Source organism: Microbacterium psychrotolerans (assembly GCF_031085295.1).
Taxonomy (GTDB): domain Bacteria; phylum Actinomycetota; class Actinomycetes; order Actinomycetales; family Microbacteriaceae; genus Microbacterium; species Microbacterium psychrotolerans.
The window spans coordinates 557602-670838 of record NZ_JAVFWO010000002.1; the positions used below are offsets into that span (position 1 = coordinate 557602).

110 protein-coding genes and 5 tRNA genes (2 of these 115 only partly in view) are annotated in these 113237 nt (G+C 70.2%); 82 read left to right on the forward strand and 33 right to left on the reverse strand.

Translation table 11 applies throughout. The annotated features are described in order from the left end of the window. Window positions 1–1304: the 3' portion of a 1-deoxy-D-xylulose-5-phosphate synthase gene (gene dxs / locus Q9R08_RS07305; protein ID WP_308867231.1), read on the forward strand. 673 nt of this gene lie to the left of the window's left edge; 1304 of the gene's 1977 nt are visible here — the last part of the coding sequence; its start codon lies off the left edge, out of view; its stop codon occupies window positions 1302–1304. Here the strand turns inward: dxs and Q9R08_RS07310 are convergent. From Q9R08_RS07310 to Q9R08_RS07330, 5 genes are all read right to left on the reverse strand, one after another. Beyond that, window positions 1301–2011 carry an SPFH domain-containing protein gene (locus tag Q9R08_RS07310; protein ID WP_308867232.1) on the reverse strand — a complete coding sequence of 237 codons (711 nt, stop codon included), beginning with the start codon at window positions 2009–2011 and terminating at the stop codon, window positions 1301–1303. The two genes, dxs and Q9R08_RS07310, sit on opposite strands and share 4 nt — an antisense overlap. A 236-nt stretch (window positions 2012–2247) precedes the next feature. Further along, a complete protein-coding gene (locus Q9R08_RS07315; RefSeq protein WP_308867233.1) occupies window positions 2248–4392 on the reverse strand; it encodes a 3-hydroxyacyl-CoA dehydrogenase NAD-binding domain-containing protein in 2145 nt (714 codons plus the stop codon). Window positions 4393–4399: 7 nt separating this feature from the next. Continuing rightward, the gene (locus Q9R08_RS07320; protein WP_308867234.1) at window positions 4400–5605 is read right to left on the reverse strand and encodes a thiolase family protein; all 1206 of its coding nucleotides are present in this window, start codon (window positions 5603–5605) and stop codon (window positions 4400–4402) included. 72 nt (window positions 5606–5677) lie between these two features. After that, entirely contained in the window at window positions 5678–6877 is a 1200-nt protein-coding gene (locus Q9R08_RS07325; RefSeq protein WP_308867235.1) for a ribonuclease D, read from the reverse strand. Next, a complete protein-coding gene (locus Q9R08_RS07330; RefSeq protein ID WP_308867236.1) occupies window positions 6870–7460 on the reverse strand; it encodes a DUF3000 domain-containing protein in 591 nt (196 codons plus the stop codon). The genes Q9R08_RS07325 and Q9R08_RS07330 overlap by 8 nt, the downstream gene beginning before the upstream one ends. 25 nt (window positions 7461–7485) lie before the next feature. Between Q9R08_RS07330 and Q9R08_RS07335 the strand changes: the two genes are divergently transcribed. After that, a complete protein-coding gene (locus tag Q9R08_RS07335) occupies window positions 7486–8688 on the forward strand; it encodes an alpha/beta hydrolase family protein (protein ID WP_308867237.1) in 1203 nt (400 codons plus the stop codon). A 15-nt stretch (window positions 8689–8703) separates the two neighbouring features. On the opposite strand, the gene Q9R08_RS07340 is transcribed toward Q9R08_RS07335, so the two are convergent. Together Q9R08_RS07340 and Q9R08_RS07345 are read right to left on the reverse strand one after the other, a co-directional pair. Then, window positions 8704–9144, reverse strand: a complete 441-nt coding sequence (locus tag Q9R08_RS07340) for a SufE family protein (protein ID WP_308867238.1) — start codon at window positions 9142–9144, stop codon at window positions 8704–8706. A gap of 86 nt (window positions 9145–9230) precedes the next feature. Next, a complete protein-coding gene (locus Q9R08_RS07345) occupies window positions 9231–10136 on the reverse strand; it encodes a sulfurtransferase (protein ID WP_308867239.1) in 906 nt (301 codons plus the stop codon). A gap of 161 nt (window positions 10137–10297) precedes the next feature. On the opposite strand from Q9R08_RS07345, the gene zapE reads away from it, so the two are divergent. From zapE to Q9R08_RS07365, 4 genes are all read left to right on the forward strand, one after another. Continuing rightward, window positions 10298–11326 (forward strand): cell division protein ZapE, encoded by a 1029-nt coding sequence (gene zapE / locus Q9R08_RS07350; RefSeq protein ID WP_308867240.1) that lies wholly within the window; start codon window positions 10298–10300, stop codon window positions 11324–11326. Window positions 11327–11525: 199 nt separating this feature from the next. After that, window positions 11526–12794 carry an ammonium transporter gene (locus Q9R08_RS07355; RefSeq protein ID WP_308867241.1) on the forward strand — a complete coding sequence of 423 codons (1269 nt, stop codon included), beginning with the start codon at window positions 11526–11528 and terminating at the stop codon, window positions 12792–12794. A gap of 93 nt (window positions 12795–12887) precedes the next feature. Next, window positions 12888–13424, forward strand: a complete 537-nt coding sequence (locus Q9R08_RS07360; RefSeq protein ID WP_418001323.1) for a type II toxin-antitoxin system PemK/MazF family toxin — start codon at window positions 12888–12890, stop codon at window positions 13422–13424. A gap of 351 nt (window positions 13425–13775) precedes the next feature. Then, a complete protein-coding gene (locus tag Q9R08_RS07365; RefSeq protein ID WP_308867243.1) occupies window positions 13776–13934 on the forward strand; it encodes a hypothetical protein in 159 nt (52 codons plus the stop codon). 79 nt (window positions 13935–14013) lie between these two features. Here Q9R08_RS07365 and Q9R08_RS07370 read toward each other — a convergent pair. After that, window positions 14014–14089: transfer RNA gene (locus Q9R08_RS07370), tRNA-Val, on the reverse strand. Window positions 14090–14244: 155 nt separating this feature from the next. Here Q9R08_RS07370 and Q9R08_RS07375 point away from each other — a divergent pair. The 3 genes from Q9R08_RS07375 (at window position 14245) to Q9R08_RS07385 (ending at window position 14546) form a co-directional block, all read left to right on the forward strand. Continuing rightward, window positions 14245–14317, forward strand: a tRNA-Gly gene (locus Q9R08_RS07375). A gap of 53 nt (window positions 14318–14370) precedes the next feature. Continuing rightward, window positions 14371–14444, forward strand: a tRNA-Cys gene (locus tag Q9R08_RS07380). Between the two features lie 27 nt (window positions 14445–14471). Next, window positions 14472–14546 (forward strand) — tRNA-Val (locus Q9R08_RS07385). A gap of 45 nt (window positions 14547–14591) precedes the next feature. Here the strand turns inward: Q9R08_RS07385 and Q9R08_RS07390 are convergent. Then, complete coding sequence (locus tag Q9R08_RS07390) at window positions 14592–14804, reverse strand: KTSC domain-containing protein (protein ID WP_308867244.1); 213 nt, start codon at window positions 14802–14804, stop codon at window positions 14592–14594. Between the two features lie 237 nt (window positions 14805–15041). Here Q9R08_RS07390 and thrS point away from each other — a divergent pair, with 237 nt between their 5' ends. Both thrS and Q9R08_RS07400 read left to right on the forward strand, forming a co-directional pair. Beyond that, window positions 15042–17036, forward strand: coding sequence for a threonine--tRNA ligase (thrS, locus tag Q9R08_RS07395; RefSeq protein ID WP_308867245.1), 1995 nt, complete (start codon window positions 15042–15044; stop codon window positions 17034–17036). Next, window positions 17033–17620 (forward strand): HIT family protein, encoded by a 588-nt coding sequence (locus tag Q9R08_RS07400; RefSeq protein ID WP_418001324.1) that lies wholly within the window; start codon window positions 17033–17035, stop codon window positions 17618–17620. Before thrS ends, Q9R08_RS07400 begins: the two co-directional genes overlap by 4 nt. Before the next feature lie 64 nt (window positions 17621–17684). Here Q9R08_RS07400 and pdxY read toward each other — a convergent pair whose 3' ends face one another. Next, a complete protein-coding gene (pdxY, locus tag Q9R08_RS07405; RefSeq protein ID WP_308867246.1) occupies window positions 17685–18536 on the reverse strand; it encodes a pyridoxal kinase PdxY in 852 nt (283 codons plus the stop codon). Between the two features lie 7 nt (window positions 18537–18543). After that, window positions 18544–19887, reverse strand: coding sequence for an aminotransferase class I/II-fold pyridoxal phosphate-dependent enzyme (locus tag Q9R08_RS07410; RefSeq protein ID WP_308867681.1), 1344 nt, complete (start codon window positions 19885–19887; stop codon window positions 18544–18546). Between the two features lie 131 nt (window positions 19888–20018). On the opposite strand from Q9R08_RS07410, the gene pdxS reads away from it, so the two are divergent. The 11 genes from pdxS (at window position 20019) to Q9R08_RS07465 (ending at window position 31023) form a co-directional block, all read left to right on the forward strand. Next, window positions 20019–20906: a pyridoxal 5'-phosphate synthase lyase subunit PdxS gene (gene pdxS, locus Q9R08_RS07415; RefSeq protein WP_308867247.1), complete on the forward strand. Its 888-nt coding sequence runs from the start codon at window positions 20019–20021 to the stop codon at window positions 20904–20906. Next, window positions 20900–21505 carry a pyridoxal 5'-phosphate synthase glutaminase subunit PdxT gene (gene pdxT, locus Q9R08_RS07420; RefSeq protein WP_308867682.1) on the forward strand — a complete coding sequence of 202 codons (606 nt, stop codon included), beginning with the start codon at window positions 20900–20902 and terminating at the stop codon, window positions 21503–21505. Before pdxS ends, pdxT begins: the two co-directional genes overlap by 7 nt. A gap of 37 nt (window positions 21506–21542) precedes the next feature. Then, on the forward strand, window positions 21543–22064 hold the full coding sequence (locus Q9R08_RS07425; protein ID WP_308867248.1) for a hypothetical protein: 522 nt from the start codon (window positions 21543–21545) through the stop codon (window positions 22062–22064). Window positions 22065–22237: 173 nt separating this feature from the next. Then, a complete protein-coding gene (locus Q9R08_RS07430) occupies window positions 22238–22999 on the forward strand; it encodes a YebC/PmpR family DNA-binding transcriptional regulator (RefSeq protein WP_308867250.1) in 762 nt (253 codons plus the stop codon). A 113-nt stretch (window positions 23000–23112) separates the two neighbouring features. Further along, complete coding sequence (ruvC, locus tag Q9R08_RS07435; RefSeq protein ID WP_308867252.1) at window positions 23113–23691, forward strand: crossover junction endodeoxyribonuclease RuvC; 579 nt, start codon at window positions 23113–23115, stop codon at window positions 23689–23691. Window positions 23692–23771: 80 nt separating this feature from the next. Continuing rightward, complete coding sequence (gene ruvA, locus Q9R08_RS07440) at window positions 23772–24398, forward strand: Holliday junction branch migration protein RuvA (RefSeq protein ID WP_308867253.1); 627 nt, start codon at window positions 23772–23774, stop codon at window positions 24396–24398. Beyond that, the gene (gene ruvB / locus Q9R08_RS07445) at window positions 24391–25416 is read left to right on the forward strand and encodes a Holliday junction branch migration DNA helicase RuvB (RefSeq protein ID WP_308867255.1); all 1026 of its coding nucleotides are present in this window, start codon (window positions 24391–24393) and stop codon (window positions 25414–25416) included. The genes ruvA and ruvB overlap by 8 nt, the downstream gene beginning before the upstream one ends. An 84-nt stretch (window positions 25417–25500) precedes the next feature. Beyond that, on the forward strand, window positions 25501–25959 hold the full coding sequence (locus Q9R08_RS07450; RefSeq protein WP_308867256.1) for a preprotein translocase subunit YajC: 459 nt from the start codon (window positions 25501–25503) through the stop codon (window positions 25957–25959). A 43-nt stretch (window positions 25960–26002) separates the two neighbouring features. Then, window positions 26003–27727, forward strand: a complete 1725-nt coding sequence (secD, locus tag Q9R08_RS07455) for a protein translocase subunit SecD (protein ID WP_308867258.1) — start codon at window positions 26003–26005, stop codon at window positions 27725–27727. Beyond that, complete coding sequence (secF, locus tag Q9R08_RS07460) at window positions 27727–28719, forward strand: protein translocase subunit SecF (RefSeq protein WP_308867260.1); 993 nt, start codon at window positions 27727–27729, stop codon at window positions 28717–28719. Before secD ends, secF begins: the two co-directional genes overlap by 1 nt. Window positions 28720–28773: 54 nt before the next feature. Next, on the forward strand, window positions 28774–31023 hold the full coding sequence (locus Q9R08_RS07465) for a RelA/SpoT family protein (RefSeq protein WP_308867261.1): 2250 nt from the start codon (window positions 28774–28776) through the stop codon (window positions 31021–31023). Here Q9R08_RS07465 and Q9R08_RS07470 read toward each other — a convergent pair. The 3 genes from Q9R08_RS07470 to Q9R08_RS07480 all read right to left on the reverse strand — a co-directional run bounded on the left by Q9R08_RS07470 (window position 30993) and on the right by Q9R08_RS07480 (window position 33833). Next, window positions 30993–31559 carry a type IV toxin-antitoxin system AbiEi family antitoxin gene (locus Q9R08_RS07470; protein ID WP_308867262.1) on the reverse strand — a complete coding sequence of 189 codons (567 nt, stop codon included), beginning with the start codon at window positions 31557–31559 and terminating at the stop codon, window positions 30993–30995. The genes Q9R08_RS07465 and Q9R08_RS07470 overlap by 31 nt on opposite strands. Window positions 31560–31673: 114 nt before the next feature. Then, window positions 31674–33416, reverse strand: coding sequence for a DUF349 domain-containing protein (locus tag Q9R08_RS07475; protein ID WP_418001325.1), 1743 nt, complete (start codon window positions 33414–33416; stop codon window positions 31674–31676). A gap of 108 nt (window positions 33417–33524) precedes the next feature. Further along, window positions 33525–33833, reverse strand: a complete 309-nt coding sequence (locus tag Q9R08_RS07480) for a dioxygenase (protein ID WP_308867264.1) — start codon at window positions 33831–33833, stop codon at window positions 33525–33527. A gap of 251 nt (window positions 33834–34084) precedes the next feature. Between Q9R08_RS07480 and Q9R08_RS07485 the strand changes: the two genes are divergently transcribed. The 31 genes from Q9R08_RS07485 to Q9R08_RS07635 all read left to right on the forward strand — a co-directional run bounded on the left by Q9R08_RS07485 (window position 34085) and on the right by Q9R08_RS07635 (window position 69298). Continuing rightward, complete coding sequence (locus tag Q9R08_RS07485) at window positions 34085–35407, forward strand: replication-associated recombination protein A (protein WP_418001337.1); 1323 nt, start codon at window positions 34085–34087, stop codon at window positions 35405–35407. Window positions 35408–35647: 240 nt separating this feature from the next. Further along, window positions 35648–36277, forward strand: a complete 630-nt coding sequence (rpsD, locus tag Q9R08_RS07490; protein ID WP_018170803.1) for a 30S ribosomal protein S4 — start codon at window positions 35648–35650, stop codon at window positions 36275–36277. Window positions 36278–36444: 167 nt separating this feature from the next. Further along, entirely contained in the window at window positions 36445–36741 is a 297-nt protein-coding gene (locus tag Q9R08_RS07495) for an ATPase (protein ID WP_308867267.1), read from the forward strand. 97 nt (window positions 36742–36838) lie between these two features. Beyond that, on the forward strand, window positions 36839–39496 hold the full coding sequence (gene alaS, locus Q9R08_RS07500; protein ID WP_308867269.1) for an alanine--tRNA ligase: 2658 nt from the start codon (window positions 36839–36841) through the stop codon (window positions 39494–39496). A 13-nt stretch (window positions 39497–39509) separates the two neighbouring features. Continuing rightward, entirely contained in the window at window positions 39510–39977 is a 468-nt protein-coding gene (ruvX, locus tag Q9R08_RS07505) for a Holliday junction resolvase RuvX (protein ID WP_308867270.1), read from the forward strand. After that, window positions 39977–41731: an endolytic transglycosylase MltG gene (gene mltG / locus Q9R08_RS07510; RefSeq protein WP_308867271.1), complete on the forward strand. Its 1755-nt coding sequence runs from the start codon at window positions 39977–39979 to the stop codon at window positions 41729–41731. The genes ruvX and mltG overlap by 1 nt, the downstream gene beginning before the upstream one ends. Further along, window positions 41701–42576, forward strand: coding sequence for a shikimate dehydrogenase family protein (locus Q9R08_RS07515; RefSeq protein WP_308867272.1), 876 nt, complete (start codon window positions 41701–41703; stop codon window positions 42574–42576). Before mltG ends, Q9R08_RS07515 begins: the two co-directional genes overlap by 31 nt. A 30-nt stretch (window positions 42577–42606) precedes the next feature. After that, window positions 42607–43836, forward strand: a complete 1230-nt coding sequence (gene aroC, locus Q9R08_RS07520; RefSeq protein ID WP_308867274.1) for a chorismate synthase — start codon at window positions 42607–42609, stop codon at window positions 43834–43836. After that, the gene (locus tag Q9R08_RS07525; protein ID WP_308867275.1) at window positions 43820–44398 is read left to right on the forward strand and encodes a shikimate kinase; all 579 of its coding nucleotides are present in this window, start codon (window positions 43820–43822) and stop codon (window positions 44396–44398) included. The genes aroC and Q9R08_RS07525 overlap by 17 nt, the downstream gene beginning before the upstream one ends. Continuing rightward, the gene (gene aroB / locus Q9R08_RS07530) at window positions 44395–45471 is read left to right on the forward strand and encodes a 3-dehydroquinate synthase (protein ID WP_308867276.1); all 1077 of its coding nucleotides are present in this window, start codon (window positions 44395–44397) and stop codon (window positions 45469–45471) included. The genes Q9R08_RS07525 and aroB overlap by 4 nt, the downstream gene beginning before the upstream one ends. Window positions 45472–45503: 32 nt before the next feature. Then, a complete protein-coding gene (locus tag Q9R08_RS07535) occupies window positions 45504–46052 on the forward strand; it encodes a GNAT family N-acetyltransferase (RefSeq protein ID WP_308867277.1) in 549 nt (182 codons plus the stop codon). 37 nt (window positions 46053–46089) lie between these two features. After that, window positions 46090–46548, forward strand: a complete 459-nt coding sequence (aroQ, locus tag Q9R08_RS07540; RefSeq protein ID WP_308867278.1) for a type II 3-dehydroquinate dehydratase — start codon at window positions 46090–46092, stop codon at window positions 46546–46548. Between the two features lie 128 nt (window positions 46549–46676). Next, entirely contained in the window at window positions 46677–47237 is a 561-nt protein-coding gene (efp, locus tag Q9R08_RS07545; RefSeq protein WP_308867279.1) for an elongation factor P, read from the forward strand. A 19-nt stretch (window positions 47238–47256) separates the two neighbouring features. After that, window positions 47257–47667 carry a transcription antitermination factor NusB gene (gene nusB, locus Q9R08_RS07550; RefSeq protein ID WP_308867280.1) on the forward strand — a complete coding sequence of 137 codons (411 nt, stop codon included), beginning with the start codon at window positions 47257–47259 and terminating at the stop codon, window positions 47665–47667. A gap of 49 nt (window positions 47668–47716) precedes the next feature. Continuing rightward, window positions 47717–49588 (forward strand): SWIM zinc finger family protein, encoded by a 1872-nt coding sequence (locus tag Q9R08_RS07555; protein WP_308867281.1) that lies wholly within the window; start codon window positions 47717–47719, stop codon window positions 49586–49588. Between the two features lie 18 nt (window positions 49589–49606). Next, window positions 49607–50989 carry a DEAD/DEAH box helicase gene (locus Q9R08_RS07560; RefSeq protein WP_308867684.1) on the forward strand — a complete coding sequence of 461 codons (1383 nt, stop codon included), beginning with the start codon at window positions 49607–49609 and terminating at the stop codon, window positions 50987–50989. 230 nt (window positions 50990–51219) lie between these two features. Next, complete coding sequence (locus Q9R08_RS07565) at window positions 51220–52794, forward strand: Rieske 2Fe-2S domain-containing protein (RefSeq protein WP_308867282.1); 1575 nt, start codon at window positions 51220–51222, stop codon at window positions 52792–52794. Between the two features lie 172 nt (window positions 52795–52966). Continuing rightward, complete coding sequence (locus tag Q9R08_RS07570; protein ID WP_308867283.1) at window positions 52967–53503, forward strand: DoxX family protein; 537 nt, start codon at window positions 52967–52969, stop codon at window positions 53501–53503. A gap of 142 nt (window positions 53504–53645) precedes the next feature. Continuing rightward, window positions 53646–54194 (forward strand): bifunctional pyr operon transcriptional regulator/uracil phosphoribosyltransferase PyrR, encoded by a 549-nt coding sequence (gene pyrR, locus Q9R08_RS07575; protein WP_418001326.1) that lies wholly within the window; start codon window positions 53646–53648, stop codon window positions 54192–54194. A 10-nt stretch (window positions 54195–54204) separates the two neighbouring features. Further along, the gene (locus Q9R08_RS07580) at window positions 54205–55218 is read left to right on the forward strand and encodes an aspartate carbamoyltransferase catalytic subunit (RefSeq protein WP_308867284.1); all 1014 of its coding nucleotides are present in this window, start codon (window positions 54205–54207) and stop codon (window positions 55216–55218) included. Beyond that, entirely contained in the window at window positions 55215–56525 is a 1311-nt protein-coding gene (locus Q9R08_RS07585) for a dihydroorotase (RefSeq protein WP_308867285.1), read from the forward strand. The genes Q9R08_RS07580 and Q9R08_RS07585 overlap by 4 nt, the downstream gene beginning before the upstream one ends. Further along, on the forward strand, window positions 56522–57031 hold the full coding sequence (locus Q9R08_RS07590) for a PH-like domain-containing protein (protein ID WP_308867286.1): 510 nt from the start codon (window positions 56522–56524) through the stop codon (window positions 57029–57031). The genes Q9R08_RS07585 and Q9R08_RS07590 overlap by 4 nt, the downstream gene beginning before the upstream one ends. After that, window positions 57028–58185: a glutamine-hydrolyzing carbamoyl-phosphate synthase small subunit gene (carA, locus tag Q9R08_RS07595; protein ID WP_308867287.1), complete on the forward strand. Its 1158-nt coding sequence runs from the start codon at window positions 57028–57030 to the stop codon at window positions 58183–58185. Before Q9R08_RS07590 ends, carA begins: the two co-directional genes overlap by 4 nt. After that, window positions 58185–61472 (forward strand): carbamoyl-phosphate synthase large subunit, encoded by a 3288-nt coding sequence (gene carB, locus Q9R08_RS07600; protein ID WP_308867288.1) that lies wholly within the window; start codon window positions 58185–58187, stop codon window positions 61470–61472. The genes carA and carB overlap by 1 nt, the downstream gene beginning before the upstream one ends. Continuing rightward, the gene (gene pyrF, locus Q9R08_RS07605) at window positions 61469–62302 is read left to right on the forward strand and encodes an orotidine-5'-phosphate decarboxylase (protein WP_308867289.1); all 834 of its coding nucleotides are present in this window, start codon (window positions 61469–61471) and stop codon (window positions 62300–62302) included. Before carB ends, pyrF begins: the two co-directional genes overlap by 4 nt. A 1-nt stretch (window position 62303) precedes the next feature. Continuing rightward, entirely contained in the window at window positions 62304–63245 is a 942-nt protein-coding gene (gene gmk, locus Q9R08_RS07610) for a guanylate kinase (RefSeq protein WP_418001327.1), read from the forward strand. A gap of 142 nt (window positions 63246–63387) precedes the next feature. Continuing rightward, window positions 63388–63642, forward strand: coding sequence for a DNA-directed RNA polymerase subunit omega (rpoZ, locus tag Q9R08_RS07615; protein WP_018170775.1), 255 nt, complete (start codon window positions 63388–63390; stop codon window positions 63640–63642). Window positions 63643–63759: 117 nt separating this feature from the next. Further along, window positions 63760–64953, forward strand: coding sequence for a methionine adenosyltransferase (metK, locus tag Q9R08_RS07620; RefSeq protein WP_308867292.1), 1194 nt, complete (start codon window positions 63760–63762; stop codon window positions 64951–64953). A 10-nt stretch (window positions 64954–64963) separates the two neighbouring features. Continuing rightward, window positions 64964–66985, forward strand: a complete 2022-nt coding sequence (locus Q9R08_RS07625) for a primosomal protein N' family DNA-binding protein (RefSeq protein WP_308867293.1) — start codon at window positions 64964–64966, stop codon at window positions 66983–66985. Window positions 66986–67007: 22 nt separating this feature from the next. Then, complete coding sequence (gene fmt / locus Q9R08_RS07630; protein WP_308867294.1) at window positions 67008–67931, forward strand: methionyl-tRNA formyltransferase; 924 nt, start codon at window positions 67008–67010, stop codon at window positions 67929–67931. After that, window positions 67928–69298, forward strand: a complete 1371-nt coding sequence (locus Q9R08_RS07635; RefSeq protein ID WP_308867296.1) for an RsmB/NOP family class I SAM-dependent RNA methyltransferase — start codon at window positions 67928–67930, stop codon at window positions 69296–69298. The genes fmt and Q9R08_RS07635 overlap by 4 nt, the downstream gene beginning before the upstream one ends. Window positions 69299–69308: 10 nt before the next feature. Here the strand turns inward: Q9R08_RS07635 and glsA are convergent, their stop codons facing one another. After that, a complete protein-coding gene (gene glsA, locus Q9R08_RS07640) occupies window positions 69309–70481 on the reverse strand; it encodes a glutaminase A (RefSeq protein ID WP_308867297.1) in 1173 nt (390 codons plus the stop codon). A 20-nt stretch (window positions 70482–70501) separates the two neighbouring features. Between glsA and rpe the strand changes: the two genes are divergently transcribed. The 16 genes from rpe (at window position 70502) to Q9R08_RS07720 (ending at window position 87135) form a co-directional block, all read left to right on the forward strand. Then, window positions 70502–71194, forward strand: a complete 693-nt coding sequence (rpe, locus tag Q9R08_RS07645; RefSeq protein ID WP_308867298.1) for a ribulose-phosphate 3-epimerase — start codon at window positions 70502–70504, stop codon at window positions 71192–71194. A 38-nt stretch (window positions 71195–71232) separates the two neighbouring features. Beyond that, window positions 71233–71760: a hypothetical protein gene (locus Q9R08_RS07650; RefSeq protein WP_308867299.1), complete on the forward strand. Its 528-nt coding sequence runs from the start codon at window positions 71233–71235 to the stop codon at window positions 71758–71760. Between the two features lie 107 nt (window positions 71761–71867). Continuing rightward, window positions 71868–72131 carry a phosphoribosyl-ATP diphosphatase gene (locus Q9R08_RS07655; RefSeq protein ID WP_308867300.1) on the forward strand — a complete coding sequence of 88 codons (264 nt, stop codon included), beginning with the start codon at window positions 71868–71870 and terminating at the stop codon, window positions 72129–72131. 43 nt (window positions 72132–72174) lie between these two features. Beyond that, window positions 72175–73017 (forward strand): ATP phosphoribosyltransferase, encoded by an 843-nt coding sequence (hisG, locus tag Q9R08_RS07660; RefSeq protein ID WP_308867301.1) that lies wholly within the window; start codon window positions 72175–72177, stop codon window positions 73015–73017. A 34-nt stretch (window positions 73018–73051) separates the two neighbouring features. After that, complete coding sequence (gene hisF / locus Q9R08_RS07665) at window positions 73052–73840, forward strand: imidazole glycerol phosphate synthase subunit HisF (protein ID WP_308867302.1); 789 nt, start codon at window positions 73052–73054, stop codon at window positions 73838–73840. Next, window positions 73837–74202 (forward strand): phosphoribosyl-AMP cyclohydrolase, encoded by a 366-nt coding sequence (gene hisI / locus Q9R08_RS07670; RefSeq protein ID WP_308867303.1) that lies wholly within the window; start codon window positions 73837–73839, stop codon window positions 74200–74202. Before hisF ends, hisI begins: the two co-directional genes overlap by 4 nt. Next, window positions 74199–74834 carry a Trp biosynthesis-associated membrane protein gene (locus Q9R08_RS07675; protein WP_308867304.1) on the forward strand — a complete coding sequence of 212 codons (636 nt, stop codon included), beginning with the start codon at window positions 74199–74201 and terminating at the stop codon, window positions 74832–74834. The genes hisI and Q9R08_RS07675 overlap by 4 nt, the downstream gene beginning before the upstream one ends. Before the next feature lie 51 nt (window positions 74835–74885). Continuing rightward, window positions 74886–75116 carry a DUF6704 family protein gene (locus Q9R08_RS07680; RefSeq protein WP_308867305.1) on the forward strand — a complete coding sequence of 77 codons (231 nt, stop codon included), beginning with the start codon at window positions 74886–74888 and terminating at the stop codon, window positions 75114–75116. Window positions 75117–75118: 2 nt separating this feature from the next. Next, window positions 75119–75928 (forward strand): indole-3-glycerol phosphate synthase TrpC, encoded by an 810-nt coding sequence (gene trpC, locus Q9R08_RS07685; protein WP_308867306.1) that lies wholly within the window; start codon window positions 75119–75121, stop codon window positions 75926–75928. Next, entirely contained in the window at window positions 75925–77202 is a 1278-nt protein-coding gene (gene trpB / locus Q9R08_RS07690; protein ID WP_308867307.1) for a tryptophan synthase subunit beta, read from the forward strand. The genes trpC and trpB overlap by 4 nt, the downstream gene beginning before the upstream one ends. Continuing rightward, on the forward strand, window positions 77199–77993 hold the full coding sequence (trpA, locus tag Q9R08_RS07695) for a tryptophan synthase subunit alpha (RefSeq protein ID WP_308867308.1): 795 nt from the start codon (window positions 77199–77201) through the stop codon (window positions 77991–77993). The genes trpB and trpA overlap by 4 nt, the downstream gene beginning before the upstream one ends. A 64-nt stretch (window positions 77994–78057) precedes the next feature. Then, on the forward strand, window positions 78058–79029 hold the full coding sequence (gene lgt, locus Q9R08_RS07700; protein ID WP_308867309.1) for a prolipoprotein diacylglyceryl transferase: 972 nt from the start codon (window positions 78058–78060) through the stop codon (window positions 79027–79029). Window positions 79030–79106: 77 nt separating this feature from the next. Next, on the forward strand, window positions 79107–83714 hold the full coding sequence (gene gltB / locus Q9R08_RS07705; RefSeq protein WP_418001328.1) for a glutamate synthase large subunit: 4608 nt from the start codon (window positions 79107–79109) through the stop codon (window positions 83712–83714). Next, entirely contained in the window at window positions 83707–85173 is a 1467-nt protein-coding gene (locus Q9R08_RS07710) for a glutamate synthase subunit beta (RefSeq protein ID WP_308867310.1), read from the forward strand. Before gltB ends, Q9R08_RS07710 begins: the two co-directional genes overlap by 8 nt. Window positions 85174–85220: 47 nt before the next feature. Next, window positions 85221–86669, forward strand: a complete 1449-nt coding sequence (pyk, locus tag Q9R08_RS07715; RefSeq protein ID WP_308867311.1) for a pyruvate kinase — start codon at window positions 85221–85223, stop codon at window positions 86667–86669. A 76-nt stretch (window positions 86670–86745) separates the two neighbouring features. Continuing rightward, entirely contained in the window at window positions 86746–87135 is a 390-nt protein-coding gene (locus tag Q9R08_RS07720; protein WP_308867312.1) for a PLDc N-terminal domain-containing protein, read from the forward strand. Window positions 87136–87198: 63 nt separating this feature from the next. Here Q9R08_RS07720 and Q9R08_RS07725 read toward each other — a convergent pair whose 3' ends face one another. Genes Q9R08_RS07725 through Q9R08_RS07740 form a run of 4 tightly spaced genes read right to left on the reverse strand, consistent with a single transcriptional unit; the run spans window position 87199 to window position 89502 of the window. Beyond that, window positions 87199–87960, reverse strand: coding sequence for an ABC transporter permease (locus Q9R08_RS07725; protein ID WP_308867313.1), 762 nt, complete (start codon window positions 87958–87960; stop codon window positions 87199–87201). Further along, on the reverse strand, window positions 87957–88772 hold the full coding sequence (locus Q9R08_RS07730; protein WP_308867314.1) for an ABC transporter ATP-binding protein: 816 nt from the start codon (window positions 88770–88772) through the stop codon (window positions 87957–87959). Before Q9R08_RS07730 ends, Q9R08_RS07725 begins: the two co-directional genes overlap by 4 nt. After that, entirely contained in the window at window positions 88769–89137 is a 369-nt protein-coding gene (locus Q9R08_RS07735; RefSeq protein ID WP_308867315.1) for a DUF1048 domain-containing protein, read from the reverse strand. The genes Q9R08_RS07730 and Q9R08_RS07735 overlap by 4 nt, the downstream gene beginning before the upstream one ends. A gap of 2 nt (window positions 89138–89139) precedes the next feature. Further along, window positions 89140–89502, reverse strand: a complete 363-nt coding sequence (locus Q9R08_RS07740; RefSeq protein ID WP_308867316.1) for a PadR family transcriptional regulator — start codon at window positions 89500–89502, stop codon at window positions 89140–89142. Between the two features lie 144 nt (window positions 89503–89646). On the opposite strand from Q9R08_RS07740, the gene Q9R08_RS07745 reads away from it, so the two are divergent. Further along, window positions 89647–90681: a hypothetical protein gene (locus tag Q9R08_RS07745; RefSeq protein WP_308867317.1), complete on the forward strand. Its 1035-nt coding sequence runs from the start codon at window positions 89647–89649 to the stop codon at window positions 90679–90681. A gap of 2 nt (window positions 90682–90683) precedes the next feature. On the opposite strand, the gene Q9R08_RS07750 is transcribed toward Q9R08_RS07745, so the two are convergent. Continuing rightward, window positions 90684–90766, reverse strand: a tRNA-Leu gene (locus tag Q9R08_RS07750). 47 nt (window positions 90767–90813) lie between these two features. Between Q9R08_RS07750 and Q9R08_RS07755 the strand changes: the two genes are divergently transcribed. After that, window positions 90814–91437 carry an ANTAR domain-containing response regulator gene (locus tag Q9R08_RS07755; RefSeq protein WP_109209425.1) on the forward strand — a complete coding sequence of 208 codons (624 nt, stop codon included), beginning with the start codon at window positions 90814–90816 and terminating at the stop codon, window positions 91435–91437. A gap of 50 nt (window positions 91438–91487) precedes the next feature. Here the strand turns inward: Q9R08_RS07755 and Q9R08_RS07760 are convergent, their stop codons facing one another. After that, on the reverse strand, window positions 91488–91919 hold the full coding sequence (locus Q9R08_RS07760) for a PaaI family thioesterase (RefSeq protein WP_308867318.1): 432 nt from the start codon (window positions 91917–91919) through the stop codon (window positions 91488–91490). Between the two features lie 80 nt (window positions 91920–91999). Here Q9R08_RS07760 and polA point away from each other — a divergent pair, with 80 nt between their 5' ends. After that, window positions 92000–94657, forward strand: coding sequence for a DNA polymerase I (gene polA / locus Q9R08_RS07765; RefSeq protein ID WP_308867319.1), 2658 nt, complete (start codon window positions 92000–92002; stop codon window positions 94655–94657). Between the two features lie 79 nt (window positions 94658–94736). Continuing rightward, window positions 94737–96410, forward strand: a complete 1674-nt coding sequence (locus tag Q9R08_RS07770; protein WP_308867321.1) for a DUF885 domain-containing protein — start codon at window positions 94737–94739, stop codon at window positions 96408–96410. 36 nt (window positions 96411–96446) lie between these two features. On the opposite strand, the gene Q9R08_RS07775 is transcribed toward Q9R08_RS07770, so the two are convergent. After that, the gene (locus tag Q9R08_RS07775) at window positions 96447–97097 is read right to left on the reverse strand and encodes a phosphoribosyltransferase (protein ID WP_308867323.1); all 651 of its coding nucleotides are present in this window, start codon (window positions 97095–97097) and stop codon (window positions 96447–96449) included. Window positions 97098–97188: 91 nt separating this feature from the next. Between Q9R08_RS07775 and Q9R08_RS07780 the strand changes: the two genes are divergently transcribed. The 3 genes from Q9R08_RS07780 to Q9R08_RS07790 are packed head-to-tail and all read left to right on the forward strand — an operon-like array spanning window position 97189 to window position 100428. Next, window positions 97189–98232, forward strand: coding sequence for an LLM class flavin-dependent oxidoreductase (locus tag Q9R08_RS07780; RefSeq protein ID WP_308867324.1), 1044 nt, complete (start codon window positions 97189–97191; stop codon window positions 98230–98232). A 36-nt stretch (window positions 98233–98268) separates the two neighbouring features. Then, the gene (locus Q9R08_RS07785) at window positions 98269–99621 is read left to right on the forward strand and encodes an MFS transporter (protein ID WP_308867325.1); all 1353 of its coding nucleotides are present in this window, start codon (window positions 98269–98271) and stop codon (window positions 99619–99621) included. 42 nt (window positions 99622–99663) lie between these two features. Continuing rightward, window positions 99664–100428 (forward strand): SGNH/GDSL hydrolase family protein, encoded by a 765-nt coding sequence (locus tag Q9R08_RS07790; RefSeq protein WP_308867326.1) that lies wholly within the window; start codon window positions 99664–99666, stop codon window positions 100426–100428. 49 nt (window positions 100429–100477) lie between these two features. Here Q9R08_RS07790 and Q9R08_RS07795 read toward each other — a convergent pair whose 3' ends face one another. Next, window positions 100478–101047: a dihydrofolate reductase family protein gene (locus Q9R08_RS07795; protein WP_308867327.1), complete on the reverse strand. Its 570-nt coding sequence runs from the start codon at window positions 101045–101047 to the stop codon at window positions 100478–100480. An 89-nt stretch (window positions 101048–101136) separates the two neighbouring features. Between Q9R08_RS07795 and Q9R08_RS07800 the strand changes: the two genes are divergently transcribed. Then, window positions 101137–101526 carry an ArsR/SmtB family transcription factor gene (locus tag Q9R08_RS07800; RefSeq protein ID WP_308867328.1) on the forward strand — a complete coding sequence of 130 codons (390 nt, stop codon included), beginning with the start codon at window positions 101137–101139 and terminating at the stop codon, window positions 101524–101526. Further along, window positions 101519–101965 (forward strand): SRPBCC family protein, encoded by a 447-nt coding sequence (locus Q9R08_RS07805; RefSeq protein ID WP_308867329.1) that lies wholly within the window; start codon window positions 101519–101521, stop codon window positions 101963–101965. The genes Q9R08_RS07800 and Q9R08_RS07805 overlap by 8 nt, the downstream gene beginning before the upstream one ends. A gap of 15 nt (window positions 101966–101980) precedes the next feature. On the opposite strand, the gene Q9R08_RS07810 is transcribed toward Q9R08_RS07805, so the two are convergent. From Q9R08_RS07810 to Q9R08_RS07820, 3 genes are all read right to left on the reverse strand, one after another. Next, the gene (locus tag Q9R08_RS07810; RefSeq protein ID WP_308867331.1) at window positions 101981–102817 is read right to left on the reverse strand and encodes a carbohydrate kinase family protein; all 837 of its coding nucleotides are present in this window, start codon (window positions 102815–102817) and stop codon (window positions 101981–101983) included. Then, on the reverse strand, window positions 102814–103737 hold the full coding sequence (locus Q9R08_RS07815; RefSeq protein WP_308867332.1) for a pseudouridine-5'-phosphate glycosidase: 924 nt from the start codon (window positions 103735–103737) through the stop codon (window positions 102814–102816). Before Q9R08_RS07815 ends, Q9R08_RS07810 begins: the two co-directional genes overlap by 4 nt. A gap of 100 nt (window positions 103738–103837) precedes the next feature. Further along, window positions 103838–105175, reverse strand: a complete 1338-nt coding sequence (locus Q9R08_RS07820) for an MFS transporter (RefSeq protein ID WP_308867333.1) — start codon at window positions 105173–105175, stop codon at window positions 103838–103840. A 216-nt stretch (window positions 105176–105391) separates the two neighbouring features. Here Q9R08_RS07820 and Q9R08_RS07825 point away from each other — a divergent pair, with 216 nt between their 5' ends. Then, entirely contained in the window at window positions 105392–105655 is a 264-nt protein-coding gene (locus Q9R08_RS07825; protein WP_308867334.1) for a DUF6458 family protein, read from the forward strand. Between the two features lie 38 nt (window positions 105656–105693). Here Q9R08_RS07825 and Q9R08_RS07830 read toward each other — a convergent pair whose 3' ends face one another. Both Q9R08_RS07830 and Q9R08_RS07835 read right to left on the reverse strand, forming a co-directional pair. After that, a complete protein-coding gene (locus tag Q9R08_RS07830; RefSeq protein WP_308867335.1) occupies window positions 105694–106401 on the reverse strand; it encodes a GNAT family N-acetyltransferase in 708 nt (235 codons plus the stop codon). 108 nt (window positions 106402–106509) lie between these two features. Further along, window positions 106510–106713, reverse strand: coding sequence for a hypothetical protein (locus Q9R08_RS07835; RefSeq protein WP_308867336.1), 204 nt, complete (start codon window positions 106711–106713; stop codon window positions 106510–106512). A gap of 150 nt (window positions 106714–106863) precedes the next feature. Between Q9R08_RS07835 and Q9R08_RS07840 the strand changes: the two genes are divergently transcribed. Further along, window positions 106864–107640 carry a DUF899 family protein gene (locus tag Q9R08_RS07840; protein WP_308867337.1) on the forward strand — a complete coding sequence of 259 codons (777 nt, stop codon included), beginning with the start codon at window positions 106864–106866 and terminating at the stop codon, window positions 107638–107640. A gap of 42 nt (window positions 107641–107682) precedes the next feature. Here Q9R08_RS07840 and Q9R08_RS07845 read toward each other — a convergent pair whose 3' ends face one another. Then, a complete protein-coding gene (locus tag Q9R08_RS07845; protein ID WP_308867338.1) occupies window positions 107683–108132 on the reverse strand; it encodes a pyridoxamine 5'-phosphate oxidase family protein in 450 nt (149 codons plus the stop codon). A gap of 88 nt (window positions 108133–108220) precedes the next feature. Here Q9R08_RS07845 and Q9R08_RS07850 point away from each other — a divergent pair, with 88 nt between their 5' ends. After that, window positions 108221–109141 (forward strand): AEC family transporter, encoded by a 921-nt coding sequence (locus tag Q9R08_RS07850; RefSeq protein ID WP_308867339.1) that lies wholly within the window; start codon window positions 108221–108223, stop codon window positions 109139–109141. Window positions 109142–109159: 18 nt separating this feature from the next. Here the strand turns inward: Q9R08_RS07850 and Q9R08_RS07855 are convergent, their stop codons facing one another. The 3 genes from Q9R08_RS07855 to Q9R08_RS07865 are packed head-to-tail and all read right to left on the reverse strand — an operon-like array spanning window position 109160 to window position 110744. After that, entirely contained in the window at window positions 109160–109432 is a 273-nt protein-coding gene (locus Q9R08_RS07855; protein WP_308867341.1) for a DUF6510 family protein, read from the reverse strand. Then, on the reverse strand, window positions 109429–110154 hold the full coding sequence (locus Q9R08_RS07860) for a ferredoxin reductase (RefSeq protein ID WP_308867687.1): 726 nt from the start codon (window positions 110152–110154) through the stop codon (window positions 109429–109431). Before Q9R08_RS07860 ends, Q9R08_RS07855 begins: the two co-directional genes overlap by 4 nt. Then, window positions 110151–110744 carry a sulfite oxidase-like oxidoreductase gene (locus Q9R08_RS07865; RefSeq protein WP_308867342.1) on the reverse strand — a complete coding sequence of 198 codons (594 nt, stop codon included), beginning with the start codon at window positions 110742–110744 and terminating at the stop codon, window positions 110151–110153. Before Q9R08_RS07865 ends, Q9R08_RS07860 begins: the two co-directional genes overlap by 4 nt. Window positions 110745–110930: 186 nt before the next feature. Here Q9R08_RS07865 and Q9R08_RS07870 point away from each other — a divergent pair, with 186 nt between their 5' ends. Then, window positions 110931–111488, forward strand: a complete 558-nt coding sequence (locus Q9R08_RS07870) for an HdeD family acid-resistance protein (RefSeq protein WP_308867343.1) — start codon at window positions 110931–110933, stop codon at window positions 111486–111488. Window positions 111489–111558: 70 nt separating this feature from the next. Here Q9R08_RS07870 and Q9R08_RS07875 read toward each other — a convergent pair whose 3' ends face one another. After that, window positions 111559–113237, reverse strand: partial view of a S9 family peptidase gene (locus Q9R08_RS07875; protein WP_308867344.1) — the 3' portion only. 307 nt of this gene lie beyond the right edge of the window; only the last 1679 of its 1986 coding nucleotides appear in the window; its start codon lies beyond the right edge, outside the window; it ends in the stop codon at window positions 111559–111561.

Genomic DNA, 113237 nt, shown 5'->3' on the forward strand with positions numbered 1-113237 from the left:
GCGGAGGCACGCACGGCTTCCTCTCCCGGTTCACCAACAACGCGGCCCTCTACTCGAACCTCGACATCAAGTACCTCGGCCCCGTCGACGGTCACGACCTGCCGACGCTGATCGAGACCCTCGAGCTCGCGAAGTCGTACGGCGCTCCCGTCATCGTCCACGCCATCACCGAGAAGGGCCGCGGCTATGCCCCGGCTCTGGAGGACGAGGCCGACCAGTTCCATGCGGTCGGCAAGATCGACCCCATCACGGGGGAGTCGCTCGGTGCGACCGGCGGTCTCGCGTGGACCGACGTCTTCGCCGACGAGCTCGTCTGCGTGGGCGATGCGCGCGACGACGTGATCGCGATGACGGCGGCGATGCTGCGCCCGACCGGGCTGCTGCCGTTCGCCCAGCGGTTCCCCGACCGCGTGTACGACGTCGGCATCGCCGAGCAGCACGCCGTCGCCTCGGCGGCCGGTCTCGCCTTCGGCGGGCTGCACCCGGTCGTCGCGATCTATGCGACGTTCATGAACCGCGCGTTCGACCAGGTGCTGATGGATGTCGCCCTCCATCGCGCCGGCGTCACCTTCGTGCTGGACCGCGCCGGGGTCACCGGACCCGATGGGCCGAGCCATCACGGCATCTGGGATCTGGCCATGCTGCAGCTCGTGCCGAACATCCGCATCGCCGTGCCCCGCGACGGGGAGCGCCTGCGTGAGGAGCTGCAGGAGGCGGTCGCCGTCGACGACGGCCCCACCGTGATCCGCTTCCCGAAGGGCGTCGTCAGCCCCGAGCTCCCGGCGCTGGAGCGCCTCGATGACGGCGTCGACGTGCTGGTGCGCTCCGACGCCCACGACGTGCTGCTCGTCGGCATCGGCCCCATGGCGCACATCGCCGTCGACGTGGCCGAGCGCCTGCGCGCACAGGGCATCGGCGCCACCGTCGTCGACCCGCGCTGGGCCGTGCCGGTGCAGCCGTCGGTCGTCGACCTCGCGGCATCCCACCGGCTCGTCATCACGATCGAGGACGGCATCCGCGTGGGCGGCATCGGCACCCGCGTCCGCCAGGTGCTGCGCGAGGCGGGCGTCGACACCGCAGTGGACGAACTGGGTGTGCCCGACGAGTTCATCGACCACGCGAGCCGTGAGCAGATCCTCGAGGATGCCGGGCTCACCGCGGCCAAGATCGCGCAGGACGTCGTGGCGCAGGTGCTCGGCACCCGCATCCCGGTCGCGCGCGGCGCCCAGAGCGGCGACCCGACGCCGACAGGTCAGATCCCGACGCTGCCGGATCTCGCTCGCAGCCGCGACGACCGGCGCTAGACCGACGAGAGGCGCGTCGCGAGGACGGATGCCGCGGCATCCCATTCCGCGCTCTGCGGGTCGGCAGGACGCGGCGTGATCGCCTGCGACAGCAGGTAGCCGTCGGTGAGTGCGTCGCCCGTGACGATCACGCGCAGCAGCTCGATGCCGCAGTCGGTGCGCACGAGGTCCGAGCAGGCGTCGACGACCCGCGGCGACAGGAGGTCGTTCGGCGGGAGCACGGCGCCGTCCAGCTGGTGCACGAGATCGCGCAGAGCCGCGCCCACGATGTTGCCCGCGCGTTCGCGCACATTGACGACGTCGAGCTCGAGCACACGAAGGTCGTGCCCCGACACGATCGGACGCCAATCGAACGAGGCATGCACCAGATGCTGATGCCCACTGGCAGCGGTGAGACTGCGGGCGGGCAGATCCGTCGACCGCGCGCGCACATCGACCAGCCGGTACCAGTAGAAGATCGGGAACGCGCCATGGGTGCCGGGCCGCAGCACCACCACCTCGCCGCGACCGTCGTCCGCGCCGCGGCTGCGACGGATGATCGGCTTGCCGTTGCGAGTGCGGATCGCGGTCGAACCCTCGTCGACCGTCACCAGGAACAGCTTCATGAGGGCGGGGACAACCACGAGCAGCGTCAACGCCGCGCCGCTGGTCTTGACCAGCACCCCCAGCGCGCTGCCGCTGAACATCCCCGAGATCACATCCAGCATCCGGACACCTCCCGTTCGCACCATCCGACAGGGACAGGATGCCCTGCGCAGAAGGGCTGCTGCGCCCTGGCGGCCCGAGGGCGCCGAGTGTTCATACGCCGGACGCGTCGCGTTCCGTGAGGCGAGCATCGCTGTTCGCAGCGCGGCCGCGACGAGCGGTCCGCGGCTCCCCGCGGACATGCGGAAGGGCGCATCCTCCGCAGAGGATGCGCCCTTCCATGAGCGGCTCGACCGTGTCAGCCGGCGATGCCCTTGATCACCGGGTGATGGAAGGTGTCACCGAACGCGCGCTCGGATGCGCCCTCACGATCGAGGTACGGCGATGCGCCGCCGTCAATGAACGGCCAGCCTGCGCCGAGGATGAGGCAGAGGTCGATGTCTTCCACCTCGGGCACCACACCGTCGTCGAGCATGATCTTGATCTCCTGCGCGAGACCGTCCTGCACCCGGGCCAGGATGGTCTCGGCCGACGCCGGCGACGAGCCCACGGCGGGCTTGAGCAGCTTCTCGGCGGCCTTGGTCCAGCCGGTGACACGGCCGCCGCGGTCCTTCTCGACGACCTCCGGCAGTTCCGCGAGCGCGTGGAAGTTCTCGTTCGCATAGAAGCGGTCGGGGAACGCGTGCACCATCGTGTCCTGGACGTGCGCGGCCACCTTCCAGCCGACGAGGTCGATGAGCTGGAACGGGCCCATCGGCAGCCCGAGAGGCGCGAACGCCTTCTCGACATCCGCCACCGCCGTGCCCTCGTAGACCGCGCGCGCAGCCTCGCCCATGACCTTCGCCAGCAGGCGGTTCACCACGAACCCCGGCGCGTCCGCGGTGAGCACCGCGTTCTTGCCCAAGTTGCGCGCGACCATGAACGCGGTCGACAGGGCGGCATCCGATGTCTGCGGCGTCTTCACGATCTCGATCAGCGGCATCACCGCGACCGGATTGAAGAAGTGGAAGCCGACGAGGCGCTCAGGGTGCGCGAGCTTCCCGCCGATCTCCTCGACGGACAGCGATGAGGTGTTGGTCGCGAGGATCGCGTCCTCGGCGACGATCTGCTCGATCTCGCCGAACACCTGCTGCTTGACGCCGACCTCCTCGAACACGGCCTCGATGACGAAGTCGCAGTCCGCGTACAGGCTCTTGTCGGTGGTTCCGGTCACGAGCGCGCGCAGCCGGTTGGCGGTGTCTCCGTCGAGGCGGCCCTTCGCCTCGAGCTTGCCGATCTCGTCGTGGATGTACGCGACGCCCTTGTCGACGCGCGCCTGATCCAGATCCGTGATGAGCACGGGCACCTGGAGCTTGCGCACGAACAGGAGGGCGAACTGGCTCGCCATCAGGCCGGCGCCGATGATCCCGACCTTCCCGACCTTCTTCGCCAGCTGCTTGTCGGGAGCGCCGACCGGGCGCTTGGCGCGCTTCTGCACCAGATCGAAGGCGTACATCGACGCCGCGAACTGGTCGCCGGTGACGAGCTGGGCCAGCGCCTCGTCCTCACGCGCGAAGCCCTCGGCCTTCGTGCCGCTCTTCGCCTTGTCGAGGAGCTCCAGCGCCGCGTACGGCGACTTCGGAACCGTGCCGATCTTGGACTCGAGCATGCCCCGGGCCATCTTGATCGCGATGGGCCACTTGGTGAGGCGCTCGATCTTGCCCGGCTCGTTCTTGCGGTCCACCTTGGTCTTGCCGGTCAGCACGCCGTCCGCCCAGGCCAGCGAGTCCTCGAGGTAGTTTGCCGCCGGGAAGATCGCGTCGACGATGCCGTACTCGAACGCCTGCTGCGGCTTCAGCATCCGGTTCTGCTTGAGCGGGTTGGAGATCACGACCTCGAGAGCGTTCTCGATGCCGATGAGGTTCGGAAGCAGGTACGCACCGCCCCAGCCCGGGATGATGCCGAGGAAGACCTCGGGCAGCGCGATCGCGGCGGCCGAGGCATCCACCGTCCGGTACGTCGAGTTGAGCGCGATCTCGAGCCCGCCGCCCAGCGCGAGGCCGTTCACGAAGGCGAACGTCGGGACGCCCAGCTCGGACAGCTTGCCGAACACCTTGTGGCCGAGCTGGGCAACCAGCCGCGCGTCGTCCTTCGAGCCGACCTTGCCGATGTCGGACAGGTCGGCACCGGCCGCGAGGATGTACTGCTTGCCGGTGATGCCGACCGCCTGGATCTCGCCGGCGGAGGCACGCGCCTTGAGGGCGTCGAGCGTCTCGCCGAGCTGGAACATCGTGGCGGGGCCGAGCGTGTTGGGCCGGGTGTGGTCCCGCCCGTTGTCGAGCGTGATCAGCGCCATGACCTTGCCGGAGGCGAGACGGATGTCGCGCACCCGCGACTGCGTGATCACCTCGCCCTCGGTGTCGGCGAGGATCGGGGAGAAGTCGATGTCGTCGTAGTTCGTCATGCCGCGATTACTTCCGCTTCTTTCCGTCGTAGAACGGGTTCTCCCAGATGACCGAGCCGCCCTGGCCGAGACCCACGCACATGGCAGTCAGTCCGTAGCGCACGTCCGGTCGCTCGGCGAACTGAGCCGCGAGCTGGATCATCAGTCGGACGCCCGACGCCGCGAGGGGGTGGCCGAGCGCGATCGCGCCGCCCCACTGGTTGACGCGCGGGTCGTCGTCGGCGATGCCGAAGTGATCGAGCAGCGAGATCACCTGGATCGCGAACGCCTCGTTCAGCTCGAACAGGCCGATGTCATCGATCTTCAGGCCGGCCTTCTTGAGCGCCTTCTCGGTCGAGGGGATCGGCCCGATGCCCATGATCTCGGGCTGCACGCCGGCGAAGGCGAACGAGACGAGCTTCATCTTCGGGCGCAGGCCGAGCTCCTTGACGGCGCCGCCACCTGCGAGGAGCGACATCGTCGCACCGTCGGTGAGCGGCGACGACGTGCCCGCAGTGACACGGCCGTGCGGCCGGAAGGGGGTCTTGAGGCCCGCGAGGTCCTCCATCGTCGTCTGCGGGCGACGACCCTCGTCCTCGGTCGCCAGGCCCCACGAGCCCTCGGCGTCCTTGATCGCGACCGACACGAGGTCGGGCTGGAACTTGCCGGCGTCGTACGCGGCCTGCGCCTTGTGCTGGCTCAGCATCCCGAAGCGGTCGGAGCGCTCCTTGGTGAGGTGCGGGAAGCGGTCGAAGATCCGCTCCGCGGTCACGCCCATGTTCAGCGCGCCGGGGTCGACCATCTTCTCCGCCACGAACCGCGGGTTGGGGTCGGCATTGCCACCGATCGGGTGGTGGCCCATGTGCTCGACGCCGCCCGCGAGGGCCACGTCGTACATGCCCACGCCGATGGAGCCGGCCATCGTGGTGACGCTCGTCATCGCGCCCGCGCACATGCGGTCGATCGCGAAGCCCGGGACGGTCTGGGGGAGCCCCGCGAGGATCGCGACGCTGCGGCCGAGGGTCAGTCCCTGGTCGCCCGTCTGCGACGTCGCGGCGATGGCGACGTCATCGATGCGGTCCTTCGGAACGCCCGGGTTGCGCTCCAGGAGTCCGATCGTCGCCTTGACGGCGAGGTCGTCCGCTCGGGTGTTCCAGTACATGCCTTTCTCGCCGGCGCGCCCGAACGGGGTGCGCATTCCATCGACGAAGAAGACGTCCGAAATCTCGGCCACTCTGCCTCCAAAAATAGGGATGCCGCCAGCCTAGGAGGGGCCGCGGAACGGCCGGAATCGGGTGGCGGAAACCTACGAAGCCGGTTCCGACGCCTCCGACACGGCTTGCACGGAACCCACAAAGGCATCGGCGATCACCTGTGCAGTCTGCGCAATCTGCCAGGGACGCGCACCGAGCACGGCGAGGGCGTCTCCGACGGTCTCCGCGGTCAGCGGCTGCGGGGGAGACCACGCGACCCGCCGCAGCAGCTCCGGCGTCAGGAGGTTCTCGGTCGGCATGTGCAGCTCTTCGGCGCGCTTCTCGACCACGGGACGGGCCGCCTTGAGGCGGGCGTCGGCCTCGGGGTTCCGGTCGACCCACGCGCGGGGCGGCGGCAGCGTGTCTCCGCCGGTGGCCCGCTCGAGAGGCAGCTGCGTCACGGCACGCCCCGCCTCGATCGCCGCCCACCATCGGTCGAGCTGCGAGCGGCTCGCGCGTCCGGTGAAGTCCTTCAGCGCCGCGAGGGCGCTCTTGGACGGCGGATCGGCGATCACGGCGGCGACGAGCGCGCGGTCGGGGACGAGCCGTCCGGGAGCGACATCCTCTTCGCGCGCGTACTCCTCGCGGGCGATCCACAGCTCGCGAGCGACCGCCAGCGCCTTCCGGCCACGCACGGTGTGGAGGCCCGAGAGCCGGCGCCAGGGTTCTTCGCGCTGGGGCTTGGGCTCGCGTTCGAGCACGGCGCGGAACTCCTCGGCGGCGAACTCCGTCTTGCCCTGCTCCACCAGCTCGTCGGCGAGCTTGTCACGCACGTCGACGAGGTGCTCCACATCGAGCGCTGCGTACTCCAGCCACGATTGCGGCAGCGGCCGGGTCGACCAGTCGGAAGCCGAGTGGGCCTTCGCGAGGGTGATGCCGAGCGTGTCCTCGACGACGGCGCCGAGGCCGACGCGCTCATGGCCCAGCAGGCGTGCCGCCAGCTCGGTGTCGAAGATGCTCGCCGGTTCCAGGCCGATCTCGCGCAGCGACGGCAGATCCTGACTCGCGGCGTGGAGCACCCATTCCTGGTCGCCGATGGCGGCCTGGAGCGCCCGGAAGTCGCCGATCGGCGGCGGATCGAAGAGGAACACGCCCGCGCCGCGGCGGAACACCTGCACCAGGTACGCACGCTGGGAGTAGCGGAAGCCCGACGCGCGCTCGACGTCGACGGCGACCGGACCCTCACCTGCGGCGAGACGCCGCGCCGTCTCCTCGACGCGCGCGAGCTCGTCGATCACGTCGTATTCAGCCACGCGGCGACCTGTGCGAACCGAGCATCGCGATCCCTTCCGAGCCGGGGGGAAGACCGGCCAGCATGCAAACCAACTCCGCCCATGCTTCCACGTGCGCAGCGATCGCGCCTTCCGGCGACCACGACGCACGCAATTCGATCTGCGCCCCATCGCCCTCGGCCGCCAGGGCGCCGAAGCCCTTGGAGAGCGTCTTGGTGGCGGTGCCGGATGCCGAGTGGAAGCCCGCGCCTCGCGACTCCAGTGCGTCGGTGAGCCACGTCCATGCGACATCGGCGAGGAGCGGATCGATGCCGATCTCGGGCTCCAGCGGCGCCTGCGCGAAACACACGATCCGCCACGGACCGTTCCAGGGGGCGGGTTCGTCGGGATCGTGCAGCAGCACGAGACGACCGGTGCCGTACGGAGAGTCCGTGTCATCGGGCGAGGAGCGCACATCGCCCGCGATCGCGATCGCGTCGGGCGCGAGTCCCTGGGGCGCAGCGATCTCCCGCACCGTCAGGTCTTCGCGGAAGCGGATGTCACGCACCGCCTGCGCGGCCTGCTCGAAGGCGCTCGATGCCGCGGGGGGACGCTGCTCAGCCACGCGGACAGACTAGAATCGTTCCTCGATGGTCGCCTCCAGGCGCGCCGCAGTGCGCGCCGCATCTCCTGCCCTCGTCGCCGGCGTGAAGGCCGCGCTCACTGTGCTGAGCGTGGCACTGGCCGGCGCGCTGGGCGCCCTTGCCGCCGGCTCCGTGCTGATGGCGCGCAAGGTGGTCACCCCTGCACGACGTCTGGCCGACACCCGCATCCTCGCGCTCGACACGGCCGCGCAGACCATCACGCTGTCGCGGACGGCCGACACCGAGCTGCCGGGGCGCTACGGTCTGTTCACGACGGGGTCGTCCGACTACATCAAGCTCGGCTCGGTGCTCTCGGAGGATGCGACAAGCGTCAAGCGCAAGCTCCTCACGCACATCCCCGCGGACGCGCGTCTGGAGCCCGAAGCCGCGTTCAGTGGGTGGTACTACGACCGTCCCGAGCAGCTCCAGCTGCCGTTCACCCCAGAGCTGATCGGCTCGACGGTCGGCCCCTGCCCGGCGTGGCTGTTCCCGGCGGGCGGAGGCGACACCTGGGTGATCCAGGTGCACGGTCGCGGCACCACGCGCGCCGAATGCCTCCGGGCCGTGCCGGTCTTCCACGCGCTGGGGATCACCTCCCTGGTCGTCTCGTATCGCAACGACGCCGAAGCGCCCCGCAGCCGCAGCGGCACCTACACCCTCGGGGCGACCGAATGGCGCGACGTCGACGCGGCCGTCGGCTTCGCCCGTCGTCGTGGCGCGCAGCGCATCATCATCATGGGATGGTCGATGGGTGGAGCCATCGCACTGCAGCTCGCGCTCAACTCCCCGCACGGCGACGCGATCGCCGGTCTGATCCTCGAGTCGCCGGTCGTCGACTGGCGCACCGTGCTGAACTATCAGGCTCGCGCGGAGCGCGTGCCCGGAGCGGTCAGCCGGCTGGCGATGGGCGCGCTTCAGACCGAGTGGGCGTCTCCGCTGACGCGGGCCGGCGCGGCCATCCGCCTCGATCAGCTCGACGTCGTCGCCCGTGCGGCCGAGCTGCGGCATCCGATCCTGATCCTGCACAGCGACGACGACGGCTTCGTGCCGTCGGACGCGTCTCACGGTCTCGTCGCGGCCCGCCCCGACCTGGTGGAGATGCAGGTCTTCGAAGTGGCGCGGCACACCAAGCTCTGGAACTACGACCAGGAGCGCTGGAGCACCAGCATCGGCGCATGGCTGACCGCCCAGGGGATCATCGCGGACTGAGCGGACCGCGGCGCGTCAGGCGGTCGAGGCGGCGCGGACCTGCCGCTGCGCCCGCAGGAGCATCCCCGTCATCCCGGAGATGCGCAAGGGCGATACGACGCGCGTGAGTCCCAGCGTCTGCGGGTAGTCGCCGGGCACTGCCAGCACCTCCGCTGCCGTGAGTCCGGTGAGGCCTTGTGCCAGGATGCTCGCGAAGCCGCGGGTCGTCGGCGCCTCGGGCGGCGCGGTGGCATGCATCGCGACGACGCCCTCGGCATCCACGTCGACGATGATGAAGACCGGCGACTGGCACTCGACCACGCGCTCGTACCGCTCGGGATGATCCTCGTACTCAGCCGGCACCGGCGGCAGCTCGTACGAGTACTCAAGCAGCAGTTGCAGCCGGTCGGGTTCGGGCAGCTCCAGGAACTCGTCGCGGATCTCGGCGAGACGGTCGGGCAGGACGGCTTCGGTCATCTCTGCCATCCTCCCACGCGGTGGAGCCGTGCGTCCCGGGACTGCGCGGATGACAGGGTTCGCACGGCGGGGGATGACGTCGCGGCTCAGCGGGCGGGCGCCGCTCCGGGCTCCGAGCCCGTCACGATCGGCACGCGCACGGCGCTGCCCCACTCGGTCCACGATCCGTCGTAGTTGCGGACGTCGTCGAAGCCGAGGAGGTGCTGCAGGACGAACCACGTGTGACTCGACCGCTCGCCGATGCGGCAGTACGCGACGATCGAATCGCCGTCGTCGAGGCCGATCTCGTCGCGGTAGATCGCGTCGAGCTCGGCGCGCGTCTTGAAGCCGCCGTCGGCGGCGACGGCGCGCGCCCACGGCACGCTCTGCGCGGACGGGATGTGGCCCCCGCGCAGCGCGCCCTCCTCGGGGTAGGCCGGGGCGGTGGTGCGGGATCCGTCGTACTCCTCGGGGGAGCGGACGTCGATGAGGGGCCCGTTGCCCAGGTGCGCGAGCACATCCTCCTTGTAGGCGCGCAGCGCCGCGTCGTCGCGCTCGACCAACGGGTAGCGGGTGGGCGCCGGCTCCGATGGCTCGGTGGTGATCGGGCGCCCCTCGGCGATCCACTTGTCGCGCCCGCCGTCGAGCAGGCGGACGTCTTCGTGGCCGAACAGAGAGAACACCCACAGCGCGTAGGCGGCCCACCAGTTGTTCTTGTCGCCGTAGATGACGACGGTGTCGTCGCGAGAGATGCCCTTGCGGCTGAGCAGGGCGGCGAAGCCCTCGCCGTCCACGTAGTCGCGGACCACGGGATCGTTGAGCTCGGTGTGCCAGTCGACCTTGACCGCACCGGGGATGTGCCCCGTCTCGTAGAGGAGGACGTCCTCGTCGGATTCCACCACGACCAGGCCCGGCTCGCCGAGATGCTCCTGGAGCCACTCGCCCGTGACGAGGCGGCCCGGCTGGGCATAGGCGGCGAACTTCTCGGACGAGGTGTCGGTCTCGACGGGCATGGGATCTCCTGGAGTCGGGTGAATCGAACGCGCATCCGCCATCCGGCGTCAGGCGAGGCGGGCGCACGCGGGCGACGGTTAGGGTTGAACCGTCGCCTCCGACCATAGATTCCCGGACGGGCGTGCACAGCCCCTCTGTAAGACTCCGACACAGGATCCGCATGACCGTCTCCGCCACACGCACCGGCGTCGTCCACCTCGTGGAGCGCGCCCCGCAGCTCGCCGGCGACGAGATGGTCGCCGCGCTGGTACCGCCCCCGCAGTTCGCCGACGCGACGTTCGACACGTATCGCGCCGACCCGGCGTACCCCTCGCAGCAGGAGGCCAAGGATCTGCTCCAAGCCTTCTCCGGAGCGTCGGCCCCTGCCAAGGGAGGCCTGTTCCGGCGCGCCAAGCGCCCCGAGCTCAAGCCGGGCGTCTATCTCGACGGCGGATTCGGCGTCGGCAAGACGCACCTGCTCGCCTCCGTCTACCACGCGATGCCCGCACGCCGGAAGTACTTCGGCTCGTTCATCGAGTACACGGCGCTCGTGGGCGCGCTCGGCTATCAGAAGACCGTCGAGCTCTTCCGCGGCGCAGACCTGCTGTGCATCGACGAGTTCGAGCTCGACGACCCGGGCGACACCATGGTCATGACCCGCCTGCTGGGCGAGCTGGTCGGGTCGGGCACCCGAATGGCCGCGACATCCAACACACCGCCCAACGCGCTCGGCGAAGGGCGCTTCGCCGCGCAGGACTTCCTCCGCGAGATCCACGCGATGGCCGCGAGCTTCCAGACGATCCGCATCGACGGCACGGACTTCCGTCATCGCGCGGTCGACGGTCACGCCGCCGTGCTGGAACCACCCCAGTACGAGGCCACGATCGCGGATGCCGCGGCGGTGGGGCTCGTGTCGGACGACACGTTCGACGCGCTCGTCGCCCATCTGGCCCACGTGCACCCCTCGCGGTACATCCGGCTCATCGACGGGCTGTCGCTCGTGGGGCTGCGCGACGTCACCGCCTTCAGCGACCAGTCCGCGGCTCTGCGGTTCGTCGCGTTCATCGATCGGGTCTATGACGCCCAGCTGCCGATCCGCGCCACCGGGACGTCGCTCGACCTGGTCTTCCCCGAGGAGATGCTGGCCGGCGGGTACCGGAAGAAGTACCTGCGCGCCATCTCCCGACTGGTCGCCTCGACACTGGACTGAGAGACACGACACTCGCCGGACCGGCCGACTCCGGTCGGATTCGCGGCCGGCATTCGGCCCGCCGAAACACGATGTTTACGTGCACGGGCCTCGTGTAACGAGGGAGAAACACGGGTCGGCCCGCTGCGGAAACGGACCGTGGTCACACTGAGGGGACCCGACGCTATACCTGCGTCCCTGCAGAGAGGTTCTCTTCGAGATGGATCAAGGCAACACCGCATTCATCCTGATATGCGCGGCGCTCGTCCTGTTGATGACGCCAGGACTCGCGTTCTTCTACGGCGGTCTCGTGAAGGCGAAGAGCGTCATCAGCATGATGATGCTCAGCTTCGGCGCGATGGGCCTCATCGGCGTCCTGTGGGTCGTCTACGGCTACGCGATCGCGTTCCCCGGCTCTGACGGCCTCGTGCCGCCGTGGTCGATCGACTGGTCGGCGATCGGGCTCAAGAGCCTGCTCGAGGTGCCCGAGGGTGCGGCGTACCCGCCGCTGGCCTTCGTCGCGTTCCAGGCCACGTTCGCCATCATCACCGTCGCGCTCGTCTCGGGCGCCATCGCCGACCGCGCGAAGTTCGGCTCGTGGATGATCTTCGCCGCCATCTGGGCGACGATCGTCTACTTCCCGGTCGCGAGCTGGGTCTTCAACTTCGGCCTCGCCGAGGACGGCAGCTTCGCCTACGGCGGCTGGATCACCTACGGCATGCAGGAATGGTTCGGCGTCGGCGCGATCGACTTCGCCGGCGGCACCGCCGTCCACATCAACGCTGGTGCGGCAGCCCTCGCGCTGGCGCTCGTCCTGGGCAAGCGCCTCGGCTTCCAGAAGGGCGTCCACGTCCCCCACAACCCGCCGTTCGTGCTCCTCGGCGCCGGCCTGCTGTGGTTCGGCTGGTTCGGCTTCAACGCCGGCTCCGAGCTGGCGGCCGACGGCACTGCCGCCCTGGCGTTCGTCAACACCATCGCCGCGCCGGCCGCTGCGCTGCTCGCGTGGATGGTCGTCGAGAAGATCAAGGACGGCAAGCCCACGTCGGTCGGCGCCGCTTCGGGCGCTGTCGCAGGCCTCGTTGCGATCACGCCTGCCTGCGCCTCGCTCGACCCGATCTGGGCGATCGTCCTCGGCCTCATCGCCGGCGCGGTCTGCGCCCTCGCGATCGAGCTGAAGTACAAGTGGGGCTTCGACGACTCGCTCGACGTGGTGGGCATCCACCTCGTCGGCGGCCTGATCGGAACGCTCTACCTGGGCTTCTTCGCCACCACCACCGGCCTCTTCTGGACCGGCGACGGCACCCAGCTGCTGGTCCAGGCGATCGCCGCCGTGTCGGTGCTCGTTTACTCGTTCGTGCTGGCCTACGTCATCGGGTTCGCGATCGAGAAGACGATCGGCTTCCGTGTCAAGAACGAGGACGAGGTCGCCGGCATCGACACCGTCGTCCACGGCGAGGAGGGCTACGTGCTCGAGGGCACGCGCGCCTGAGACGCATGGCACTGCCCGAAGGGGCGTCGCGGTTCCCCCCACCGCGGCGCCCCTTCGCCGTGTTCGGGCGAGGAGACGACTCCCGCTCCTAGGATGACGACTGTGACACGGCGAAACGGGCTGCTCGGCATCCTGGGCGGCATCCTGCGGCCCCGGAGGGGATCGGTGTCGACCGCTCCGCCCGTGCCCAGGGCACCGACCGAGAGCCGCAGCGGCCGCGCCGCGACCGTGGAGGTGCCGCCACCGTCCGCCCCCGCTCTGCGGATGGCGTATGCCCCCGACCGCGACGGCGACCCTGACGCTGGCGAGATCGTCTGGACGTGGGTGCCGTACGCAGAGAACGACGGCCGCGGCAAGGATCGTCCCGTGCTGGTCATCGCGCGGCAGAGCGACGACCGCGTCTATGCCGTTCGTCTGACGAGCAAGGCCCATGACGGCGACCGGGACTTCCTCGCGATCGGCACGGGGGAGTGGGACGCGCAGGGCCGCCCGTCCTGGGTCGACATCGACCAGCTCTACAGCGTGCATCGCGACGGCATGCGCCGCGAGGCATCCGCTCTCGATCCGGAGCGCTTCGCACGCGTTGCCGGCGCTCTCCACCGCCGCTACGGGTGGGTCGACGGCAGCTGAGATCGCGTCGGCGGGCGCAGTCACCTGTGAGCGCACACATGTGCGGCACGTACGGTCTGGGAATGAGCAGACAGCGGCCGTCCCCGTTCGATCCGAGCCCTCAGCGGGCGCAGACCGACCCGGTACAGCTGGTCGACGGGAACGACGAGGCTGCGCAACCCGCCTCGGAGACCGCCCGCGCACGCATGGTCGACAGCGATCGGGTGCGATCGCTCAAGCCGACGCACATCCCTTCTCGGTCGCCCGGGGACGAACTGGTCTGAGCCCCGAAGGCGCGACTTCGCAGACCGGCGGGACTATGATCCTGTCATCGCGGACGACCCGAACGACTCCGCGACTGGGGAGTTCAAGATGGACTGGGGAGTCCTTGCCGTCGTCGCGCTCGTGTGGACCGCGGCCGCCATCGGCCTCGGCCTGCTGCTGGGGCGCATGATCCGCCGTCGTGACGAGCAGAAGCCGACCAGACCGGCGGAGGCCGGAGAAGCGTCCCAAGACCGCCGTGCCGCCTGAACAGCGGGGGCCGGCCGATCACGGACGAACGGTCGCCGACGCGGGAATGCGAAAGCCCTCGGGGCTTCCGAGGGCTTCGTGGTGGGCGATACCAGACTCGAACTGATGACCTCTTCCGTGTGAAGGAAGCGCGCTACCAACTGCGCCAATCGCCCGTTCCCCGAGGGGGACGACTACCGATCCTACCGGATCCCGGAGCGTGCCTCGGACCACTTGCGCATGACACGCGCGGGGTGCGTTCGGTTTTGCAGGACGGCGAGGATCGGTTAGAGTCTTTCAAGTGCCCGGGTGAACAACCCGGGAGCGAAATGCGGATGTAGCGCAGTTGGTAGCGCACAACCTTGCCAAGGTTGGGGTCGCGAGTTCGAGTCTCGTCATCCGCTCGAGTGCAGGGATCTCCTCCAGGGATCACGGCACGTGGGGTCAAACCACACGCGGTGGCGTGGCCGAGCGGCTAGGCACCGGCCTGCAAAGCCGTTTACACGGGTTCGAATCCCGTCGCCACCTCCACTCCCGGTCCCGACCGGAGTTCGACTCGGGCGATTGGCGCAGCGGTAGCGCGCTTCCCTGACACGGAAGAGGTCACTGGTTCGATCCCAGTATCGCCCACCACCTGAAACCCCCGCCTCGGCGGGGGTTTTCGCTGTCCCCGGCGGGTCAGCGGACGTGCTCGGATGGATAGACGTCGCGGATCCGCTCGCGGAAGAAGCGGCCCGCGCTCTCGGCGTCGCGCAGTCCGCGGTACACCGACGGGGGGACGGCGAAGTATCGGTACAGCTCGCCGGAGCTGAACTCGAGCTCGAGCACAGCCATGTCGGCGTCGTAGCCGGCCGAGGCGATCGCCGCGGAGTCGAGGGAGTGTCGGCGCACCCGCTCAGGCTACGCCGCACCTCCGGCGACGATCCGGCACGACGTGCGAGTCGGACCGCATACCCGCACCCGGCCCCGCGCGGGCACTGGTTACACTCGAGGGATGGAACTCGTCTGGTCGACCGCTGCTGCGGCACTCGAGACCGACACGCGAACGCTCGGCGCCTGAGCGGGCGGGGCGTGTCGTGCGCCTGAAGCTGAGTAGCCTTGATCCGAGCCATTCCCAGGAGAGTTTCCGTGACTGACGCTGTGTCCCTGCCCATCGACGGCTTCGCCCTGTTCCCCGACCGCTCCGTGGTCGCACTGCGGGTGAACGGCGAACTGAGAGACCTCGCGACGGTGGTGAACGACACGGATGCCGTCGAGCCGGTCACCATCGACAGCCCCGACGGTCTCGCCATCCTGCGCCACTCGACCGCGCACGTGCTCGCCCAGGCCGTGCAGCGCATCAACCCGCAGGCCAACCTCGGCATCGGTCCGCCGATCACGGACGGGTTCTACTACGACTTCGGGGTCGAGCACCCCTTCACACCGGAGGACCTCAAGGCGATCGACAAGGAGATGCAGCGCATCGTCCGCGAGGGCCAGCGCTTCGTGCGCCGTGTCGTCAGCGACGACGAGGCGCGGGCGGAGCTCGTCGACGAGCCGTTCAAGCTCGAGCTCATCGGCCTCAAGGGCGGCGGGGCCGAGAAGACCGAGGGCGCCTCGGTGGAGGTCGGCGCGGGCGAGCTGACCATCTACGACAACGTCGACCGCGACGGCCAGACCGTGTGGAAAGACCTGTGCCGGGGTCCGCACCTGCCCAACACCCGGATGATCGGCAACGGCTGGGCACTGCAGCGCATCGCCGGTGCGTACTGGCGCGGGAGCGAGAAGAACCCGCAGCTGCAGCGCATCTACGGCACCGCCTGGCCGTCGAAGGATGAGCTGCGCGCCTACCAGACCCGCCTGGAGGAGGCCGCCAAGCGCGACCACCGCAAACTCGGCAAGGATCTCGATCTCTTCTCGTTCCCCGACGAGATCGGCTCGGGCCTGTCGGTCTGGCACCCGCGCGGCGGTGTCGTCCGCGGCGAGATGGAGCAGCACGCGCGTCGTCGCCACATCGCCGGCGGCTACACCTACGTCTACACGCCGCACATCTCGAAGGAGGACCTGTTCCTCACCTCGAATCACCTCGTCACTTACAAGGAGGGCATGTTCCCGCCCATCGTGATGGACGAGGAGCGCGACGAGAACGGCGAGATCACCAAGCACGGCCAGGACTACTACCTGAAGCCGATGAACTGCCCGATGCACATCCTTATCTACAAGGAGCGCGCGCGCAGCTACCGCGACCTGCCGATGAGACTGGCGGAGAACGGCACGGTGTACCGCAACGAGCTGTCCGGTGCACTGCACGGGCTCACCCGCGTGCGCGGCTTCACCCAGGACGACTCCCACCTCTTCGTCACGCCCGAGCAGCTGGAGCAGGAGGCGACCAACGTCCTGCAGTTCGTCATCTCGATGCTGCGCGACTTCGGCCTGGACGACTTCGAGCTCGAGCTGTCGATGCGCGACGACGAGAAGGAGAAGTGGATCGGCTCCGACGAGTTCTGGGACTACTCGACCAACGCGCTGCGCAACGTCGCGGTCGCCAGCGGGCTCAAGCTCACCGAGGTGCCCGGCGAGGCGGCGTTCTACGGTCCGAAGATCGATCTCAAGACCCGCGACGCGATCGGCCGCGTGTGGCAGCTGTCCACTGTGCAGGTGGACCCCAACCTGCCTGAGCGCTTCGAGCTCGAGTACACCGATCGCGACGGCCAGAAGAAGCGGCCGATCATGATCCACCGGGCGCTGTTCGGCTCCATCGAGCGGTTCTTCGCGATCCTGCTCGAGCACTACGCCGGTGCGTTCCCGGTGTGGCTCTCACCGGTGCAGGTGGTCGGCATCCCCGTCGCGGAGGACTTCGCGGACTATCTGGGCGACGTGATCGACCAGCTCAAGGCCGAGGGAGTCCGCGCCGAGCTGGACCACAGTGACGACCGCATGCAGAAGAAGATCCGCACCCACACCACGCACAAGGTGCCGCTGCAGCTGATCGCCGGCGCACAGGACCAGTCCGCGGGCACCGTGTCGTTCCGCTTCCGCGACGGGACGCAGGAGAACGGCGTCCCGATCGCCGACGCGGTGCGCCGTGTCCGCGAGGCCATCGCCTCCCACGCGCTGGTGAACACCGCGGAGGACTTCGCGTGACTCCTGTCGACGAGCCCGGGACCGGCGGCGCTGCGGATGCGGATGCCGCCGACCCGGCGCTCGTCGACGCCGCGACGCTTCCAGGGGTGCCGGACGAGTTCCAGCGTCTCTGGACGCCGCACCGGATGGCCTACATCCAGGCGGGTCCCGAGGTGCTGCGCAAGGAGTGCCCGTTCTGCGAGGCGCCGCGCAAGTCCGACGAGGACGGGCTCATCGTCTTCCGCGGGCGCACGGCGTATGCGCTGCTGAACCTGTTCCCGTACAACTCCGGACATCTGCTGGTCTGCCCGTACCGCCACATCGCCACGTACGACCAGGCGACCGATGAGGAGGTCGCCGAGATCGGGGCGCTCACCCAGCAGGGTATGCGCGTGCTGCGTCAGGTGTCGCGGTGCGACGGCTTCAACATCGGCATGAACCAGGGCCATGTGGCGGGCGCCGGCGTCGACGAGCACCTGCACCAGCACATCGTGCCGCGATGGTCGGCCGACGCCAACTTCTTCCCCATCATCGCCAAGACGAAGGCGCTGCCCCAACTGCTCGGCGACGTGCGCCGGGCGGTGGCCGACGCCTGGCACGGCTGATCGCGGGAGCGCATGCCGCAAGGGAACGGATGCCGCGGGCCGCGGCATCCGTTCGAGTGGATCGTCAGCGGACCTTCGTGACCTCGAACTGCAGGCGCGGGTGGGCGTAGGCCTCCTGCGACTCGATGAGCTGCAGCTCGCGCTCGCCCGACGCGTGTGTGCGCTCGAGCAGGTCGTAGACGCTCGAGGTCGTGCGGGCCAGAGCGTCGGCCGCGTCGCCGGTGCGTCGCAGGTGCGCGGTGAAGAGCGCCGCCGTGACGTCGCCGGAGCCGTTCGCCTTCATCGGAATGTGCGGGGTCTGCACGATCCACGCGCCGTCGTCCGTGACGGCGAGCATCTCGATCGTGCCCTCCGGGCGATCGGGGCGCTCGACGCTCGTGACGAGGACGGTGCTCGGCCCCATCGCCCGGGCGAGGTCGGCCGACGCGAGGGTGGACTCGAGGTCGGCGGGCTCGGTTCCGGTCAGGAAGCCCAGCTCGAACTGGTTCGGCGTGATGATGTCGGCGGCGGGCACGACGCGCTCCCGCAGCAGCACGGGGATCGCCGGGGCCACGAAGCACCCCGACTTCGCGTTGCCCATCACCGGGTCGCACGCGTATACGGCAGCCGGGTTGGCCTCGCGGACACGTGCGACGGTGTCGAGGATGACGTCGGCGATGCCCTCGCCGCCCTGATAGCCGGAGAGGACGACGTCGATCTGCGGGAAGACGCCGCGCTCCTCGATGCCCAGGATGACGTCGCGCACATCGTCGGGGCTGATCATCGGGCCGCGCCATGCGCCATAGCCGGTGTGATTGGAGAAGTTCACCGTGTACACCGGCATGACCTCGACGCCGATGCGCTGCAACGGGAAGACGGCGGCGGAGTTGCCGACGTGACCGTAGGCGACCGCGGACTGGATCGAGAGGATCTTCACCGCTCGATCATGCCACTTCTCGTGTGACGAGCCGCCCTCCGGCCGCCCGCACCGCGGCCGCGACGTCGGCGGCGAGGCGCTCGGCGTCGAGGTCGGCGAGGTCGTGCACCGTGAGGCGCAGGCGGCGCGACGGGGCGTCTCCGCCGAGGACGAACTCGTCGCCCGGCCGCGCCAGCCACCCGCGCCGCATCAGCTGCTCCGCGACCGCCCGCGCGGGCACGGGGAGCGGGATCCAGACGTTCAGTCCATCGCCGGCATCAGCGGGCACGCCCGCCGCGGTGAGCCGCTCGACGAACGCCGCGTTGCGCGCCGCGTAGTGCGCGCCCGCGCGCTCGATCGCGGCCATGGTGCCGGCATCCGTCAGCAGTGACAGGGCGAGGCGCTGGAGCAGGTGACTCACCCACGTCGTGCCCGGAGTGAGGCGCATCGCGAGCCGCTCCGCGGTCTCGGGATCGGATGCCGTCACTGCCAGGCACATGTCGGGTCCGAGGAACTTCGACACCGACCGCACGAGCGCCCAGCGGCGGTGACCGGGCGCGATGACGGAGTGGAACGGCTGCTGCGACAGCAGCGAGAAGTGGTCGTCCTCGATCACGAGGACATAGGGATGGTCCTCCAGCACACCGCGCAGCTCCTCGGCGCGTCGAGCCGACAGGCTGGCACCGCTGGGATTCTGCGCGCGCGGTGTGAGCACGACTGCCCGCACCCCCTGTTCGAGCGCCGCGCGCAGCCCGTCTGGTGTCATCCCTTCGTCGTCGACGGGCACGGGGACCGCCCGGTAGCCGCCGATGCGCACGGTGTGGATGCTGGTGAGGAAGCACGGGTCCTCGAGGGCGACCGCGTCGTCGCGCGTGAGCGCCTGGGCCAGCAGCCTCTCGACGGCGTCGGCCGCACCGCTCGTGATGGTGAGGCGCAGCTGGGCCGCCGGTGGGAGGCCGTCGCGCATCCACTCCCGTGCCCACTGCTCCAGCTCGGGGTCGATGACGGGCTCGCCGTAGAGGACGGGGCGGCCCGCCATCCCCGCGAGGGCGCGGGAGAGGTCGGGGATCAGCTCGGGATCCGGGTTTCCGGTGCCCACGTCGCGGAGCACGCTGCCGGCCGCGAAGCCCTCCTGCGCCACGGGGGACAGGTCGGCGACGCGTGTGCCGCTGCGGCCGCGCGTGACGATCACGCCCGCCTGCGTGAGCTGCCGGTAGGCGGCGACCACGGTGTTGCGATTCACGCCCAGCTCGTCGGCGAGCGACCGCACCGGAGGCAGCGGATCGCCGGGGAGCAGCTCGCCCCGTTCGATGCGCGCGCGCACGCTCTCGGCGATCTCCGAGGCGGATCGTCCGCTGATGTCGAGGGTCATCTGCCGCCCCTGCTGGTCGCTGCGGTCACCCACCGAACGGCGGGTGATCCTCATGCTATCTTTTGGCCTAGGCCAATACCCGCATTGTCCTCACCCGATGCGCTGCGGCGCTCCACTCGAAGGGAAAGCTCGTGACCACCGACACGGGAACCGACCGCGTCAAGCGCGGCCTCGCCGAGATGCTCAAGGGCGGCGTCATCATGGACGTCGTGACCGTCGACCAGGCGAAGATCGCCGAGGACGCCGGTGCCGTCGCCGTCATGGCGCTCGAGCGCGTGCCGGCCGACATCCGCGCCCAGGGCGGCGTCTCGCGCATGAGCGACCCCGACATGATCGACGGCATCATCGACGCCGTCTCGATCCCCGTCATGGCGAAGGCGCGCATCGGTCACTTCGTCGAGGCGCAGGTGCTGCAGGAGCTCGGTGTCGACTACATCGACGAGTCCGAGGTGCTCTCGCCGGCCGACTACGTGAACCACATCGACAAGTGGAGCTTCACCGTCCCCTTCGTCTGCGGCGCCACCAACCTGGGCGAGGCGCTGCGGCGCATCAACGAGGGCGCCGCGATGATCCGCTCGAAGGGCGAGGCGGGCACCGGCGACGTGTCGGAGGCCACCAAGCACATCCGCACCATCTCCAGCGAGATCAACCGACTCACGTCGATGTCCAAGGACGAGCTGTACGTCGCCGCCAAGGAGCTGCAGGCGCCATACGACCTGGTGGCGGAGATCGCAGAGACCGGCAAGCTGCCGGTCGTGCTGTTCGTCGCCGGCGGGGTGGCCACGCCCGCCGACGCCGCGATGATGATGCAGATGGGTGCGGACGGCGTGTTCGTCGGCTCGGGCATCTTCAAGTCGGGAAACCCCGCGCAGCGCGCCGCCGCCATCGTGAAGGCCACCACCTTCTACGACGACCCGAAGGTCATCGCCGACGTGTCGCGCGGCCTCGGCGAGGCGATGGTGGGCATCAACGTCTCCGACCTCCCCGCCCCGCACCGGCTCGCCGAGCGCGGCTGGTGACGACGCCGGCTCCGCGGGTCGGCGTCCTCGCACTGCAGGGGGATGTCCGTGAGCACGTGCGCGTGCTCACGGACCTCGGCGCCGACGTGACGACGGTGCGCCGCCCGACGGAGCTCGCCGCCATCGACGGGCTCGTGCTCCCGGGCGGCGAGTCGAGCGTCATCGACAAGCTCTCCCGTGCGTTCGGCATGCGCGAGCCCGTGCGCGAGGCCATCGCGACGGGAATGCCGGTATACGGGACGTGCGCCGGCCTCATCCTGCTCGCCGACCGCATCACCGACGGCATCGTGGGCCAGCAGACTTTCGGCGGCCTGGACGTCACGGTGCGCCGCAACGCGTTCGGCAGCCAGGTGGACTCGTTCGAGGTCGACCTCGACGTACCGGCCCTCGGCGAGTCGCCCGTCCACGCGGTGTTCATCCGAGCGCCGCTGGTCGAGGAGGCCGGCGCCGGCGTCGAGCGCCTCGCGGCGCTGGATGACGGGCGGGTCGTCGCGGTCCGCCAGGGCTCGCTCCTGGGCACCTCGTTCCATCCCGAGGTGACGGGCGAGCACCGCTTCCACGCCCTGTTCCTCGACATGGTGCGCGAGCGGCAGCGCTGACGGCGTGCGGACGACACGTCGGGGTAGATTCTGACTCATGACGATCAACGACTGGTGGCGCGAGCACCCGGAGGAGCGCTACTGGATGATCGCCCCGTCGCGCGGCGTCGTCGGCGATGCGCTGTCGGCACCGAAGGCCGCGGACGAGCGGCGATTCGAGTGGTCGCACGAGCTCGTCGGGTTCACCGAGCCCGGCGACACGCTGTTCGTCTGGGACCGGACTCTTCCGGTGCCCGGCATCGCCGCGTGGGGGCGAGTCCTGGGTCCCCTCGGCGAGGAGACGCGCGAGCGCCGCGGCGACGACCTGCCTCATTGGCGGATGCCGATCAGCGACACGCTGCGACTCGCGTCTCCGATCACGCTCCCGAGCCTCCGACGCGTCGGCGGCGAGATCGTCGCCGTGCGCGATCGGGTGGAGCAGCTCACGGACGGGCCGGTGTACTTCCCCTTCATCGGCTCGGCGGACACGCTCGGCCCGGCGCCGGCATACCTGACGAAGGTGCCGCGGGACCTGGTCGCGCTGCTCTCGTCGAGGTTCGGCTTCGAGTTCGCCCTGTAGGAACGGCCGCCCGGAGGCGAACCCGCGGCGTCGCGATGCCGCGGTGCGGGGGCGCTGCGGCGCAGTGATCGCGAACCGCGGCATCACGGGGAATAGAATTGTCCGTCGGCGGTGGCCGTGCCGGATGGCGCCGGTCGACGCGACCCGCCGAAGAGCGTGAATTCAGGAGGACCATGTCCGGGCATTCCAAGTGGGCAACGACCAAGCACAAGAAGGCGGTCATCGACTCTCGCCGTGCGAAGTCGTGGGCCAAGCTCATCAAGAACATCGAGGTGGCGGCCAAGCTCGGCGGCCCCGATCTTCAGGGCAACCCGACGCTGTTCGACGCGGTGCTCAAGGCCAAGAAGACCTCCGTCCCCAAGGACAACATCGACCGCGCCATCAAGCGCGGCGCGGGCATCGGCGGCGAGTCGGTCGAGTACTCGTCGATCATGTACGAGGGCTACGGCCCCAACGGCGTCGCTCTGATGATCGAGTGTCTGACCGACAACAAGAACCGCGCCGCGGCGGAGGTGCGCACCGCACTCACCCGCAACGGCGGCACTCTCGCCGATCCCGGCAGCGTGGCGTACAACTTCACCCGCAAGGGCGTCATCGTCGTCGGCGGCGAGACGACCACCGAGGACGACGTCATGCTGGCCGTCCTCGAGGCCGGCGCCGAGGAGGTCGAGCCGCACGCCCAGGGGTACGAGGTCATCACCGAGGCATCCGACCTCGTGACCGTCCGGTCGGCCTTGCAGGACGCCGGCATCGACTACGAGTCGGCCGACGTCGAGTTCGTCCCGAACCTCAAGGTCGAGGTCGACGCCGACACCGCGCGCAAGGTCTTCCGCCTCATCGACGCCCTCGAAGACAGCGACGACGTGCAGAACGTCTACAGCAACTTCGACCTCACCGCAGAGGTGCAGGCAGAGCTCGAGAACGACGAGGACTGAGCACGCCCGCTGCTGGCGCCACCGGCGCCAGCCTGTCGACTGAGGCGCGTGGACCCCGCCGCGGCCAGGCGCGCCTGGCCGCGGCATCCGTCATCCTCGCCTAGCGTGGGGGAGTGGCATCCGGAACCTCTCGCGGTCGTCTGCGCGTGCTCGGGATCGACCCGGGACTGACGCGCTGCGGCGTGGGCGTCGTCGATGTCGCACCCGATCGCTCCGCGACCCTCGTCCACGTGGGGGTCGTCCGGTCCGATCCGGGCGCCCCGATCGAGGAGCGGCTGGCGCTGATCGCCGCCGGGCTTCGTGCCGTGCTCGACGCGCACTCTCCCGACGTGGTCGCGGTGGAGCGCGTGTTCGCCCAGCACAACCGCGCCACCGTGATGGGCACCGCCCAGGCGAGCGGCATCGCGCTCCTCGTCGCAGGCGAGCGCGGCATCGCCGCCGCCACCCACACGCCGTCGGAGGTGAAGGCCGCGATCACCGGCTACGGCAACGCCGACAAGCGGCAGGTGCAGACCATGGTCGCCCGCGTGCTGCGGCTGGAAGAGCTTCCCAAGCCCGCCGACGCGGCCGATGCGCTCGCTCTGGCGCTCTGCCACGCGTGGCGCGGGGCACCCTCCACGACGGCTGCGTCGGGCCCCCTCACCCCGGCGCAGCGTGCGTGGGCCGACGCGGAGCGCGTCGCCCGCCGCTGACCCGGGCAAGGAGCGACGCTCGGGAGCGACGGCTGCGTGTCGCTCGAACAAACGTCCGAACCGCACCGTAGGCTCGATCCATGATCTCCTCAGTCCGCGGCACCGCCGTGCACGTCGATGCGGATGCGGTCGTCGTCGAAGTCGGGGGAGTCGGCCTGCACGTCGCGGTGACGCCGCAGGTCGCACGCAGCACCCACCTCGGCGACGACATCACCCTCCACACGTCGCTCATCGTCCGCGAGGACGCTCTGTCGCTGTTCGGCTTCGAGTCGCGCGAAGAGCTGACCGTGTTCGGTCTACTCCTGGGTGTCACCGGCGTCGGGCCGAAGTCGGCGCTCGGCGTGCTCGCCACCCTGACCGTGCCGCAGATCGCCGACGCCGTCTCAGCCGACGACGATGCGCCGTTCCGCCGCGTCTCGGGGATCGGCCCGAAGACCGCGAAGCTCATCGTGGTGCAGCTGGCCGGCAAGATCGCGGTGACGCGGCCCGCGGCCACGGGCGGGACGGATGCCGCCCTCTCGGCCACGATCCCGTCACAGGTGGTGGAGGCCCTCATCGGGCTCGGCTGGTCGGAGCGTGTCGCGATCGAGGCCGTCGACACCGTCGCAGCCGAGGCTACCGACACGGATCGGGCCTCGGTGCCCGCGCTCCTGCGACGCACGCTCTCGACGCTCGGACCCGCGCGGAAGGAGTCCGTGAGTGGTTGACGTGCGCGAAGCCGACGAGCCCGTCGACGAGACCGAGCTCGCCATCGAGGGCGCGCTGCGCCCCTCGTCGCTCGCGGAGTTCGTCGGACAGCAGAAGGTGCGCGGCCAGATGCAGCTGCTGCTCGACGCGGCGCGCATCCAGCAGCGGCCCGCCGATCACATCCTCCTGTCGGGTCCCCCCGGGCTCGGCAAGACGACCCTTGCGATGATCGTCGCCTACGAGAGCGGGCGCCCGCTGCGCCTCTCGAGCGGGCCCGCGATCCAGCACGCGGGCGACCTCGCGGCGCTGCTGTCGAGCCTCACGCCGGGGGAGGTGCTCTTCATCGACGAGGTGCACCGCATGGCGCGCTCGGCCGAGGAGATGCTCTACCTCGCGATGGAGGACTTCCGCATCGACATCATGGTCGGCAAGGGGGCGGGGGCGACGAGCATCCCGCTCGACCTGGCGCCGTTCACCCTCGTCGGCGCGACCACGAGGTCGGGGCTGCTGCCGAACCCGCTGCGCGACCGGTTCGGCTTCACCGCCCACCTCGAGTATTACGAGCCCGAAGAGCTCGAGCGGGTCATCGAGCGCTCGGCGGCGATGCTCGGCGTCACGCTGCCGCCGGCGGCTCGTGCCGAGATCGCACGGCGCTCGCGGGGCACGCCCCGCATCGCGAACCGCCTGCTGCGTCGCGTCCGTGACTATCTGGTGGTGCACGGCCGGACCGGTGCCGACATCGCCGCCGTCGACGCCGCACTCGACCTCTACGACGTCGACAGGATCGGCCTCGACCGACTGGACCGAGCCGTCCTCGACGCTCTCGTGCGCCGCTTCCGCGGCGGCCCGGTGGGCCTCGGCACGCTGTCCGTCGCGGTGGGGGAGGAACCCGACACGATCGAGTCCGTCGTCGAGCCGTACCTCGTGCGGATCGGTTTCATGGGACGCACGCCGCGAGGACGCATCGCCATGCCCGAGGCTTACGCGCACATGGGGGTGCCGGCGGCCGACTCGGTGCTCGGATTCAATGACCTATAATCGCTGGAGGCTTCCGCCCACCCCCGCCTGCAAGGCAACGCCGCCCGCGGCGGCTGCCTCATCCGAAAGGTGCTTCCAGCTCCCATGGACTTCGCTACGTTCCTGAGCAATTACGGCCTCATCATCCTGCTGGTCGTGCTCCTCGTCTTCATGTTCTGGAGCTCGCGCCGCCGTATGCAGAAGCAGAAGGCGGAGCAGGAGGAGAAGGCCCGCCAGACGGTGCCCGGCTCCGAGGTGCTGCTGCAGGGCGGCCTCTACGGCACGATCGTCTCGTACGACGCCGACAACCTCGACCAGCCGGCGATCGTCGAGCTCGCGCCCGGCGTGCAGATCAAGGTCCACAGCCAGGCGATCCTGCGTGTCGTGACCCCTGAGGTCGGTGTCGTCACCGAAGACGAGTACCTCGCCGCCGAGGAGAGCCACGCCGAGTACGCCGAAGGCGTCGCGAACGGCGACATCACCTCGATCAGCGACGACCAGACCGCTGCCGGCAAGGACAAGATCGATCCCGACGCCGAGCCCGGCACCAAGTCGCAGGGCTGAAGCACGTCCGTTCGCCCGTTCGGGCTCTCAAGAAAGCAAAGACGTGGCGACATCCACTCCCGTCCGGCATGCATGGCGCGCGCTGACCGGACTCCTCGCGATCACCGCGATCCTGTTCGGCATCAACGCGCTCGGCGTGTACGTGTTCGGTCAGAGCTCCTGGACCCCCGCCCTCGCGCTCGACCTGCAGGGCGGCACCCAGATCGTCCTCGAGGCGCAGACCGAGGACGGTGCAGACCCGTCGGCTGAGCAGATGCAGCAGGCCGTGACGATCATCCGTCAGCGCGTCGACGCCTCCGGCGTCGGCGAGGCCGAGGTCACGACCCAGGCCGGCAACCAGATCGTCGTCCAGATCCCCGGCCAGGCCGACGAGGAGACGCGCAACCGCATCGAGGCGTCCGCGCAGCTCCAGCTTCGTGCGGTGCTCTACGCCGGCGACCCGGCCACCGAGTTCGTGGGAGACGACGGCAACGCCACGCCGTACCCGACCCCGGACCCGACGCTGCAGGCGACGCCGACGACCTCGCCGACCAACGGCAGCGACACGGCGTGGATCACCCCCGCCCTGCAGGCCGAGTTCCTCGCGTACGACTGCACGGATCCGGCCAACGATCCCGCGAACGCGCCGGCCGACGAGCCGCTCATCACGTGTGACGCCGACGGCTCGGTGAAGTACATCCTCGGCCCGGTCGAACTCGACGGCTCGTCGATCGACGACGCGACGTTCGGCCTGCAGCAGAACAACAACCAGTGGGCCGTCAACCTCCAGTTCGACGCGGACGGCACCACGACCTTCGGCGAGATCAGCCAGCGCCTCTACGGTGCGCAGGCGCCTCTCAACCAGTTCGCCTTCGTCCTCGACGGCTACGTGCTGTCTGCTCCGTCGATGAACGGCGTGATCCTCGACGGCAAGCCGAGCATCACGGGCAGCTTCACGCAGGAGAGCGCGAAGGTCCTCGCCGACCAGCTGAAGTACGGCGCACTTCCGCTGAGCTTCACGGTCGAGAGCTCGAACTCGATCTCGGCCACGCTCGGATCGCAGCAGCTGCAGATCGGCCTCATCGCGGGTCTCATCGGCCTCCTGCTGGTCGCGATCTACTCGCTCATCGTGTACCGCGCGCTGGGCTTCATCATCATCGCGTCGCTGGCGGTGATGGCGGTGCTGACCTACGTCACGCTGTGCATCCTCGCCTGGCGCATGGGCTTCCGCCTGTCGCTCGCCGGTGTCGCCGGCCTGATCGTGACGATCGGCTTCACGGCCGACTCGTTCATCGTGTACTTCGAGCGCATCCGAGACGAGCTGCGAGACGGCAAGTCCATCACCGGAGCGGTGGAGGACGGCTGGGGCCGCGCGAAGCGGACGATCTACATCTCGAAGTCGATCAACATCCTGGCCGCCGTCGTGCTGTACGTCCTCGCGGATTCGACGGTCAAGGGCTTCGCCTTCACGCTCGGCCTGACGACTGCGATCGACGTCCTGATCTTCATCCTGTTCACGCACCCGGTGCTGCAGCTGCTGGCACGCACACGGTTCTTCGGGTCGGGGCACCCGCTGTCCGGACTCGACCCGACGGCGCTGGGCGCGGTCTACCGCGGCCGCGCGCAGTTCCGCGAACCGGTGGTCGCCAACGGCGCTGCGGGCCGTCGCAACGCGAAGTCGCGCGCCGAAGCCGTCCGCCGCCAGACGATCGCCGAGCGGAAGCAGGCCGAACTGGCCGCCGCCGACAACGCGAAACCCGGCACGACCGTCAAGGAGGGAGACGACTGATGCGCTCCATGAGCCAGCTCGGCAACGACCTCTACACGGGCAAGACGTCCTTCCCCTTCGTCGGCCGCCGCCGCCTGTGGTTCCTCATCGCCGCCATCCTCGTGATCGGCTCGGCGCTGGTCCCGCTGTTCCGTCCGATCCAGTTCTCGATCGAGTTCACGGGCGGATCCCAGTTCACCGTCAGCGGTGTGGCGTCGCCCGTCGATCAGTCGCTCGCGACCGACGCCGTCCTGTCCGTTGTGCCCGAAGCGACGACGAAGGTCGTCACGATCGGCGAGGACGCCGTGCGCGTCCAGACCGATCAGGTGACGGATGCCGAGAGCCGCGAGATCTCTGCGGCCCTCGCCGAGGCGTACGACGTGCCCGAGAGCGAGGTCAGCTACGCGTTCATCGGTCCCAGCTGGGGCGCCGATGTCACGCGAACGTCGCTGTGGGGCCTCGCGATCTTCCTCGCCCTGACGTTCATCATCCTGGCGCTGTACTTCCGCACCTGGAAGATGTCGGTCTCGGCCATCATCGGCCTGGTCGACGTGCTCGTCATCACGATCGGCGTCTACGCCCTGTTCGGCTTCGAGATCTCGCCCGCGGCCGTCATCGGCTTCCTGACGATCCTCTCGTACGCCCTGTACGACACGACGGTCGTGTTCGACAAGATCAGGGAGAACACCAGCGAGGACGGCGAGGTCTCCGGGCGCACGTTCGGCGAGTCCGTCAACCTCGCGGTGAACCAGACCCTCGTGCGCTCGATCAACACGACGATCGTCGCGATCCTGCCGACCGGTGCGATCCTGTTCATCGGTCTCATCTGGGCGGGCGCGCAGACGCTCACCGACCTGTCGCTGTCGATCTTCGTGGGAACGATCGTGGCCGCGTACTCGACCATCTTCGTCGCGGCGCCGCTGTACTCGCTGCTGCGTGAGAACGAGCCGGCCATCAAGACGCGCGACACGCGCGTCGTGGCGGCGCGGGAGCTGGCCGGGACTCCGGTCTGAGGCCTCGTCGCTCGGGCGTAGGATTGTGAGGTCCGGCGGAGGGGAGGGGATCGAATGACAGAGACCGTCCCCCCCGCCCAGTCCTCGTCGCTGCGGCGTCTGGTGCCGCGCATCTTCTCCCGCTCGGCGCGCCGCGACGACGTCGAGCAGCTCCTGCGGACGGTGCGCACGCACCACCCCAAGGGCGATCTGTCGATCGTCGAGCGCGCGTACTCCGTCGCCGAGAAGGCGCACAGCGGGCAGGCGCGCCAGAGCGGTGAGCCGTACATCACCCACCCCCTCGCCGTGGCGCAGATCCTCGCGGATCTGGGACTCGGTCCCCGGGCCATCGCCGCCGCACTTCTCCACGACACCGTCGAGGACACCGACTACTCCCTCGAGACGCTCACGAGCGAGTTCGGCGACGAGGTCGCCATGCTCGTCGACGGCGTGACCAAGCTCGACAAGGTCAAGTACGGCGAGAGCGCCCAGGCCGAGACGGTCCGCAAGATGATCGTCGCGATGTCGCGCGACATCCGCGTGCTCCTCATCAAGCTGGCCGACCGCCTGCACAACGCGCGCACGTGGGGATTCGTCCCACCCGAGAAGGCACGCAAGAAGGCCACCGAGACCCTCGAGATCTACGCACCCCTCGCGCATCGACTCGGCATCCAGGCGATCAAGTCCGAGCTCGAGGACCTCTCGTTCGCGGTGCTGCATCCCAAGCTGTACGCCGAGATCGACAGTCTGGTGAAGCAGCGCACCCCGCAGCGCGAGCAGTACGTGCAGAACGTCATCGACGCCGTCGACAGTGACCTTCGGGAGCTGCGGATCCGCGGTCGCGTGATGGGCCGGCCGAAGCAGCTCTACTCGGTCTACCAGAAGATGGTGGTGCGCGGCCGCGAGTTCGACGACATCTACGACCTCATCGGCATCCGCGTGCTCGTCGGCAGCGTACGCGACTGCTACGCCGTGCTCGGCGCGATCCACGCACGCTGGACACCGCTTCCGGGACGCTTCAAGGACTACATCGCGACGCCGAAGTTCAACCTCTACCAGTCGCTGCACACCACGGTCATCGGACCCGGCGGCCGCACCGTCGAGATCCAGATCCGCACGCACGAGATGCACCAGCAGGCGGAGTACGGCGTCGCCGCGCACTGGAAGTACAAAGAGCAGATGAACGGCGGCAAGACGGACTCCAAGTCCCTCGACACCGACATGGCCTGGCTCGCCCACATCTCCGACTGGCAGGCCGAAACCGCAGACCCGGGCGAGTTCCTCGATTCGCTGCGCTTCGAGATCGGCGCCAAAGAGGTCTACGTCTTCACGCCGAAGGGCCGCGTGATCGGCCTTCCGGCGGGCGCGACTCCCGTCGACTTCGCCTACGCGGTGCACACCGAGGTGGGCCACCGCACGATGGGTGCGAAGGTCAACGGCCGACTCGTGCCGCTCGAGTCCGAGCTCAAGAGCGGCGACGTCGTCGAGGTGTTCACCTCGAAGAACCCGGATGCCGGCCCGAGCCAAGACTGGCTCGGCTTCGTCCGGAGCACCCGCGCGCGCAACAAGATCCGCGGCTGGTTCACGAAGGAGCGCCGCGAGGAGGCGATCGAGCAGGGCAAGGAGTCGATCGCGCGCGCGATGCGCCGGCAGAACCTGCCCCTGCAGCGGCTGATGAGCCAGGACTCGTTCACCGAGGTCGCCCACCTGCTGCGCTACGAGGACGTCTCGGCGCTGTACGCGGCGGTCGGCGAAGGTCACGTCTCGACCCAGTCCGTGATCGAGAAGGTCACCGCGCTCGTCGCCGCCAACGACACGACGACAGGTCCGATCGACCTTCCGGTCGTCGGACGGACGCGCGCACCGCGCGGCGGCGACTCGGGGATCCTCGTACGCGGCGCCCCCGACATCCTGGTCAAGCTCGCGAAGTGCTGTACCCCCGTGCCGGGCGACGAGGTCGTCGGCTTCGTGACGCGCGGCAGCGGCGTGTCGGTGCACCGTACGGACTGCACCAACGTCAAGTCCCTCATGGACGACCCGGAGCGCATGATCGAGGTCGAGTGGGCTCCGACGACGAAGAGCGTGTTCCTCGTGCAGATCCAGGTCGAGGCGCTCGACCGCTCGGGCCTGTTGAGCGATGTCACCCGCGTGCTCAGCGAGCACCACGTGAACATCCTCTCGGCGACGGTCTCGACCTCGAACGATCGCCTGGCGCTCAGCCGCTTCGTCTTCGAGATGGGCGACATCGTCCACCTCGACCGCGTCCTCAACGCCGTGCGGCGCATCGACGCGGTCTACGACGTGTACCGCGTCACATCCTCCTGACGCATGGAGGTCATCTCGCGCAGGCAGGCGAGGGCCGCGTGCTTGTGGGGGAGCGTGCCCGCCTCGAGCCGCGCGATCGCGCGGGTCGCGGCATCCGGATCCGCGCCTGCCAGCAGGCGCGCGGCCCGCGTATGCACGGCGTCGCCCACGCGGGCGAGGTCCGCGAGCGTGCGTTCGGGGGTCGTCACGTGCACGCCTCCGATCAGGTGCAGGTCCTCGGAAGCGACGGCGAGATCGCGGTAGACGAGCTGCCGATCGGGGACGACGTGGAGGCGGCGCGACACGGCACGCTGCACGGTGTGGCGGGCGGGCGGCGCCGGGAGTGCGCCGTGGATCCACGCCGCGGTCAGGTGCGTGGCCGCCAGGGTGTCTCCGAGCGTGCGCGCCAGCGAGCCGGCGCGGAGGGCCGGCGTCTCCACCGCATCGGCGGGCATGTAGGCATCGCCCAGCGACACCAGGTGCCCGTCGAGGCAGGCGGCGGTCAACTCGGCGTTCGAGAGCCGGTCATCCGTGAAGTAGAGGAAGGGCGATCCCACGTCCGAAGTCTGCCGCACCGGCGCAGCACGACGGATGCCGCAGCCGGCCTCCTGTGGACAACCCTGGCGCCGAGAACGTCACGCCCCGAACGACGTCACGTCCCGAACGACGGCTCAGCCCCCGAGCGCCTTGAGCCACGTGCGCCGCGCCTCGAGCGCGTCGGTCGCGTTCGCGATCGCCCGCTTGTCGCCCGACTTCTTGGCCGCCTCGAGCTCGTCCTCCAGCTTGCGGATCGCATCCGTCAGCTGGCGGGTCATGTCGTTCGCGCGCGCCTTCTGCTCCGGGTCGTTGCGCTTCCAGTCGGCCTCTTCGCGCGAGCGCAGGGCGTTCTCGATGCGGCGCAGCTCGTCGTCGAGCGAGCGCTCGGTATCGCGCGGGAAGATCCGGCCGACCTCGTCCCAGCGCCGTTGCACGGCCGTCAGGGTCGCACGCGCCTTCGCGATGTCGCGTTCGTCGGCGACGACCCTGGCCTCCTCGAGTAGCGCCCGCTTCTGCTCGATCTTCTCGCGGGAGGCCTCGAGGTCAGCGGTCTCGCGCTCGATCCGGGCACCGTACAGCGCATCGCCGGCCGCCTTGAACCGGGCCCACAGGGCGTCGTCCACCTTCTTGCCGGCACGACCGGCGGTCTTCCACTCGTCGAGCAGCTCGCGGTAGGCGGGGATGCCGTCCTCGCCCTTCGGCGCGAGGGCCTCGGCCCGCTCGACCAAGCGGGTCTTGCGGTCGCGGACGCCCTTGTGCGCCTCGTCCAGCTCCGCGTAGAACGCGCGACGGTGCTTGTCCACCGTGGCCCGGGCGTCACGGAATCGCTTCCACAGCTGCTGAGCGGTCGACTTGGGCAGTCGCGGTCCGTTCTGCTGCTGCGCCTGCCACTGGTCGAAGAGCGCGTTGAGCTCGGTGGTGGCCTGCTTCCACTGCACCGTGCGCGGGTCGCGGGCGGCCAGCGCCTCGGCCTTCTCGACGAGCTCGGTGCGCGCCTTGACGGCGTCGTCGACGGCCTCTCTCGCGGCGACGGCCTCGGTCTCGGACTCGGCGGCGAGGGTCTTGGTGAGCGCTGCAACGCGGGCGACGAGGCTCGCGAGATCGCCGACGGCCGCGGCATCCTGGAGCTTGCCGTTGATGGTGCGCGCGGTCGAGCGCAGGTCGGAGGCCGATGCCCCGCCACGGCGGTGGCGCACTTCGAGGAGCGTCACCTCGCTCGCCAGGTCGTTGTACTTGCGCTCGAAGTAGGCGAGCGCCTCTTCGGCAGAGCCGTCGGGGTACTGTCCCACGACCCGCCACCCATCGGCCTCGCGGACCGAGACGGTGCCGTCGTCGTCGACACGACCCCAGGGCTCACCGGCAGCCGCGGCAACGGCCGACGGGGCTGTCTCGACGACGACCTCGACGACCTCCACCTCGGTCACGCCGGACTCGTCCACGACCTCGACGACGTCCACCTCGACGACCTCGACATCGACGACCTCAGGCTCGCCTTCGGCGGCGTCGTCGCCGGCTGCGGGCGTCTCGTCCGCGTCCGATCCCTCGGCTGCGGCGGGCTCCTCCACCTCGGCGGGCTCCACCGCATCAGCCACCTCAGCCGGCTCCACCGCATCAGCCGATGCCTCGGTGGCGGCGGGCTCCTCGACCTCAGCCGGCTCCAACGCGTGAGCGGGTTCCTCGGCCTCGGCGGGCTCGCCGGCGGAGGCCGGGTCCTCGACGTCTGTCGGAGCCGCCTCGACGTCTCCGTCGGCGGGGGCTGCGGCATCCGCGTTGTCCGCCGTCTCGGCGTCGTTCGCGGTGGCCGGGTTCTCGTTGTCGGCGCCGTCGGGGAGCTCGGTGGCGTCGGTCTCGGGCTGGGAGTCTGCTGCGGCAGTCACGGGATGCACCTCATCGCGGCTCGCGCCGTCTGTAGGGAGTAGGACGGCTCACAGCCTAGTACGGCGAACGCCTCGCCTCCGATGCCGTTGCGGCTCGGGAGGGGGATGTCAGGGGGTCGGTGCCGGAGTCCCGCTCGGCTCCGGCGTCGTGGTGGGCGAGGGGGTCGGCTCCGGCGTCGTCACCGAGGGCGTCGGGGTCGACGAGGGCGATGGAGCCGGGGCACCCGGACCGGCCACGAAGTACACCGTCTGCGCCCCGATGAGACCGAGGACGATGACACCGCCGACGATGCCGGCGATCAGGTTGTCCCGGGTGCGGCGGCGTGCCTGCCCGTCGTGGAACTGGCGTCGCGCCTCGTACAGACGCGTGCGCTCCCGCGCAGCCCGCGCATCGCGGTTCTTTCCACCGGTCGCCACGTGACCTCCTCGTTCACCTTGTCTCGGGCGCTTCGCCCTGCCCGCTCGACCCGCGTGGCGCCGAGGAAGTCCTCGTCGCTGCCGGCCATGCGGCGCGTGCGTCCGGGACGGCGCCCGGGCGGGTTGATCCTACGGGGCCGCAGGACGGCGGCCAAAACCGCCACCGATCCGGTGTCGCGGGCGCGGGATAGCCTGGTGGGGTGACTGGTCCCACCGCGCTCTTCCAGGGGCTGACGCCCCTCGCGGTGCGCATGCGTCCGACCTCGCTCGACGAGGTCGCGGGGCAGTCGCACCTGCTGCGGCCGGGCTCCCCCCTCGTGACGCTCGCGAATCCCGAGGCCGCCGCCCGCGCCGCGACGTCGGTGATCCTCTGGGGCCCCCCGGGAACCGGCAAGACCACGCTCGCGCAGGCCATCGCACGCTCGTCGGGCCGGCGCTTCGTCGAGTTGTCCGCGGTCACCGCCGGCGTGCGCGACGTGCGCGAGGTCATGCAGGAGGCGCTCACCCAGCGCGATCTCTATGGGCAGTCCACGATCCTGTTCCTCGACGAGATCCATCGCTTCACCAAGGCCCAGCAGGATGCGCTGCTCCCGGGCGTCGAGAACGGCTGGGTCGTCCTCATCGCCGCGACCACCGAGAATCCGTCGTTCTCGATCATCTCGCCGCTGCTGTCGCGCTCGCTCCTGCTCACGCTCAAGCCGTTGACCGATGACGACCTGCGCATGCTCGTGGACCGGGCGGTCGCCGATCCCCGGGGCCTGTCGGGCGCCGTCGCGCTCGACGACGAGGCGCGCGACGCGCTCGTCCGCCTGGCCTCGGGCGACGCCCGCCGGGCACTGACGGCGCTCGAGGCCGCGGCTTCGCTCGCCGTTCCCACTCAAGACGAGGACGACGACGAGGCGGGTGAAGACGGGGAGGACGCAACGGCGGAGGTCCCCATGATCACCCCGGAGCACGTCGCACAGGCCGTCGATCGCGCGCTGCTGCGCTACGACCGCCAGGGCGACGAGCACTACGACGTGATCAGCGCCTTCATCAAGTCCATCCGCGGGTCCGACGTGGATGCCGCGATGCACTATCTGGCGCGGATGATCGAGGCGGGGGAGGACCCGCGCTTCATCGCCCGGCGCCTCATCATCTCGGCCGCGGAAGACATCGGCCTGGCCGACCCTCAGGCTCTGCCGATAGCGGTGGCGGCAGCCGACGCGGTGCAGTTCATCGGAATGCCCGAGGGCCGCATCCCGCTGGCCGAGGCGACCGCCTACCTGGCGACGACCGCCAAGTCCAACGCCGCGTACCTCGCGATCAATGCCGCGATCGCCGACGTCCGCTCCGGCGGCTTCGGGCGCGTGCCGGTGCACCTGCGCGACGCGCACTACCCGGGTGCGAAGCGCCTCGGTCATGGCAAAGGGTATGTGTACCCGCACGACGCCGAGATCGGCATCGCCGCGCAGCAGTACCTGCCGGACGAGCTGCGCGGGCGCCGGTATTACGAGCCGAAGGCGCTCGGGGCCGAACGCGATGTGCAGGCGCGCCTCGAGAAGATCCGCCGCATCCTCGACGGCGAGCGATGATCACGATCCAAGCGGCGGATCGCCCCTGCGCAGCTGGTGCGGTCGCCGATGGGGCACCCATGAGGGCCGGGCGCCGGATCTGGTAAGGTTGGAGGGGCTCGAAACGCAGTTTTCGGGCATCCCCTCTCTTCCTCACCTACCTTCCGGCATGCCCCGGCGTGCAGTCCGGACAGGGCGAAGACAGGGCGATACGTCCGCGGGCCGTGAAAGACACGGCCGCGTCATCGAAAGGAACACTTCGTGGCAACGAAGTCCCAGGACCGCCGCAAGGTCCGTCTCTCCCGCGCCCTCGGCGTCGCGCTGACCCCCAAGGCAGCCAAGTACCTCGAGAAGCGCCCGTACGCGCCGGGTGAGCACGGCCGCACCAAGCGCAAGCAGGACAGCGACTACGCCGTCCGCCTCCGCGAGAAGCAGCGTCTGCGCGAGCAGTACGGCATCCGCGAGAAGCAGCTGCGCATCCAGTTCAACGAGGCCCGTCGTACCCAGGGCCTGACGGGTGAGAACCTCGTCGAGCAGCTCGAGATGCGTCTGGACGCCCTCGTGCTCCGTGCCGGCTTCGCCCGCACCACCGCGCAGGCGCGTCAGCTCGTCGTGCACCGCCACATCCTCGTGGACGGCCAGCTCGTCGACCGCCCGTCGTTCCGCGTGAAGCCCGGGCAGCTCATCCACGTCAAGGCCAAGAGCGAGGGCATCGAGCCCTTCCAGGTCGCAGCGCTCGGCGGTCACGCCGAGGTCCTGCCGCCCGTTCCCGGCTACCTCGAGGTCGAGCTCGACAAGCTGCAGGCGCGCCTCGTGCGTCGCCCGAAGCGCGCCGAGGTCCCCGTGGTCTGCGACGTCCAGCTCGTCGTCGAGTACTACGCGGCACGCTGACGGTTCGAGAACCCAGCGACAGCAGTCGTACGCGCGGAGGGCGCCGGGATCATCCCGGCGCCCTTCGTCGTACCCGCCGTCCGACGCGGGCGTTTGGGCGTGCCATGGGCGTTTCGGCATACGATGGTGGGATGCCGCGCCCCGGCGGCCCGCGAGGAAGTGGTGACATGAAGAACCTCCTGTGGTTCCTGTTCGGCATCGCCGGCGGGTTCGTGCTCGCACACCTGATGAACAAGGACCCGCGCGGCCACGAGATCCTCGCCGACGTCGACGCTCGCATCACGGAGTTCACCGATCGCATGGGCGACGCGTACCGGGAGCAGGAAGCACGGTTCGCCGGCCTGGTCGGCGACGTGCGGGATGCCGCCGTCGATGCCGCGAACTCCGCCCGGACCGCGGCGTCCGGCGTCGTCGAGAACGTCTCTGACGCGGTCGAAGACGCCGCCGACAAGCTCGCCGACTGACCTCCCGCGTCTCTTCCCGCCCGCTCCGGGCACCGCCGCACCGTCGACAGACCCCACCCGAACACGCACGCCCACGCACGCACACGCAAGGACCCGAATGAAGACCGCCGAGATCGCACAGCGCTTCCTCGATTACTTCGAGAAGAACGGCCACACCATCGTCCCCTCGGCTTCGCTGGTGACCGATGACCCGGCCCTGCTGTTCACGGTGGCCGGCATGGTGCCGTTCATCCCGTATCTGTCGGGCGACGTCCCCGCGCCGTACCCGCGTGCCGCGGACAACCAGAAGTGCATCCGCACCAACGACATCGAAGAGGTCGGCAAGACCCCGCGTCACGGAACCTTCTTCCAGATGCTCGGCAACTGGTCGTTCGGCGACTACTTCAAGGAAGGCGCGATCCGCTACGCGTGGGATCTGCTGACGAGCCCGGAGTCCGACGGCGGGCTCGGCTTCGACCAGAAGGACCTGTGGGTCACCGTCTACGAAGAGGACGATGAGGCGCACGACCTCTGGCTGAAGCTCACCGACCTGCCCGCGGAGCGCATCCAGCGCCTCGGCAAGGACACGAACTACTGGAGCACCGGCCTTCCAGGACCCGCCGGTCCCTGCTCGGAGATCTTCTTCGACCGCGGTCCCGAGTACGGCATCGACGGCGGCCCCGCCACCGACGACGACCGCTACGTCGAGATCTGGAACCTCGTCTTCATGCAGTACGAGATCACGAACGTGCGCTCGAAGTACGACTTCGACATCGTCGGGGAGCTGCCGAACAAGAACATCGACACCGGCATGGGCCTGGAGCGCATCGCGTTCATCAAGCAGGGCGTCGACAACATGTACGAGACCGACCAGGTGCGTCCGGTGCTCGACAAGGCGGTCGAGCTGTCGGGACGCACCTACGGCGCGAACCACGAGGACGACGTGCGGTTCCGCGTGGTGGCCGATCACGTCCGCTCCTCGCTCATGCTGATGTCGGACGGCGTCACACCCGCCAACGACGGCCGCGGCTACATCCTGCGCCGCCTCATGCGCCGCGTGATCCGCTCCATGCGCCTCCTGGGCGTCGACGGGCCGACGTTCAGCGTGCTGTTCGAGGCGTCCCGCGACGCCATGAAGGACGCGTACCCGGTCGTCGAGGCGGACTGGGCGCGCATCTCGCAGTACGCCCTCGCCGAAGAGGCGACCTTCCTCCGCACGCTCGCGGCGGGTGAGTCCCTCCTCGACGAGTCGCTCGCCGAGACGAAGGCGACCGGCGGCACGACGCTGACCGGGTCGGAGGCGTTCCTGCTGCACGACACCTACGGCTTCCCGATCGACCTCACGCTCGAGATCGCCGAGGAGGCCGGACTCAGCGTCGACCGTGCCGCGTTCGACGGCCTCATGCAGGAGCAGCGCGCTCGCGCCAAGGCCGATGCCCGGGCGCGCAAGCGCCAGCTCGCCGACACCAGCGTGTACCGCGATCTGCGCGCGCAGGGCGAGACCGTCTTCACCGGCTACACCGACCTCGAGGCGGAGTCGCAGGTGCTCGGCATCCTCGTCGACGGCGTCTCGGTCGACCGCGCCGGCGTCGGCCAGATCGCCGAGGTGATTTTGGCCGAGACCGCGCTGTACGCCGAATCCGGCGGCCAGGTCGCCGACAAGGGCGTCATCGTCGGCCCTGGCTACGAGCTCGAGGTGCTCGACGTGCAGAAGCCGGTTCCGGGGCTCATCAGCCACACCGTCGAGGTGTCGACCGGCGAGGTGGGCGTGGGTCAGCCGGCGACCACGGTGGTGGATGCCGCGAACCGCCGCGCCGCCCGCCAGGCGCACTCGGCGACGCACCTGGTGCACGCCGCGCTCCGCGACACGCTGGGCAAGACCGCGACGCAGGCCGGTTCGCTGAATCGTGCCGGTTACATGCGCTTCGACTTCTCGTGGGGCCAGGCGCTGTCCGACGCGACCAAGACCGAGATCGAGGAGATCGCCAACAACGCGGTGCGCGACAACCTCGAGGTGACCACGCGGGTGCTGCCCCTCGACGAGGCGAAGTCGCTCGGCGCGATGGCGCTGTTCGGCGAGAAGTACGGCGACACGGTGCGCATGGTCGACATCGGCGGCCCCTGGTCGCGCGAGCTCTGCGCGGGCACGCACGTGTCCACGAGTGCCGAGATCGGCCTCATCAGCCTGCTCGGCGAGTCGTCGGTCGGAGCGTCCAACCGACGGGTCGAGGCGCTCGTCGGCCTCGATGCGTTCCGTTCGCTCGCGGCCGAGCGCGCCATCGTGTCGCAGCTCACGTCCTCGCTGAAGGCGCCGCGCGATCAGCTGCCCGCGCGCATCGCCGAATTGCAGGCCAGCCTCAAGGCCGCGGAGAAGAAGATCGCCGCGTTCGAGTCCAAGGCGCTCGGCGACCGTCTGCCCGCCCTGGCGGCGGCCGCGACCCGCGTGGGCGACACGCTCGTCGTCGCCGAATCCCTCGGCACGGCGGCCTCCGCCGACGACGTCCGCTCGCTCGCGCTGCAGGTGCGCGAGCGCCTGGGCTCGGACGCCGCGGTCGTCGCCCTCGGCGCCGTGGTCAACGAGCGCCCGGTCGTGATCGTCGCCACCAACGAGGCCGCACGCACCGCCGGCGCCAAGGCCGGCGTGCTCGCCAAGGGCGCTGCCGGCGTGCTCGGCGGCGGTGGCGGCGGACGCGACGATGTGGCGCAGGGCGGTGGAACGGACGCCGCGGCCCTTACCGCGGCACTGACTGCCGTGAAGGATGCACTCGGCGCGTGAAGGGGCTCTGCCGATGAGCGGGTTCAGGCGGGGAAGGCGGCTCGGCATCGACGTCGGCAAGGCCCGCGTCGGTGTCGCGACGAGCGATCCCGACGGTCTGCTCGCGACGCCGGTCGAGACGGTGCCGCGCGGCGACGCCTCGGTGGCGCGGATCGTGGCGCTGGCCGAGGAGTACTCGGCGGTCGAGCTGCTGGTGGGCCTGCCCATGAACCTGCGCGGCGAGGACACCGCTTCCACCCAGGACGCGCGCGACTTCGCCGCAGCCCTGGCGGCGGCATCCGCTCTCCCGGTGCGGCTCGTCGACGAACGTCTCTCGACGGTCTCGGCACACGCGGCACTGCGCAGTTCGGGCAGATCACAGCGATCTTCGCGTAGCATCGTTGACCAGGTCGCCGCGGTCGTCCTGCTCCAGCAAGCGCTCGACGTCGAGAAGAGCACCGGACGACCTCCCGGAACCCCCGTCCCCCAGGAGCCCGCCTGATGCCCGACTCATCGCCCGACGGCGAAGCAGTTCCCCCGTCGCGCCGCGCCGCCCGCGAGGCGGCGAAGCGGGCCGCGACAGGTGCGACGCCGACGACACCGGGCATGACGCCGACGACCCCGGCGCCCGCTTCCGCAGCTCCGGCGCCCGCGGAGCCCGCGGCCACCTGGGAGTCGCTCATCACCGGCGCCACTCCTGTCGCCGGGAGCGGTTCCACTCCGCCCGCCACGCCGGCATCCGCGGCGTCCCCACCTGCGACGCCCGTGTCCGCGCCTGCGACGCCCGCGCCCGCGCCACCGGCGGCACCCGCCGCGGCCGAGGAGCCCGCACCGGGCAGCGGCTTCCAGCCCGTGCCGTTGCGCACGCCCCGTCCGACACAGCCGATCCCTGTCGAGGAATCCTCGGCCGAGGACGATCCCTGGATCTTCGCGTCCGCCGGCGCCGGCCCGGCCATGCCGTACAGCCGCGGGGCCGCCGCTCCGTCCGCCTCCGCGGCGCCCCCCGGCGGCCGCGGCGCAGCAGCCTCCCGCCCCGACACGGACGACGAGCCGCCGGTGCGCCCGACGGCGACGCTCGATGACCTGTTCAGCGGTTCCGGCTCGACGGAGGACATCGGACGCGTGCCCCCACCTCCCGACAGGAAGCGCCGGCGCATCGGCGGCTGGATCGCCCTCGGCATCGTGCTCGTCATCCTCGGCGGCATCGCGGGCGGCGCGTACTACGTGTGGACGACGTACGAGGACAAGATCCGCGAGGTCATGGGCTGGGAAGAGCCCAAGGACTACGAGGCGGGTCTCGCGAACGGCGAGGCATTCGTCACGATCGCATCGGGCGACACCGGATCGCCCATCTCGCAGTCGCTGTACGACGCGGGAGTGACCAAGACCCCCGACGCCTTCTACGACTACCTGATCACGAGCGGCCAGAACCCGATGTTCCAGCCCGGCGTCTACAAGCTCCAGAAGCAGATGACGAGCGAGGCGGCGCTCGCGGCGCTGCTCGACCCGACCAACAAGCAGGAGTTCACCGCGCAGATCCCCGAGGGCTACACCCTCGACGGCACGCTCGAGCGCATCTCCGAGGGCACGGGCATCCCGCTCGCCGATCTGCAGGCTGCCGCAGCCGACCCGTCTCAGTACGGTGTCCCCGTCGATCCGGCGGTCGTCGCGGCAGGGGGGCAGCCTCTCGAAGGCTGGCTGTTCCCGGCGACCTACACGTTCGACCCCAGCGTGACGGCGCAGTCCGCGATCCAGACGCTCGTCGACCGTACGGTGCAGTCGCTCGACGCGGCGGGCGTTCCCGTCGAAGAACGTCAGCGGATCCTCACGGTCGCCTCGATCATCCAGCGCGAGGCGCGCTACGAGGTCGACATGCAGAAGGTCTCGCGCGTCATCCAGAACCGCCTCGATCCCGGCAATCAGGAGACCTTCGGCAAGCTCCAGATGGACTCGACGGCGCAGTACGGCTTCGGCGAGATGCACGACGGCACTGTCAGCTCGTCCGAGGAGGCGCTGAACGATCCGAACCCGTGGAACACGTACTACCACACGGGGCTGCCGATCGGTCCGATCTCGAACCCCGGCGACGTGGCGATCGACGCCGCGATGCATCCCGCCGATGGGCCGTGGCTGTACTTCGTGACTGTCAACCTCGACACCGGCGAGACCATCTTCACGAGCACGTACAGCGAGCATCTGCAGTACGTGGACCAGTGGCTCGCGTGGTGCGGCGAACACCCGGACTCGGGGTGCTGAGCCCGCACGCGACGCGTCTGGAGGTCTGGGGCGATCCCATCGCGCACAGCCGCTCGCCGCAGCTGCACGCCGCCGCGTACGCCGTGCTCGGCCTGGACTGGTCCTATGGGCTGCGCCGCGTCGACGAGGCGTCCTTCGCGGGCGAGTTCGCCGACCTCGACGACAGCTGGCGCGGCCTCTCGCTCACGATGCCGCTGAAGGGCGTCGCCTTCGCGGCGGCATCCGCCCGCGACCGCCGAGCCGAGCTGACCGGCGCGGTCAACACGCTGCTGCTCGATCCCGCCGGCCCGCGCGGCTTCAACACCGACGTCGGAGGCATCGTGCGCGCCCTCGCCGACGACGGCATCACGACGGTCGAGCGGGCCCGCATCGTCGGCGCCGGGGCTACGGCGACCTCCGCCCTCGTCGCGCTCTCCGAGCTCGGGGTCGACGAGGTCGACGTGGTCGCACGCCGGCCCGAGGCGGTGACCGCGCTGACCGAGCTCGGTCGTCGGCTCGGGATCGCGGTGCGGACGACGTCGTTCACGGCATCCGATCACGGCGCCGTGGAGCTCACCATCGCGACGCTCCCCGGCGATGCTCCGGTGACGGATGCCGCAGCCGACGCGCTCGCGCACTCCGGCGGCCTGCTGCTCGATGTCGTCTACGGGCACTGGCCCACCGCGCTGTCGGCCGCGTGGGATCGAGCGGACCGCGTCGCGCGTTCGGGACTCGGCATGCTGCTGCACCAGGCACTGCTGCAGGTCCGGATCTTCCGCAACGGCGACCCGGACGCGCCGCTCGCGAACGAGGCGGAGTCGCTGGGTGCGATGCGCCGCGCGCTCGAGGAGCCCACCACGGCGTAACGGCGACCCGGGGCGTGGGAGACTGGACCAATGCTCCGCGTGCTCACGGCCGGCGAATCGCACGGCCCCGAACTCGTCGCCGTCATGGAGGGCCTGCCTGCGGGCGTCCCCATCTCCCGCGCCGCGATCCAAGCGGATCTCGCGCGCCGCAAGCTCGGCTACGGCCGCGGCTCGCGCATGAAGTTCGAAGAGGACGAGCTGACCATCTCGTCGGGCGTCGTGCACGGCACGAGCCTCGGCAGCCCCATCGCCCTGCGCATCGGCAACACCGAATGGCCCAAGTGGGTCGAGGTGATGAGCCCCGAGCCGGTCGAGCTCACCGAGAAGTCCCGCGGCCGCGGCGCCGCGCTCACGCGCCCGCGTCCGGGCCACGCCGACCTCGTCGGCATGCAGAAGTACGGCTTCGACGAGGCCCGGCCGATCCTCGAGCGCGCGAGCGCCCGAGAGACCGCCGCGCGGGTCGCGCTCGGCGCCCTCGCCCGTGCGTTCCTGGCCGAACTCGGCATCCGTCTCGTCAGCCACACGCTCTCGATCGGCCCCGTGCAGGTTCCCGCGGGCGCAGCCCTGCCCACACCGGACGACGTCGAGGCGCTCGACGCGGACCCGCTGCGCTGCTTCGACGCGGCGACGAGCGCGGCCATGGTGGCCGAGGTCGACGACGCACGCAAGGACGGCGACACGCTCGGCGGCATCGTCGAGGTGCTCGCCTACGGTCTGCCGCCGGGGCTCGGCTCGCACGTGCACTGGGACCGCCGCCTCGATGCCAAGCTCGCGCAGGCGCTCATGAGCATCCAGGCCATCAAGGGCGTGGAGGTCGGCGACGGCTTCGAGACCACGCGCCGCCGCGGCTCCGCCGCCCACGACGAGCTGTTCGTGGCCGGAGACGGCATCACGCGATCGAGCGACAAGGCGGGCGGCACCGAGGGCGGCATGTCGACCGGCACCGTGCTGCGCGTGCGCGCCGGCATGAAGCCGATCGCGACGGTGCCGCGCGCCCTCCGCACAGTGGATGTCGCGACGGGCGACGCCGCGTCGGCGCACCACCAGCGCTCCGACGTGTGCGCGGTGCCGGCGGCGGGTGTCGTCGCCGAGGCGATGGTCGCCGTGGTCCTGGCCGAGGTCGTCCTGGAGAAGTTCGGCGGCGACAGCGTCGCCGAGACACGCCGCAACCTCGAAGGCTACCTCGCCGCCATCCCCGACGCGCTGCGCAGTGCGGCCGAGAGCGACGCCGGCCTCGCCGAGCATGACCTCGCACTCTGACGCCGTCGTGCTGATCGGCCCGATGGGCGCCGGCAAGACCAGCATCGGCAAGAAGGCCGCACGCGCACTCGGTGTGCCCTTCTTCGACACCGATGCCGCCGTCGTCCGCGACCACGGACCCATCGAGCAGCTCTTCGTCGAGCACGGTGAGGCGCGCTTCCGCGCGGCCGAGCGCGCTGCCGTCAGCGAGGGGCTCGCCACCGGCGGCATCGTCTCGCTGGGCGGCGGCGCCGTGATGGATCCCGACACGCGCGCCGAGCTCGCGGGCCACCGCGTCGTCCTCCTCACCGTTTCGCCGCACGTGGTGGCGGGGCGCGTGCGCGACTCGAACCGGCCGCTCCTGCAGGGCGGCGATGACGCGATCGAGCGCTGGACGGCGATCTTCGAAGAGCGCCGCCCGGTCTACGAAGAGCTCGCAGACATCACGTTCGACACGTCCACCGGCCCGCTGCAGGACGTCGTCGACGCCCTGGTCGCCTGGGTGCGCGGCCAGACCGGTGAGCCGGCGGGTCCTGCCCGATCCGGCGACAGGAACCCACGCGAGAAGGAGCAGACGGCATGACGGATGCCACGACCATCACCGTGAGCGGGGACGCGAGCTACGGCATCACCGTGGGCCACGGCATCCTCTCCTCCCTCGGCGAGGCGTTGCCCCCGGCCGCGCGCAAGGTGCTCGTGATCCACCCGCCGACCCTCGCGGCCCAGGCCGAGCGCCTGCGCGCGCAGCTGGTGGGCGACAGGGAGGTGCTGCTGGCCGAGATCCCCGACGCCGAGGCGGGCAAGCGCATCGAGGTCGCCGCGTTCTGCTGGCAGGTGATGGGCAAGGCGGATTTCACGCGCACCGACGTCGTCGTCGGCTTCGGCGGGGGAGCGGTCACCGATCTCGCCGGCTTCGTCGCGGCGACGTGGCTGCGCGGCGTCGAGGTGGTGCAGGTGCCGACCACCGTGCTCGGCATGGTGGACGCCGCCGTCGGCGGCAAGACCGGCGTCAACACCGCCGAGGGCAAGAACCTCGTCGGCGCCTTCTGGGCACCGCGCGCCGTCATCTGCGACCTCGACCTGCTCGACTCGCTGTCGCGCAACGAGCGCGTCGCCGGCTATGCCGAGGTCGTCAAGGCCGGCTTCATCTGGGCTCCCGAGATCCTCGACCTCGTCGAGGCCGATCCCGAGACCGCCGTCGACCCGCAGAGCGCCGCGTTCCGGCGCACCATCGAGCTCGCCATCGAGATGAAGGCGCGCGTCGTGGGGGAGGACCTGCGCGAGGCCGGCCTCCGCGAGATCCTCAACTACGGCCACACCCTGGGCCACGCCATCGAGCACGCCGAGCGCTACCGCTGGCGCCACGGCGCCGCCATCTCGGTCGGCATGGTGTTCGCCGCAGAGCTGTCGCGGCTGGCCGGCCGGCTCCCGGACGCCGCAGCACAGCGCCACCGCGACATCCTGGACTCGCTCGGCCTGCCGACGACGTACGGCGCAGGGCGCTGGCCGACGCTGCTGGCGACCATGCAGCGCGACAAGAAGAGCCGTGGCGGCATGCTGCGCTTCATCGTGCTCGACGACATCGCCAAGCCGACGGTGCTCCAGGCGCCCGACGAGTCGCTGCTGTTCGCCGCGTACCAGGAGGTCGCCGGCTGACGACGGGCCGATCGCCCCGATAGGGTGCTCGGATGACGGCTTCGCCCGACCCTCGCCTCGCGGTCCGCCGCATCCGCTCCGACGAATGGGCCGCCGTGCGCGCGCTGCGGCTGGAGTCGACGAGCGACCCCGACGCGGGGATCGCGTTCCTCGAGACTCCCGAGCAGGTCGCCGCGCGCAGCGATGACTTCTGGCGGGAGCGCACGCACACCGCCGCGACCAGCGAGACCGCCGCACAGTTCGTCGCGGCGGTCGACGATGTCTGGGTCGGCAGTCTCTCGGTGCTGATCCGCGCCACCGGACAGAAGGACCACACCGGCCGCTTCGTCGACGACCGCAGGGCCGACGTCGTGGGCGTGTACGTCAATCCCGCCCACCGTGGCTCCGGTGCGGTGGACGTCCTGCTGGCCGCGGCTGCCGAGTGGGCGGCAAGCCTCGGACTCGACCGGATCTGCCTCGACGTGCATCGCGACAACCAGCGCGCGCAGGGCGCCTACCGGCGTGCGGGCTTCGCGCCCACCGGCGAGACGTTCTCCAGCTCCATCGGTCCCGAGATCGTCATGGCGCGGCCGCTTCCGTGACGGGCACGCGATCGCGGCCCGCTGCTATCGTGCGAGCATGACCACGCCCCGCCGCCTGCTGCTCGTCAACGGACCCAATCTCAACCTGCTGGGCACCCGCGAACCCGACGTCTACGGCACGGCGACGCTCACCGACGTCGAGCAGGTGACGACGGATGCCGCCGCCCGCCGCGGCTTCGAGGTCAGGGCGGTGCAGAGCAACCACGAGGGCGTGCTCCTCGACGCGATCCACGCCGCACGCGAGGACTGCGCCGGCATCGTCATCAATCCCGGCGGTCTCACCCACACGTCGGTCGTGCTCCGCGACGCGCTCTCGGGGGTCGGCCTTCCGGTCGCCGAGGTCCACATCTCGAACGTCAAGGCGCGCGAGGAGTTCCGTCACCACTCGTACGTCGCCGACGTCGCCCTGGTGCATGTGATCGGCGAGGGCGTGACCGGCTACGCGACGGCCGTCGGGCGCCTCATCGACATCCTCACCGGGCAGGCCGAGGGCTGACGAATCGGCCGGGACCAGGCATCCCGTAGAATCGAACGTCGGCGCTGCCGGTCCCTGAGCTTGTCGAGGGGCAGCGACCGCCTCCCACTTCACACCGCTCACACCACAACGAAACGGATTCGCACCTCATGGCATCCACCGCAGACATCAAGAACGGCGTCGTCCTCAGCATCGACGGTCAGCTCTGGAACGTCATCGAGTTCCAGCATGTCAAGCCGGGCAAGGGTGGCGCATTCGTTCGCACGAAGCTCAAGAACGTGGTCTCGGGCAAGGTCGTCGACCGCACCTACAACGCGGGCGCGAAGATCGACATCGAGAACGTCGACCGCCGCGACTTCACATACCTGTACAACGACGGCGACAACTTCGTCTTCATGGACGTCGCCGACTACGACCAGATCAACGTGGGTGCCGCCACGGTCGGCGACGCCGCCAACTTCCTGCTCGAGAACCAGCAGGTGCAGATCGCGCTCAACAACGGCAACCCGCTCTACGTCGAGCTGCCCGCATCTGTCATCCTCGAGATCACCTACACGGAGCCGGGCCTGCAGGGCGACCGCTCGTCGGCGGGCACCAAGGCCGCGACCGTCGAGACGGGCTACGAGATCCAGGTTCCGCTGTTCGTCGAGACGGGCACCAAGGTCAAGGTCGACACGCGCACCGGCGACTACCTCGGCCGCGTCAACTGAGGTCGGCGGCCGCTGACCGATGAGTGCCCGTACGAAGGCGCGCAAACGCGCGCTCGACATCCTCTTCCAGGCCGACGTCCGCGGCGACGCGCCGGCGACCGTGCTGGCCGCCGAGGCGAAGCGGGCCGCGAACGAGCCCGCCCGCCAGGCCTCGTGGCTCTACGCCCGTGAGATCGTCGACGGCGTGATCGACAACCAGGACGCCATCGACGAGCAGATCACCACGTTCGCCAAGGACTGGACGCTCGCGCGCATGCCCGCGGTCGACCGCGCCGTGCTGCGCATCGGCGCGTGGGAGATCCTCTACAACGACGAGGTGCCCACCGCTGTGGCCATCGACGAGGCGGTCGAGCTCGTCAAGGAGTTCTCGACCGACGAGTCCGGCCCGTTCGTCCACGGCGTCCTCGCCCGGATCGCGCGCGCAGGCTGATCGCCCCACGCTCGCCGCTGTGTCGGCGCGCCTTGGCAGGATGGATGCCGTGACCCCGCCGTCCGCCGGACCCCCGCCGTTCGTCGACCCCGGGCACATCCGCCGCCACACCGACAGCGGTTCGTACGAGCGGGGCGCCGCGTACTTCGCCGACGGTGCCGTGCAACGGCTCGAGTGGGACCCGGTGACCCTCGTGATCGAGGCCGTCGTCGCCGGCAGCGCCGGCCGCACGTACCGCTGCCGGGTCCGGCTCGATCCGCAGCGGGTCGACCATCCCATCGCCGCCACCTCGTGCACGTGCCCGGTGCAATTCGACTGCAAGCACACGGTGGCGACGCTGCTCGCCGCCAACCGGCTGGCAGCGTCCGCACCAGCCGAAAGCGGGGGATCGTCCTGGCGCGCCGTCTTCGCCGCCCCCGTTCCGGCGTCCCGGACGCATACGCCGCTCGCCCTGGGCGTCGAGCTGCGCCAGCGCGTCCGTCGCGGCGCGTCGGCTTGGGCGCCGGCGCGCGTCGAGTCGGCGACGCCCCGAAGTCTGCATCAGCACGGCGCCGACGTGCTGGTGGGGCTCCGTCCACTCGAGCGATCCGGCCGTTCTGACGCGTGGATCAAGGGCGGGGTGTCGTGGGACGCGCTGCGCCGGCCGACCACGGTGTACGACCCCGCGCAGGCCCGCTGGTTCGCCGAGCTGCACAGCATCGGCCGTGACGTGCGCTCGTTCGGCGCCTTCTCCGACGTGTCGGAGTGGCTGACGCTGGACGACATCGAGTCGAGCCTCCTGTGGCCGCACCTGGCAGCCGCCGCCGACCACGGCATCCCGTTCGTCCCGACGAAGCGCAGCAGCACCGTGGCGCTGGCGTCCAGGGCGACCGTCGCCGTGCAGGCGCAGCGCACGCTGCGCGGCCTCGAAGTCGTGCCCGTCGTCACGATCGACGGCGAGCAGGCCGTCCCCGCTTCCCTGCGCCCCGTCGGACGGACGGGGGTCTACCGCTTCACGGTGCAGCGTGAGCGCATCGACGTGGTACTGGCCGCCGTCGCCCTGCCCGACCCGGTGCCCGCGCTCCTCACCGCGCGCGAGGGCGTGACCGTCCCGGCCGAAGAGGCCGACGAGTTCGTCCGCGACCACCTGCCCCGCCTCGCGCGGCGCGTGGAGATCGACGCGCCGGGTCTGGACGTCGCGCCGCCGCCCCGCCCGCAGCTAGTGCTTCTCGTGAGGTTCGAACCGAGCCACCGGCTCGTCTACACGCTGTCCTGGCGGTACGGCGACGCCGAGCTGTGGGGACTCGACTCCACCGGCGACGACCGCGACCCGGCGGCGGAAGCGGCGATCCGCGGCCGGGTCGAGGCGCTGTGTCGGGATCACGCCCCCGTGGACTTCGCCGCGGCAGGGTCGCTCGCGGGGCTGGATGCCGCGGAGTTCGCATCGCAGCTGCTGCCGCTCCTCGAAGCCGACGAGGACGTGCGCGTCGAGATCTCGGGGGAGCGGCCGCCCTACCGCGAGCTCGCCGGCGATCCCCGGATCGACATCACCTCGGTCGAGACGACAGATGCGGACTGGTTCGACCTGGGCGTCGTCGTGACGATCGACGGCCGCCGCATCCCGTTCGGAACGCTGTTCACCGCGCTCTCCCGCGGCCGCAAGAAGATCCTGCTCAGCGACGGCGCCTACTTCTCACTGTCGCACCCTTCGCTGCACCGGCTGCGCGACCTCATCGACGAAGCCGGAGAGCTCGACGAGTGGGAGACCGGGCCGCGCATCAGCCGATACCAGACTGCGCTGTGGGCGGATTTCGAGGATCTCGCCGACGAGGCACAGCCCGCGGTCTCATGGCGCGCCACCGTCGAAGCGCTCCGCGACGCCGACGGAGTGCCCGCCACGCCGCTCCCGTCGGCGCTGCAGGCGGACCTGCGCCCGTATTAGCGGGTCGGCTACGACTGGCTGGCCTTCCTCTGGCAGCACCGGCTCGGCGGCATCCTGGCCGACGACATGGGTCTCGGCAAGACACTGCAGCTGCTGGCCCTCATCGCGCACGCCCGTGAGCGCGGCGAGGAGCGACCGTTCCTGGTGGTGGCGCCGACATCTGTGCTCTCGACGTGGCGCAGCGAAGCGGCGCGGTTCGTTCCCGACCTGCGTGTGGCCGTGATCGACGCGACGCGCGCGAAGCGGGGCACGACGGTGGCGGATGCCGCGGCCTCCGCCGACATCGTGGTCACGTCGTACACGCTGCTGCGCCTCGACGAGGCCGAGTTCGGCCGCGTCGCGTGGGCAGGCCTCATCCTGGACGAGGCGCAGTTCGTGAAGAACAGCCAGACGAAGGCCTACCGGGCGGCACGCGATCTGCCGGCGGACGTCGTCTTCTCCGTCACCGGCACGCCGCTCGAGAACAGCCTCACCGAGCTGTGGGCGCTGCTGTCGCTCACGGCCCCCGGGCTGTTCCCGTCGGCTCGCCGGTTCCGCGAGGAGTACGTCGGCCCCATCGAGAAGGGCAAGGTGCCCGAGAACCAGGAGGGCGGCGCATATCGCGCCGGGCGTCTCGCGCGCCTGCGGCGCCGCATCCGTCCGCTGGTGCTGCGACGCACGAAGGAGCTGGTGGCCGCCGACCTGCCGGCGAAGCAGGAGCAGGAGGTCCGCATCGAGCTGGGCGCCGCCCACCGGGCGCTCTACGACACCGTCCTGCAGCGCGAACGCCAGAAGGTCCTCGGCCTGCTGGAAGACCTCGACCGCAACCGCTTCATCGTGTTCCGCTCCCTGACCCTGCTGCGCATGCTCAGCCTCGCCCCGGAGCTCGTCGATCCGGCACACGCCCACATCGCGCCGAGCAAGCTCGGCGCCCTCTTCGAGCAGCTCGACGAAGCCCTCGCCGAGGGGCACCGCGCCCTCGTGTTCAGCCAGTTCACGTCGTTCCTCGGCCTGGTGTCGGCGCGGCTCGAGGAGCGCGGCATCCCGTACGCGTATCTCGACGGGTCGACGCGCGATCGCGATGCCGCGGTCGAGGCCTTCCGCGGGGGAGAGGCGCCGGTGTTCCTCATCAGCCTCAAGGCGGGCGGCTTCGGCCTGACGCTGACCGAGGCGGACTACGTGTTCCTGCTGGACCCGTGGTGGAACCCGGCCGCCGAGGCGCAGGCAGTCGACCGCGCCCACCGCATCGGCCAGCACCGCAGCGTCATGGTGTACCGCCTCATCGCCAGCGGCACCATCGAGGAGAAGGTCATGGCACTGCAGCAGCGGAAGGCGCGCCTGTTCCGGTCGGTGATGGACGACGACGCCCTGTTCGGTCAGGCGCTCACCGCCGACGACATCCGCGGGTTGTTCGACGAGTAGCCGCTCGCCGTCTCCCCGGCATGACGGCAGCAGCTCTCCGGCGTATTCAACGCGCCCGGCGGTTCGCCGTGGAGAGGCCGAGCCCGGTGCGGAAACCCTCCCGCCAGCGCCCGACCGCCTGAGCGGACGCCACCGGAGGAGCTTTTCCACGGCCGGGTCGTCGGGCACCCTCGGCGCGCCTCGCCTAGACTCGTCTGGTTCGTTCGACTGCTGGATAGGGGAGGAGTCCCATGCGCATCACGGGCCTCGGCCACGCCGGAATGTTCATCGAGACGGCGGGAGGAAGCATCCTCTGCGACCCGGTGATCGGCCCGACCTTCTTCGGGTCGTGGTTCCCGTTCCCCGACAACCGCGGGCTCGACTGGCAGAAGTACGGCAACGCGGACTTCCTGTACATCTCCCACCGCCACCGTGATCACTTCGACCCGGCGCTCATGGAGCGCTTCGTTCCGAAGAGCATCAGGGTCCTGCTTCCGGAGTACCCCACCGACGACCTCGAGCAGGATCTCCGGGCGGTCGGCTACGACAACATCGTCTTCACCCAGGCGGGCGTCCCTCTCGAGTTCGGCGACCTCAAGGTGATGGTCACGCCGCTCCGAGCCCCGAGCGACGGGCCGATCGGCGACTCGTCGCTGAGCGTCGACGACGGCACCGCCAGCATCCTGAACCAGAACGACTCGCACCCGCTCGACCTCGAGAAGCTTCTGGGCTTCTCCAAGCCGGAGGCGTACTTCACGCAGGTGTCGGGCGCCATCTGGTGGCCGATGGTCTACGACCTGCCCCAGGACGCCAAGCAGAACTTCGCGAAGCTCAAGCGCGACGCGCAGAACAAGCGCGCGATGTACTACATCGAGAAGGTCGATGCCGAGCACGTCTTCCCGATGGCGGGCCCGCCGATGTTCCTGCGCGAGGAGCTGTTCAAGTACAACGGCTACGGTCTCGACGGCGACGCGATCTTCACCGATCAGCGGCAGTTCCTGCAGCACATGAAGGAGCTGCGTCCGGACCAGAAGGGCTACGAGTTCCTCCCGGGAACGGTCGTCGAGCTGAACGGCGGCGAGATCTCGGTCACGCAGACGCTGTACACGGATGCCGAGATCGACCGCATCTTCGACGACAAGTGGTCGTATCTCGCCGAGCAGCGCGATTCCCGTCAGGACGAGATCCGCGCCGAAGAGGCGACGCGCGCCGCCGTGCTGCCGCCCGACGAGATGCTCGCCGCGATCAAGGAGTGGTGGGAGCCGCTGCTGCGGCGCGCCCGCACGATCCGCAACGGAGTCGGCGGCGTGGTGCGCTTCCGCATCGGCGAGCTCGACATGGTGGTGGACTTCCCGAAGGCGAAGGTCCGCGAGTACGCCGACGACGAGTGCATCTACTGGTACACGATCCCCGCGGACCTGGTCTCGACCAACATCGCCGACCGCGAGATCGACTGGTCGAACTCGATCTTCCTGTCGATGCAGTTCGAGGTGGGGCGCAGCGGCAAGTTCAACGAGTTCCTGACCACGTTCCTCAAGTGCCTGTCGCGCGATCGCATCGAGTACGTCGAGAACTGGTACGCGGAGCAGACGGATCAGACCGAGGACGCCCAGCTCGGCGACTGGCTCGTGCAGCGCCGTTGTCCGCACCTTCGCGCGGACCTCACCAAGACGGGCAAGATCGAGGACGGCGTCCTGACCTGCTCGCTCCACGATTGGAAATGGGATCTCGCAAGCGGCAAGTGCCTCACGAGCCAGGGGCACCCCATCCGCGCGTCCCGGGTGGAGGACGCGCTGTACCGCGAGGCGACCACGCCCGCGGCCTGAACGACCCGAAGCGCCGTCTTGTTGTAGATCTCCGACAACGAGACGGCGCTTCTGTGCCGGGAGATGTGTACTCAAGGCGCCAATCCTGCCGGATCCGTATCATCGCGCGGCCGTCGGAATCCTGATCACCGTGCCCGCGATCGCGGGCGATCAGAACCGAAGGAGTCACGCCATGACCACTGTCCCCGTCCGCGGCGCCGCCGGCGTCGTCGTCCCCGCATCCACCCGTCGTCCTGCTGCGCTCCGCGCGCTGCTGTCGTGGGAGGCGCGCGCCGAAGCGTCGGCGAAAGTCGCGCTGCAGCGCTGGAGCATCCCGGCACTGCGCATCGCCCTCGGCGGCGTCTTCGTCGTCTTCGGCGCCCTGAAGTTCTTTCCGGGCGTCAGCCCGGTCGAGGAGCTCGTGAGCCTCACGTGGGAGAAGCTGACCTTCGGACTCGTCAGCGGGCAGGCGGCACTCGTCGCGACCGCGCTGATCGAGGTCGCGGCGGGAGCGCTCCTGATCGCCGGCGGCTCGTTCGCCCGCATCGGCCTCGCGGTGCTCGCACTCGCGTTCGTCGGCATCCTCTCCCCGGTGGTGCTGCTGCCCGCCGAGGTCTTCGGCGCCGCCGGTCCGACGCTCACCGGCCAGTACATCTTCAAGAACGTCGTGCTGATCGCGGCTGCCCTCGTCGTCGCCTCCCGGGTGCTGCGCGGGCCGGCCCCGCGATGATCGCGTCCGTGCCGCGATGATCGCCTGCCTACCGCGATGAAGGCCGGTCCCGATTCGGGGCCGGCCTTCGCCGTGACGTAGACTGGTGGGCGATCACAGCAACCTTTAACCCCGTCCTGTGAGGCGGAGAAGGGAGCGGCGGATGAGCACGCCCACCGTGCAGCCTCGCACCGTCATGACCGGCGCCGACATCGCCCGGGCCTTGACTCGGATCTCGCACGAGATCCTCGAGTCCAACAAGGGCCCCGACGGTCTGGTCCTTCTCGGCATCCCCACTCGCGGCGTCACCCTCGCGCATCGGATCGGCGCGCTGGTCGAGCAGTTCGGCGGTATGCCCGTCCCCGTCGGCGCTCTCGACGTCACGATGTACCGCGACGATCTGCACCGCCATCCGACCCGTGCCCCGCAGCGCACGCAGATCCCCCCGGGCGGGGTCGACGGCAAGGTCGTCGTGCTGGTGGACGACGTGCTCTTCTCCGGGCGCAGCATCCGCGCGGCCCTCGACGCCCTGCAGGACATCGGCCGCCCCGCCGCCGTGCGACTGGCGACCCTCGTCGACCGCGGGCACCGCGAACTGCCGATCCGTCCCGACTTCGTCGGCAAGAACCTGCCGAGCTCCCGCGACGAGCGGGTCAACGTGCGCCTCGACGAGACCGACGGCGCGGACGCCGTCACGATCGAGGGGCGGTGACGGTCGGCCCATGAGGCACCTGCTCGACACTCAGACCCTCGCCCGCACGGACGCCCTGCGCATCCTCGATGTGGCCGAAGACATGGCCGACACGCAGCGCCGCGAGGTCAAGAAGCTGCCCACCCTGCGCGGCAAGACCGTGGTCAACCTGTTCTTCGAGGATTCGACGCGCACGCGCATCTCCTTCGAGGCGGCCGCCAAGCGCCTGTCGGCCGACGTGATCAACTTCTCCGCGAAGGGCTCCAGCGTCTCGAAGGGCGAGTCCCTGCAGGACACGGCGCAGACCCTGCAGGCGATGGGAGCGGATGCCGTGGTCATCCGCCACGGCGCGTCCGGCGCGCCGCGCACCCTCGCCACCAGCGGCTGGATCAGCGCCGGGGTGGTCAACGCCGGCGACGGCACCCACGAGCATCCCACCCAGGCGCTCCTGGACGCCTTCACGATCCGCAAGCGCCGTTTCGGCGACGACAGCCGGGGCCGCGATCTCGCCGGTGTGAAGGTCACCATCGTCGGCGACGTCCTGCATTCGCGGGTCGCCCGCTCGAACGTGTGGCTGCTCACGACCCTCGGCGCTCAGGTGACCCTCGTCGCCCCGCCGACGCTCGTGCCGCAGGACATGTCGGGGTGGCCCGTGCAGGTGCGGTACGACCTGGACGAGGCGATCGCCGCCGGCCCCGACGCGCTCATGATGCTGCGCATCCAGCTGGAACGCATGAATGCGGCGTATTTCCCGACTGAACGGGAGTATTCACGCCGCTGGGGCCTCGACGCACGCCGTCTTCAGGCGCTCGGAGCGGATAGCATTGTCATGCACCCCGGACCCATGAACCGGGGTCTGGAGATCTCCGCAGAAGCCGCGGACTCGCCGCGCTCGACGGTGCTCGAGCAGGTCGCGAACGGCGTCTCGGTGCGCATGGCCGCGCTCTACCTGCTGCTGGCGGGAGCGGAGCACGGCGCAGGCGAGACCACACCCGCGACGGACGCCCCGGTCACCGGCGGCGAAGAGAAGGAGAACACCCGATGAGCGAAACCCTTCTCTTCCGCGGGGCGCAGGTCGAGGGATCCTCCGCCGCCGACGTGATCGTCGACGACGGGGTCATCGCCGAGATCGGTCCCGGCCTCAGCCGTGCCGGCGCGACGGTCGTCGACGTCGAGGGTCTGGTGATGCTGCCCGGCCTGGTCGATCTCCACACGCACCTGCGCGAACCCGGCTATGAGGCGTCCGAGACGATCCTCACCGGCTCGCGCGCCGCCGCTGCGGGCGGCTACACCGCCGTCTTCGCGATGCCCAACACCTCACCGGTCGCCGACACGGCCGGCGTCGTCGAGCAGGAGCTCGCCCTCGGCGAGGCGGCCGGCTTCGTCACGGTGCAGCCGATCGGCGCCGTCACGGTCGGCCAGAAGGGCGAGCGTCTTGCCGAGCTGGGCGCGATGGCCGACTCCCGGGCGCGCGTGCGCGTCTTCAGCGACGACGGATTCTGCGTGTGGGACCCGCTGATCATGCGGCGAGCGCTCGAGTACGTGAAGGCGTTCGACGGTGTGATCGCCCAGCACGCGCAGGACCCGCGGCTCACCGAGGGCGCCCAGATGAACGAGGGCGCGGTCTCGGCAGAGCTCGGCCTCGCGGGCTGGCCCGCGGTGGCCGAGGAGTCGATCATCGCGCGCGACGTGCTGCTCGCGGAGCACGTCGGCTCACGCCTGCACGTGTGCCACCTCTCGACGGCGGGCTCGGTCGACATCATCCGCTGGGCCAAGCGCCGCGGCGTCGACGTCACCGCCGAGGTGACCCCGCACCACCTCCTCCTCACCGACGAGCTGGTGCGCGACTACGACGCGCGCTTCAAGGTCAACCCGCCGCTGCGGCGCGAGGAGGACGTGCTGGCGGTGCGCGAGGGCCTCGCCGACGGCACCATCGACATCGTCGCGACCGACCACGCCCCGCATCCGACCGAGGCGAAGGCGTGCGAGTGGCACGCCGCCGCCAACGGCATGGTGGGGCTCGAGAGCGCGTTGCGCGTGGTGCAGCAGGCGATGGTCGACACGGGACTGCTCACCTGGGGCGACGTCGCTCGGGTCATGTCGCGCGAGCCGGCGCGCATCGGTCGGCTGACCGGTCACGGCACCCCGCTCACCGAGGGCCAGCCGGCATCCCTCGCCTTCTACGACCCGTCCCCGCGCCGCACCTTCACGACCGACGATCTGCGCGGACGGAGCGTCAACTCGCCGTACCTCGGGCGCGAGCTGCCGGGCGACGTGCGCTGGACCCTCCACCAGGGAACGGTCACGGTCGCCGACGGCGCCCTGCTGGACGCACCGGGGGTGCGCGCATGACCCGCGAGGGTGCCCTCGGCGTCATCGTGCTCGTCACGATCGCGCTGCTGGGCGTGCTGGCGTGGGCGTGGTGGCGACGCACGCGGCGCGATGCGACGCCCCTGGTCCACTCGGGCGAGCTGCCCGCCGACGCGCACGTGCGCGCGACGTTCGCCGCACTGTACGTCGCGACGACCGCCCGCGACGCTCCGCTGGAGCGCATCGCGGCGCCGGGCATGGCATTCCGCTCGAAGGCGACCGTGACCGTCGCCGACGAGGGCGTCGCCGTGGGCCTCACCGGGCAGGACCCTTTCGTGCTCACTCCCGATCGCATCGTCGACGTCGGGCAGTCCACCGTCGCCATCGACCGCGTCGTCGAAGCCGGCGGTCTCACCCGGCTGACCTGGCGCACCGACGCCGGCTCGACCGTCGACACCTACTTCCGACCCCAGGATGCCTCGGCCCGCGCCCTCGCGGACGCTGTGGCCGGCATCCTTCCCCCGACCCAGACGGGAACCGATTCATGACCTCCCTCTTCCAGACAGACCCCGCCGTCCTCGTGCTCGAGGACGGGACCCGCCACGTCGGACGCGCCTACGGCGCCCTCGGCACCACGATCGGCGAGGTCGTCTTCGCCACCGGCATGACCGGCTACCAGGAGACGCTCACCGATCCCTCGTACGCGGGCCAGATCGTGCTGCAGACGGCGCCTCACATCGGCAACACCGGCATGAACGACGAGGATCCGGAGTCCCGCCGCATCTGGGTGTCGGGGTACATCGTGCGCGACCCCTCGCGCGTCGTCTCCAACTGGCGCGCCGACGAGTCGCTCGACGATGCGCTGGTCGAGGACGGCGTCGTCGGCATCAGCGGCATCGACACGCGCGCCGTGACCCGCCACATCCGGTCCGCCGGCAGCATGCGCGGCGCGATCTTCTCGGGCGAGGCCGCGGGGATCGACGCCGAGGAGCAGCTGCGACTCGTGCGCGAGGCACCCGAGATGGCCGGCCAGAACCTGTCGGCACAGGTGTCGGTGGCGGCCGCGGAGGTCACTCGGGCGAAGGGGGAGCGCATCGGCAACCTCGCGGTGCTCGACCTCGGCGTGAAGCAGGCGACCGTCGACAACCTGGCCGCACGCGGGTTCGAGGTGCACGTGCTGCCGCAGGACGTCACGATCGAGCAGATCCGCGCGATCGAACCGGTCGCGGTCTTCTACTCGAACGGCCCCGGCGACCCGGCCGCGTCGGGCGACCACGTCGCCCTGCTGCGCGACGTGCTCGACGACGGACTGCCGTTCTTCGGCATCTGCTTCGGAAACCAGCTCCTCGGCCGCGCGCTCGGCCTCGGCACCTACAAGCTGCCGTTCGGCCACCGCGGCATCAACCAGCCGGTGCTCGACAAGTCGACCGGTCGCGTCGAGATCACCGCCCACAACCACGGGTTCGCTGTGGACGCGCCGGTGGACGGCGAGTTCGACAGCCCCCACGGCTACGGGCGCATCGAGGTCAGTCACGTCGGGCTGAACGATCAGGTGGTCGAGGGCCTGCGCGCACTCGACATCCCCGCGTTCTCCGTGCAGTACCACCCCGAGGCCGCCGCCGGCCCGCATGACGCCAACTACCTGTTCGACCGCTTCCGCGACCTCGTCGTCGCGAACCTCGAGAAGAAGGCCGCGAAGTAATGCCCAAGCGCGACGACATCAACTCCGTCCTGGTCATCGGCTCCGGCCCGATCGTCATCGGGCAGGCGTGCGAGTTCGACTACTCGGGCACGCAGGCCTGCCGCGTCCTGCGCGAAGAGGGCGTGCGCGTCATCCTGGTGAACTCCAACCCGGCCACGATCATGACCGACCCGGACTTCGCCGATGCGACCTACATCGAGCCCATCAACTGGCGCGTGATCGAGACGATCATCGCGAAGGAGAAGCCCGACGCGATCCTGCCCACCCTGGGCGGCCAGACGGCGCTGAACGCGGCCATCGACCTGCACAAGCACGGGATCCTCGAGAAGTACGACGTCGAGCTCATCGGCGCCGACTTCGAGGCGATCAACAAGGGCGAGGACCGGCAGATCTTCAAGCAGCTCGTGCTCGACGCGGGCGCCGACGTCGCGGCATCGCGGATCGCCCACACCATGGACGAGGTGCTCGCCGCCGCCGACGAGCTCGGCTACCCGCTCGTCGTCCGCCCGTCCTTCACGATGGGCGGGCTGGGCTCGGGGTTCGCGTACGACGAGGCCGACCTCCGGCGCATCGCCGGTGCGGGTCTGCACGACTCGCCGACCAACGAGGTGCTCCTCGAGGAGTCGATCCTCGGCTGGAAGGAGTACGAGCTCGAGCTCATGCGCGACACCGCCGACAACACGGTCGTCGTCTGCTCGATCGAGAACGTCGACCCCGTCGGCGTCCACACGGGCGACTCGATCACCGTCGCCCCGGCGCTGACCCTCACCGACCGCGAGTACCAGAAGCTGCGCGACATCGGCATCGACATCATCCGCGCCGTGGGCGTCGACACCGGCGGCTGCAACATCCAGTTCGCGGTGGACCCTGCCACCGGGCGCATCATCGTGATCGAGATGAACCCCCGCGTGTCGCGGTCGTCGGCGCTCGCCTCCAAGGCGACGGGCTTCCCGATCGCGAAGATCGCGGCCAAGCTCGCGATCGGCTACCGCCTCGACGAGATCCCCAACGACATCACCAAGGTGACCCCGGCGAGCTTCGAGCCGACGCTCGACTACGTCGTCGTGAAGGTGCCCCGCTTCAACTTCGAGAAGTTCCCGGCCGCCGACACCACCCTGACCACGACCATGAAGTCGGTCGGCGAGGCGATGGCGATCGGCCGCAACTACGCGACCGCGCTGCAGAAGGCGCTGCGCTCGCTCGAGAAGCGCGGGTCCAGCTTCCATTGGGGCGACGAGGCGCGCTCGGTCGACGAGCTGCTCGAGATCGCGAAGCGGCCGACCGACGGCCGGATCGTCGTGCTGCAGCAGGCGCTGCGCAAGGGCGCGACGGTCGAGCAGGCGTTCGAAGCGACCAAGATCGACCCGTGGTTCCTCGACCAGATCGTCCTCATCAACGAGGTGGCCGAGTTCGTGCGCCAGGCGGGGGAGCTGGATGCCGCCACTCTGCGCATCGCGAAGGAGCACGGCTTCAGCGACGCCCAGATCGCAGAACTGCGCTCGGACACCGAGGCCCAGGTGCGCGGTGTGCGTCACGGTCTCGGCATCCGTCCCGTGTACAAGACGGTCGACACCTGCGCGGGGGAGTTCCCCGCACTGACGCCCTACCACTACTCGAGCTACGACGCCGAGACCGAGGTCACGCCGTCGGAGCGCACGAAGATCGTCATCATCGGGTCGGGGCCGAACCGCATCGGCCAGGGCGTGGAGTTCGACTACTCGTGCGTGCACGCGTCGTTCGCGCTGGCCGACGCCGGCTACGAGACGGTCATGGTCAACTGCAACCCTGAGACCGTGTCGACCGACTACGACACCTCCGACCGCCTGTACTTCGAGCCGCTGACCCTCGAGGACGTCCTCGAGGTGCTGCACGCGGAGGCGCAGTCGGGCGAGATCCTCGGCGTCATCTGCCAGCTCGGCGGCCAGACGCCCCTCGGCCTCGCCAAGGGCATCGAAGACGCCGGGTACACCATCCTCGGCACCAAGCCGGCCGCGATCGACCTCGCCGAGGAGCGTGAGCTGTTCTCGCGCCTGCTCGACGACGCCGGACTCGTCGCGCCGCGCAACGGCACTGCGATCGACGTCGACGGCGCCGTCGCGGTGGCCGAGGAGATCGGCTACCCGGTGCTGGTGCGCCCGAGCTTCGTGCTCGGCGGCCGCGGCATGGAGATCGTGTACTCGACCGAGGCGCTGCGCGACTACTTCGTGCGCATCGCCGACGCCGCGATCATCGGCCCGGGCCTGCCGCTCCTCGTCGACGGCTTCCTCGACGACGCGATCGAGATCGACGTCGACGCGCTGTTCGACGGCACCGAGCTGTACATCGGCGGGGTGATGGAGCACCTCGAGGAGGCCGGCATCCACTCCGGCGACTCGTCGTGCACCCTGCCGCCGGTGAGCCTCGGGCGCACCGACATCGACCGCGTCCGCATCGCGACGCACGCGATCGCCGAGGGCGTCGGCGTGCGCGGGCTCCTCAACGTGCAGTTCGCCATCTCGGCCGGCGTGCTCTACGTCATCGAGGCGAACCCGCGCGCCAGCCGCACCGTGCCCTTCGTCTCGAAGGCGCTCGGCATCCCGCTCGCCAAGGCCGCCTCGCGCATCATGGCGGGCTCCTCCATCGCCGAGCTCAAGGCCGAGGGCATGCTCCCGGAGCAGGACGGCTCGCGCGTGCCGCTGGACGCCCCCGTCGCCGTCAAGGAGGCCGTGCTGCCCTTCAAGCGGTTCCGCACCGCCGACGGTCAGACCGTGGACTCGGTCCTCGGCCCCGAGATGCGCTCCACGGGCGAGGTCATGGGCATCGACCGCGACTTCCCCACGGCGTTCGCGAAGTCGCAGGAGGCGGCCTACGGCGGCATGCCGCAGTCCGGGACCGTCTTCATCTCGGTCGCCGACAGCGACAAGCGGGCCGTGATCCTTCCCGCCCATCGCCTGCAGGAGCTCGGCTTCGACCTGGTCGCGACCGAGGGCACCGCCGAGATCCTCGCCCGCAACGGCATCGAGGTGCGCGTGGTCAGCAAGTACTCCGAGACCCAGGAGTCCGGCGCCACCAACATCGTGGACCTCATCAACGCCGGCGAGATCGACATCGTGGTGAACACCCCGTCCGGCGGCGCCGCCCGCGCCGACGGCTATGAGATCCGCGCGGCCGCGGTCGCCGGCGACAAGGCGCTGTTCACCACGATGGCCGTCCTCGGCGCCGCTGTCAGCGCGCTCCCGGTGCTCCGCGAGGGCTTCGACGTCAGGAGCCTCCAGGAGTACGCAGAGGACCGGCGGGCGCGCGCATGATCCCATTCGGCGAGCGGGTCCGCGCCGCCTTCGCGGCGCACGGCCAGCTGTGCGTCGGCATCGACCCGCACGTCCACCTCCTCGCCGAGTGGGGATTGGATGCCTCGGCCGCCGGTGCGCGCGAGTTCGGCCTGCGCGTCGTCGAGGCGGCCGCCGGCCGCGTCGGCGTCGTCAAGCCCCAGGTCTCGTTCTTCGAGCGCTACGGGTCCGCCGGCCTGGCAGCGCTCGAGGACGTGCTGGCCGCCGCACGCGCCGCCGGTCTGCTGGTGATCGCCGATGCGAAGCGCGGCGACATCGGATCGACCATGGATGCCTACGCAGAGGCCTGGCTCACGCCCGGCTCCCCGCTGGAGGCCGACGCGTTGACGGCGAACCCCTTCCTCGGCGTGGGCGCTCTCGAGGGGACGTTCGACGTCGCGGAGCGCAACGGCAAGGGCGTGTTCGTGCTTGCCGCGACGAGCAATCCCGAGGCCTTCACCGCGCAGCGAGCGGTCCTCCCGACCGGCGAGACGGTGTCGGCCGCGATCATGCGCGAGCTCTCGGAGCGCAACGCGCGCACCACGCCGGACGGCCGGTGGGGGAGCCTGGGCGTGGTCATCGGCGGCACCGTGGACTGGCAGGATGCCGGACTCTCGACGTTCTCACCCGTCGCCCCGATCCTCGGTCCGGGCTTCGGTCATCAGGGTGCCGAACCGGATCAGCTCCGCGCGCGCTTCGGCGCGCTGGCGGAAGCGGTGATAGCGTCGGAGAGCCGCAGCATCCTGGCTGCCGGACCCGACCGGCTCGCCGCGCGCATATCCGAGCGCGCCCTTCTCTACCGTGGTGATTGACATGCCCGATTCGCGCACCCTTCCTGACGGGGCTCCGCCCCACCCCTCTGGCGCGCATGCGCGGCCACCCGAGGTCGACCGCGTGGCGGCCTCGCGCCGCGCCGTCGCGGCCCGACGGGAGCGCGCAGCGCTCAAGAAGGACGTCGCGATGCGGGTGATCACGCCGCAGCAGCTGCTGCGGCGCGCGCTCGCAGACCCGACCTCGCCGGCTGGCGCGATGCGGGTGCCGGAGTTCCTCACCGCCATCCCCGCGATCGGCGAAGGCAAGCGCGACCGGATCCTCCACGACCTCGAGATCTCGCCCGTCAAGCGACTCGGCGGCCTCGGCTCGCGCCAGCGCGAGGACCTCCGCCGCTTCCTCGACACGCGCTGGCCCGAGACCGCGCCCCGCGTCGGCCGCAGCCGCCTCGTCGTGCTGGCCGGCCCCACCGCGGTCGGCAAGGGCACGGTCGCCGCCCACATCAAGGCGCACCACCCCGAGATCCTTCTCTCCGTGTCGGCGACCACGCGCGCACCTCGCCCGGGCGAGGTCGACGGCGAGCACTACTTCTTCGTCGACGACGCCGAGTTCGACCGCATGATCGCCGACGGCGAGCTCCTCGAGCACGCGACCGTCCACAACGCGCACCGCTACGGCACCCCGCGCAAGCCGATCGAGAAGGCCCTCTCCGAGGGCCGCACGGTGCTGCTCGAGATCGACCTCCAGGGCGCCCGCCAGGTGCGGGAGGCCGATCCGACGGCGACGCTCGTGTTCCTGCTGCCGCCGAGCTGGGACGAACTGGTGCAGCGGCTCGTCGGCCGCGGCACCGAGGGCGCCGCCGAGCGCGCGCGGCGCCTGCGCACGGCCAAGACCGAGCTCGCCTCCCAGGGCGAGTTCGACTACCGCGTCGTGAACGACGACGTCGCCCGCGCGGCGGACGAGGTCGCCCGCCTCGCGCACTGACGGCACCGGTTCCATCGATCCGCCCCGCCGCGGCGCCCCCGCACGTCCGTGCGACGGCTGCCGTCCCGTAGAATGGTGGGATGCCTCGGCACCCCGAGGCCCGCAGACTCCCATTCCGACATCCGATCCAGGAGGTTTCGCCATGGCCGGAACGAACCAGGGCATCATCGAGCCCCCCATCGACAGCCTGCTCGAGAAGGTCGACTCGAAGTACCAGCTCGTGATCTTCGCGTCCAAGCGCGCGCGTCAGATCAACGACTACTACTCCGACCTCCACGAGGGCAACCTCTTCGACAACGTGGGCCCGCTCGTGGACTCGACCGTCGAAGACAAGCCCCTCACGATCGCGATGCACGAGATCCACGAGGACAAGCTGCGCCTGCGCCGCGCGGAGTAATCCCGTTACGAACCCTGTGCCCCCGAAGACGGTGATGTCCGTCTCCGGGGGCATACTGGTGTCCGCCCCCCGGCGTCGGACACCAGGGCGACCGGCGCCACGACAACTGGAGTACCGATGACCGACCTGCGTCTGTTCACGTCCGAATCCGTCACCGAGGGGCATCCCGACAAGATCTGCGACCAGATCTCGGACTCGATCCTCGACGCGATCCTCGAGGCGGACCCGAACGGACGCGTGGCCGTGGAGACGCTCGTCACCACCGGCCTGGTCCACGTCGCCGGCGAGGTGTCGACCTCTGCCTACGTAGAGATCCCCGCGATCGTGCGCGGCGTCGTCAACCGCATCGGGTACACCTCGAGCGAGACCGGCTTCGACGGCGACTCGTGCGGCGTCAGCGTGTCGATCGGGGCGCAGTCCTCCGACATCGCGGCCGGCGTCGACAAGGCGTTCGAGCGGCGCGAGGACGGTTCGCAGGACCCGCACGACCTGCAGGGGGCCGGCGACCAGGGCATCATGTTCGGCTATGCGACCACCGAGACGCCGCAGCTCATGCCGATGGCCGCGTGGACGGCGCACCGCATGGCGGAGCGCCTCGCCGAGGTGCGCCGGTCGGGGGAGCTGCCGTTCCTGCGTCCCGACGGCAAGACCCAGGTCACGCTCGGCTACGAGGGCGACATCCCGCGGACCGTCGAGTCCGTGGTGCTGTCGACGCAGCATCAGCCCGACATCTCGCAGAAGGCCCTGCGCGCCGCGGTCCGCGCCGAGGTCATCGACCCGGTGCTCGAGGCGACGGGCCTCGACCTTCCCGACGTGAAGTTCTACATCAACCCCGCCGGCCCGTTCGTCACCGGCGGTCCCAAGGGGGACGCCGGTCTGACCGGCCGCAAGATCATCATCGACACCTACGGCGGCGCGTCGCGCCACGGCGGCGGCGCCTTCAGCGGCAAGGACCCCTCGAAGGTCGACCGCTCGGCGGCGTACGCGATGCGCTGGGTCGCGAAGAACGCGGTCGCGGCCGGGCTCGCGGACCGCCTCGAGGTGCAGGTCGCCTACGCGATCGGCAAGGCCAAGCCCGTCGGGCTCTACGTCGAGACGTTCGGCACCGGCCGCGTCGCCGATGAGGCCATCACGGCGGCCATCCTCGACGTCTTCGACCTGCGGCCCAAGGCCATCATCGACCAGCTCGATCTGCTCCGACCGATCTACGCGCAGACCGCGGCATACGGTCACTTCGGCCGCGAGCTGCCCGATTTCACGTGGGAGCGCACGGACCGCGCCGACGCACTGCGCGCGGCCGCCGGGCTCTGACGCCGGCCGCGTGACCGCGGTGCACGACGACGACCACGGCCCCGGCGAGGGTGCGCGACCCGCGCGCCGCGTCGCGCGTGTGTTGATCGACTCCCCGCTTCCGCAGCTGGACCGGCTGTTCGACTACGAGATCCCCGCCGAGCTCGCAGCCGATGCGCAGCCCGGGGTGCGGGTGCGCGTGCCGCTGCGCAGCGCCGGACGCGTCGTGGACGGCCTCCTCGTCGAGCTGGGGGAGCCGGAGGCCTCCGACCGGCCGCTGTCGCAGCTCGAGGCCGTCGTCTCGCCGGTGGCGGTGCTGACACCGGCGCTCTACGCGCTCGCCCGCCGGGCCGCCGATCGCGCGGCCGGCTCAGCCGGCGACATCCTGCGGCTGGCGATCCCGAAGCGCATGGTCCGCGCCGAGAAGGCGTGGCTGGCGGCCGAGCCGCCCGCGCATCCCCGCGTCGATGAGGCGGACGCCGCGTGGGCCGCCGACGTGCTCGCCGTGTACCCCGGCCTCGCCGAGGCGCTGGACGGCGGCGAGCGCCTCGCGCTCGACGCCCCGCCCGTCCCCGCTCAGCTCGAGGACGGCACCGTCGTCGGCTCCTGGGCTGTCCTCCTCGCCGCTGCGGCGACGCGCGTGCTCGCGGCCGGACGCAGCGCCGTCATCGCCGTCCCCGACCATCGCGACCGCGCGCAGCTCGAGGCGGCCCTGCTGAGCCGCATCCCTGCCGACGCCTTCGTGCGCGACGACGCCAAGCAGAGCGGCCCCGCCCGGTATGCCGCGTTCCTGCGCACGCTCGCGGACGCGCCCTGCGTGGTCATCGGCAACCGCTCCACCGTGTACGCGCCGGTCGCCGACCTCGGGATGGTCGCGCTATGGGACGACGGCGACCCGCTCCTGGCCGAGCCGCTCAGTCCGGGCGTCCACGCCCGTGATGCCGCACTGCTGCGCCAGGAGCTGCACGGCGGCGCCCTCGTCTTCGCAGGGCACACCCGCACCACCGATGTGGAGCGACTCGTCGCCGTGGGCTGGGTGCGCGACCTTCCGGCCGCGCGCCGGCTGAGCCCGCGCGTGGTGCTCAGCGCGAACCGCGAGGGCGAGTCACGGGCCGCGCGCGTGCCGTCGTCGGCGTTCGCCGCCGCGCGGGAGGCTCTTGTCGATGGGCCTGTCCTCGTACAGGTCGCGCGCCCGGGGTACGCGCCCGTTCTCGTGTGCGCGAAGTGCCGCCACCCCGCCCGATGCCCGCACTGCGGCGGACCGCTGCACGCCGCCCGGCAGGGCGCGGTGCCGACGTGCACGTGGTGCGGTCGCGCCGCCCACGCCTGGGCATGCCCGGAGTGCTCGTCGACGCTGCTGCGCATGGCGTCTTCGGGCAGCGAGCGGACCGCCGACGAGCTCGGGCGGGCCTTTCCCGGCACCCGCGTGATCATCGCGGACGGCGACCACCCGGTCACGGAGGTCGACGGGCGGCCGGCGCTCGTGGTCGCGACGCGCGGAGCCGAGCCGCTGGCGATCGGAGGCTACCGGGCGGTGATCCTGCTGGACGGCGACCGGATGCTGATGGCGGAGGATCTGCGCATCGGCGAGTCGTGCCTGCGCTGGTGGTCGAACGCCGCCGCACTCGCCGCTCGGGGCGCCCCGGTGCACCTTGTCGGCGTAGGGGGAGAGGTCGCGCGTGCGCTTGCGACGTGGACGCAGGCCGCCTACGCCCGCGCGGAGCTCGCCGACCGCGCGCCGCTGCGCATGCCGCCGACGGTGCGGGTGGCGGCGGTCGAGGGCCCGCGGCGCGCCGTCGATACCGCTCTGGCGGAACTCCGGCAGGCGGTGCCCGAGCTGGACGCCGAGGCGGTGCTCGGGCCGCTCACCCACGAGGAGTCGGTCCGCGCGCTGGTGAGGTTCGACTACGGTCTGGGAGCCCGCGTGACCGAGAGCCTGCGGGCGTCGGTCGTGAGCCAGGCCGTGAAGGGCCGCCGCCCCGCGAAGGGACGCACACCGGGAGCCGCCCATACACTGAAGGTTCGGGTCGACGTGCCCGATCTCGACCTCTGACCCTCGATCGTTCAGGACCGTCATGCGCCTCGTCTTCGCCGGCACGCCCGAGCCGGCCGTGCCGTCATTGCGGCGGCTCGCGGCCACCGCTCACGACGTCGTCGCCGTCGTCACCCGCCAGGACGCTCCGCTCGGGCGCAAGCGCGTGCTCACACCGTCTCCCGTCGCCGCCGCCGCCGAGGAGCTCGGGATCCCCGTGATCCGCGCCGACCGGCTCGACGCAGCCGTCACGGCCGAGATCGCCGCCCTCCAGCCCGATCTCGGGGTGATCGTCGCCTACGGCGGCCTGGTGCGCGAGCCGCTGCTGTCGACGCCCGCACACGGGTGGATCAACCTGCACTTCTCGCTCCTGCCGCGCTGGCGCGGCGCGGCACCCGTGCAGCACGCGCTCATCGCGGGCGATGCGCGCACCGGCGCGAGCGTCTTCCAGCTGGTCCCCGAGCTCGACGCCGGCGACGTCTTCGGCGAGCTCGCCATCAACGTGCCCGCCGACGCGACTGCCGGGTCGCTGCTCGCGGCGCTCGCCGCTGACGGCGCCGGGCTGCTCGCCGACGTCGTCGATGCGATCGCCGCAGGCTCCGCGGTCTCACGCCCGCAGGCCGGCGACGCGACCTACGCCTCGAAGCTCGGCGACGACGACGGCCGCGTGCGCTGGGACGAGCCCGCAGACGCCGTGCTCGGACGCATCCGCGGCGTCACGCCCGAACCGGGCGCCCACACGACGATCGGCGGCGTGCGGCTGAAGGTGCTCGCCGTCTCGCCAGCGCCGGCGGACGCCCCGTCGCTGCAGCCAGGCGCCCTCGCGCTGCACGGCGCGAGGGTCGTGGCCGGCACCGCGTCAGCGCCGATCGTGCTCGACACGGTCCAGCCGGCGGGGAAGGGCGCCATGCGCGCCGCTGACTGGTGGCGGGGCCTGCGCGACACGACTCCGGTGGCGGGATCGTGAGCCGCACGATCGCGGCGCGCCGCGTCGCCTACGAGACCCTGCGGGCGGTGCACGAGTCGGACGCCTACGCGAACCTGCTCCTTCCGACCGCGATCGCCCGCGCCGGTCTGGCGACGCCCGACGCGGCACTCGCCACCGAGCTCACCTACGGCACCCTGCGCCGCCAGGGCACGTACGACGCGGTCATCGAGATCGCCGCCGACCGGCCCGTCGCCGACATCGATCCCGCCGTGCTCGACGCGCTCCGGCTGGGAGTGCACCAGCTGCTGTCGACAAGGGTGGCCTCGCACGCCGCCGTCAACGAGTCCGTGGAGCTCGCGCGCGCGGCCGGTGGCCGGGGCGCGGCAGGCTTCACCAACGCCGTGCTGCGCCGTGTCTCTCGCGACACCCCGGGGGACTGGATGACCCACGTCGCCGAGAGCGCGCGCTCCGACGACGAGCAGCTCGGGCTGCTGTTCTCGCATCCGGTCTGGGTGGTGCGCGCCTTCCGGCGTGCGCTGGCGGCCGAGGGCCGGGCCGAGGAGCTCGAGGCGCTGCTCACCGCCGACAACGCGTCGCCGCGCGTCACCATGGCGGCCCTTCCCGGCGTCGCCGACGTGCCGGAGGACGCGCGCCGCACGCCGTTCTCGCCGATCGGCTTCCGTCTCGGCGGCGGCGACCCGGACTCGACGGTGCGCGGTTCGGGCGGTCGTATCCGGGTGCAGGACGAGGGATCTCAGCTCGCGGCCCTGGCACTGACGCGTGCCCTGCCGGTGACGCCGGGGGAGCGGTGGCTCGATCTGTGCGCGGGCCCCGGCGGCAAGACCGCCGTGCTCGCGGCGGAGGCGCTCGTGCACGGCGCGTCGCTCGAGGCCAACGAGATCTCGCCCGCGCGCGCCGGTCTCGTGCGCCAGGCGCTCGCGGGCGTCCCCCTCGACGTGCCCGTCTCGGAGGAGGACGGGCGGCTGCGTGCGCAGGACGCCCCCGAGACCTACGACCGCATCCTCGTCGACGCCCCCTGCACCGGCCTCGGCGCGCTCCGTCGCCGGCCGGAGGCGCGCTGGCGCAAGGCGCCGAGCGACGTTCCAGCGCTCACGCAGCTGCAGCGCGAGCTGCTCACCGAGGCGGTGAGCGCTCTCAGACCCGGCGGCGTGGTGGCCTACGTGACCTGCTCACCCCATCTCGCCGAGACGGCGGGCGTCGTGGCCGACATCCGCCGCGAATGGGGCGGGGCGCTCGAGGAGCTCTCTGCCCGCGACGTCATCACATCGCTGTCGGATGCCGATCCCGGCCTTCCGCCGCAGGCCGACGGCAGCGGGCGCGCCCAGCTCTGGCCGCACCGTCACAACACCGACGCGATGTCGGTGTCGCTGCTGCGCCGCGTCTGAGCTGCCGCCGTCACTCGCGCAGACGGATCCCGTGGGGCATCTGCTCGAACTCCGCACGCAGGGCGACGAGCGCCGCGCTGTGCGTGCGCCCCAGGTCGCGCGCGTCGACGGTCACCTCGGCGCCCTGCGGCAGCGACTCGGCCAGCTCCCGCAGCACGGCGACCACGCGCTCCGTGCCCGCGAGGCCGAGCTCGCCGGCCAGCCGCAGCACGCGCCCGTCGTCGGTGTCCTCGACGGTGAAGGCCGGAATCGCGACGCTGTCGTGCGGCTCCAGCGTGTGCATGCCGAATCGCTCGGCGAGCGTCTCGAGCACGGCGATGCCCCGCACGGAGTTGCCGTGCACGTCCAGGCGCGGGCTGAACGCGGCGACGCCGAACTGCGACGGCGCGACGGCGAGGAGGCCTCCGCTGACACCGCTCTTCGCCGGCAGCCCGACGCGCAGCAGCCACTCGCCCGAGAAGTCGTACATGCCGCAGCTCGTCATGATCGACAGCACGTCACGGGCCACGACCTCCTCCACGACCCGCTCGCCGGTGACGGGGTTGACGCCGCCGAAGGCGAGCGTCGCCGACATCACCGCGAGGTCGCGCACGGTCACGAGCAGCGAGCACTGGCGGAAGTACGTCTCCACGGCGACGTCGACCGACCCCTCGAGGATCCCGTGGGAGCGCAGCAGGTGCGCGAGCGCGCGGTTGCGGTCGCCCGTGGCCGATTCCGACTCGTACACCTGCTCGTCGACCCACAGGGAGCGTCCGGCGAAGGCCGAGAGGCCCGCCGCGATACGGGAGGTGCGGTCGTCGACGCCGTCGCCGGGGATGAGCGCCGAGGTCGCGATCGCGCCGGCGTTGACCATCGGATTGGCCGGGCGTCCGGTGCCGGGTTCGAGGCTGATGGCGTTGAACGGCTCGCCGCTGGGCTCCGCTCCGACCTTGCGCAGCACCGCGTCGCGGCCCCGGTCGGCGAGAGCGAGCGCGAGGACGAACGGCTTCGAGATCGACTGGATCGTGAACTCGTGCCCGATGTCGCCGACGGCCCTCACGCGCCCGCGCGGGCCGACCACGGCCAGCGCCAGGTGCTCGGGGTCGGCTGCGGCCAGCTCGGGGATGTAGCCCGCGGGAGCGCCGTCGCGGAGCGGCCGGATGTCTTCGAGGACCTCGTCCAGGAGCACGGTGATGGGGTCCACAGGTCGACCATAATGGACGGGTGCTCCCGATCGACGAGAACGGCCGCCAGGTCGGCATCCGCATCAATCCCAGCATCCTGGCCGCAGACTTCGTGAACATGCAGGCGGAGCTCGCACGCATCGCGACGGCGGACTTCGTCCACGTCGACGTCATGGACAACCACTTCGTGCCCAACCTCACGTTCGGGTCGCAGATGGTCGAGCGGATCCAGGCGACGAGCCCGGTGCCGCTCGACGTCCACCTCATGATCACGAACCCCGACCGCTGGGCGCCCGGTTATGCGGAACTGGGTGCCGCATCGGTCACCTTCCATCTCGAGGCGGCGAAGGAGCCGGTCGCTCTCGCACGCCGCCTCCGCGAGATCGGCGCGCGAGCCGGAGTCGCCGTCAAGCCGGCGACGCCCGTCGACGGCCTCTTCGACCTGCTCGACGACTTCGATCAGATCCTCGTGATGACCGTGGAGCCCGGGTTCGGCGGCCAGTCGTTCATGCCCGAGACGATGCCGAAGCTGCGGCGCCTGGCAGACGAGGCTCGCCGCCGCGGGTCGTCGGTCTGGCTGCAGGTCGACGGCGGCATCGGCGAGTCGACGATCGCACAGGCCGCGGAGGCGGGCGCCGACACGTTCGTCGCCGGCTCCGCCGTGTTCGGTGCGGACGACCCCGCGAACGCCATCACCGGGCTCCGGGCGTCGGCCCGCACCCACGCCCACTGACGCCGGCGACCGCGCGTCATCGATTCGAGAGGGAGCGCATGGCCACCGACGACGAGACGTCCCCTCCGCAGCCCCGGCATCGCCGCCGGCTGCACCGGCTGCTCGACGCGTACAGCGGCGAACACGCGGTCTACGGCCTGGTGCTCGTGACGGCGCTCGTCGCGATCGGCTGGGAGGAGGACACCGACTTCGAAGTGCTGCTGTTCGTCTTCGGGACCGTGGTCATCTTCTGGCTCGCGCACATCTACGCCGCGGTGGTCGCCAGCCGTGCCGTCCGCCCGGCGAAGCCGCTGATGACGGCGATCGGCGAGGGCGCCCGCCACTCCTCGGGCATGCTGATCGCGATGCTCGTTCCCGCTGCACTGCTGCTGCTCGGCGCACTCGGCCTCGTCGAGGAATACACGGCCTACTTCCTCGCACTCGGCAGCGGCATCGTGCTGCTCGCCGTGATCGGCTATGCGAACGCCGCCCGCAACGGAAGCTCGTGGCCCTGGCGCATCGCCGGGCTCCTGGCGACGACGCTGCTCGGCATGCTCGTGATCGGGCTGAGCATCCTCGCGCACTGACGCCCGCGCCGGGCCGGCCCCGGGCTCGCGCCTCGCGGCGCAGCATCCGGCTGCCGGCTCCGGGTAACGCGCGCGGCGCGTGTAGCGAAGGGCGATACCCTGGCATGGTGAAGACGTTCGACACGCTGTACGCCGAGCTCGCCGCGAAAGCGACCGAGCGCCCCGAGGGTTCGGGAACCGTCGCACAGCTGGACGCGGGCGTGCACGCGATCGGCAAGAAGATCGTGGAAGAGGCCGCCGAGGTATGGATGGCGGCCGAGTACGAGTCGGCGGATGCCGCAGCCGAGGAGATCTCGCAGCTGCTGTACCACCTGCAGGTGCTGATGCTCGCGAAGGGGCTGAGCCTCGAGGATGTCTACCGACATCTCTGAGCCGGCATCCCCATCCGTCCTCGAACCCGAAAGCCACGCTGCCATGCTGCGAATCGCCGTGCCGAACAAGGGATCGCTCGCCGAGACCGCCTCCGAGATGCTCCACGAGGCGGGTTACACCGGGCGCCGCGACCCGAAGGACCTCCACGTCATCGACCCTCAGAACGAGGTCGAGTTCTTCTACCTCCGCCCGAAGGACATCGCCACGTACGTCGGCTCGGGCGCGCTCGACGTCGGCATCACCGGGCGTGACCTGCTGCTGGACGCGCGGATGCCCGGCGCCCGCGAGATCGAGCAGCTCGGGTTCGCGGCATCCACCTTCCGCTTCGCGGCACCCGCCGGGCGCTTCTCCGAGGTGAGCGACCTCGAGGGCGCGCGCATCGCGACCTCGTATCCGGGACTCGTCGACAGCTTCCTCGACGAGCACGGCGTCGCGGCCGACCTCGTGCCGCTGGACGGGGCGGTGGAGTCGGCCGTCGAGCTCGGCGTCGCTGACGCGATCGCCGACGTCGTCGAGACCGGCACCACCCTGCGCCAGGCGGGCCTGGACGTCTTCGGGCCGGTGATCCTCAAGTCCGAGGCCGTGCTCATCGGCGCGCCGACCGAGGCGGAGGGCGTGGAGACGCTGCTGCGACGCCTCCGGGGCGTCATGGTGGCGCAGCGCTACGTCATGGTCGACTACGACCTTCCGGCGGAGCTCGTCGACACGGCCGTCAAGATCGCTCCCGGCATCGAGTCGCCGACCATCTCCCCGCTGCGCGACGCGGCATGGGTGGCGGTGCGGGTGATGGTGGCCCGCAAGGGCGTCAACCAGGTCATGGACGCGCTGTACGCGATCGGCGCCCGCGCGATCCTCGTGACCGCCATCCACAACGCGAGGCTCTGATGGACGGGACAGCACCGACGAACGGAGTGGTGTCGTGAGCCTGGTCTGCCGCGTCATCCCGTGCCTGGACGTCGCGGCGGGGCGCGTCGTGAAGGGCGTCAACTTCCAGAACCTGCGCGATATGGGCGATCCCGTCGAACTCGCTCGGGAGTACTTCCGCCAGGGCGCAGACGAGATCACCTTCCTCGACGTGACGGCGACCGTCGACGAGCGCTCCACGACCTACGACGTCGTCCGGCGCACCGCCGAAGAGGTCTTCATCCCGCTCACCGTCGGCGGCGGGGTCCGCTCGGCCGACGACGTCGGCCGGCTGCTGGCCGTCGGCGCCGACAAGATCGGCGTGAACTCCGCCGCGATCGCCCGCCCCGCGCTCCTCGATGAGATCGCCGACCGGTTCGGCGCACAGGTGCTCGTGCTCTCGCTCGACGTGAAGCGCGCCTCGCCCGACCTGCGCGACCGGGTGCCGTCGGGCTTCGTCGTCACGACGCACGGCGGCCGCACCGAGACGGAGCTCGACGCGCTGGAATGGGCGCGCGAAGCCGTCGAGCGCGGCGCAGGCGAGCTGCTGGTCAACTCGATCGACGCCGACGGCACGAAGCAGGGGTTCGACCTCGAGCTCGTGGCCCTCATGCGCGAGGTCGCCAGTGTGCCGGTGATCGCCTCGGGAGGGGCAGGCTCGGCCGCCGATTTCGGGCCCGCCATCGCCGCAGGCGCCGACGCCGTGCTTGCGGCATCCGTCTTCCACTCGGGCCAGCTGACCGTCGGGGATGTGAAGGCCGCGATGGCGGCCGAAGGCATCGCGGTGCGGGAGGTGGCGGCATGAGCGAGAGCGTCGACGAGCGCATCGCACGCGTGACGTTCACGGCCGACGGCCTGGTCGCGGCGATCATCCAGCAATGGGACACCCGCGAGGTCCTCATGCTCGGATGGATGGATGCCGAGGCCCTCCGCCGCACCCTCACCGAGGGTCGCGTGACCTTCTGGTCGCGCTCCCGCCAGGAGTACTGGCGGAAGGGCGACACGTCGGGCAACATCCAGCTGGTGCGCGGGGCGCGCCTGGACTGCGACGGCGACGCCGTGCTGGTCGAGGTCGAGCAGATCGGACCCGCCTGCCACACCGGCACGCGGACCTGCTTCGATGCCGACGACCTCGAGGCCGTGCGCGGCCCGGAGGCCGTCGCGTGATCCGCAGGGCGCGACTGCTCGCCGTCGTCGTCACGGTGCTGTGCGGGGCGCTCGGCGTGATCTCGTCGACCCAGACGTGGCTCACCGTCGTGCTCGAGGACGCCGCCCGCCATGTGCTCGAGGTGCCGGGCGCCTCGGCGCTGCCGGTGCTGGCACCGCTCAGTCTCGCGGTCCTCGCTCTAGGCGCGGCTCTCTCGATCGTGGGGCTCGCGCTGCGGTTCGTCTTCGGCGCACTGGCCGTGCTCATCGGCGGCGTGCTGGCGTGGCTCACCGCCCGCATCGTGCTGGAGCATCCCATCTCGGCCGTCGCCTCGGTCGTCACGGAATCCACCGGGATCGCGGGGGAGTCGTCCGTCGCGACGCTCGTCGCGTCGATCGATGCGACGCTGTGGCCGGCTGTGACCCTCGCCGTCTGGGTGGTGCTCATCGCGGCCGGCGGATTCGTCCTCGCCACCGCCCACGGCTGGTCGCGCACCGGGCGGCGCTACCGCACGGACGACCCCGCACAGCCGGCTCTGCGGGCCGGTTCCCGCCGTTCCGGCGGCGACGGCTCGCGCCCTCACGATGCCGCCGGATCCCAGGCCATCGACGACTGGGACGACCTGTCGCGTGGCGAGGATCCCACCGCCTGACCGCTAGACTGGCGTCATCCCGCGCTTCCCAGGCTTCACGAGGAGATATCCATGAGCAACAACATCGGCGACCCCGGCCACGGACACTCGCCCGCCGCCTGGACGGCCGTCGTGATCATGCTCGTGGCGGTCGCACTCGGAACTCTCTTCTACTTCCTCGACATCCCCGCCCTGGTCTGGGCCTCCGCCGGCCTCCTCGTCGTCGGCGCCATCGTCGGCTGGGCGATGTCCCGCGCCGGCTACGGCGTGAACGGCTCGAAGTACGTGGCGAAAGAGCACTGATCGTGCTCGCCGACCTGACGGCCGGCGCGGTTGAGGATGCCGAGGCACGCGCCTCGGTGCGGCCAGTGGCAGCGGTCGAGGCCGCAGCGCTGGCGCAGCGTCCCGCGATCGACGCCGTCGCCGCCCTCTCTCCGTCCGACCGCGTCAAGATCATCGCGGAGGTCAAGCGGGCGAGCCCCTCGCGCGGCGACCTCGCCGCGATCCCCGATCCCGCACTGCAGGCCCGTCGCTACGAGGAAGGCGGCGCGTCCGCGATCTCCGTCCTCACCGAGGGGCGGCGTTTCAAGGGAAGCCTCGCGGACCTCGAGGCGGTCAAGGCCGCGGTCACCCTGCCGGTCCTGCGCAAGGACTTCATCGCCACCGAGTACCAGGTGCTCGAGGCCCGCGCCGCCGGTGCGGATCTCGTGCTGCTCATCGTCGCCGCGCTCGAGCAGGACGTCCTCGCCCGTCTGCACACGTTCACGCGCGAGCTGGGCATGACCGCGCTCGTCGAGACGCACTCGGCCGTCGAGGTCGATCGTGCGGCCGAACTGGACGCGCAGCTCATCGGCGTCAATGCGCGCGACCTGTCCACGTTCCAGCTCGACCGCGACCTGTTCGGGCGGCTGGCGGAGCGCATACCCGCCGGCGCGGTCAGGATCGCCGAGTCGGCCGTGCTCGTGCCCGGCGACGTCGCCCATTACCGGGCGGCCGGCGCCGATGTCGTCCTCGTAGGCGAAGCCCTCGTCACCAACGATCCCGTATCCACCCTGCGCGCCTTCCTGGAGGCGGGCGCGGGCGATGCACCGAACGAAGGAAGGGTGACGCAGTGAGTCTTCGCGAGGCCCCCGGGCCGCTGTTCGGCGAGTTCGGCGGGCGCTACATGCCCGAATCCCTGATCGCCGCGATCGATGAGCTGGCGGCCGAGTACGAGGCCGCCAAGGCCGATCCCGCGTTCCAGGCCGAGTTCGTCCGCCTGCTGCACTCGTACGCGGGCCGCCCGTCGCCGATCACCGAGGTGGCGCGGTTCGCCGAGCACGCCGGGGGAGCGCGGGTGTTCCTCAAGCGCGAGGACCTCAACCACACCGGCTCGCACAAGATCAACAACGTGCTCGGCCAGGCGCTGCTCACCCAGCGCCTCGGCAAGACCCGCGTCATCGCCGAGACGGGCGCAGGCCAGCACGGCGTCGCGACCGCGACCGCGGCTGCGCTGTTCGGCTTCGAGTGCACCATCTACATGGGCGAGGTCGACACCGAGCGCCAGGCGCTCAACGTCGCCCGCATGCGCCTCCTGGGCGCCGAGGTCGTGCCGGTGAAGACCGGCTCGCGCACGCTGAAGGACGCCATCAACGACGCCTACCGCGACTGGGTCGCCAGCGTCGAGACGACGAACTACATCTTCGGCACCGCCGCGGGGCCGCATCCGTTCCCAGCGATGGTCCGCGACTTCCAGAAGGTGATCTCGGAAGAGGCGCGCGCGCAGCTGCTCGAAGAGGCGGGCCGGCTTCCGGATGCCGTCATCGCGTGCGTCGGCGGCGGCTCGAACGCCATCGGCATGTTCGACGCGTTCCTCGACGACGACGTGAAGCTCTACGGGGTCGAGGCCGCCGGCGACGGCGTGGACACCCCTCGCCACGCCGCATCGATCGAGCGTGGACGGCCCGGGGTGCTGCACGGTGCGAAGACCTTCGTGCTGCAGGACGAAGACGGCCAGACCGTCGAGTCGCACTCCATCTCGGCAGGACTCGACTACCCGGGCGTCGGACCCGAGCACGCCTGGCTCGCCTCGATCGGCCGCGCCGAGTACATCCCCGCGACCGACGACGAGGCGATGCAGGCGCTGCGGCTGCTCTCCGAGACCGAGGGCATCATCCCGGCGATCGAGTCGGCGCACGCCCTCGCCGGCGCGCTGCGGATCGGGCGCGAGCTCGGCCCGGACGCGATCCTCGCCGTGTGCCTCTCCGGCCGCGGCGACAAGGACATGGACACCGCCGCGCGGTACTTCCACCTGTACGACGCCGCTGCCGCTGCAGCCACGGAGGGTGCGGGGCCGGTCGAGACGGCACCGTCCGACGACGCCGCCAAGGGAGAGGGCACCAAGCTATGACCTCGCGCGTCGCCGCGGCGATCGACGCCGCCCACGCCGCGGGCCGCGGCGCCTTCGTCGGCTACCTGCCGATCGGCTTCCCCGACCTGCGCACGAGCATCGATGCGGCCGTCGCCCTCGCCGAGAACGGCGCCGACGTCCTCGAGCTCGGCCCGCCCTACTCCGACCCGGTGATGGACGGCACCGTGATCCAGGAGGCCACGCAGGCGGCTCTCGCCGGCGGCTTCCGGCTGCGCGACACGTTCACGGCGGTGCGCGAGATCACCCGCCGCGTGGACGTTCCGGTGCTCGTGATGACCTACTGGAACCCCGTCCTGCAGTACGGGGTCGACCGGTACGCCGACGACCTCCTCGCCGCCGGGGGAGCGGGTCTCATCACCCCCGACATCACGCCCGAAGCCGCGCCCGAGTGGATCGCCGCCAGTGAGCGCACGGGACTCGACCGCGTGTTCCTCGCAGCGCCCACCTCGACCGACGAACGCCTCGAGCTGATCGTCCGGCAGTCCACCGGGTTCGTCTACACCGTGTCCACCATGGGCATCACCGGCGAACGGGCGCAGCTGGATGCCGCCGCCCGCACGCTGGTCGCCCGGCTGCGCGAGCACGGGGTCGAGCACGCGTGCGTGGGCATCGGCATCTCGAACGCCGACCAGGTGGCGGGCGTGCTGGAGTACGCCGACGGCGCGATCGTAGGCACGGCCCTCGTCCGCGCGCTGCGCGAAGGGGGAATCGACGGTCTCGCCGCGACCGCGCGCAGCCTCGCCGCCGGCACCGCGCGCAGCGCGAACTAGACTTCTCAGGTCGGCGCGTGCGCCGGCCCCTCCCGCACGGATCCAGCAAGGACACGGTTCTCCCATGATCACCGCCGCCGCGAGCGTCGTCGCCAGCATCCCGAGCCCGTCGATCAGCTACTTCGACATCGGCCCCCTGCGGATCCACATCTACGCGCTGTGCATCATCACGGGCATCATCGTCGCGGTGCTGTGGACGAACGCCCGCCTCACCAAGCGCGGCGCGGAGCCGTGGGTCGTCATCGACATCGCCCTGCTCGCGGTGCCGCTCGCGATCATCACCGCACGCATCTACCACGTGCTGACCCACTGGAGCTTCTACTTCGGCGAAGGCGCGAACCCGCTGTCGGCGCTGTACATCTGGGAGGGCGGCATCGCCATCTACGGCGCCCTCATCGGCGGCGCCGTCGGTGCGTGGCTCGGCTGCCGGTGGACCGGCATCCGATTCTGGACCTTCGCCGACGCGCTCGCGCCCGGCCTTCTCCTCGCCCAGGCCATCGGCCGCTTCGGCAACTGGTTCAACCAGGAGCTGTACGGACTGCCGACCGACGTGCCGTGGGGCCTCGAGATCGACTATCCGAACCCCGCGTGGCCGATCGGTCTTCCGGAGGGAACGCTGTTCCACCCCACCTTCCTCTATGAAGTCCTCTGGAACGCGCTGGGCGTCCTGGTGATCGTGTGGGTCGGGCGACGCTTCCGCCTGCAGTGGGGCCGCCTGTTCGCCGTCTACCTCATCTGGTACAGCGCCGGGCGCATCGTGTGGGAGTCGATCCGCATCGACCCGAGCGACATCTTCCTGGGGCTGCGCACCAACGTCTGGGCCGCCATCCTGGGCGTGGTCATCGGTCTGGTGATCTTCTTCGTGCAGAAGCGCCGCCACCCGGGTCTCGAGCCGTCGCCCTATGTGTCCGGCCGCGAGTGGAATGCCGGACAGGCTGTACAATCGCAGAACACCGACGACTTCGTCGACGTCAGCGAACCCCCGACGTCCGAGGTCGAAGAGGTCAGCGCCACAAGCACTCCTGCCACCAAATAACGCCGCTCAGTTCCCGAGGAGCGTGCGCCCAGGGCCGACGTCGTCCCATCTTGACTATCAACGTGAGGACGGTAGGTATGGCTTCGAGCCCCCGTCACGTCGTCTCTTCGGAGGCGAACTTCCCCGCTTCGTCCGGCCGCGCCGGCTTCCCGCAGAAGCAGGGGATGTACAACCCTGCCTTCGAGAAGGACGCCTGCGGCCTGGCCATGGTCGCGACCCTGCGCGGCGAGGCCGGCCACGACATCATCGATCTGGCCCTGACGGCCCTTCGCAACCTCGAGCACCGAGGCGCGATCGGCTCGGATGCCGGCACCGGCGACGGTGCGGGCATCCTCACGCAGATGCCCGACGCGTTCCTGCGCGCGGTGGCCGGTTTCGAGCTGCCGCCGGTGGGCGAGTACGCCGCCGGCATGGTGTTCCTGCCCCGCGACGCCGACGAGCGGGCAGCCCAGAAGTCGGGGATCGAGCGGATCGCGGCGTCCGAGGGCCTGACCGTCCTCGGCTGGCGCGAGGTGCCGACCTCCGACGAGCACCTGGGCAAGCTGGCCTTCGCCGCGCGCCCGGTCTTCGAGCAGGTCTTCGTGTCGCATCCGGCGTCGGGCGACCGGCCGGCCCTCTCGGGTATCGCGCTGGACCGGCGCGCCTATCGCCTGCGCACGCGTGCGCGCACCGAGCTCGACGCGTACTTCGTGTCGCTGTCCGCGCGCACGCTCGGTTACAAGGGCATGGTCACGACGCTCCAGCTGGAGCCGTTCTACCCCGACCTGCAGGACGAGCGCTTCGCCTCGGAGCTCGCCGTCGTGCACTCCCGCTACTCGACCAACACCTTCCCGTCGTGGCCGCTCGCGCAGCCCCTGCGCATGCTCGCGCACAACGGCGAGATCAACACCGTCAACGGCAACCGCAACTGGATGCGGGCGCGGCAGTCCCAGCTCCAGTCCGAGCTGCTCGGCGACATCCGCCCGCTGCTGCCGATCTGCACCGACGGCGCCAGCGACTCCGCGTCGTTCGACGAGGTGCTCGAGCTGCTCACCCTGACCGGCCGCAGCCTGCCGCACGCCATCATGATGATGGTGCCGGAGGCCTACGAGAAGCAGGCCGACATCGACCCGAAGCTGCGGGCGTTCTACGAGTTCCACTCCATGCAGATGGAGCCGTGGGACGGGCCCGCCGCGCTGATCTTCACCGATGGCACGCTCGTCGGCGCCACGCTGGACCGCAACGGGCTGCGTCCCGGACGCTGGACCGAGACGACCGACGGCCTCATCGTCATCGGCAGCGAGACCGGCGTGCTCGACTTCGAGCCCGAGCGCATCAAGCGTCGCGGGCGCCTGCGCCCCGGCCGCATGTTCCTCGTGGACACGGCCCAGCGCCGCATCATCGAGGACGACGAGATCAAGGCGCAGCTGGCCGAGCAGGAGCCGTGGCAGGAGTGGCTCGACGCGGGGCGCGTACGGCTCGCCGAGCTTCCCGAGCGCGAGCACATCGTGCACCCGATCGCCTCGATCACGCGCCGTCAGCGCACCTTCGGCTACACCGAGGAAGAGGTCAAGATCCTCCTGACCCCGATGGGTCAGAACGGCGCCGAGCCGCTCGGCGCCATGGGCTCCGACACGCCCGTCGCCGTGCTCAGCGAGCGCCCCCGCCTGCTGTTCGACTACTTCACGCAGCAGTTCGCGCAGGTCACGAACCCGCCGCTGGACTCGATCCGCGAAGAGGTCGTCACGTCACTGGGTCTCGGACTCGGTCCCGAGCGCAACCTCCTCGAGTGGGGCGCCGAGCACACGCGGGTCGTGACCCTCGACTTCCCGGTGATCGACAACGACGAGCTCGCCAAGATCCAGCACATCGACACCGCCCTTCCCGGGCGGACGTCGGTCACGATCCGCGGCCTGTACCGCGTCGAGGCCGGCCACAAGGGCATGAAGAAGCGCCTCGAGCAGATGTGCCAGGAGGTCGACCAGGCGATCGAGGACGGCGCGGAGTTCATCGTGCTCTCGGACCGCGACTCCAACAAGGACCTCGCGCCCATCCCGTCGCTGCTCATGCTGGCCGCCGTGCACCACCACCTCATCCGCAAGGAGACGCGCATGAAGTGCGGTCTCGTGGTCGAGGCCGGCGACGTGCGCGAGGTGCACCACGTGGCGACGCTCATCGGGTACGGCGCATCCGCCGTCAACCCGTATCTCGCGATGGAGACCGTCGAGTACCTGGTGCGCGCGGGCTTCATCACCGGGATCTCGCCCGAGAAGGCCGTCAAGAACCTCATCTACGCGCTCGGCAAGGGCGTGCTGAAGATCATGTCGAAGATGGGCATCTCGACCGTGTCGTCGTACGCGGGCGCGCAGGTGTTCGAGGCCGTCGGCCTGTCGCAGGACTTCGTCGACACGTACTTCACCGGCACGGAGTCCAAGCTCGGCGGCGTCGGGCTCGACGTCATCGCGGCGGAGAACGCCGCGCGTCACACGTACGCGTACCCCGAGGACGCGGCTGTCCGCGCGCACGAGCGACTGTGGACCGGCGGCGAGTACCAGTGGCGGCGCGACGGCTCGCCGCACCTGTTCAACCCCGACACGGTGTTCCGGCTGCAGCACTCGACGCGCACCCGTCGCTACGACATCTTCCGCGAGTACACGAAGCTGGTGGACGACCAGGCGAGCGAGCTCAAGACGCTGCGCGGTCTGTTCGCGCTCAAGACCGAAGGCCGCACGCCGGTGCCGATCGACGAGGTCGAGTCGGTCTCGTCGATCGTCAAGCGCTTCTCGACCGGGGCCATGAGCTACGGGTCGATCTCGCGCGAGGCGCACGAGACCCTGGCGATCGCGATGAACCGCATCGGCGGCAAGTCCAACACCGGTGAGGGCGGCGAAGACACCGACCGCCTGCTCGACCCCGAGCGCCGCAGTTCCATCAAGCAGGTCGCCTCGGGCCGCTTCGGCGTCACGAGCCTGTACCTCACGCAGGCCGACGACATCCAGATCAAGCTCGCGCAGGGCGCCAAGCCCGGCGAGGGCGGACAGCTGCCGCCGACCAAGGTGTACCCGTGGGTCGCCCGCACCCGCCACGCGACCGCCGGCGTCGGTCTCATCTCGCCGCCGCCGCACCACGACATCTACTCGATCGAAGACCTCAAGCAGCTGATCTTCGACCTCAAGCGCGCCAACCCCGGTGCGCGCGTGCACGTGAAGCTGGTGAGCCAGTCGGGCATCGGCGCGGTCGCGGCGGGCACAGCCAAGGCGCTGGCCGACGTCATCCTGGTGTCGGGCCACGACGGCGGCACCGGCGCGAGCCCGCTCAACTCGCTCAAGCACGCCGGAACACCGTGGGAGCTCGGTCTCGCCGAGACGCAGCAGACGCTCATGCTCAACGGCATGCGCGACCGCGTCGTCGTGCAGGTCGACGGCCAGCTCAAGACCGGCCGCGACGTCATCATCGGAGCCCTTCTCGGGGCCGAGGAGTTCGGCTTCGCGACCGCCCCGCTCGTGGTGTCGGGCTGCATCATGATGCGGGTCTGCCACCTCGACACCTGTCCGGTGGGCGTCGCGACGCAGAACCCTGTCCTGCGCCAGCGCTTCAACGGCAAGCCCGAGTTCGTCGTGAACTTCATGGAGTTCATCGCAGAGGAGGTGCGCGAGTACCTCGCCGAGCTCGGCTTCCGCTCGCTCGACGAGGCGATCGGCCGGAGCGACCTGCTCGACGTCAACGGCGCGGTCAACCACTGGAAGGCCAACGGCCTGGACCTCGCCCCGGTGCTCGAGGGCCCCGCCTTCGCGGAGGACGAGCCGCGCCGCAACACGACCGCGCAGCTGCACGAGCTCGACGAGCACTTCGACGTCGCGCTCATCGAGCGCGCCCAGGACGTCATCGCGAACGGCGGCGAGATCACCATCGACCTGCCGATCCGCAACACCGAGCGCGCCGTCGGCACGCTCCTCGGTCACCACGTGACGAAGGAGCGCGGCGAGAACGGCCTGCGATCGGGCAGCATCGTCGTGAACCTCACCGGGTCTGCGGGGCAGTCCTTCGGAGCGTTCATGCCCTCGGGGATCACGCTGCGCCTGGAGGGCGACTCCAACGACTACGTCGGCAAGGGTCTCTCGGGCGGTCAGATCGTGGTGCGGCCGCCGCGCGGCGCCACCTTCGACGCGTCGAAGAACGTCATCGCGGGCAACGTCATCGGCTACGGCGCCACGCTGGGCACGATGTTCCTGCGCGGGGTCGTGGGCGAGCGCTTCTTCGTCCGCAACTCCGGTGCCACCGCCGTCGTCGAGGGCGTCGGAGACCACGCCCTCGAGTACATGACCGGCGGTCTCGCCGTCATCATCGGCGCGACAGGACGCAACCTGGGCGCCGGGATGTCGGGTGGCACCGCGTATGTGTACCGGCTCGACAGCAAGCTCGTCAACCGCGAGGCGCTCGCCTCGGGCGAGCTGGAGCTCGGCGAACTCGGCTCGGGAGACGCGGAGATCCTCCGCGACCTGCTCGAGCAGCACGTCGCCGAGACCGAATCCACTCTTGCGCAGGCTCTCCTCGACGACTTCGAGGTCGAGCTGGCGAACTTCGTCAGGGTCATGCCACGCGACTACGCCGCGGTGCTCGAGACCCGTCAGGCGGCCGTCGCGGAGGGGCTCGACCCCGACGGCGACGTCGTCTGGAACCGCATTCTGGAGGTGACGGGTGGCTGACCCGAAGGGCTTTCTCAAGGTCACCGAGCGCGAGCTGCCCCCGCGGCGGCCGGTGCCGGTGCGCATCATGGACTGGAAAGAGGTCTATGAGCCGGGCGACAGTGCGGTGCTCCGCCGGCAGGCCGGGCGCTGCATGGACTGCGGCGTGCCGTTCTGCCACAAGGGCTGCCCGCTGGGCAACCTGATCCCCGAGTGGAACGACCTCACGTGGCGCGGCGAAGGCCGCGCCGCCAGTGAGCGTCTGCACGCGACGAACAACTTCCCGGAGTTCACGGGACGCCTGTGCCCGGCGCCCTGCGAGAGCTCGTGCGTCCTGGGCATCAACCAGCCCGCCGTGACCATCAAACAGGTCGAGGTGTCGATCGCCGACGAGGCGTTCGCGAACGGCTGGATCGAGCCCGAGCCGCCGGGGCGCCTGACCGGCAAGACCGTCGCGGTCGTCGGATCGGGTCCCGCCGGTCTCGCCGCCGCGCAGCAGCTCACCCGCGCCGGTCACACGGTGGCCGTGTTCGAGCGCGACGACCGCATCGGCGGACTCCTGCGCTACGGCATCCCGGACTTCAAGATGGAGAAGAAGCACCTCGAGTCGCGTCTTCGCCAGATGCAGGACGAGGGAACGCGGTTCCGCGCCGGCGTCGAGATCGGCCGCGACATCTCGTGGGCGGACCTGCGTGCCCGCTACGACGCGGTCGTCATCGCGACCGGCTCCACGGTGCCGCGCGAGCTGGCGATCCCCGGTCGCGACCTCGCCGGCGTGCACTTCGCCATGGAGTACCTCGTCGAGTCGAACAAGGCCGTCGCCGGCGATGCCGTGCCGAACCAGATCACGGCCGAAGGCAAGCACGTCGTCGTGATCGGCGGCGGTGACACCGGCGCGGACTGCATCGGCACCGCCCACCGTCACGGCGCGCTGAGCGTGACGAACCTCGCGATCGGCCGCCGCCCTCCGGGCGAGCGTCCCGAGCACCAGCCGTGGCCGATGGACCCGCTCGTGTTCGAGATGCAGTCGGCTCACGAGGAGGGCGGCGAGCGCACCTACCTTGCCTCGACCGTCGAGTTCCTCGCGAACGACGCCGGCGAGGTGCGCGCCCTGCGCGTCGCCGAGACCGAGTTCGTCGACGGACGCCGCGTGCCCAAGAGCGGCACCGAGCGTGAGATCCCCGCCGACCTGGTGCTCATCGCGATGGGCTTCACCGGTCCCGAGCGCGCCCTCCTCGAGGAGCAGCTCGGCGCTCGCTTCACCGAGCGGGGCAACGTGCGCCGCGAGGACGACTACCAGACGACCGCCCCGGGCGTGTTCGTGGCCGGCGACGCCGGCCGCGGACAGTCGCTCATCGTATGGGCGATCGCCGAGGGACGTGCCGCCGCAGCCAGCGTCGACCGCTTCCTCATGGGGGACACGGAGCTGCCTGCTCCGGTCCGCCCGACCGATGTCGCCATCGGCTTGCAGCCCGCGTAGGCTTGCCGAGGCACTCGCCACCTTCAACCCACCCGGAGATACCACGGATGAGACGCGCCAAGATCGTCGCCACCCTTGGGCCCGCCACGTCGACATATGAGATGGTCCGCGCGATCATCGATGCCGGCGTCGACGTCGCCCGCTTCAATCTGAGCCACGGGGACTACTCGGTCCACGACAACAACTTCGCCAACGTGCGCAAGGCCGCCGACGACGCCGGACGGGCGGTCGCGATCCTCGTCGACCTGCAGGGTCCGAAGATCCGCCTCGGCAAGTTCGAGAACGGACCGCACGAGCTCGCGGTCGGCGACATCTTCAAGATCACCACCGACGACATCCTGGGCACCAAGGAGATCGTCAGCACCACCTTCAAGGGCCTCCCGAACGACGTCAAGCCGGGCGACTTCCTCCTGATCGACGATGGCAAGGTGCGCGTCGAGGTCGTCGAGACCGACGACACCGTCGTCACCACCAAGGTGATCGTCGCCGGCCCGGTCTCCAACAACAAGGGCATCAACCTCCCGGGCGTCGCCGTGAACGTGCCGGCGCTGTCCGAGAAGGACGAAGCCGACCTCCGCTGGGGCCTGCGCGCCGGCGCCGACCTCATCGCGCTGTCTTTCGTGCGCGACGCGAAGGACGTCCAGCGCGTCCACGTCATCATGGCCGAGGAGGGGCGACACGTCCCGGTCATCGCCAAGATCGAGAAGCCGCAGGCTGTCGACAACCTCGAGGAGATCATCGACGCGTTCGACGGCATCATGGTCGCCCGTGGCGACCTGGGCGTCGAGCTGCCGCTCGAGGCGGTGCCGATCGTGCAGAAGCGCGCGGTGGAGCTGTGCCGCCGCATGGCGAAGCCCGTCATCGTGGCGACGCAGATGCTCGAGTCGATGATCGAGAACCCGGTCCCGACCCGCGCCGAGACGAGCGACGTCGCCAACGCCGTGCTCGACGGCGCGGACGCGGTCATGCTGTCTGGTGAGACCAGCGTCGGCAAGTACCCGGTCGGCGTCGTCGAGACGATGGCGCGCATCGTCGACTCCACCGAGGAGCACGGCCTGGACCGCATCCTCCCGCTCACGACCAAGCCTCGCACCCAGGGCGGCGCCATCACGCTGGCCGCGATGGAGGTCGCCGAGTTCGTCGACGCGAAGTTCCTCTGCATCTTCACCGAGTCGGGCGACACCGCGCGTCGTATGTCGCGGCTGCGCCCGCGCATCCCCATGATCGGCTTCGCGCCCGAGCCCGCGATCCGTCGTCGCATGGCGATCACGTGGGGCGTGCAGTCGACGCTGGTCGAGCATGTCGCTCACACCGACCTCATGTTCATCCAGGTCGACGACTACCTGCTGTCGAACGACCTGGCGAAGGTCGGCGACAAGGTCGTCGTGATCTCGGGATCGCCTCCCGGGATCATCGGCTCCACGAACGACATCCGCATCCACAAGGTGGGCGATGCGGTGCACGGCAAGGCGCCGATCTACAAGACACGGGACTGACACCTCTCTCCCACGGACGGCTGCGACCACTACTGTGGTCGCAGCCGTCCCGGCTTTTTCGAGAAAGGTGGCGCCGATGTTCTTCGGTGACTTCTGGTGGTTCCTGCTGTGGAGCTTCTACTTCATCGCCTACCTGTACGTGGTGATCGTGATCATCACGGACCTGTTCCGCGACGAGAACCTGAACGGCTGGCTCAAGGCGCTGTGGATCATCGCCCTCGTGTTCCTGCCTTTCCTGACGGCGATCGTCTACATCATCGCCCGCGGCAAGGGCATGGCAGAGCGGGCCCAGGCCGCCCGCGGGGGAGTGGTCGCCGAGTCCGACGATTACCGCCCCGCCGCATCGGCAAGCCCGGCAGAGGACATCGCCAAGGCGAAAGCCCTCCTCGACGCCGGCACGATCTCGCAGGGCGAGTTCGACGCCCTCAAGAGCAAGGCGCTCGGCCACCAGTACTTCGGCGCGTAAGCCGGGAACAGCAGAAGAGCGGATGCCTCGGCCCGAGGCATCCGCTCTTCTGCGTGCGTGCGGTCAGCTGATCTTCTTGCGGTAGATCGCCATCGACGCGATGTACGCGGCGACGAGGATGCCCACCAGCCAGGCCATGGCGACCCAGATGTCACTGCCGACCGGCTCGCCCGCGAACAGCGCTCGCATGGAGTCGACGATCGAGGTCACCGGCTGGTTCTCGGCGAACCACTGCACCGGCCCCGGCATGCTCTCGGTCGGCACGAACGCCGAGCTGATGAAGGGCAGGAAGATCAGCGGGTACGAGAAGGCGCTCGCGCCGTCCACCGTCTTCGCCGTCAGGCCCGGGATCACCGCGAGCCAGGTGAGGGCCAGCGTGAACAGCAGCAGCATGCCGATCACGCCGAGCCACGCGCCGAAGCCGGCACCGGTCCGGAAGCCCATCAGCAGCGCGACGCCGATGACGATCGCGAGCGACACCGTGATGGCCACGACCGAGGTCAGCACGTGCGCCCAGAGCACCCCCGATCGCGCGATCGGCAGCGACTGGAACCGCTCGAAGATGCCGCCCTGCATGTCCAGGAACAGCCGGTACGCCGTGTAGGCGATCCCCGACGCGATGGTGATGAGCAGGATGCCGGGCAGCATGTAGTCGATGTACGACCCCTTGCCGGTGTTGATCGCCCCGCCGAAGACGTAGACGAACAGCAGCATCAAGGCGATCGGGGTGACCGCGGTCGTGATGATGGTGTCGGGGCTGCGCAGGATATGGCGCAGCGACCGACGTGTGAGTACGGCGGTGTCGCCGATGACGTGAGCGGTCATCGTCCTTCCTTCCCTGTCTTGGCGGCGGCCGAAGCCTCGTCCGCCGGCGTCTCGGTGTCGTCCTCGCCGGTCAGGGCGAAGAAGACGTCTTCAAGGCTCGGCTGCTTCTCGACGTACTCGACCTTCGCGGGCGGCAGCAGCTGCTTGAGCTCCTGCAGGGTGCCGTTGACGATGATGCGGCCCTTGTGGAGGATCGCGATCCGGTCGGCGAGCTGCTCCGCCTCGTCCAGGTACTGCGTCGTCAGCAGCACGGTCGTGCCGCCGCGGGTGAGCTCCTTGACGGCGTCCCACACCTCGATACGCGCCGCCGGGTCGAGGCCGGTCGTCGGCTCGTCCAGGAAGATCACCGGCGGGTTGCCGATGAGGCTCATCGCGATGTCGAGCCGGCGGCGCATGCCGCCGGAGTAGGTCGACGCCTTGCGCGAGCCCGCCTCGGTGAGCGAGAACCGGGCGAGGAGCCCGTCCGCGATCCCGCCGGGGTCGGGGAGGTGGCGCAGCTGGGCGATGAGCACGAGGTTCTCGCGCCCGGTCAGGACCTCGTCGACAGCGGCGAACTGGCCGGTGAGGCTGATCGTCTCCCGCACCTTCTGCGCCTGGCCGATGACGTCGAACCCCGCGACGGCTGCCGCGCCGGCGTCCGCCTTGAGCAGCGTCGCCAGGATCCGCACGACCGTGGTCTTGCCGGCGCCGTTCGACCCGAGGAGCGCGAAGATGCTTCCGCGCGCCACCTCGAAGTCGACGCCTCGCAGCACGTGCAGGTCCTTGTAGGACTTCTCGAGCCCCTGGACCTTGATGGCGGTGTCGGTGGTCATTTCCCCTCTCCCTTCTCCGCCTCGTCGATCGCCTTGTTCAGGCGAGCGCGCTCCTTGTCGATCCACTGCTTGCCGGAATACGCGGCGGTGAAGTCCTCGGCGAACGCCGAGGCGTCCTCGCCGACGATGTCGCGCACGGGGGTGCCGTCGGCGGCGGCGCGCTCCCAGAGGTCGGCGGAGTCGCCGAGCATCTGCATCATCGTCACGCCGTCGGTCATGCCGCCGACGGTCATGAAGTACCGGTCCAGCGCCTTGGCGGCGGCGTGGTAGGGCTCAGGCAGAGCCTCGATGCGCGCCTTGTACTGGCGGTACTGCTTCTTCTGCTCGAGCGAGCCGGTGACGACTTCGTACCACTTGGCGGCCATGATCAGTCCTCTTCCTTCGGGGTGTGGGGTTCGTTGTCTGCGTTCTGGTGGTGGAGCTGTTCGATGCGTTCTGCGAGGAAGCTCCATGTCCTCCAGAACTCCGCGAGCTGCTCGCGGCCCTGCGCGTTGAGGGAGTACACCTTGCGCGGGGGCCCCTTCTCCGAAGGGACCTTCTCGACGTCGACGAGGCCGCGCTGCTCGACCCTGACCAGCAGGGCGTACACCGTGCCTTCGGCGATGTCGGAGAAGCCCTGGTCACGCAGCCACGAGGTGATCTCGTACCCGTAGGCGGATCGCCCGGACAGGATCGCCAGGACGATCCCCTCGAGCGTGCCCTTGAGCATCTCGGTCTCCTGCTTGCCCATCTCGCACCTCCTCAGTACTCAGTGTTGTTGACTACTGGTAGACAGTAACACTAGGTACCGGTACTTAGCAACACCGATTAGCAAATTCTCTTCCTTGCCGACCGTGTAGTGTCCGAGTCCAGATCACAGGGAGAGTAGGCAGAGTTGACTGACGATCCGGCGGGTAGGGCGACCGCGGCTTCGGCGAAACCGGGGCCGATCGAGACGGACGGGCGAGAGGAGCCGCGCGAGTCCGAGCCACCCCGCGAGGCGATGCAGCTCGCCGCGGCGAAGCGCGAGGATCTTGCCCCGCAACGTCGCGGGCGCGGGCTGGCAGTGGTGGCGATACTGCTCGGCGTCGTCCTGCTCGGGGCCGTCGGCGTCGCGGTGTGGCTGTTCCTCCAACTCGAGCAGGCGAACGCCCGCCTCGAGCGCCAGAGCGACCTGATCGACGAGCAGCACGACCTCATCGAGAAGAAGGAGGCCTTCGGCGCCGCCGTGGCGGGCATCCAGGAGAGCATCGAGCCGCTGCAAGGTCTTCCGTTCGCCTCGATGGTTCCGTGGGACAGGTACCAGGAGATCGCGGAGACCGGATACTCGAGCAGATGGGATGCCGAGGCGATGGATGCCGCCATCCTCGTCGCACAGCGCGCCGCCCAGGAGATGCAGGCGTTGCAATCGGCCGCCGCGCTCGAGGCCGCGACGAACGCGTCGGGGACCGCATGGGAGGCGACGCTCGACCAGCTCGGTCGCGGCTACGTCGCCACGCGCATCGACGACGCGGCAGTGACGTGCGACCTGGTGACCGCGCTCGGCTGCGTCTTCGAGGCCGAACCCCTCGTCGTGCATCTCAACGCAGCCAGTCAGTCGGACCCGTCCATGACCGATTGGATCCGGCAGGGAGTCGCGTATCACGAGTTCGCCCACGTCCTGCAGTTCACGAATCCCGGGGCCACGCGACCCGTACTGGAGGCGTTCGACGGCAACGCCGAGACGATGGCGGACTGCTACGCGCTCACCTTCCTCGATGGCTGGACGCTCGAGCACGAGGTGTGGACGAGCCCCTACGAGGGGTGGGACGTCAACGTCGGGTACGGCTACGTCTGCGATGAGACGGAGCGCCGGCTGATCCGGGACTGGGCCGGCGGACTCGGCGTCGCGATGCGCACGCTGTCGCCGACCGGCTCGGGATCCTCCTGAGGTGCCGGTGGTGGGAGTCGAACCCACACGCCCTTGCGGGCAACCGAGTTTGAGTCGGTCGCGTCTGCCATTCCGCCACACCGGCCCGCGCGGCATGCCGCGCGTCCGCGAACGACCATACCGTAGGATTCAATGGTGACTGAGCAGGAGCAGACCGCCGCATCGACGGCATCCACCCCCCGCCGCGTCGTGGTCGCCGAAGACGAGTCGCTCATCCGACTCGACATCGTCGAGATCCTCCGCGACAACGGCTTCGACGTGGTCGGAGAGGCAGGAGACGGTGAGACCGCGGTGGCGCTGGCCACTGAACTGCGCCCCGATCTGGTGATCATGGACGTGAAGATGCCGCAGCTCGACGGCATCTCCGCCGCTGAGAAGCTCAGCAAGAATCACATCGCCCCGGTCGTGCTGCTGACCGCCTTCAGCCAGAAGGAGCTCGTCGAGCGCGCGAGCGAGGCCGGCGCCCTCGCCTACGTCGTCAAGCCCTTCACGCCGAACGACCTGCTGCCGGCGATCGAGATCGCCCTCGCCCGCTACGAGCAGATCATCACGCTCGAGGCCGAGGTCGCCGACATGGTCGAGCGCTTCGAGACCCGCAAGCTCGTCGACCGGGCCAAGGGCCTGCTCAACGAGAAGATGGGGCTCAGCGAGCCCGAGGCGTTCCGCTGGATCCAGAAGGCCTCGATGGACCGCCGCCTCACGATGCAGGACGTCGCCAAGGCGATCATCGAGCAGCTCGCGCCCAAGAAGGGCTGACCACACACTTCTTGCAAGAGCGGATGCCTCGATCGAGGCATCCGCTCTTCTCATGCCTGCGGCAGGTCCTTGATGTGGTTGGTGATGCGCACCGTCGAGCAGCGCCGGCCTTGGTCATCGGTCACGACGATCTCGTGGACGGTGAGGGTCCGGCCGAGATGGATGGGCGTGCACACGCCCGTGACGTGGCCGGAGGTCGCCGAACGCGTGTGCGTGGCGTTGATGTCCACACCGACGGCGAGCCGGCCGGGGCCGGCGTGGAAGTTCGCGTGCATCGAACCCAGCGACTCGCCGAGCACCACGTAGGCGCCGCCGTGGAACAGTCCGACGGGCTGTGTGTTGCCCTCGACCGGCATGCGGGCTACGGCGCGCTCGGGCGTGAACTCGAGCCATTCGAAGCCCATCTTCTCGGCGAGCGCACCGATCCCACGGCCCAGCGCCCACTCGAGTCCGTCGACGGCAGCGGGGGAGTGGTCGGGCATGGCTCACCTTCGAATCGGGTCGGCAGTGGGGCGCTGCGACGAGGAAATCGACTGTCGCCGGCCCTGACTAGGCTTGCAGGGTGACGGACTCCGCAAAGCCTACCCTTCTCGTCGTGGACGGCCATTCGCTGGCATATCGGGCGTTCTACGCACTCCCGGTCGACAACTTCTCGACGAAGGACGGGCAGCACACGAACGGGATCTACGGATTCCTCGCGATGCTGATCAACCTGATCAAGGCGGAGAAGCCGACCCATCTCGCCGTGGCCTTCGACACCTCGCGCCAGTCCTTCCGCACCCGCGAGTACACCGAGTACAAGGCCAATCGCTCCGAGACGCCCTCCGAGTTCAAGGGCCAGATTCCGCTGCTCCAGGACTGCCTCGCGGCGATGAGCATCCGGGTTCTCCAGCAGGAGGACATCGAGGCCGACGACATCCTCGCGACCCTCGCCACGCAGGGCGTCGCGAAGGGCTTCCGGGTGCTCGTGTGCTCGGGCGACCGCGACACCATCCAGCTGGTCAACGACGACGTCGTGCTGCTGTATCCGAATGTGCAGGGCGTCTCGCAGCTCAAGCGCTACGACCGAGACGCGGTCATCGAGCGCTACGGCGTGCCGCCCGAGATGTACCCCGACGTGGCGGCGCTCGTCGGCGAGACCAGCGACAACCTCCCCGGCGTGCCGAAGGTGGGCGAGAAGACCGCTGTGAAGTGGCTGAACCAGTTCGGCTCGCTCGACGCGCTCCTCGACGGCGCGGACGCCATCAAGGGCGTCGTCGGGGGCAACCTGCGAGACCACATCGAAGACGTCCGCCGCAACCGCCGTCTCAACAGGCTGATGACCGACGTCGAACTGCCTCTCGGCCCGGACGACCTCGAAGTCCAGCCGATGGACGCCCAGGCCGTGCGCGACATCTTCTCGCGGCTCGAGTTCAAGACGCTGATCCCGCGGGTAGCCGAGCTCGCCGGGATCGAGCAGCAGATGGCCGCGGTCACGTCGGCCGCGGCCGAGCTGGCGCCGGTCGCTGCCGAGCTCGCCCCGGCGGACTTCGCCGCGTGGCTCGCGAACAGGGAGGGCGAGGTCGGCGTCACCCTCGCCGTCGAGGGCGGACTGCCGGCACGCATCGGCGTGGCGACGGCGGATGCGGCTGCTGAGGCGTCGTGGACCCCGGAGCTCGCCGCCGCACTCGAGCCCTGGCTCGCGTCCGACGCACCGAAGGCGTTCGCCGACGCGAAGCCCCAGGTGAAGGCGCTCCGCCGCGCCGGCCTGCGCGTGGGCGGCCTGGCTTTCGACGTAATCATCGCCGGCTGGCTGCTGCGGCCGAGCTTCCCCGACAAGACGCTCGCGGACCTGGTCGACCGCTACCTCGACGAGAAGCTGCCCGAGGCAGACCCCGCGCAGCTCGTGCCCGAGACCGAGGGCGCGACCACCGGCCAGCTGTCGTGGTACCTGGTGCGCGTGGTCCGTGCGGTGCGGGCCGAGCTGCCTGACAGCGTGGCGGCCGTGCTCACCGACATCGAGCTGCCGACGCTGCACACCCTCGCCGACATGGAGCTCGCCGGCGTCGCCGTCTCGCATGAGAGGCTGTCGGCGTTCTCCGGCGAGCTCGGTGCACGCGCGGATGCCCTCGCTCTCGAGGCGTACGCCGCCATCGGCCGCGAGGTGAACCTCGGCTCGCCGAAGCAGCTGCAGGAGGTGCTGTTCGACGAGCTGCAGCTGCCCAAGACCCGCAAGACCAAGACCGGGTACTCGACGGATGCCGCGGTCCTGGCCGACCTGCAGGAGACCAACCCGCACCCGTTCCTCGATCTGCTGCTGCAGCACCGCGAGGCGACGAAGCTGCGCCAGATCATCGAGTCGCTCGACAGTGCGATCGGCGGCGACCGCACCAGCGGTGCGGACGGACGCATCCACACCACGTACGTGCAGACCGGCAGCCAGACCGGCCGGCTCTCGAGCACCGACCCGAACCTCCAGAACATCCCCATCCGCACCGAGGAGAGCCGCCGCATCCGCTCCGCCTTCATGGTGGGCGATGGGTACGAGACGCTGCTCACCGCCGACTACTCGCAGATCGAGATGCGCATCATGGCGCACCTCTCGGAGGACCCCGGCCTGATCGAGGCGTTCAACTCCGGTGAGGACACGCACCGCTTCGTCGGCTCGCGGGTGTTCGGCGTCGCTCCGGAAGACGTCACCCCGGCGATGCGCACGAAGGTGAAGGCGATGTCGTACGGCCTCGTCTACGGCCTCTCCGCCTTCGGTCTCTCGAAGCAGCTGCGCATCGAGCAGGCCGAGGCGAAGCAGCTCATGATGGAGTACTTCGCCCGCTTCGGCGCGGTGCGCGACTACCTCCGCTCGTCGGTCGAGCAGGCCCGCATCGACGGTTACACCGAGACGATCTTCGGACGGCGGCGCCCGTTCCCCGACCTCGCCAGCCCCAACCGCGTGCTGCGCGAGAACGCCGAGCGCGCCGCGCTCAACGCCCCGATCCAGGGCAGCGCGGCCGACATCATGAAGATCGCGCTGTTCCACATCCACGACGACTTCGCGGCGGCGCAGCTGCGTTCCCGGGTGCTGCTGCAGATCCACGACGAGCTCGTGATCGAGGTCGCACCGGGGGAGTGGGATGCCGCCGAGCGCATCGTGCGCACCCGCATGGGCGATGCGGCGCAGCTGTCGGTGCCGCTCGACGTGCAGATCGGCCGCGGCGACGACTGGAACGCCGCCGGCCACTGATCGCGCGGCGCGCAGGTATCAGCGCTCGGACCGGGATTCTCGTTTGTCGGCACCGCGTCTCATGCCTAGGCTCGGAGCCATGACAGACGAAACCCGCACGCCCACGCAGATCGACAAGATCGCTGATGCGTGGGTCGACACCCTCGCCGAACTCGAGCCGACGCTCGCGACCTACATCGGTCGGTCCGAGTACAACGACCGGTTCGGCGACTACAGCCCGGCCGGTCAGGAGCGCCTCGTGGAAGAGGGACGCAAGACACTGGCCGCGCTCGAGGCCTCGGCCGTCGCCGACGACGTCGACGCAGTGACGAAAGACGACCTCTCGCGAGAGATCCAGCTGGAGCTCGACCTGCACGATGCGAAGTGGCATCTGCGCGACATCAACGTGATCGCCTCGCACGCACAGAACATCCGTTCCGCGTTCGACCTCATGCCGACCGCGACGCCCGACGACTGGTCGGTGATCGCGACACGTCTCGGCGCGGTCTCCGGGGCGATCGACGGCTACATCGCCACCCTCCGCGAGGGCATCGACCAAGGCGTCGTGCCCGCGCGGCGCCAGGTGGTCGAGGTCGCCACGCAGATCGCCCGGTACACGGCCGACGGCGGATTCTTCGCGACGTTCGCCGCGGAAGCGGCTCCCGAAGAGGGTCAGCTCCCGGCATCCCTCGCCCGCGACCTGGCCGACAACGCCAACGCGGCGCGCGTCGCCTACGACCAGCTCGCAACGTTCCTGAGCGGCGAACTGGCACCCGCGGCGCAGGAGAAGGACGCGGTCGGCCGCGAGCTGTACGCGCTGCACTCGCGCCGGTTCCTCGGAGCGACGATCGACCTCGACGAGACCTACGAGTGGGGCACCGAGGAGCTCGCGCGGATGGTCGCCGAGCAGGAGTCGATCGCCAACGAGATCAAGGCCGGTGCCTCGGTCGAAGAGGCCGTGGCCTTCCTCGAGCAGGACGCCAGCCGCAAGCTGTACGGCACGGACGCGCTGCAGAAGTGGATGCAGGAGACCAGCGATCGGGCGATCGCCGAGCTCGGCAAGACCCACTTCGACATCGCCGAGCCGATCCGCAGCCTCGAGTGCATGATCGCGCCCACGAAGGAGGGCGGGATCTACTACACGGGGCCGACCGACGACTTCTCGCGTCCCGGCCGCATGTGGTGGTCGGTGCCGGAGGGCGTCGAGGAGTTCGACACCTGGCGCGAGCTCACGACGGTGTACCACGAGGGCGTCCCGGGCCACCACCTGCAGATCGCGCAGGCCGTGTACAACCGCGCACAGCTGAACACCTATCGCCGCCTCCTCGCCGGAACCTCGGGCCACGCCGAGGGCTGGGCACTGTACGCGGAGCGCCTCATGGAGCAGCTGGGCTACCTCTCCGATCCGGCGGACCGGCTGGGCATGCTCGACGGCCAGCGCATGCGCGCGGCGCGCGTCGTGCTGGACATCGGCGTGCACCTCGAGAAGCCGCGCCCCGACGGTCAGGGACCATGGGACGCCGACTTCGCTCTCGAGTTCATGCTGCGCAACGTCAACATGCCCGACGAGTTCGTCCGGTTCGAGGTGAACCGCTACCTCGGCTGGCCGGGTCAGGCGCCGTCCTACAAGGTCGGCCAGCGCATCTGGGAGCAGCTGCGCGACGAAGTCGCCGAGCGCGAGGGTGCCGATTTCTCCATCAAGCAGTTCCACAAGCGCGCGCTCGATCTCGGCGGCGTCGGACTCGACACACTGCGCATGGCCCTGTCGCGCTGACCCTTCGACGGACCCAGCGACCGCCCTTCGGCAGGTTCAGTGACCATCTCCGGTCGTTGAGCCTGTCGAAGCGGCGAGCAGCAGCGCGACCACCTCACGGTCGCTCGTCTGCCCGAAATGGTCGTAATACTCGCCCACGGCCCAGAAGTCGGATTCGCGGTGCGGGCACACGAAGTCGTCGGCGGCGTCCGCCGGTGCCATGAAGCGTTCGGGTGCGACGGGGACGGCGAGCACCACCCGGTCCGGATGGCGAGCCCGCACCGCCCGGCAGGCGGCGACCGCGCTCGCACCCGTCGCCACGCCGTCGTCCACCACGAGGGCTGTCCGCCCCGTCAGGTCGACGAGGCGCGAACCGTATGCGTCCGTCCGCCGTGCCAGCTCGTCGCGCTCTGCCGCCTCGACCCGCTCCAGGTCCGTCGCTGACATCCCGGCCCACCGCACGGCGTCGGGGGTGACGATGCGAACCCCGTCGGCGATCGCTCCGACGGCGAACTCCTCGTGCCCGGACGCCCCGAGCTTGCGCACCACCACGGCATCGAGCTCCAGTCCCAGCGCTTCGGCGACCGCCGCGGCCACGACGACGCCCCCGCGAGGGATCCCCAGGACCACGGCATCCGTTCCTCGCCACTCCCCGAGGGCGGTGGCGAGCTCTCGTCCGGCGGCGCGGCGATCCGCGAAGAGGGCCATGCCCACCACGCTACGCTCGCGGCGGCCGCGCGTCTCGGGGAATGCCTCAGGCACGTTGCAGGTTCATGCAAGCGAATAGAAGGAGAGGGCAATGACCTCGATCGACCCCGCATCCCTCGAGCTCGGACTCGACACTTTCGGCGACGTCACGCGCGACGCCTCCGGCGAGCTGATCAGCGGCGCGCAGACGATACGAAACGTCGTGGAGCAGGCCGTCCTGGCCGATCGCGTCGGTCTGTCGTTCTTCGGCGTGGGGGAGCACCACCGCCGCGAGTTCGCCGTCTCCAGCCCCGAGATCGTGCTGGCGGCCGCAGCCGCGCGCACCGAGCGGATCCATCTCGGCACAGCCGTCACCGTGCTCTCGAGCGACGACCCGGTGCGCGTGTTCGAACGGTTCTCGACGCTCGATGCGGTGTCGAACGGCCGTGCCGAGGTCATCCTCGGCCGGGGATCGTTCATCGAGTCGTTCCCGCTGTTCGGCTACGACCTGCGCGACTACGAGGCGCTCTTCGACGAGAAGCTCGAGCTGTTCTCACAGCTGCTGACCGAGAAGCCCGTCACGTGGAGCGGCACCCTGCGCGCGTCGCTGGACGCCGCCGACGTGTTCCCCAAGACCGAGAACGGACTGCGCGCGTGGGTCGGTGTCGGTGGCACGCCGGAGTCGGCGGTCCGCGCCGCCCGGTACGGATACGGACTCATGCTCGCCATCATCGGCGGCCCCGCCGCCCGCTTCCGGCCGTTCGCCGACCTCTATCGTCGGTCGCTCGACACCTTCGACCAGCCGCAGCTTCCGGTCGGGGTGCATTCGCCGGGCCATATCGCCGAGACCGACCAGCAGGCGTGGGACGAGGCGTACGAAGGCTTCGAGGCGATGAACAACTCGATCGGGCGCGAGCGCGGCTGGCCGACCTACAACCGCCTTCGCTTCCAGCACGACGTCGGTCCGGAGGGTGCGCTGTACGTCGGCTCGCCGGAGACGGTCGCCCGCAAGATCGCCGACACGGTGCAGACCCTCGGCGCGTCGCGATTCGACATGAAGTTCTCCACGGGGACGCTCTCACACGAGAAGATGCTGCGCTCGATCGAGCTGTTCGGCGCCGAGGTGGCTCCGCGCGTCCGCGACATGCTGTCGTAGCGCCCGCTCGGGCTCCGGCATCCGTAGCATGACGCTATGACGGATGCCGGAACCCGCACGTCGACGCTCTCGGAGCGGCTCGACCGACTGCCGTTCACCCGCGTGCACCTGCGCGTGCTCACCGGTTCGGGGATCGGCTGGGCCCTGGACGCGATGGATGTCGGGCTCATCTCCTTCGTGATCGCCGCGCTGGCGGCGCAATGGAACCTCGTTCCGAGCGAGACGGCGTGGATCGCGTCGATCGGCTTCGTCGGCATGGCCATCGGCGCGAGTGTCGGCGGGCTCCTCGCCGACCGCTTCGGCCGACGCCAGGTGTTCGCGTTGACGCTTCTCGTGTACGGCGTGGCCACGGGCGCGAGTGCGCTGGTCGGCGGGCTCGCAGCGCTCCTCGTGCTTCGCTTCCTCGTCGGGCTGGGTCTCGGCGCCGAGCTGCCGGTCGCGAGCACCTACGTCAGCGAGTTCGCCCCCGCCCGCATCCGCGGCCGTCTCATCGTGATCCTGGAGGCGTTCTGGGCGGTCGGCTGGACGCTCGCGGCGCTCATCGGCTACTTCGTGATCCCTGCGTCCGAGAACGGATGGCGCTGGGCGTTCGCGCTCGGGGCGATCCCGGCGGCGTACGCGCTCATCGTGCGGTGGGGGCTGCCCGAGTCGGCACGCTGGCTCGAGCGTCGTGGCCGCTTCACCGAGGCCGAGTCGGTGGTCCGCACGTTCGAGGATGCCGCAGGATCGGCCGGGGCCGCATCAGCGCCCGTGCGCTCCGACGCGCCCCCCGCAGCCGCGACGTCCGTCCGACAGCGTCTGGGCGCGCTGTGGGCCCGCGAGTTCCGGGTACGCACCGCGTGCCTTTGGCTCGTCTGGTTCTGCGTCAACTTCTCGTACTACGGCGCCTTCATCTGGATCCCCTCGATCCTCGTGGCACAGGGCTACGACCTCGTGCGCTCGTTCGGCTTCACCCTCGTGATCACGCTCGCTCAGCTGCCGGGCTACGCCGTGGCCGCCTGGCTGATCGAGGTGTGGGGGCGCCGGCTGACGCTCTCGGTGTTCCTGGTCGGCTCGGCCGTGTCGGCTGTCTTCTTCGGTACTGCCACGGGGCCAGGAGCGATCATCGCGGCCGGCATGGCGCTGTCGTTCTTCAACCTCGGCGCCTGGGGCGCCCTGTACGCCGTGACACCCGAGATGTACCCCACTTCGCTGCGGGCCACCGGCACAGGATGGGCTGCGGGGGTCGGTCGCATCGCGTCCATCGTCGCGCCACTGGTCGTGCCGCCGCTGCTGCTCGCCGGCGGTGCCCCCGTGCTCTTCGTCGTGTTCGCCGTCTTCTTCGCGATCGCGGCCGCAGCCGCATGGGGACTCGTCGATCGCCGCGGCGTGGCGCTCGACGACCGGTGACCCTGGCCGGACGCTCGCCGGACCGGCCGTAGGCTGGAGCGCGTGGCATCCGTTCGATACGTCGCGATCGGCGACTCCTTCACCGAGGGTGTGGGCGACCAGCTCCCCGACGGGCACGTCCGCGGCTGGGCCGACCTCGTGGCACAGGGCTGGGCAGACGCCGCCGGCGAGCCGATCGAATACGCCAATCTGGCGATCCGCGGCAAGCTCGTGTGGCCGATCGTCGATGAGCAGCTGGAACCGGCGCTCGCCCTGAAGCCGACTCACCTGTCGTTCAACGGCGGCGGCAACGACATGCTCCGACCACGGACGAGCATCGCGCACGTCCTCACCGCGTTCGAGACGGTGGTCCGGCGCTGCGACGAGGAGGGCGTGCACCTCATCGTGCTGTCGGGCGCGAACCCCACCGGGCAGCTGCCACTGCGGCGGGTCATCCAGCGCCGCGGCGACCTGCTGTCTCACGCCGTCGAGAAGCGACTCGCATCGCGCACCGACGTCGTGCAGGCGTACAACTGGTTCGACGAGGAGCTCGCGACGCCGCCGTACTGGTCGGAGGACCGATTGCACATGAACGCGCGTGGCCACCATCGCGTCGCCGCCCGCGTCCTGGATGCGCTGGGCGTGGAGTCGGTGCCGCAGGAATGGTGGTCGCTGCCGCCGTTGCCACCCCGGGGCGCCCGTGGCGCGGCGTACTACCGCGAGCACGTCGGCCCCTGGGTGCGCCGACGTCTGACCGGCACGTCGTCGGGGGATGGTCGCGAGCCGAAGTTCGCTCAGTGGACCGAGTTCGCACCCCGAGCGCACTGAGCCGGACCGGGGCTCTTCGGCGCGGCCGGCACGGCGCTGAGCCCGTCGCTCACACCGCCACGCCGGTCACCGCATAGGTCAGCTCGGCGAAGGCACCGGCCTGGCGGACGGACGTCAGCTCCAGGCGGTCGGGACCCAGGTCGCGGGGGAGGAGCGGCTTGCCCGAAGACAGGGTCGCCGGCGCGACGGAGACCCGGATCTCGTCGAGGAGACCCGCGTCGGCGAACTGACCGGCGAGGTCACCGCCGCCCACCACCCAGACGTCCCGTTCGCCGGCCGCGTCGCGGATCTGCGGCCACACGTCGCGGACTTGTCCGGAGGCGAACCGGATGTCGACGCCTGGCACCACCGGCTGCTCCTTGCTGGTGAACACCCACGTGGGCCTGCTGCCGTAGTACGACGGCCACTTCTCGGGGTGCGCCACGAGATCTTCGTGCTCCAGCACCCAGCGGTAGGTCGACGAACCCTGTACCAGCACGCCGATGCCGGAGAGGAAGCGCTGGAAGTCGTCGTCGCCGCCTTCTCCGCCGGGCGCGGCGAAGAGCCACTCGAGCGAGTCCTGGTCGTCGGCGAGGAATCCGTTGAGCGTGGTGGCCGTGTAGAAGATCACTCGGGGCATGCCGTCACCGTACTCGGCACCGCGGACACGGCCCTTGACGCATATTCAACCTTTCGGTATTGTACTGATCAGTTGAACAAGGAGACGAGATGACGGACGCACTGAGCCTGACGTTCTCGGCGCTCGCCGATCCGACCCGGCGCGCGATGCTCACGCGGCTGAGCGAAGGGGAGGCGACGGTGGGGGAGCTGGCCGCGCCGTTCGACATGACGTTCGCCGCCGTGTCGAAGCACCTGCGCGTGCTGGAGGGAGCGGGCCTGGTCACGCGGGGCCGCAACGCCCAGTACCGGCCGGCCCGGCTCGACGCACGTCCGCTCGCGGCGGCATCCGATTGGATCGGCGGCTACGCGAAGTTCTGGGAGGACAGCCTGGGAGCCCTCGACCACTATCTCAACGCCCTGCAGCAGCTGGGCGACCATACCGACACACCGACAGGCGGCGACGCCGCACCCACCCAGAAGGAGAACGACCATGACTGAGTACTTCACCGTCACGCGCACGCTGCAGGCTCCCCGCGAGCTGGTGTTCGAGACGCTGACCAAGCCCGAGCACTTCGCCGTGTGGTTCGGCACGGCGGCCGTCGAAGTGCCCCAGGACAGCTTGACGATGGACGTGCGCCCGGGCGGCGCGTTCCGCGCGGTCATGCTGCTGCCTGACGGCAACCGGATCGATTGGGCCGGGGAGTACCAGGTCGTCGAGCCGCCGTCCCACCTCGCGATGACGCTGACCGATCAGCCGGGCGACGACGCCGGATTGCCCGTGCTGTTCGACCTCGAGGAGACGGGCGACGGCACTGTGCTCACCATCCGCCAGGACCGCAGCGACTTCTCCGACGAGCAGGTCGCGGCCACCATCGCCGGCTACAACGCATTCATCGACGACATCGAGGACGTGCTGGCGCAGCTCCAGAACGCCTGAGCCTCAGAGGGCGGATCAGAGTGCGCCCGGACGGCGCAGTGCGCTCATCGCGAGCTCGCTGCCCGCCCGGGCGCTCTCGCATGCGTCGGCACCGCCGAGCGCCGCGACGATGTAGCCTGCCGCGAAGGCATCGCCGGCGCCGGTCGAGTCCAGCACGTCCTCGGCTCTCTCGACGGCAACAGCGTGCGTCTGCCCGTCCACGCGGACGAGCACCGGGTGGGCGCCGCGCTTGACGACGTAGACCCCCGCCGGCTCGACATGGAGTTCGGCCGTCAGGCGTGCTTCATCCTCGTTGGCGAAGACGACATCCGGGCGGAGCTCCGCAAGGATGCGCTGCAGCTCTGCGCGGCCGAGATCCCGCAGCGTCGCCACACTCGACAGATCGAGACTGACGCGGGCGCCTCGCGCGGCGGCGCGGGTAGCGGCATCCGTCACCGCGTCTCTGGAGCGTGCCGACGCGAAGCCGTACAGGGGGAGATGCACCCATTCAGCGCCGGCCATCCACGCAGGATCGACCGGGCCGAGCTCCGCCGCAGCGCCTCGGTCGGTGATCATCGTGCGCTCGCCGGCGGTGTCGACGAGAACGACGATCGAACCGGTGCGCCCCGCGCGCTGCACCCTGACGTCGACGTCCGCGGCCTCGAGCTCGCTGACCAGGGCGTGCCCGAGCGTGTCGTCTCCCACGCATCCGATGAAGCGCGACGGATGCCGCGGCGCCGCAGCAGCGGCGACGTTGGCGGCGCTGCCTCCCCGCGTGAGGCGCACCTCCGCCGGATTGTCGGTGCCGCGCTCGAGCGCCGCCCCGCCCAGCACGATCAGGTCGGCGACGAGGTCGCCGATCACGACGATCATCCGGTGGCGTCCGCGAGGGCCAGCGCGATGCGCGCGCCGAGACCGACGTTGCCACGATAGACCTCGACGTTGACCTCGAGGCTGCGACCTCCGGTCTCGCGCTGGAGGAAGTCGAGGAGGAACGGCGTCGTGTCGTGGCCGGAGACGCCCCTCGCATTCGCGGCGGACAGTGCGCGGGCGAGCACGTCGTCGTGCAGGGCGGGATCCAGCTGACGCTCGGCGGCGACGGGATTGGCGACGAGCAGGGTGGACGAGATGCCCAAGCCGTCGCGCATGCGTGCGATCGCCGCGATCTCGGCGGGGGAGTCCACCGAGTACTCGATGTCGTGCCCCGAGTCGGCGATGTAGAAGCCGGGATAGTCGGTGGTGCGATACCCGACCACGGCGAGGTTGAGCGTCTCGAGACGCTCCAGCGTGAGAGGGATGTCGAGGATCGACTTCACGCCCGCGCTCACCACGACGAGCGGCAGGCCGGCCAGCGTCAGCAGGTCCGCCGACTCGTCGAAGGTCTGGGGGGCACCGCGGTGGACACCGCCGAGACCGCCCGTCGAGAAGACGCGCAGCCCGGCACGCGACGCGAGGTACCCGGTCGCCGCGACCGTGGTGCCGGCGCTCAGCCCCTTCACGGCGACGACGGGGATGTCGCGGACGCTCGCCTTGACAACCTCGTCCGCTGTCGAGAGCTGCTCGATCTCGTCGGGGGAGAGCCCCACGGTGGGGCGGCCGTCCACAACGCCGATGGTCGCCGGCACGACGCCGAACGCACGCACACGCGCTTCGGCCTCGAGGGCGACATCGAGGTTCCGGGGGCGCGGCAGTCCGTGCGTGAAGATCGTGGACTCGAGCGCGAGCACCGGCTCGCCGGCCGCGACGGCCTCCTGGACCTCCGCGGCGATCACGAGGGGAGCGGACACGGGCATCCTTTCGATCGGAACCAACGGTGGAGCCGATTAGGGTCACAGTACCGATCTGACGCCGCGACGCGCCGACACGTTCTGTTCGACATCCCACCGGAAGCGGTCAGCGCCGGCGACGCGGCGCGCGCGGCGGCTCCAACCCGAGCCGGATGCGGGTGTGCTTGCGCTCGATCACGATGAACGCGCCGCCGAGGAGCCAGAGCGGAACCTGAGTGAGGAAGGCGATCCGGAAGGCGTCGAGGTTGTAGGTGGCCGGCGTGCCGGCACCCTGGAGATCCAGCGCAAGACCGATGAGCAGGATCGCCAGCAGCGCGGCGAGGAACCCGCCCGCGTTCGTCACGCCTGTGGCGGTACTGAGGCGATGCGAAGGGTTGTGGGTGCGTGCGTGGTCGAACGCGATCATCGAGGCGGGGCCACCGGTCGCCAGCGCGACCGCCAGCGCGAGGAGCAGCCAGAGCGGCGCCGGTCCCGGATACGCGATGACGGTGAGCCAGGCGACGGCCTGCACGGCCACCGTGGGGAGCACGAGAGCGCGCGAGCGCAGGTGCGGCACCCGCCTCGACAGCTCGCCCATGATCGGTCCCAGCGCCATGCCCACCACGACGTACAGCGACATGATCGAGGCGGCCTCTGCCGTCGTACGCCCTTCGCCGGCGGTGAGGAACGGCATGCCCCACAGCAGCACGAACGCGGTGCCGGCGAACGGCGTCGTGAAATGCGACCAGAAGGCGAGTCGCGTTCCCGGATGAGCCCATGCGGCACGGATGCCGACACCGTTGTCGACGGACGACGTCACGACCCGGATGGCGCCTGTGTCGGTGTCCACCGACACGTCGTCGTCGCGGTCGGGTGGGTGGTTGCGGATCAGGAGGAACACCAGGATCGCGAACAGCACGCCGAGACCGGCGATGCTGCCGAACGTGATCGTCCACGAGGTGGCGTGCAGCAGCGCGGCGAGGGGGATCAGTGCGACCAGCTGTCCTGATTGCCCCACGATGCCGGTGAGTTGCACCATGATGGGTCCGCGCTGGGCGGGGAACCAGGTGGCGATGAGACGCAGCACGCCGGGGAAGATCGCGGCGTCTCCGGCCCCCAGCAGCATGCGGGCGAGGATGGCGACGCCGACGCTGGGGGAGATGGCCATGGTGAGCTGCCCCACCGCCATCAGCAGCATCCCCACCGTCATGATCGGCCGCGCTCCATAGCGGTCCAGCAGCACCCCGATGGGGATCTGCATGCCTCCGTAGACGGCCAGCTGCACGACCGCGAACAGTGACAGGGTCGCCGCGTCGGCATCGAACCGGGCGGCCGCATCGACGCCCACCGCGCTCAGCGACGAGCGGTTCGTGATCGCGAGGACATACGCGGCGACCCCGACCGCCCAGATCGCCCAGGCGCGCAGTCCCGGTCCCGTCGCTCGGGGACGTGACAGACTGTGCACCATTCCACAGTAGTCACCGCCGCGGATGCCCCCGATCGTGACAGAGCGGCTCGGAGCCGCGCCGCGCATCGCGGAACCGCTCGAAAACCGGGGCAACGCTTGCGTGCTCTGTCAACCCCCTCTTACGGCACGCGCGGATGCGCCAGCGTAGATATGGGACAACGCGTCCCGGAACAGGGGAGGGCTGACCGCCGTGCCCCGGAAAGGACACCTCGCATGAGTATCGGAGCAGGCATCGCCCTCTTCGCCATCGGCGCGATCCTCGCGTTCGCGGTGAACGTCGAGGTCGAGTGGGTGAATCTCGACATGATCGGCTACATCCTCATGGGTGCCGGAGCCGTCATCTTCATCGTCGGCATCGTTCTGCTGGCACGCCGCCGCCGGTCGGAGTCCGTCACGCACACGGCTGTCGACCCGACCGTCAACGAGCGGGTGACCCGTCAGAGCACGAGCTCGACGGACGACGCAGCGGGTCTCTGACGAACACGCTGACCGCGGGCGCTACGGCGCGCCCGCGGTCAGTGCTGTCCGGCCTCAGCGCCGGACGGGATGGGCTCGAGCTGGGCCCGAAGGCCGTCGATCCCGTGAAGCTCGACGGCGCCACCCAGGCTCTGGGCGTGGTACGACCGGACAGACTCCCAGCGCTCCCGCGACATGACGTAGCGATTGTGAACGACGGCGGCGCCTTCGCGGGCGACGTGGAACGCGCCGTCCTGCTCGTACCCCACGCGTTCCGAGACGGCGTTCGATGCGCCGTTGTCCACGAACGCCCCTGACATCGCCTCCCGCGCGCCCAGACCCTCGAAGGCCAGATGCAGGGCGAGCATCCGCATTCTGGTTCCGATTCCGCGTCCCTGGTGCGCGCGGCCCAGCCACGATCCCGTCGTGACATTCCGCAGTACCGGCCAGTCCTTCGCGGTGAGTCCCTGGATGCCCACGGGTGCCCCCTCGTGCAGCACCGCCAGTTCGAGGACGAAGGCCGCGGGGGAGATCCGATTGCGGATTCCCCACTGGTAGGCCAGCACGCTGCGCGCGACCTCGTCGGCAGACCCACGCGACCACGGGTGCTCGAACGGCATCGCCTCAGGATCATGGATGCCGCGTCCAGCGAGGTCGGCGAGTTCGAGCAGAAGCTCGTCATCGATCCAGCGCAGCTCGAGGTCGCCGGCACTCACGCGAACGGCTGACGCGGGCCAGAGGCGGGTGAGGATGTCGGAGTGCGGCATCCCGGAAGTCTGCCAGACGGTGCCGCTTCGACGAGAAGCCCGGATCCGTACGCGCCCTCGACAGCGATTCATCCTCAGATGCGGGTCTTCTTTCTGGCGAGCGCTTGCTCACGCCCCGCTCGTCGGTGGCTTGTCGAGGCCGTGACGCCGAGCTCGGTCCGGCTCCGCGGCCGTCGCCGGGCTGACCGCAGAGGACTCGTCTGGTCCGTCGGTACCGGGGTAGTGCGGCTCTTCGATCTCGATGGCCTTGTCTCGCTCTTCCAGCGGCGGCAGGTGATCCAAGGGCTGCTTGATGTCGTCTGGATGACTCATAGCCCGAGCCTCCGTCCACAGCGCGGCAAAGGGGAGGGGGTTGCGATCGGCGAGCCATCGCCCAATGTGAACTGACATAATGTGCATTATCGGCGTCTACGGAGAATCCAGCCCATTGCGCCACTCCCGTCCGGACACTAGAGAGGGGCCATGACAGAAACCCCTTCCGGCGCTCGGCCGCTGCCCGAGATCACCGACCGCAGCGAGTGGCAGAGCCGACTCGACGCCCTGCTTGTAAAAGAAAAGGCCCACACGCGCGTCGGTGACGAACTCGCTGCAGAACGTCGCACGCTGCCGATGGTCGAGGTCGACCCGACGACCCCGGTGATCGGCGCGGACGGTCCGGTGCCGCTTATCGACGTGTTCGAGGGGCGCGCTCAGCTGATCGCGTACTTCCACATGTGGCACGCCGGCAAGCCCGCGGCCGAGCAGTGCGTCGGGTGCACGTTCTCGACCAGCCACATGAACGAGCTGTCGTATCTGAATTCGCGCGACATCACCTATGCGACGTTCTGCGAGGGCCCCTATGAGGCGAGCTCGCGCTACCGGGACTTCATGGGATGGACGATGCCCTGGTACGCCGTGCCCGCGGAGTCGGTCGACCGACTCGTGGCGGGTCGGGATTTCGGCATCCTGGTCTGTTACCTGCGCGACGGCGACCGCGTCTACGAGACCTACTGGACGACCGGTCGCGGCAACGAGCGCATGGCACCCTCATACGCGCTCATGGACCTCACCGTGTACGGAAGGCAGGAGTTCTGGGAGGACTCCCCCGCCGGCTGGCCGAAGCAGTTCGACACGCGTGGGCAGCAGATGAGCCTCAAGGGCCGGCCCACCGCGCAGTGGCCCCGCATCCGCGCGGGCCACGTCGACGATCTCGGCGAGGCCGCGGAGAGCTCCCCGGCGGAGCACCCTCACCACCACTGAACTCTGCAGCCCATCCGGTCCACTCCGCACCGCGGTCAACGCTCAGACCAGCCAGGCACCGTCGCGCATGAGGACGCGTCCGGCCAGCTCGTTCGACTCGCGCCACGCCTGGATGCGCGTCGGGCGCAGGACGAGGAAGACGTATCCGGCGAGTCCGCGCGGGTCCCAGTCGGCCTGTGCCGCGTACGCGCTTCCCAGCGGCTCGTCGTCGTCGACACCCGCTGACCGCTCGAGCACCGCGTCGATCATCCCGACGTCGCGGGTGTGTCCGATCGCCAGGCGCGCGACTCCCGATGCGCCGATGTTGCGCGCCGTGACCGAGCGCTCCTCGAGCGCGATGACCGCACGGTCGTCGACCCACGCCAGCGACAGCGGCACAAGGTGCGGCGCTGCGTCGGGCGACGCCGTCGCCACCCAGACGTCGGCAGCGGGTGCTGTCAGCGCGGCGAGCAGATCCGCCTTGCGGCTCGCGCGGTCGCGGGGTTCAGGCATCGGTGGCTCCCTTGGTTCGGCGCGTGCCAGTCTGTCAGACAGCGACGCGCGATTCGCTCATGAGAGAACGATTTCCTAGGCTCGAACCATGCTGGAGTCGCTCACCGGGTTCGTCGTGGTGGGCGTGGCGATCCTCGTCGGGTGGATCCTGGGCCGCATCGATCTCCTCGGCGAGCACGCCCGGCCGGTCCTCGCGCGGCTGACCTTCTTCGTGCTTTCGCCGTTCCTGCTGTTCGTCGTGCTGGCGCAGGCCGACGTGCACACCCTGTTCTCCGCACTGCTGCCCGTTTCGGCGATCGCCGCGGTGGCCGTGATCCTCGCGCACGCGCTCATCGCCCGGGTCGCCTGGCGGCGCTCGGTCGGCGAGACCGTGATCGGAGCGCTGAGCGCCGGCCAGGTCAACTCCAACAACATCGGCATCCCGCTGTCGTTGTACCTGCTCGGCAGCGCCGCGTATCCGGCGCCGGTGATCCTGATGCAGCTGCTGGTGTTCACCCCGATCACGATGGCGATCCTGGATGCGGTCACCACCGCCCGCGCGTCGCTGTGGCGTGCGATCGCGCGTGTTGCAACGAACCCGATCGTGCTCGGCTCGCTGCTCGGCACCCTCGTGTCGGTCTCGGGCATCGAGCTGCCGCCGATCGCGATGGAGCCCGCCGTGCTCATCGCGAACGCGTGCGTGCCGATCCTGCTGATCGCCTACGGCATCTCGCTGCACGGGCAGCGCGTGCTGGCGCCGTCGGGGCGCCGGCGCGACATCGTGCTCGCCAGCGTCCTGAAGCTGGTGGCCATGCCGGTGATCGCCTGGGCGGTGGCCGAGTTCGTCTTCGACCTCTCCGCGCACGACGTGCTGGTCGTGACGGTGCTCGCTGCCCTGCCGACGGCGCAGAACGTGTTCAACTACTCGCAGCGCTACGACGTGGGCGAGACGATCTCGCGCGACACCGTCTTCCTGACGACGATCGGCTGCGTCCCCGTGCTCATCCTGGTGACGCTGCTGCTGGGATAGCGTGGGCAGCTCGCCGCGTCAGGGGCGGACGAGCTCGTGCAGGGTGCCGACCACGAGGCGCACCCCGCCCTCGTGACGGAGCACCGTGAACAGCGTGTGGGTGCAGGTGCGGCACCGCACGATGGCCGCCGCCTCGTCGATCTCGACGATCGCCTCGGCGACCGGGGCGCCCTCACGACATCCGCCGCATATCGCTGTCAGAGCCGTCACGTCGGCTTCGAACACATCCCACAGCAGCCCTGCGGCAGCGTTGCCGTCGACTGTGCTGCCCGCGATCTCTGCACGCATCATGCACCTCCGAAACGTTCGGTCCTGATCCGGGCCGGCGGATGCCCCAGCCCGACGAGCGCGTCGGCGACGTGCTCGACGAAACCCGTCGGGCCGCACACGTAGACGATCGGCTGCTGTCCGGGCTCCCATGTGGCGGCACGGAGCGCGTCGTCGTCGATGCGTCCCACGGCTCCCTCCCAGCCGCTCGGCGCGGCCCGCGTGTACCTCCAGGTGAGGCCCACTCCCCCGTCGGCAGCCTTCCGTTCGAGTTCCTCGCGATATATCGCGTCTTCGGGGGTTCGCACCGAGTACAGCAGCCGGACGGATGCCGCGGCTCCGGCATCCGTCGCGGCACGCGTCATCGCCATCAGCGGCACGATGCCCGAGCCGCCCGCGATCAGCTGCACCCGCTCCGCTCCCCCGGGCCGCCACACGAAGTAGCCGCCCAGCGGGCCCTTGACCTCGAGTTCGTCGCCGGGAAGCACGTCACGCACGAGGTAGGGCGACACCTCGCCGTCGGGGATCTCGTCCACCGCGAGCTCGATGGTCTCACCGGGCCCGTAGGACCCGATCGAGTACGACCTCACAGCCTGGTACCCATCCTCGGCTGTGAGCCGGATGTCGACGTGCTGACCCGCGTCATTCCCGGGCCAGCCCGGCACCTGCAGGTGGAGCAGGCGAGCCGACGGCGTCGCACCGACGGCATCGACGACGCGAGCGGGCTGCCAGCCGCCGACGGTCACCAATACCGCTCCTCCGTCCAGGGGTCGCCGTGCATGTTGTAGCCGTTCTGCTCCCAGAAGCCGGGTTCGTCGTCGTCCATCAGCGTGAGGCCGCGCACCCACTTCGCGCTCTTCCAGAAGTACAGATGAGGCACGAGCAGTCGCGCCGGTCCGCCGTGCTCGGGGTCGAGCGGCTCGCCGTCGAACTCGAATGCGACCCATGCCCGGCCTTCGCGCAGTTCGTCGAGCGGGATGTTGGTGGTGTACCCGCCGTACGAGTGCGCCATGGCGTACGCCGCGTCCGTCTGGACGCCGTCGAGCAGGGTGTCCAGCGACACGCCCCGCCACGAGGTGCCGAGCTTCGACCAGCGCGTGACGCAGTGGATGTCGGTGTCGACGTCCTCGATCGGCAGCGCCTGGAACTCGTCCCAGGTCCAGGAGACTTCCGCGCCTGCCTCGGTGCGGATGCCGAACCGCCACTCATCCAGGTCGATGCGCGGTGTCGGTCCCGCCGACAGCACCGGGAAGTCCTCGGTCAGATACTGGCCGGGCGGCAGTCGCGGATCGCTCTCGCGACGCCGGGCTCCGAATCCCCTCGAGACGACGGCCATCGAACTCCTCCTCCTGTGCGGCGTGATGTGGCGCACACTCACGGTCACGCACGCTCACGGTAGCGCGGCTGGCACCGCCGGTGCGATGGGCATCCGGCAACACACGTTCACGCTCATTGCCAAGTTCGACAACGGGTCTAAGCTTTAGCCGCACCACATACAGGGAACTCTCAGAAAGGCCCCCCAATGTCTACTGCATCCGAAGCCGAGAAGTCGGCCGTCAACGGGATCCGCACGGCGCTCGGCGTCGGCGGCGTCCTCGCACTCATCGTCGGCGTCCTGATCCTGGTCTGGCCGGGTAAGACCGCCGCCGTGGTCACCGTGATCATCGCGATCTACGCGATCGCCGCCGGTCTCGTCTACGCCGGTCTCGGGATCTTCTCGAAGACGAAGGGCGGGTGGGCGCGCGTCGGCCACATCGCCCTCGGCATCCTGTTCATCATCGCCGGCGTCGTGGCGCTGTTCAACATCGGTCAGACGACCGCGTGGCTCGCGCTGTTCCTCGGCATCCTCATCGGAATCATGTGGATCGTCGAAGGCATCGTCGCGCTGTCGACGCTCGGCGACGCCGCCTCGAAGGGATGGTCGATCTTCTTCGCCATTCTGAGCATCATCGCGGGCATCATCGTGCTGTTCGCACCGATCTGGGGCGTCATCGTGCTCTGGTGGATCCTGGGCATCTCGCTCATCGTCCTCGGCATCATCAACATCGTGCGCGCCTTCACCTTCAAGGGCGACATCTGATCCCAACCGGATCAGACGCCGGCCCCGGGAGCGATCGCTCCCGGGGCCGGCGTCTTCTTGGTATCAACGATCAGTCGACCGGCAGGTGGCGGTGCCACCAGTCGAGCACCGCGTCGAACCGCTCGATGCGGTGACGCGGCTGACCCGAACGCGTGAGCTCGTGGTTCTCGCCGGGGAACACCAGCAGCTCGGCTTCGGTGCCCTGGCGCTTGAGGGCCGCGTAGTACCGTGTCGCCTGCTCCAGCGGGCAGCGGAAGTCGAGCTCCGAGTGCATCACGAGGGTCGGCGTCGTCACCTGGCCGACGACGGCCATAGGGCTCTGCCGGGCGATGTCGTCGGCCGAGATCCCGACGTACTCGTCGCCGAAGAACGAGCCGATGTCGCTCGTGCCTTGGAACGACAGAGGTTCGAGGAAGCCGCGTTCCACGATCGCGCCGGCGAAGCGGTGGTCGTGCGCGATGACCCAGGCGGTGAGGTAGCCGCCGTACGAGCCGCCCATCACGCCGACCCGCTGGCCGTCCAGGCGCGCGTCGTCGGCGATGGCGCCGTCGAGGAAGTCGATGACGTCGGCGAAGTCGACGGTGCCCATCTGCTGACGGATGCTGCGCCCGTGCGCTCGTCCATAGCCCGCCGAGCCGCGGGGGTTCGAGTAGACCACCGCGTAGCCGGCATCCACGAGCACCTGTGTCTCGTCGAACAGGTGCACCCCGTACGACGCGAACGGTCCGCCGTGGATCTGCAGGATGACCGGGAACGGTCCTTCGCCCTCGGGTGCCGCGATCCAGCCGTGCACCGGGTAACCGTCGCGACCCGTCACGGTCAGCTCGCGCGGAAGAGCGATGCCGGATGCCGCGGCGGGCGCTCCGAACGAAGTCAGGGTGCGGGCGCTGCCGTTCTCGACGAGCACGAGCTCGCCGAACGAGTCGGGGCGCGCCACGGCGGCGACGACATGGTCGCCTCCGGCCGCATGTCCGGTCACTTCGACGTCGCCGCCGAGGACCTCGGAGAGGGCACCGTCGCGGCCGATGCGGATCAGCCGCACGCGGCCGCGCGTGCGGTCCTGCACCAGGAAGCCGTCTCCGACGGCCGTGATGTGACTGCCGACCTCGCCGAGGTCGATCGTCTCGGCATCCGTGATCCGGACCGGCCCGCTCTCTTCGAGCAGCCACAGACCGACGGCCGGAGCGACGAAATCGACGCCGTCGCCGACCTCGTTGGCGAGCAGCGCGATGGTGCCGTCCTCGGCGACGTCCAGCGCCGACAGCGAGAGGCCGGCGTCGGCCGACAGCAGCTCGCGCTCGCCTGAGCCGTCGACGGAGATCGCGACGAGGCGGTTGCGCAGATCGCGGCGGTCCGCCTCGATGTCGTCGGGGACGGTCATCACCTCGCGGCCGTCGGCGGTGAACGCCAGACCGCCGTGTGAGGTCGCGCCGTCGGTGAGCGCACGCGCCTCCGCGGCCACGACGGTCTTCTTCGGCGCCGTCGCGTCGTCGGGGCGCACGGCCGCGGCGGGCTCGTAGAACGGCTCGGAGTCGGGCTCCGGGGCCGCGATCACGAAGACGTGCGCGGGGCGGTCGCCGATGTAGCCGAGACCGTTCGCCTGCCAGCGGATGCCGGTGATGTGCCGCGGCGCCTCGGCCGCGGCATCCAGCCCCTCCACGCTGCCGTAGCGGCCCTTCTCGGGCACGCGCGCGAGGTACGCGATCGTGGCGCCGTCGGGCGACCAGGCGAAGTCCTCGACGCCCAGCG

Excerpts from the sequence above, each read along its gene's own strand:
- Q9R08_RS07310 (WP_308867232.1), bottom strand. The coding sequence starts at position 2,011 with ATGCTGGATGTGATCTCGGGGATGTTCAGCGGCAGCGCGCTGGGGGTG.
- Q9R08_RS07315 (WP_308867233.1), bottom strand. The coding sequence starts at position 4,392 with ATGACGAACTACGACGACATCGACTTCTCCCCGATCCTCGCCGACACC.
- Q9R08_RS07335 (WP_308867237.1), top strand. The coding sequence starts at position 7,486 with ATGGTCGCCTCCAGGCGCGCCGCAGTGCGCGCCGCATCTCCTGCCCTC.
- Q9R08_RS07340 (WP_308867238.1), bottom strand. The coding sequence starts at position 9,144 with ATGACCGAAGCCGTCCTGCCCGACCGTCTCGCCGAGATCCGCGACGAG.
- Q9R08_RS07345 (WP_308867239.1), bottom strand. The coding sequence starts at position 10,136 with ATGCCCGTCGAGACCGACACCTCGTCCGAGAAGTTCGCCGCCTATGCC.
- zapE (WP_308867240.1), top strand. The coding sequence starts at position 10,298 with ATGACCGTCTCCGCCACACGCACCGGCGTCGTCCACCTCGTGGAGCGC.
- Q9R08_RS07355 (WP_308867241.1), top strand. The coding sequence starts at position 11,526 with ATGGATCAAGGCAACACCGCATTCATCCTGATATGCGCGGCGCTCGTC.
- Q9R08_RS07360 (WP_418001323.1), top strand. The coding sequence starts at position 12,888 with ATGACGACTGTGACACGGCGAAACGGGCTGCTCGGCATCCTGGGCGGC.
- Q9R08_RS07365 (WP_308867243.1), top strand. The coding sequence starts at position 13,776 with ATGGACTGGGGAGTCCTTGCCGTCGTCGCGCTCGTGTGGACCGCGGCC.
- Q9R08_RS07410 (WP_308867681.1), bottom strand. The coding sequence starts at position 19,887 with ATGACCCTCGACATCAGCGGACGATCCGCCTCGGAGATCGCCGAGAGC.
- Q9R08_RS07425 (WP_308867248.1), top strand. The coding sequence starts at position 21,543 with ATGACGATCAACGACTGGTGGCGCGAGCACCCGGAGGAGCGCTACTGG.
- Q9R08_RS07430 (WP_308867250.1), top strand. The coding sequence starts at position 22,238 with ATGTCCGGGCATTCCAAGTGGGCAACGACCAAGCACAAGAAGGCGGTC.
- ruvA (WP_308867253.1), top strand. The coding sequence starts at position 23,772 with ATGATCTCCTCAGTCCGCGGCACCGCCGTGCACGTCGATGCGGATGCG.
- Q9R08_RS07450 (WP_308867256.1), top strand. The coding sequence starts at position 25,501 with ATGGACTTCGCTACGTTCCTGAGCAATTACGGCCTCATCATCCTGCTG.
- secF (WP_308867260.1), top strand. The coding sequence starts at position 27,727 with ATGCGCTCCATGAGCCAGCTCGGCAACGACCTCTACACGGGCAAGACG.
- Q9R08_RS07465 (WP_308867261.1), top strand. The coding sequence starts at position 28,774 with ATGACAGAGACCGTCCCCCCCGCCCAGTCCTCGTCGCTGCGGCGTCTG.
- Q9R08_RS07485 (WP_418001337.1), top strand. The coding sequence starts at position 34,085 with ATGCGTCCGACCTCGCTCGACGAGGTCGCGGGGCAGTCGCACCTGCTG.
- Q9R08_RS07495 (WP_308867267.1), top strand. The coding sequence starts at position 36,445 with ATGAAGAACCTCCTGTGGTTCCTGTTCGGCATCGCCGGCGGGTTCGTG.
- alaS (WP_308867269.1), top strand. The coding sequence starts at position 36,839 with ATGAAGACCGCCGAGATCGCACAGCGCTTCCTCGATTACTTCGAGAAG.
- ruvX (WP_308867270.1), top strand. The coding sequence starts at position 39,510 with ATGAGCGGGTTCAGGCGGGGAAGGCGGCTCGGCATCGACGTCGGCAAG.
- mltG (WP_308867271.1), top strand. The coding sequence starts at position 39,977 with ATGCCCGACTCATCGCCCGACGGCGAAGCAGTTCCCCCGTCGCGCCGC.
- aroC (WP_308867274.1), top strand. The coding sequence starts at position 42,607 with ATGCTCCGCGTGCTCACGGCCGGCGAATCGCACGGCCCCGAACTCGTC.
- Q9R08_RS07525 (WP_308867275.1), top strand. The coding sequence starts at position 43,820 with ATGACCTCGCACTCTGACGCCGTCGTGCTGATCGGCCCGATGGGCGCC.
- aroB (WP_308867276.1), top strand. The coding sequence starts at position 44,395 with ATGACGGATGCCACGACCATCACCGTGAGCGGGGACGCGAGCTACGGC.
- Q9R08_RS07535 (WP_308867277.1), top strand. The coding sequence starts at position 45,504 with ATGACGGCTTCGCCCGACCCTCGCCTCGCGGTCCGCCGCATCCGCTCC.
- aroQ (WP_308867278.1), top strand. The coding sequence starts at position 46,090 with ATGACCACGCCCCGCCGCCTGCTGCTCGTCAACGGACCCAATCTCAAC.
- efp (WP_308867279.1), top strand. The coding sequence starts at position 46,677 with ATGGCATCCACCGCAGACATCAAGAACGGCGTCGTCCTCAGCATCGAC.
- nusB (WP_308867280.1), top strand. The coding sequence starts at position 47,257 with ATGAGTGCCCGTACGAAGGCGCGCAAACGCGCGCTCGACATCCTCTTC.
- Q9R08_RS07565 (WP_308867282.1), top strand. The coding sequence starts at position 51,220 with ATGCGCATCACGGGCCTCGGCCACGCCGGAATGTTCATCGAGACGGCG.
- Q9R08_RS07570 (WP_308867283.1), top strand. The coding sequence starts at position 52,967 with ATGACCACTGTCCCCGTCCGCGGCGCCGCCGGCGTCGTCGTCCCCGCA.
- pyrR (WP_418001326.1), top strand. The coding sequence starts at position 53,646 with ATGAGCACGCCCACCGTGCAGCCTCGCACCGTCATGACCGGCGCCGAC.
- Q9R08_RS07580 (WP_308867284.1), top strand. The coding sequence starts at position 54,205 with ATGAGGCACCTGCTCGACACTCAGACCCTCGCCCGCACGGACGCCCTG.
- Q9R08_RS07585 (WP_308867285.1), top strand. The coding sequence starts at position 55,215 with ATGAGCGAAACCCTTCTCTTCCGCGGGGCGCAGGTCGAGGGATCCTCC.
- Q9R08_RS07590 (WP_308867286.1), top strand. The coding sequence starts at position 56,522 with ATGACCCGCGAGGGTGCCCTCGGCGTCATCGTGCTCGTCACGATCGCG.
- carA (WP_308867287.1), top strand. The coding sequence starts at position 57,028 with ATGACCTCCCTCTTCCAGACAGACCCCGCCGTCCTCGTGCTCGAGGAC.
- carB (WP_308867288.1), top strand. The coding sequence starts at position 58,185 with ATGCCCAAGCGCGACGACATCAACTCCGTCCTGGTCATCGGCTCCGGC.
- pyrF (WP_308867289.1), top strand. The coding sequence starts at position 61,469 with ATGATCCCATTCGGCGAGCGGGTCCGCGCCGCCTTCGCGGCGCACGGC.
- gmk (WP_418001327.1), top strand. The coding sequence starts at position 62,304 with ATGCCCGATTCGCGCACCCTTCCTGACGGGGCTCCGCCCCACCCCTCT.
- rpoZ (WP_018170775.1), top strand. The coding sequence starts at position 63,388 with ATGGCCGGAACGAACCAGGGCATCATCGAGCCCCCCATCGACAGCCTG.
- metK (WP_308867292.1), top strand. The coding sequence starts at position 63,760 with ATGACCGACCTGCGTCTGTTCACGTCCGAATCCGTCACCGAGGGGCAT.
- fmt (WP_308867294.1), top strand. The coding sequence starts at position 67,008 with ATGCGCCTCGTCTTCGCCGGCACGCCCGAGCCGGCCGTGCCGTCATTG.
- Q9R08_RS07650 (WP_308867299.1), top strand. The coding sequence starts at position 71,233 with ATGGCCACCGACGACGAGACGTCCCCTCCGCAGCCCCGGCATCGCCGC.
- hisG (WP_308867301.1), top strand. The coding sequence starts at position 72,175 with ATGCTGCGAATCGCCGTGCCGAACAAGGGATCGCTCGCCGAGACCGCC.
- hisI (WP_308867303.1), top strand. The coding sequence starts at position 73,837 with ATGAGCGAGAGCGTCGACGAGCGCATCGCACGCGTGACGTTCACGGCC.
- Q9R08_RS07680 (WP_308867305.1), top strand. The coding sequence starts at position 74,886 with ATGAGCAACAACATCGGCGACCCCGGCCACGGACACTCGCCCGCCGCC.
- trpA (WP_308867308.1), top strand. The coding sequence starts at position 77,199 with ATGACCTCGCGCGTCGCCGCGGCGATCGACGCCGCCCACGCCGCGGGC.
- lgt (WP_308867309.1), top strand. The coding sequence starts at position 78,058 with ATGATCACCGCCGCCGCGAGCGTCGTCGCCAGCATCCCGAGCCCGTCG.
- gltB (WP_418001328.1), top strand. The coding sequence starts at position 79,107 with ATGGCTTCGAGCCCCCGTCACGTCGTCTCTTCGGAGGCGAACTTCCCC.
- pyk (WP_308867311.1), top strand. The coding sequence starts at position 85,221 with ATGAGACGCGCCAAGATCGTCGCCACCCTTGGGCCCGCCACGTCGACA.
- Q9R08_RS07720 (WP_308867312.1), top strand. The coding sequence starts at position 86,746 with ATGTTCTTCGGTGACTTCTGGTGGTTCCTGCTGTGGAGCTTCTACTTC.
- Q9R08_RS07725 (WP_308867313.1), bottom strand. The coding sequence starts at position 87,960 with ATGACCGCTCACGTCATCGGCGACACCGCCGTACTCACACGTCGGTCG.
- Q9R08_RS07730 (WP_308867314.1), bottom strand. The coding sequence starts at position 88,772 with ATGACCACCGACACCGCCATCAAGGTCCAGGGGCTCGAGAAGTCCTAC.
- Q9R08_RS07735 (WP_308867315.1), bottom strand. The coding sequence starts at position 89,137 with ATGGCCGCCAAGTGGTACGAAGTCGTCACCGGCTCGCTCGAGCAGAAG.
- Q9R08_RS07740 (WP_308867316.1), bottom strand. The coding sequence starts at position 89,502 with ATGGGCAAGCAGGAGACCGAGATGCTCAAGGGCACGCTCGAGGGGATC.
- Q9R08_RS07755 (WP_109209425.1), top strand. The coding sequence starts at position 90,814 with ATGGTGACTGAGCAGGAGCAGACCGCCGCATCGACGGCATCCACCCCC.
- Q9R08_RS07760 (WP_308867318.1), bottom strand. The coding sequence starts at position 91,919 with ATGCCCGACCACTCCCCCGCTGCCGTCGACGGACTCGAGTGGGCGCTG.
- Q9R08_RS07770 (WP_308867321.1), top strand. The coding sequence starts at position 94,737 with ATGACAGACGAAACCCGCACGCCCACGCAGATCGACAAGATCGCTGAT.
- Q9R08_RS07775 (WP_308867323.1), bottom strand. The coding sequence starts at position 97,097 with ATGGCCCTCTTCGCGGATCGCCGCGCCGCCGGACGAGAGCTCGCCACC.
- Q9R08_RS07780 (WP_308867324.1), top strand. The coding sequence starts at position 97,189 with ATGACCTCGATCGACCCCGCATCCCTCGAGCTCGGACTCGACACTTTC.
- Q9R08_RS07785 (WP_308867325.1), top strand. The coding sequence starts at position 98,269 with ATGACGGATGCCGGAACCCGCACGTCGACGCTCTCGGAGCGGCTCGAC.
- Q9R08_RS07795 (WP_308867327.1), bottom strand. The coding sequence starts at position 101,047 with ATGCCCCGAGTGATCTTCTACACGGCCACCACGCTCAACGGATTCCTC.
- Q9R08_RS07800 (WP_308867328.1), top strand. The coding sequence starts at position 101,137 with ATGACGGACGCACTGAGCCTGACGTTCTCGGCGCTCGCCGATCCGACC.
- Q9R08_RS07805 (WP_308867329.1), top strand. The coding sequence starts at position 101,519 with ATGACTGAGTACTTCACCGTCACGCGCACGCTGCAGGCTCCCCGCGAG.
- Q9R08_RS07810 (WP_308867331.1), bottom strand. The coding sequence starts at position 102,817 with ATGATCGTCGTGATCGGCGACCTCGTCGCCGACCTGATCGTGCTGGGC.
- Q9R08_RS07815 (WP_308867332.1), bottom strand. The coding sequence starts at position 103,737 with ATGCCCGTGTCCGCTCCCCTCGTGATCGCCGCGGAGGTCCAGGAGGCC.
- Q9R08_RS07825 (WP_308867334.1), top strand. The coding sequence starts at position 105,392 with ATGAGTATCGGAGCAGGCATCGCCCTCTTCGCCATCGGCGCGATCCTC.
- Q9R08_RS07830 (WP_308867335.1), bottom strand. The coding sequence starts at position 106,401 with ATGCCGCACTCCGACATCCTCACCCGCCTCTGGCCCGCGTCAGCCGTT.
- Q9R08_RS07835 (WP_308867336.1), bottom strand. The coding sequence starts at position 106,713 with ATGAGTCATCCAGACGACATCAAGCAGCCCTTGGATCACCTGCCGCCG.
- Q9R08_RS07840 (WP_308867337.1), top strand. The coding sequence starts at position 106,864 with ATGACAGAAACCCCTTCCGGCGCTCGGCCGCTGCCCGAGATCACCGAC.
- Q9R08_RS07845 (WP_308867338.1), bottom strand. The coding sequence starts at position 108,132 with ATGCCTGAACCCCGCGACCGCGCGAGCCGCAAGGCGGATCTGCTCGCC.
- Q9R08_RS07850 (WP_308867339.1), top strand. The coding sequence starts at position 108,221 with ATGCTGGAGTCGCTCACCGGGTTCGTCGTGGTGGGCGTGGCGATCCTC.
- Q9R08_RS07855 (WP_308867341.1), bottom strand. The coding sequence starts at position 109,432 with ATGATGCGTGCAGAGATCGCGGGCAGCACAGTCGACGGCAACGCTGCC.
- Q9R08_RS07865 (WP_308867342.1), bottom strand. The coding sequence starts at position 110,744 with ATGGCCGTCGTCTCGAGGGGATTCGGAGCCCGGCGTCGCGAGAGCGAT.
- Q9R08_RS07870 (WP_308867343.1), top strand. The coding sequence starts at position 110,931 with ATGTCTACTGCATCCGAAGCCGAGAAGTCGGCCGTCAACGGGATCCGC.